This is a genomic window from Mesorhizobium sp. M8A.F.Ca.ET.218.01.1.1, from assembly GCF_004791165.1.
Lineage (GTDB): Bacteria > Pseudomonadota > Alphaproteobacteria > Rhizobiales > Rhizobiaceae > Mesorhizobium.
Genome location: NZ_SRUZ01000003.1, coordinates 1 through 113,479, shown reverse-complemented (window position 1 = coordinate 113,479; position 113,479 = coordinate 1). Strand labels below are relative to the sequence as shown.

Here is a 113,479-nt window from a genome sequence, read left to right as displayed (position 1 = left end):
CAGGCGCACGCCGACCTCGCGTTCGAGCGCGGCGACACGGCGGCTGACCGACGTCTTGGGCATGGCAAGCAGACGCGCGGCGGCGGTGAAGCTGCCGGCCTCGACGACGCGAGCAAACACGATGACATCGTTGAGATCGATCATTGTACTCACCAGTGAGACAAAGTTTTCCAACTATAGGCAGTTATGCATCAATCCGACAGAGCCTAATTTTGCTCCAGGCAAACAAGCCGGACAGAGAAAAAGGAGCAGACGAAATGACCAGCAAACGAAACATTCTTGTGACCGGCGCCACGGGCCAGCAAGGCGGCGCGGTAGCGCGTGCGCTGTTGTCCAGGGGCCATCACGTCAAGGGACTGACGCGCAAGCCGGGCAGCGAGGGCGCGCGGCAACTGGCGTCGGCGGGCGCCGAGGTGGTGGCCGGCGATCTCGCCGAAGCGGGCTCGGTCGTGAGCGCCGCAAAAGGCGTCGACACCATGTTCCTGATGGGCAACAGCTATGAGGCCGGTCTCGAGGAAGAGACCCGTCTGGGCATCCTAGCCGCCGATGCGGCGAAGACCGCCGGCGTCGGACACTTGATCTATTCCTCCGTTGCCGACGCCGACAAGAAGACCGGCATCCCGCATTTCGAAAGCAAATATCTGGTCGAGAGGCATATCGAGCAGCTCGGCATTCCCTATTCGATCAGCGCGCCGGTGGCCTTCATGGAGAATGCCGTTGCGCCGTGGTCGATCGGTGCGCTCAACCAAGGCATCCATGCCTTCGCCATGCCACCCAAGCGCGTCCTCCAGCTCGTCTCGCTGGTAGATATCGGCGCCTTCGTGGCCGCTCTGGTCGAGCGGCGGGAAGAAGTGTTCGGCAAGCGCTTCGATTTCGCCGGCGACGAATTGTCAGGCGAAGAGCAGGCTAAAATCCTGTCCGGCGCCATCGGCCACCCGATCCGCTACCAGGAAATCCCGATCGCAGTTGCCCGCCAGCAGAGCGAGGACGCGGCGCTGATGTTCGAATGGTTCGACCGCGTCGGCTACGACGTCGATATCGCCGCCTTGCACAGGGAATTTGCGGAGGTGCGCTGGCACGGCTTTGCCGACTGGGCGCGCGATTTTGACTGGGGCGTGCTGACGGCCGCAGCGCCTGCAGCAGGGCGCTGACCTAGAAAGTCTGGTTATAAGCGCCGACTTCCGGACTGCGGCGCAGCACGGCGTCGACGGCATCGAACATCTGCCGGCGACGCTCGGACGAGACCGGGCTTTCGACGACCACGACCAGTTCCGGCTTGTTCGACGAGGCGCGCACCAGACCCCAGGTGCCGTCCTCGGCGACGACGCGGACGCCATTGACGGTGACGAGGTCCATGATCTTCTGGCCCGCGAAACTGGTACCGTCCCGCTGCATCGCCTGAAAATCGGAGACCACCCGTTCGACGACGCCGTATTTCACATCGTCCGCGCAGTGCGGCGACATGGTCGGGGTTCCGAAGGTCAGCGGCAGCGCACGGTAGAGATCGGCCATCGAGCTGGCCGGGTTGCGGTCCAGCATCTGACAGATGGCGATTGCCGTCACCAACCCGTCGTCATAGCCGCGCCCGATCGGCGGGTTGAAGAAGAAATGGCCCGACTTTTCGAAGCCGGCGACAGCGCCGAGTTCGGCAACGCGGCGTTTAATGTAGGAATGGCCGGTCTTCCAGTAGTCGGTAACGGCGCCATTGGCGCGCAGCACCGCGTCGGTGTTGAACAGTCCGGTCGACTTGACGTCGACGACGAAGGTCGAACCCGGATGGAGCCGCGAAATATCCCGCGCGAGCATGACGCCGACCTTGTCGGCGAAGATTTCGTTGCCTTCATTGTCGACGACACCGCAGCGGTCGCCGTCGCCATCGAAGCCCAGACCGACATCGGCCCCTGTCTCCAGCACCTTGTCCCTGATGGCATGCAGCATCCGCATGTCCTCCGGGTTGGGATTGTAGCGCGGGAAGGTATGGTCGAGTTCGGCATCGAGCGGAATCACCTCGCAACCGATGCGCCGCAAGGCTTCCGGGGCAAAGGCGCCGGCAGTGCCATTGCCGCAAGCAGCGACCACTTTGAGCTTGCGTGTGATGCGCTTGTCCCCGACCAGGTCGTCGAGATAGGTGGCGCGAAAATCGCGGACGAAATCATAGGAGCCGCCGCCTGTAAGGTCGAAATCGCCGGCGAGCACCATCGCCTTCAGCGCGGTCATCTCCTCAGGCCCGAAGGTCAGCGGCCGCGCGGCTCCCATCTTGACGCCGGTCCAGCCGTTCTCGTTGTGCGAGGCGGTGACCATGGCGACGGACTGCGTCTCCAGTGCGAACTGCGCGAAATAGGCCATAGGCGACAGCGCCAGGCCGATGTCCTTCACCCTTGCGCCGGCCGCCATCAGCCCGGAAACCAGCGCTAGCTTGATGCCAAGCGAATAGGACCGGAAATCATGCCCGGTGACGATGTCGGGTCCGGCGCCGAGACGGCGAATCAGCGTGCCGAGCCCCATGCCAAGCGCCTGGACGCCGATCAGATTGAGTTCCGGCGGCACCGTCGAACCGGGATGACCGAACCACCAGCGCGCATCATATTCACGAAACCCGGATGCCTTGATCAGCGCCGCGGTTTCGAATTTGAAGCTGTTGGGCCAGGCTTCGCCAACGATTTTTGGGGGCAAGACAGCAGGGCTCCAGGAGACAGAAACACGATCTATCGAGGCAGCGGCGTAGCACACAAGGCTTTAAGCCGCGTTTATCCCGGATGGAAATCCGAGCTTTCCGGCAAGCCCCGACGAAAGCGCACGAAATGCGACAGAAGTGCTGCCATTGCCGCTTGCAGGAACGAAGTGTGGCGGCTATAAGCCCGCGGTCTGGTCACGGAGTGTAGCGCAGCCTGGTAGCGCACCTCGTTCGGGACGAGGGGGTCGCAGGTTCAAATCCTGCCACTCCGACCAGAAAAAACAACGGGTTAGGCAGTCTGTAAGATGCCTACCCCACAGATATCCCCACAGAAACAGATGAGCATTTAGGCGCCTCGGTCCATCCGGCAGACGCACAAAGGGTTTTTGAACCCCCTCGACCATGCTGCGTGACTCCAGACCGATCACTTGGACCTTCATCACGCTGAGTTCGCGAAGCATAAGTGCGAAGTGCTTCTGCTTGATCCAGTTGGCCGGGGATCAGCCATCGCGACAAACTATTGTTTTTGCAGGCCTCTTCGAGCAGCCAAGGCCGCAGCCCATCCTGAAGAAATCCGTCGGCCATGCGCTGGTCGACCAGGAACTCGCCAAAGCGACGACCGTCCTCGATCAGCAGTGTGACATCGTAGGCGCGCCAGCTCTTCTAGTCCTGTCCGAGATATTTTTCGAAGGCTGGCCGCGACCAGCTCGACGGCTGCACGATCGGCGCTAAGGCCGAACAGCTTCGGTAGCACTCAGGATACTTCAGCGCGATCGTCAGCGCGCCGTGCCCGCCCATCGAATGGCCGAAGATCGATTGGCGTGACATGTCGACCGGGAAATTCGCGGCGACCAGCGCCGGCAATTCCTCGGTGATCTAGGAGTATATGCGGTAGCTCTTCGCATAAGGCTGCTCTGTCGCGTCGAGATAGAAGCCGGCGCCGCAGCCGATCTGCCAATTGTCCTTTTGATCCGGAACGTCGGGACCACGCGGGCTGGTGTCGGGACACACGACGACCAGCCCGAGTTCGGATGCCAGGCGCCGGTATTCGCCCTTGTCCATGACATTGGCGTGCGTGCAGGTGAGGCCGGACAGATACCAAAGCACCGGCACCAGCCGATCCCTGGCCTGCGGCGGCACGAAGACGGCAAAGGTCATGTCGCAGGCGCAGACCTCGCAAGCATGCGAGTAGACGCCCTGGGTGCCGCTATGCGATTTCGACGTAGAAACGACCTTCATCAACTCTGCCTCTCGTCCTGATAATCTCAATCAGGCATAGCCACCGGCCGGACCGCTCCCGGCTCTGCGCCTTGAAACCGCACCGGCGACGCGATCGAGCTGCGCTGGCTCGACTGCGCCGCCGGTCTTACGCCTTGCTTGGAGGCTCGTTAGTTTGGGAACACAGAACCTTCGGCCTGGCGTATCTCTACCGCCCATGAACCGGACCGCAATTTGTCAGGCGGGCAGCGCGCCGGACTTCTTCGCCGTCCAGGTGGCGATGTAGTCCATCAGGCCCGGATTGAGGCAGTCATAAGGCTCCAGCCCGATTGTCTTCAGCCGGGCCCGGATGCCGTCCATACGCTTGGGGTCGACGCCCGATTCGATGATCGACGAGACGAAGGCGGTGAAGCCCGGCGGCGACCAGCCGTCCTCCTGGAAACGCTCGGGATGGATGAAGGACAGGCCCTTGAATGGATGGTCGCGCTCGACCGGCCCATGCATGTGGACGCCGCAGCCGGTGCAGGCATGGCGCTGGATCAGCGCAGAGGGGTCGACCACTTTGAGCTTGTCGCCGTTCTCGGTGACGGTGACGTCGCCGGTGCCGGCAACCGCCACCACCGAGAACACCGCGCCGTCAGGCTTCCAGCATTTGGTGCAGCCGCAGGCGTGGTTGTGGGCGATCTGTCCCTTGACCTTTACCTTGACCGGCTTGCTGGTGCAGGCGCAGACCAGCGTGCCGCCGGCAAAGCTCGCGCTTTCCCTTGGCAGGCCATTGTCGATTTTCGGATGCAGTTTCTCAGGCATTTCATTCCTCCCTGTTTGTCATCTCGACTATGTCTCGATGACGACCTCATTTTCCATGAAGTGCAGCTTCAGCAGGCGATGTACTTCGGTGAGACTCCTCCTTAGAAAATGTCCATGCACGAGGTAAGCGACCTGATCATGCGCCCGATCGATCTCCTCCAGATTGATCGTGACGCGCTTTTCTTCCCGAAAGCTGCGCCAAAGATCCTCACCAAAGTTCCGTATTCGATGGATCGTCGACTTCTCAGGGTCGACGAAGCGAATTCGAACCTCCTTCAATAAACCACCACGCTCCTGATCGACTTGCCCTCATGCATGAGGTCGAAACCCCTGTTGATGTCCTCGAGCTTCAGCGTGTGGGTGATCATCGGATCGATCTGGATCTTGCCGTCCATGTACCAGTCGACGATCTTCGGCACGTCGGTGCGGCCGCGCGCGCCGCCGAAGGCGGTGCCCATCCAGGTGCGTCCGGTGACCAGCTGGAACGGCCGTGTGGAAATCTCCTGGCCGGCGCCGGCGACGCCGATGACGACCGATTTGCCCCAGCCGCGATGCGAAGCCTCCAGTGCCTGGCGCATCACCTTGGTGTTGCCGGTGCAGTCGAAGGTGTAGTCGGCGCCGCCGATCTGGTCGGCACCGCGCTTGGTCATGTTGACGAGGTGGGGGACGATGTCGCTCTCGATCTCCTTCGGATTGACGAAATGCGTCATTCCGAACCGCTCGCCCCATTCCTTCTTGTCGTTGTTCAAATCGACACCGATGATCATGTCGGCGCCGGCAAGCTTCAGGCCCTGGATGACATTCAAGCCAATACCGCCGAGGCCGAAGACGACGGCGGTGGCACCTTGCTCGACCTTGGCGGTGTTGATGACCGCGCCGATGCCGGTGGTGACGCCACAGCCTATGTAGCAGATCTTGTCGAAAGGAGCGTCGGGATTGACCTTGGCGACCGCGATCTCGGGCAAGACCGTAAAGTTGGAGAAGGTCGAGCAGCCCATATAGTGAAAGATCTTGTCCTTGCCGATCGAGAAGCGCGACGAACCGTCCGGCATCAGGCCTTGCCCCTGGGTGGCGCGGATGGCGGTGCACAAATTGGTCTTTCGCGACAAGCAGGACGGGCACTGCCGGCATTCCGGCGTGTAGAGCGGGATGACATGGTCGCCCTTCTTGACAGAGGTAACGCCCTTGCCGACATCGACCACCACGCCGGCGCCCTCATGGCCGAGAATGGCCGGGAAGATGCCTTCGGGATCGGCGCCCGAGAGCGTGAATTCGTCGGTGTGGCAGATGCCGGTCGCCTTGATCTCGACAAGCACCTCGCCATCGCGCGGTCCCTCGAGGCTGAACGCAGCAGGAAGCCAGGCACCTTTCTGCATCGGAACGAGGCTGCCTGGCCAGCGGAGCGCCCGAAGGTCTATGCAGTCGCCGAAGGCGCGTTCGTTCAGCTCACACGGCGCTGGCCTCGTAAAGTTCGATCGGGAGTCCGTCCGGATCGGCGATGAAGGTAAACAAGCGCCCAGTGTAGGGGTCTGTTCGGATTGGCTCCACGTCAACGTCTCGCGACCGAAGCAGCTCGGCAGTTGCCTCGACCGACGCGACCACGAAGGCAATATGTCTTAATCCGCAGGCCTCGGGCCTGCTGGGCCGACTCGGCGGATCCGGGAAACTGAACAATTCGATCTGGACGAGGCCATGACGCAAGTCGCACTTCCAAGACCGCCTTTCGGGGCGCCACTTTTCGGCGAGAATGACGAAACCAAGCTTGCTCGTGTAGAACTGCTTGGACGTCTCATAGTCGCTGCAGATGATTGCGACATGGTGGACAGCCAGGAGCATCACATTGGCCTCGCGTAAGCGTCGATAACGCGTCGCAGGCAGAATCGCATCGGTATGCCTTGGGCGCAACTACGAGCCGACACCGGTCTTGCCTTACGTCATTGAAGCAAAAAAGTGGGGACGTAAACCGCGGCTCGCGCTGGACTACGGGCACGGCCGGATAAGAACAGGTGTGATGGCGGCGAAGGTCACAGCGCGTTCAGAGGCCCTCGGGGCACCGAATAGCATCGTTCCCCCTTCGAAGACGTCATCCTTTCTCCCATGATGCAAATCCGCCTAAAGTAGATGCTGAACTAGTGCCTTTTAGAAGGACGTTATCATGAGACCGTATTCGACTACTCGTCGTCCGATCACTTCGGAGCGCATCGGACGGGCTCTCGACCGCGTTGCCGAAATCGTCGCCCAAGGCGACCAAGGTGAGGCATTGCGTCCGCTATACGATTACCTGGACGGCGCTATGCAGGATCTTCGGACGAAGGACAAACGCCTCGCGGCAGTGCGCGAGCGATTCACACGGTCTAAGGGTTGAATTAGGGCGCGACCTTCGGCCTAGTAGCGGTCACTGATGGTCGCCCCGAAGCTAGCCCAGCTTGAGCATTCTTCACGTCAGGACAATCCCTTAAAGATTGAGGATCGGCCAGCAGCGAGAAGCTCATCTGGTGGCCCGGTTGGCTTAGATCTATTCCAACACCAAGATGATGTTTTTATTTATCTTTTTAGCTTCTTTATCGGAAATTTGTATCACAATATGTATCACAATATGTAGCACTTCGAGGCAACTTTTTGCCCTTGGTGCGGCCGGAGCCCGACGCCATAGAGCAACATCGCTGGTGGGCGCGGAGGAGGTACGAAAACCGTTGATTTATTGGGCTTTCGTGGGACAAAATCCGAAATCTTCCCGCATCGTTCCGTATGGTTGCGTGACCGCCTAAAAGTCGAAGGAATGATTCCCTGTGCGAGCTGCGAAAGTGGGATGATGCCCGCTCGACTGTCCTAGTCCAGCCAGGCCACTGATCTAACTGGGTTTTTTCTTGTTTTGAGCTTCGAAGCCCTGCGCGCAAGCCGTCAGAGCCCTAAAGTATTGATTTTAAAAGGATATCCTCAACGACAAGAGACCAGCCTCCCTAAATCCTGTGTCTCGAAAAGTGCCGTCGCCCAAGGCTGGGGCAGCGGCGACGGCCCGCGTCCTCGGCTGACCTTATCCGAGAGTTTGACTGGCGAGGGCAAATGTCATCGGTGTGGCTGCACCGCCGACCGAAAAATCGGCGAGGCGTTTGCCGATCGACATGGTCAGCACGGTGTCATAGACCGGCATTCCGCTGTGCGCTAGAAAGGCGGCGAATTCGCCGTCTTTCATATGGGTATCGACTCTGAGGAAAGACCCGGAATGGCCGGCCACATGCGGTTGGACGATCGCCACAGCGTCGGCGTCGCTCTCCGCCACGACAGGCCCCACGACATGGCCTCGCCCGAACGGCCGGCAGAGCGCGAAAGCACTGAGCGTGTCGCCCTTGAAAAGGCCATAGCCGACCGAGTGCGCGAAAAGCTTTTCGATGAGCGCCTCACGCCTCACACCAAATCCCGCCGCGTCGAGCGCGATGACGGCGTGGATATCTTTCGCGTCCAGAGTCCGGATGTCGCCCCGCGTCCCGGATCCGGCCATCGTTGGCGCGCGGGCTATGCCTTGGCATTGATAGACGGTCTTTTCCGGCTGGAAGTCGAGCGAGAGATAGAGCCGCTTTGCGGCCCGGGTTGCATTAAGCCGCAGATCACGCCCGGTGACCTCGTCGAATATCCGTTTCATCAGCCATTGCGCCGCGCCCAGCGTCTGCAGGCGCGGCGAGGTAATGACCATGCCGACGGTCGCGAAATCGGCGCCATGTCTGAACCACATGGCCGAGCCGAGAACGCGCCCTATCTCGTCGAGCACCACGAAACCCTCACCCACGTCGCGCAGGAATTGCCAGTCCTCGGCCCGGTGCGGCCAATTCACCGACAGCGAGAGCGCGTGCAACCGGTCCAGGTCGACGTCTTCGATGCCGCTGACGCGCATCGAGAAGGCATCGATTTTCAAGCTTTCGGACGGCTTCAATTCCATGCCTCTGAAACCATTGCCGCTATGGAGAGGTCCACAACGGCCACTCCTGCCCCGCCGACGCTAAACAATCGGACCGATATGATCTGTTCGAAAGCCACGCGCCAACGCAAGATTCAACTGAAACACTTCCGCTTTCGGCACGCAATCGCGAAGGAACGCGCACATTGTTGAGCGTATCGGCCCGACGAACCGGAGTGCCAAATGCCCAAACCCAGAATATTTTGAGGTCTGGAATGGACGTCTTCGACATAATCGGCCGTCTCATCGCATTTCCATCCGTGGCCGGCAAGCCGAACGGTGACATTGCCAGCTGGATCGAGTCCTACCTGTCGGAACAGGGAGCGACGGTCACCCTGCTTCTGGGGCCGGAAGGCGACCGCTCCAATCTCTTCGCGACGATCGGTCCTGCCGACGTCCCCGGGTATATCCTCTCGGGCCATATGGACGTTGTCCCCGCCGGCGAGCCGCAGTGGAGTTCGTCCCCTTTCGCGTTGCGCCGCGACGGCGAGCGGCTCTACGGACGCGGCACCAGCGATATGAAGGGGTTCCTTGCCGCTACGTTGGCAGCGGTGCCTGCTCTGTCGCGGCTGCGCCTCGCCAGGCCGATCCATTTCGCGTTCTCTTACGATGAGGAGATCGGCTGCCGCGGCGTGCCGCACCTCATCGCCCGCCTTCCCGAATTCTGCGCCAAGCCGCTCGGCGTCATCGTCGGCGAGCCGAGCGGCATGCGCGCCGTGCGCGGCCACAAGGGCAAGGCGGCCGCCCGTATCACCATCAAGGGGCGTTCCGGTCATTCCTCCCGGCCCGATCTCGGGCTCAACGCCATCCATGCGATGTCCGAGGCACTGAACGCGGCCGTCAGCGAGGCCGAACGGCTTACACATGGCCCGTTCGATCCAACCTTCGAGCCAGCCTATTCTTCGCTGCAGGCCGGCGTGATCGCTGGCGGACATCAGGTCAACATCATCCCCGACAGCTCGACGCTGGACCTGGAGGCGCGCGCCATACCGGGCGTCGATCCGGCGAGCCTGCTCGCGCCGGTCAAAGCGCGGGCCGAGGCGCTTGCCGCCAAGGGGTATCTGGTCGAGTGGACGCCGATGAGCGCCTATCCAGCGCTGTCGCTGCCGCAGGACGCAGCACTGGCGGCGCTGCTGGGTGAGTTGACGGGCGAGGCACCGCTTGCCGCCGTCAGCTATGGCACCGAGGCCGGGCTCTACCAGGCCGCCGGCCTGGATGCGATCATCTGCGGTCCCGGCGATATCGGCCGCGCCCACAAGCCGGACGAATATATTCTCGCCGGCGAACTCACCGCCTGCCAGCGCATGATCGAAGCGCTGGCTGCGCGTTGCGCGGGTTGAAGGGAAGCCTGGATGACATTCCTGTTCAATTCCGATGCGCGACGCGCTGCAATATTTGCAGATGCGTTTACCCAGGACTTGCCAGACGTTGCCTTCGCCACGGATGCCGCAACGGTCGATCCCAACGCCGTGCGCTACCTCATCACCTGGACCGTGCCGGATAATCTCGCCCGCTACAATAACCTGGAAATCCTGTTTTCGATTGGCGCGGGCGTCGACCAGTTCCGCTTTGATGCGGTGCCCGCGACGGTGAAGATCGTGCGCATGGTCGAAGAAGGCATCGTGCGCATGATGCAGGAATATGTGACGCTGGCCGTGCTCGCCTTGCACCGCAACCTGCCCGCCTATCTGGCGCAGCAGCGGGCCGGCGAATGGCTGGACATTCCGCAGATCCAGGCCGGGTCGCGCCGGATCGGCGTGCTCGGCCTCGGCCAACTCGGCCAGGCGGTTCTCGAACGGCTAAAACCGTTCGGCTTCCCGCTCGCCGGCTGGAGCCGTTCGCCGCGCCAGATCGACGGCGTGACCTGCCACCACGGCGAGGTTGGGCTGGAGGCGATGCTGGCGGCCAGCGACATATTGATCTGCCTGCTGCCGCTGACCGAAGACACGCGCGGATTTCTCAATGCCGGTCTGTTCGCAAAGCTACCGCAAGGCGCGGCCCTCGTTCATACGGGCCGGGGGCCGCAGCTCGACCATCAAGCGCTGGTCGCCGCGCTCGACAGCGGCCAGCTCTCGGCGGCGATGATCGATGTGACCGATCCCGAACCCCTGCCCCCGGACCATCCGCTCTGGTCGCATCCGAAGATCATCCTCACCCCGCATGTCGCCAGCGTCACCCAGCGCGTGACCGCGGCACGCGCCGTCATCGACAACATCCGGCGCCACCGTGCCGGCCTTGAGCCGATTGGGCTTGTCGACCGGTCGCGCGGCTATTGAAATCCAACCAGAAAGGCCATCCCTTGTCCCTGCTCAAGACCGTCGATACCAACCCAGCCTTTTCGCCGCGCGAATCCAGGTCGCTGCCAGAGCGGCTGATTGCCGGCGACCCAGCCTTCAAGACCTGGGCGCAGGATGTCGCCAAGGACGATCTCGTCCATACCGGCGTCTGGGAGGCGACGCCGGGTGAGACGCGCTCGATCAAGGGCGAGACTTTCGAGTTCTGCCACATTCTCTCCGGCGTGATCGAGATCATACCGGACGCCGGCGAGAGGGTGACCTACCGCGCCGGCGACAGCTTCGTCATGAAGCCCGGCTTCACCGGTGTCTGGAGGACCATCGAAACGGTGCGCAAGATCTACGTGACCGTCGGATAGCGAGGCACGTCGTCGCGCGGAAGATTTTGCCGTCCCTCGTGCCTGGCACGCAACATTCGTCGGTGGCGGAACGCCGAACAGCGCATGCTGCGTGGCGCCACGCGCTAGGCTCCAGCCGGTGCCGCAGAGTGGTTGTCGATGAGCCTGAGCTTCGATCCCGATACAATTCCCCTCCCCGTCGGCCATTTCATCGGCGGGGAACTGATCCCGGCCGGGCGCGTGATCGGGATGCGTCGCCCGTCGGACGGCAAATCCTATACGGACTGCCCCGTAGCCGGCCCTGACTTGATCGAGCGTGCGGCGGACAGCGCCAAGGCAGCACTGAAGGTCAGCAACTGGGCCGGCGTCCGGCCACGCGAGCGCACCAGGGCACTCCAGGCCTGGGCCGACCTTATCGAGGCGGAAGCCGAGACGCTGGCCCGGATCGAGGCGCTGAGCTCGACGCGGCCGGTCGGCCAGCTCGTCGCCGGCGACATCGCCATCACCGCCGAACAGATCCGCTTCTTCGCCGAATTCGCCGACAAGGAAGGCAGCGAGCTCGCGCCGACCGACGATGCTAGCCTCGGCATGATCATGAGCGAGCCCTATGGCGTCGTCGGCGCGATCACGCCCTGGAATTTTCCCGTCTCGATGGCCGGCTGGAAGCTCGGCCCGGCGCTGGCCGCCGGCAATGCGGTTGTGTTGAAGCCGTCGGAAATGACGCCCTTCTCGGCCGTCTATCTGGCGCAACTCGCCGTGAGAGCCGGCCTGCCGGCGGGACTGATCAACGTGGTGCTCGGCGATGGTCCAACCACCGGCACGGCGCTGACCGGCCATCCCGACATCGCCAAGGTCTCCTTCACCGGCTCGACCCGCGCCGGCTCGGCTATCATGGAGAATGTCGCCCGCACCGGCGTCAAACCAATGACGCTGGAACTCGGCGGCAAGAGCCCCCAGCTCGTTTTTGCCGATGCCGATCTCGACAAGGCGGCCTCCGCGATCGCCGGCAGCGTCACCTTCAATGCCGGCCAGGCCTGCGTGGCCGCGACACGCCTGATCGTCGAGAAGCGCGTCGCCGACCGGCTGACGGCCGCTATCCTGGAGAAGATGAAGGCGGTGCGACCCGGCCCGACCTGGGACGCGACGACGCAATATTCGCCCATCATCTCGGAACGGCAGCGGGCGCGTATCGACAGCATCGTGCGCGCCGCGGTCGCGGCCGGCGGCGAATGCCTGACCGGCGGCAATAGCATGGACCATCCCGGCTATTTCTACGAGCCGACGCTGATCGCGGATGTCGACCAGGCCAATCCTGCCATCGTCGAGGAAATCTTCGGCCCGGTCCTGACCGTCCAGACCTTCGAGAGCGAGGAAGAGGCGCTGGCGCTGTCCAGCCATCCGACCTACGGGCTGGCTTCCGGCCTGTTCACGTCAGACCTGTCGCGCACCATCCGCTTCGCACGTAAGCTCGAAGCGGGCACCGTCTGGGTCAACCGCTACAGCCGCTCGCGCGACCACATCCTGCCGACCGGTGGCTACAAGCGCTCCGGCATTGGCAAGGACCTTGGCCGCGAGGCCTATCTCGCCAATCGCAGGACCAAGAGCGTCCTGATCAGCCTCTAGAGAGATGCCGATGAAGTCCTATTCGATCGCCCTGATCCCCGGTGACGGCATCGGCATCGACGTGACTGCCGCCGCATGGTCCGTGCTGCAGACGGCTGCTAACCATGCCGGCTTCGCACTTGCCGGAACCGAATTCCCCTGGTCGTGCAAGTTCTACCGGGACACCGGCCGCATGATGCCGGAAGACGCCATCGGAACCTTGCGCGGTTTCGACGCCATTCTTCTCGGCGCCGTCGGCTGGCCGGCGGAAGTGCCGGATTCGGTGTCGCTGCACGGCCTACTGCTGCCGATCCGCAAGGCATTCGTGCAGTACGCCAACATCCGTCCGCATCGCCTGCTGCCGGGTGTGACGGGACCGCTGCGGGCCGAAAGCTTCGACATATTGTGCATCCGTGAGAACACCGAAGGCGAATATTCGGGCGCCGGCGGGCGTGTGCATCAAGGCACGCTGGACGAGGTGGCTGTCGAGACCTCGATCTTCACCCGCCCCGGCGTCGAGCGCATCCTGCGCTTCGGCTTCGAACAGGCGCGGGCGCGGAGCGGCAAGCTCGCTTCCGTCACCAAGTCGAACGCGCAGAAGTACTCGATGGTGTTCTGGGACGAGATCACGCGCAAGCTGGCGGCGGACTATCCCGATGTCACTGTCACCAGCTATCACGTCGACGCGCTCGCCGCGCGTATGATCATGGCGCCCGAGACCCTCGACGTGGTCGTCGCCTCGAACCTGTTCGGCGACATACTGACCGACATCGGCGCGGCGATCCAGGGCGGGCTCGGCTACGCCGCTTCCGCCAACATCAATCCTGACCGTTCGGCGCCGTCGATGTTCGAGCCGGTGCACGGCTCGGCGCCCGACATCGCGCATCTCGGCATAGCCAACCCGATCGCTACCATCTGGTCCGGCGCGATGATGCTCGAACATCTTGGCGAAACAGCCGCCGCTGGCCGCATCATGAAAGCCGTCGAAGCGACAACCGCGCGCGGCATAGGCACCATTCCCGGCAAGGGCAGAACGGGGGCCATCACGGCCGCCGTCGACGCCGCTCTCACCTGATTGCAAGGTCGTTTCCGATGAAAAGCCTGAACGATAAAAGTCTATTTCGCGAAGCCGGCCTGATCGGCGGCAAGTGGGTTGCTGCCGGCTCCGGCAAGACGGTCGATGTGCTCGACCCGGCGACCCAGTCGGCAATCGGCACAGTGCCCGACATGGCCGGCGCGGAGACGCGTGCGGCGATAGAAGCCGCGGCTTCCGCCTATCGGGATTGGCGGAAGAAGACCAACGCCGAACGCGCGGCGCTGCTCGAAGCCTGGCACGGCCTGATGCTGGCGCATCTCGACGATCTGGCGCTGATCCTGACCACGGAACAGGGCAAGCCGCTGGACGAAGCCAAGGGCGAGATCCGCTACGGTGCCTCCTTCGTCAAATGGTTCGCGGAGGAAGCGCGCCGCATCAACGGCCACACCATCCCCTCGCCCACTCCGGACCGCCGCATCATCGTGCTGAAGGAGCCGGTGGGTGTCTGCGGCATCATCACGCCGTGGAACTTTCCCAACGCGATGATCACCCGCAAGGTCGCGCCGGCGCTGGCCGCAGGCTGCACCGTGGTCATCAAGCCGTCCGAGTTCACGCCCTATTCGGCGCTCGCGCTCGGCGTGCTCGCCGAACGGGCCGGCATTCCCGCCGGCGTCATCAACATCGTCACTGGCATGCCAGCGGAAATCGGCAACGAGATCATGGCGAACGTGACAGTGCGCAAGATCTCCTTCACCGGCTCGACGCGGGTCGGCTCGCTGCTGATGCGCGGCGCCGCCGACAGCGTGAAGCGACTCAGCCTCGAACTCGGCGGCAACGCCCCCTTCATCGTCTTCGACGACGCCGACCTCGACCTCGCCATCGAGGGCGCGCTCGTTTCGAAATTTCGCAATGGCGGCCAGACCTGTGTGTGCGCCAACCGCATCGTCGTCCAGGCCGGTGTCTATGACGCCTTCGCCGCGAAGCTCACCGCTCGCGTCAACGCCATGACGGTGGGGCCCGGCACGCAGCCCGGCGTCGTCATCGGACCGATGATCAACATGGCGGCGGTCGAGAAAATCAACCGCCACGTCGCGGACGCGCTCGCCAAGGGTGCTGCGATCGTCACTGAGAAGCAGGCCGCCCTGCCAGAAGGATCTCAGTATGTCGCGCCGCTGGTGCTGACGGGCGCCACAAAGGACATGCAGCTTGCCGGCGAGGAAACGTTCGGCCCGGTCGCGCCGCTTTTCCGTTTCGAGACGGAAGAGGAAGCGATCGCGCTGGCCAACGGCACACCCTACGGACTTGCCTCCTACTTCTACACCGAGAATTTGAAACGCGCCTGGCGCGTCGGCGAGGCGTTGGAGTTCGGCATGGTGGGCTTGAACACCGGCTCGGTCTCGATGGAGGTGGCACCCTTCGGCGGCGTCAAGCAGTCCGGCCTCGGCCGCGAAGGCGCGCAGGCCGGCAGCGAGGAATATCTCGAGATGAAAAGCTTCCATATGGGCGGGCTGGGCTAAACCCCATCCGCCGGATCAGTGGTCACTGGAGCCGGTCCAGCGCCTTGTAGTAGAGGCCGACCATCGGCAGGAACCATGGCTTGCCGGAATAGCCTGGAATGGCAGGCCACTCGAGCCCCTTCAGCGGATTGCGGTCCTCGCGGCCGAGCATGGCATCGGCCAGGATCATGCCGAGCTGGGTGGAAAGCTGCGCGCCATGACCGGAATAGCCCATCGCGTACCAGACCCCGTCATGGTAGCCGGCGCGCGGGAAGCGGTCCTTGGTCATGTCGACCAGCCCGCCCCAGCAATAGTCGATCTCGACCTTGGCGAGTTGCGGAAAAATCGCCGCGAGGCTCGCCCGCAATATCTGCCCGCTCCTGGCGTCGGAGCGCTGGTCCGATGTCGCCGAGAAACGCGCGCGGCCGCCGAAGATCAGACGCTTGTCGGGTGCGAGGCGGAAGTAGTTGCCGATGTTCATCGAGGTCACGCATGTCCGGTTGCCAGGCATGGTGGCCGTGATCTCGACATCGCTCAACGGCCGCGTGGCGATAATGAAGCTGCCCACCGAGATGAGCCTGCGGCGGAAATAGCCGAAATTCGGTGTCGTGTAGGCGCCTGTCGCCACCAGCACATTGTCGGCGCTGATCTTGCCGCGGGACGTTGTCAGCTCATGCCTGGTGCCGGCTTGCCTGCGGTCCGTCACCCGGGTGTTCTCGTGGATGACGGCGCCGTGGCGGGCGGCGGCGGTGGCAAGGCCCGCCACATAGCGGCCCATATGCATCATGGCGCTCTTCTTCGACAGCATCGCGCCATGGAAAAGCGAGCCGATCTCCGATTTGAGATCGGCCGCTGACAGCAGCGCCGTATCCGGATCCACCTCGGCATGGATGGCTTCGAAGTTGCGGGCGATCGAATCAAAATGCTGCGGCTTGGAGGCTAGCTTCAGCTTGCCGGAGCGGCGGAAGTTGCAATCGATGCCTTCTTCGGCGACCAGCGCCTCGATGGTGTCGACGGAATCGTCCAGCGCCCGGTAGATCGCGATCGCGCGTTCCTTTCCGAGTTCCGCCTTGGCCGAGAGGTAGCTGTGGGCAAGTCCGTTGTTTAGATGTCCGCCATTGCGCCCGGATGCACCCCAGCCCACGCGTTCCGCTTCCAGCACCACCACCTTGGCGCCGGCCTTCGCCAATTGGCGGGCGGCGGCGAGACCGGTGAAGCCGCCGCCGATGATGGCGGCATCGTAGTGCCCCTCGACCGGGCCTTGCGCCGCGCCGGCAAAGACGGGGGCAGTGTCGTGCCAGTAGGAGACCAGCTTCATCGGCAATCCGCCTGTTTTTAGAGACCGACCACGCCTGGAAGACCCGAAATATCCGATATTTCGACATAGCCGTAATAGGGGTTGGCTGGTTCGTGGCCGCGGTTGACCCAGACCTTGTTCTTGATACCGAGATCGTGCGCCGACATCAGGTCGTAGCGGAACGAGGACGAGCAGTGAAGGATATCGTCCGGGCCGCAGCCCAACATGTCGAGCATGTACTCGAAGGCCTTGAAGCGGGGCTTGTAGGCCTGCGCCTGCTCGGCCGTATAGACAGCATGGAAGGGCGCGCCGAGCTTCTCGACATTGGAAATGATCTGCGCGTTCATGGCGTTGGAGAGGATAACCAGCGGAATTTCCTTGGCAACCTTCGCCAGGCCCGCCGGAACATCTGCATGCGGTCCCCAGGTCGGGACACGCTCGTAGACCATTTTGGCGTCGTCGGGGTTGAACGCGACACCGTTGCGCTTGCAGGCGCGGTCGAGCGCATTGTAAACGACCTCGGCATAAGGCTTCCAGTCACCCAGGATCTCGTCGAGCCGATAGGCCGCGAAGTCCTTGATGAACGCCTGCATGGGTGGTTCGTCGAGCCTGCTGCCGTAGAGATCGCGCGCCGCTTCCGCCATCTGGAAAAAGGTCAACGTGCCATAGCAGTCGAAGGTGATGTATTTGGGCCTGAAAGAAGCCATGTCCGTCGATCTCCGGTGGAAGCACATCCGCGTTGGGGTGTATTCATCATCATAGGACGGCAGGCGACGAGCCACCTGACCGAAATAGCCTTCCCGAAAGCAGAAAGTTCCGTATCCGGCCGCTGGTTTGGCATGCTGTAGCATCCTGATGGCCAACAGGCGTGCTTCTTCGACCTCAAACGCGTCCGCCGCGGACGGCGCCAGCACAAGATGCGGCGCACCACTCGCGCTACGGCGAAAGATACCGCCGAAACCGGTGCCTTCAGACGATCTGCGGCGCGCCGATGGTCAAGACTTATGGACAGACGGAAGGATGCCTCATGCAGCAGGACCAGATCGAAATCCATGCGTTTGGACCGGACCATATCGAGGGCGCTGTGGCGCTTTCGCGTCAAGAAAATTGGCCGCATCGCCCGCAGGACTGGCAGATGGCGCTAGAGCTCTCGAGCGGCGTGGTTGCGCTTGGCGGCCATGGTCAGGTCACCGGAACCATCCTGGTGACGCCCTATGGGGCTGATTGCGCCATGATCAACATGGTGATCGTCGACAGGACTATGCGGGGCAAGGGGCTCGGGCGCCGACTGATGAACGAGGCCCTCGCGCTTGCCGAGGACCGTCCGTTGCGGCTTGTGGCGACGCGGGACGGCATGCCCCTCTATGAGAAGCTGGGCTTCGTGCCCTCTGGCACGATCCAGCAACATCAGGGCCAGGTAGCGGCGCTTAGCGCTCCCGACGAAGTGGAGGCCGCGGCCACCGTCGACCTGTCGGAAATCAAGGCGATGGACCGCGAGGCCTACGGCGCGGATCGTGAAGCTCTGATCGATGCGCTGGCCGAGCGCGGTCAATTCGCGGTCATCCGCCGCAACGGCGTCATCGAGGCCTATGCCGCGATCCGCCCATTCGGACGCGGCGAGGTGATCGGCCCGGTCATCGCTGGAAGTGTCGAGGATGCCAAGGCCCTGGTCGCCTTCTTGGCCGCATCGCGTGCCGGTGCCTTCCTGCGCGTGGATACCGACAGCAGGACCGGCATCGCCAATTGGCTCACGGGAATCGGCCTCGTCCATGTCGGCGGCGGCGTGACCATGGACCGCCCGTCCAACAGGGGTGCGGTACAGGCCCGGCCAAAAGTTTACGCACTCGCCAACCAAGCGCTCGGCTAAAGCCGGAGGATAAGAATGCTCGCCAATTCCCTGATCGAACTCGACCGCGCCCATCTCATTCATCCGGTCTCCTCCTATCGCGGCCATGAAGCGCTCGGCGTGCGCGTGCTGAAATCGGCGAAGGGTGCGACCGTGACCGATGTGTCCGGCAAGCAACTCGTGGACGGTTTCGCTGGATTATGGTGTGTCAACGCAGGCTACGGCCATGACAGCATTGTCGAGGCCGCGGCCCGGCAGATGCGCGAGCTTCCCTACGCCACCGCCTATTTCGATCTGGGCTCGGAGCCGGCCATCCGGCTTGCTTCGGAACTGGCGGAGCGCGCGCCCGGAGATCTCAATCACGTCTATTTCACGCTCGGCGGATCGGACGCTGTAGACAGCACGATCCGTTTCGTCCGCTACTACTGGAACGCCAAGGGCGAGCCGCAGCGCGACCAGTTTATTTCGATCGAGCAGGGCTATCACGGGTCGTCGGTGGTTGGCGCCGGCCTGACCGCGCTGCCCGCCTTTCACGCCGGTTTCGGCATTCCCTTCGAATGGCAGCACAAGATTCCCTCGCCCTATCCCTACCGCAACCCGGTTGGCGAAGATGGCAGCACGATCATCGCCGCCTCGCTTGCCGCGCTGAAGACCATGGTCGAGGCGATCGGGCCGGAGCGGGTCGCCGCCTTCTACGCCGAGCCGATCCAGGGCTCGGGCGGCGTCATCGTCCCGCCGAAAGGCTGGATCAAGGCGATACAGGAACTCTGCCGGTCGTACGGCATCCTTTTCATCGCCGACGAGGTAATCACCGGATTCGGCCGCACAGGCCCCCTGTTCGCCTGTACCGAGGAGGACATCGTTCCCGACTTCATGACGACGGCGAAGGGTCTGACCTCGGGCTACGTTCCGATGGGCGCCGTGTTTATGGCCGATCATGTCTACGACGTCATCGCCGATGGCGCCGGCAATTCGGCGGTCGGCCATGGCTACACCTATTCCGCCCATCCCGTCAGCGCCGCCGTCGCGCTCGAAGTGTTGAAGCTCTATGAGAACGGCCTGCTGGAGAACGGCATCAAGGCCGGCGCCCGCCTGATGGCGGGATTAGCGGAACTGGGCGATCATCCGCTGGTCGGCGACGTGCGCGGTCGCGGCATGCTTGCGGCGGTCGAACTGGTGACCGACAAGCAGAAGAAGACACCGCTTCCCGCCTCGGCGATGCCGGCGCGGCGGGTCTTCGACAGGGCGTGGGACAACGGCCTGATCATCCGTGCCTTTGCGCATGGGGTTCTGGGCTACGCACCGCCGCTCTGCTGCACGGACAGCGATATCGATGCGATCATCGAGCGCACGCGCCGAACGCTCGACCAAACGCTGGCCGATCCAGATGTCCGCCAGGCCATGGCATGAAAGGCGGCGATTTCTTCGCATCTCGAAATATCGCCGGGGCGGACGATTTCGCAATTTTGTGCCGCAGTCCCGCGCCTTTTCGGCGAATCCAGCGCGGGGGAAGTGCCAGACTACAGTTAAGACAAGGCCAGAAAGCCCAGATTTGCGGGCACTCAAAACAGGCCCACGCCCGGGACAGCACGGAATTTTGTTGTGTTCAGCACATGTATTTCGGCCGCGCAAAAAAGGAGAGCCAGTTTTGGCCAGGGGCTTTAGCCAATTCAAATACATGACCTTCGACGTGGTCGGCACGCTGATCGACTTCGAAGGTGGCATAACGGCCTGCCTGGCTGGCATTGCCGCCGAGTCCGGTGTTTCGATCGATGGCGAAGAGGCGTTGGCGCTTTACCGGCAGGCCCGCTATATGCCCGATGCAGGCCTGTTTCCCGACGATCTCGTGCGTGTCTACAGGGTCATCGCGCCGCAGCTCGACCTGCCGGTCGAGGAAAAATACGGCATCCGTCTGCGGGATTCTGCCAGCGTCTGGCAAGGCTTTCCCGATAGCGCTGCGGCATTGGCCGACCTTGCGAAATCGCACAAGCTGATCGCGATGACCAATGCCCGGCGCTGGGCGCTCGATTATTTCGAAAAGCAGCTCGGATTGCCCTTTTTCGCCGCTTTCACGGCCGACGACACCGGCACGGAGAAACCGGACCCGGCCTTCTTCCAGAAGGTGTTCGATTTCGTGGCCTCGCTCGGCGACGGCAGGGACGACATCCTGCACGTCGCGCAAAGCCAGTACCACGACATCGGCATATCCCGGGCGCTTGGCATGACCAATTGCTGGATCGAACGCCGGCACGCCCAGAAGGGCTATGGCGGCACGATCGAGCCCGAGCGCTTTACTAAGCCGGACTACCACTTCACCTCGATGGCAGCCCTGGCGGCGGCCGTGCGGGAAAGCCTGAAGGAACGAACCTGAGCCATGCCGGAAAGCGCGCGCCAAGACGAGCATCCGGACGAAACCAACAGAAAGGGGAATGACATGACCGACAAGATCACCAACTGGACCTGCGCAGACGATGCCATGGTCGAAAGCGCCATCCGGCGAGGCGCCAGCCGCCGAGAACTTCTCAAGATGCTGCTGGCCGGCGGCGCCGCGGTTGCCGCGGGCAGCGTGGTGCTTGGCCGCGCGACACAGGCCGTCGCCGCCGCGCCTGTCTCCGGCGGAACTTTCAAGGCGGCCGGCTGGTCGTCCTCGACAGCCGACACGCTCGATCCGGCGAAGGCATCTCTCTCGACCGACTATGTCCGCTGTTGCTCGCTCTATAACCGCCTGACCTTCCTCGACAAGGATGGCGCCACGCAAATGGAGCTGGCCGAAAGCTTCGACACCAAGGACGCCAAGACCTGGACCGTCAAGCTGCGCAAGGGCGTGACCTTCCACGACGGCAAGGACCTCACGGCCGACGACGTGGTCTTCTCGATGAAGCGCCATCTCGATCCGGCGGTCGGCTCCAAGGTCGCCAAGATCGCCGCGCAGATGACCGGCTTCAAAGCGGTCGACAAGTCCACCGTGGAAATCACGTTGGCCGATCCGAATGCCGACCTTCCGACGATCCTGGCGCTGCATCACTTCATGATCGTCGCGAATGGCACCACGGATTTCTCAAAGGGCAACGGCACCGGGGCCTTCGTGCTGCAAACGTTCGAGCCTGGCGTACGTTCGGTGGTCACCAAGAACAAGAATTACTGGAAGTCGGGCAAGCCCTATCTCGACTCCTTCGAGTTCATCGCCATCAGCGACGACAGCGCCCGCGTCAACGCCCTGCTCTCCGGCGACATCAACTTTGCCGCTTCCATCAATCCGCGCGCGATGAAGCTCATTGGAGGCCAGCAGGGTTTCGAATTATCGAAGACGACCTCGGGCAACTACACCGACCTCAACATCCGGCTCGACATGGACCCGGGCAACAAGGCCGATTTCGTGGCCGGCATGAAGTATCTCGTCAACCGCGAACAGATCGTCAAATCGGCATTGCGCGGTCTCGGCGAAATCGGCAACGACCAGCCCGTCTCGCCGGCGAACATCTTCCACAATGCCGACCTCAAGCCGAAGGCTTTCGACCCGGACAAGGCAAAGTTCCACTTCCAGAAGTCTGGCCTGCTCGGCCAGTCCATCCCGGTGATCGCTTCCGACGCAGCGACCTCGTCAATCGACATGGCTGTGATCATCCAGGCGGCCGGCGCCGATATCGGGATGAAGCTCGATGTCCAGCGCGTGCCTTCCGACGGGTACTGGGACAACTACTGGCTCAAGGCGCCGATCCATTTCGGCAACATCAATCCGCGCCCGACGCCGGACATCCTGTTCTCGCTCCTCTACGCTTCGAGCGCGCCGTGGAACGAAAGCCAGTACAAGTCCGAGAAGTTCGACAAGCTCCTTGTCGAGGCGCGCGGCTCGCTCGACCAAACCAAGCGCAAGGAAATCTACGGCCAGATGCAGACCATGGTCTCCGAAGAGGCCGGCACCATCATCCCGGCTTACATTTCAAACGTCGACGCCCTCTCCAGCAAGGTGAAGGGTTTGGAGGCGAACCCGCTTGGTGGCATGATGGGCTACGCAATGGCGGAATATCTCTGGCTCGAAGCCTGAGAGGCGCCTGCCGGGGACGGTCGGCCGGCCCCGGCACTGCATTGCGCAAGATTGTTCGACCGAATGCAACCGCAGGGAGCGCTTCCATGAAGTCTGGGGTTTTCAACCTCGTGCTGAAGCGGCTGGCGGTCGCGGTCGTCACTCTGCTGATCGTCCTGTTCGCCGTGTTTTTCGCCACTAGCATGCTGCCTGGCGACACCGCGTCGATTCTGCTCGGCCAGGCGGCTACGCCCGAGGCGGTCGCTGGCCTGCGCGAGGCCATGCATCTCAACGATCCGGCGATCCTGCGCTTCCTGCTCTGGCTTTTCGGCCTGCTGCATGGCGACCTCGGCACCTCCTATGCCAACGAGATGCCGGTCGCGAAGCTGATCGGCGGGCGCTTCGTCAACACGATGGAGCTTGCCGGCATCACCACGCTGCTCTCGGTGCCGCTGGCCCTGACGCTCGGCATCACCGCCGCGATGCTGCGAGGCTCTATTTACGACCGCACCGTTACCATCCTTTCGATCGGCGTCATCTCCGTGCCGGAATTCATGGTCGCGACGCTGGCGGTGCTGCTGTTCGCCGTTTATCTCAAATGGCTGCCGGCCCTGTCCTCGGTCAACGAGGCGCATTCGCTGACCGACCTCGTGCGCATCTATGCGATGCCGGTGATTACCCTCACCTTCGTCATCTCCGCACAGATGATCCGCATGACCCGCGCCGCGGTGATGGAAACGCTCTCCACGCCCTATGTCGAGATGGCGCTTCTCAAGGGCGCATCGCGCAGCCGCATGGTGCTGAAGCACGCGCTGCCCAACGCCCTCGGCCCCATCGTCAATGCGATCGCGCTCTCGCTGTCCTACTTGGTCGGCGGCGTCATCATCGTCGAGACCATCTTCAACTATCCCGGCATCGCCAAGCTGATGGTCGACGCGGTCGCAACCCGCGACCTGCCGCTGATCCAGAGTTGCGCGATGATCTTCTGCCTTGGCTATCTGCTGCTCATCACCGCCGCCGACATCGTCGCCATCATGTCCAACCCGAGACTCAGATGATGGTGGCGCGCGTGGCAGCTTCCCAACGGTCGTTCCTGGGCCGCAGCTACAACCTCGTGGGCGTCGTCGCCGCGCTGGTCATCCTGGCGTGGACGCTGATCGCCATCTTCGCGCCCTACATCATCCCCCATTCGATCGGCGACATCGTCGACGACGACTATTTCGGGCCGATGCGCCAGGGGCTGTGGCTCGGCTCGGACTATCTGGGGCGCGACATGCTCTCGCGGGTGCTGATGGGCGCGCGCTATACCGTCGGCATATCGCTCGCCGCCGTCTCCATCGCCTGCTTTTCGGGCGTCGTGCTCGGCATGATCGCGGCCGTCACCGGTGGCTGGTTTGACGCCTGCCTCAGCCGCTTCCTGGATGCGATGAACTCCATCCCCAGCAAGCTGTTCGGCCTCGTGGTCGTCGCCGCGGTCGGCTCGTCGATCCCGGTGCTGATCCTGACGCTCGCCGTCATCTACATCCCGGGCGCATACCGCTTCGCGCGGGCGCTCGCGGTCAACATCAACACGATGGACTTCATGACCGTCGCCCGCGTGCGAGGCGAGAGCACCATCTATCTCATAGGCTCCGAGATCCTTCCCAACATCATCCGCCCGGTGTTGGCCGACTTCGGCTTGCGCTTCGTCTTCATCGTGCTCTTGCTCTCCGGCCTATCCTTCCTCGGGCTTGGGCTGCAGCCGCCGCTCGCCGACTGGGGCGCGCTGGTGCGCGAGAATATCGGCGGCCTGCCTTTCGCGGCTCCCGCCGTCATCGTGCCCTCGCTGGCGATCGCCAGCCTCACCATCAGCGTCAACCTGCTGATCGACAATTTGCCGAAGAAGATCAGGGACAGGGACGCATGACCAATCTCGTCGAGGTCAGGAACCTAAAGATTGAGGCGACGACCGATGCCGGGCGGATTGTCGAAATCATCAAGGGCGTCAGCCTCGATATAGCCGACGGCGAGATCGTCGCCCTGATCGGTGAGAGCGGCTCCGGCAAGACGACAGTGGCGCTCTCGCTCATGGGGCATGCACGGCCAGGCTGCCGGATCACCGGCGGCGAGATCAACGTGAACGGCAAGAACATGGCGGCGCTTTCCGAAAAGGAGCGCGCCAAACTACGCGGCACCGACATCGCCTATGTTCCGCAAAGTGCCGCCGCGTCCTTCAACCCCTCGTCCACGATCATGGAGCAGGTGATCGAGGTCACGCGCATCCACAAATTGATGCCGCCCGAGCAGGCACGCAAGCGTGCCGTCGAGCTGTTCAGGGCCTTATCGCTGCCGGACCCCGAAGGGATCGGCGCCCGTTATCCGCACCAGGTTTCGGGCGGACAACTGCAGCGGCTGGCCGCGGCCATGGCGCTCATCGGGGACCCCAAGCTGATGATCTTCGACGAGCCGACGACGGCGCTCGACGTCACCACGCAGATCGACGTGCTGAAGGCCTTCAAGTCGGTGATGAAGGCGGGCGGGATCGCAGGCGTTTATGTGTCCCACGACCTCGCTGTCGTCGCCCAGATCGCCGACAGCATCGTGGTGCTTAAGGGCGGCGAAGTGCAGGAGACCGGCACCACAGCTCAAATCCTTTCATCCGCCAAGCACCCTTACACGCGCGAGCTGCTGGCAGCGTTTGAACCGAAGCCGCGGCAGGCGCATGCGGACGCGGATGCCACGGCCAACCAGTTGCTGCGCATCGACAATGTTACCGCCGGCTACGGGGCGGTTCGGGATGACGGACTGCCCCTCATCCGAGCTGTCGATTCCGTCAGCCTGGTCGTGGAGAAGGGGCGCAATCTCGGCATCATCGGCGAATCCGGCTGCGGAAAATCGACGCTGGCGCGGGTGATCGCCGGCATCCATCCGGCGGCCGCCGGAGAGATCGTCTTCAACGGCGAGGAATTGCAGCGCGCGGCGGGCAAACGCAGCCAGGACCAGCTGCGCGAGATGCAGATCGTGTTCCAGTACGCCGATACCGCGCTCAATCCGGCCAAGCCGGTGGAAGACATCATCGCCCGGCCGCTGGCCTTCTATCATGGCCTCGACAGGCAGACGCGGTCGAAGCGCGTCGACGAACTGCTCGACATGGTGCGCCTGCCCAAGACGCTGCGCTACCGCCATCCATCCGAACTCTCCGGCGGCCAGAAGCAACGCGTCAACTTCGCGCGCGCGCTGGCGGCCGACCCCAAGCTGATCATCTGCGATGAAATCACCTCGGCGCTCGATACGGTGGTGGCGGCCGCGGTGATCGAGCTACTCAAGGAGCTGCAGCGCGAGCTGGGGCTCTCCTACATCTTCATCAGCCATGACCTTTCGGTCGTCGAGGCCATCTGCGACGAGATCATGGTCATGTACAATGGCGAGCGGGTGGAGCAGATCACGCCCGACAAAGTCAAGTCAGCCACCCACCCCTATTCCAAGCTGCTGTTCTCCTCGGTGCCGAAGCTCGACCCGACATGGCTCGACGGCCTCGTCCGCGACCCCGAACTCGTCAGCCAGTACGGCCACCGTTGACGAGGCGGTAAGGCCTCACCTCGGAAACAGGGCCTCACCTCGGAAACAAACTGGGCAGCGGCATGTGCGCCTTGACGATGGGGGACTTCAGCACAACGAAGCTGAAATACTTGTCGATGCCGATATCCATGTCGGTGAGGCGCTCCATGATCGACTGATACTCGCCGATGCCGGAGGTGACGAATTTCATCAGATAGTCGTAGCCGCCCGAGACCAGATGGCATTCGATGACCTGCTCAATCTTCTCGACGACGGCGAGAAAGCGGGCGAAGTCGACCTGGCGATGGTTCTTCAAGGTGATTTCGGTGAAGACTGTCAGCGTCTGGCCGAGCTTGCCGATATTGACCTGCGCCGAATAGCCCTCGATGTAGCCCTCCGACTGCAGTCGCTTGACCCGCATCAGGCAAGGGCTCGGCGACAGATGCACCAGCTCGGCCAGTTCCACATTGGTGATACGGCCGTTCTTCTGCAGTTCGTGAAGAATCTTGATATCGATCCGATCCAGTTTCACGATTTGCCTCCGGGGAACAGTACCGCAGCACAAAATGCTGCCTTGCTGGTGACCGTCGAGACTACCACAGCCCGCTGGCCTGTCCATCCGAGGGATAGCGCTTTGAAACGCAGGGACTCGCGATTTCAATGCGGCTGTCGGAATAAAATTCTGCTTCGACTGCAACTGCAGCAGCGGCTGCCTGCGCGACGCGGTAGACTGGCGCTTCGAGGCAGAGAACCATGCGCGCGCCGCTGCAGCAAATCGAAACGTCCGGCAAACTGCCGCAATCGGCAGATGTGGTGGTGATCGGCGCCGGCATCGTCGGTGTCTTCGCCGCCTACTATATGGCCCGTCGCGGCCTGAAGGTCGCACTCGTCGAAAAGGGACGAATCGGCGCCGAGCAGTCCAGCAGAAACTGGGGATGGTGCCGCCAGCAAAACCGCGACGCCCGCGAGCTGCCGATGGCAACAAGAAGCCTCGACCTGTGGGACAGTTTTGCGGCGGAGACCGGCGAAGACACCGGCTTTCGCCGTTGCGGACTGCTCTATCTCAGCAATGACGAGGCGGAACTGGCCGGCTGGGCGCGCTGGCGCGACTTCGCCAGAACGGCCGGCGTTACCACGCATATGCTCGACGGTGCCGAGGCCAGCGAGCAGGGCCGCGCCACGGGGCGGAGCTGGAAGGGAGGCGTCTTCTCACCGACCGACGGCACCGCCGACCCCTCGCGGGCCGCACCCGCCGTCGCCCGCGCCATCGTCAAGCTCGGCAGCAGCGTGCACCAGAATTGTGCCGCGCGCGGCATCGAGACCGAGGGCGGCCGCCTGAGCGGCGTGGTCACGGAGAGCGGAACAATCCGAACCAAGGCCGCTGTCATGGCCGGCGGCGCCTGGGCCTCTTCCTTTTGCCACCAGTTCGGTTTCCGCTTTCCGCAGGCATCGGTGCGTTCGTCCATCCTGTCCGTATCGCCCGGCGCGGAGGGCCTGCCGGATGCGCTGCACACCGCGAAGATTTCGGCCACCCGCCGCGGCGACGGCGGCTACACGCTTGCGATTAGCGGACGCGGACGCGTCGACGTGACGCCACAGCAGCTGCGCTTCTCGTCGCAGTTCGTGCCCATGTTCCTGAAGCGCTGGCGAAGCCTCGGGCCTGGCGGCTTGCAAGGCGTGCGTTCGGGCCATGAAACGCTGCGGCGCTGGCGGCTCGACCAGCCGACGCCGATGGAGCGGATGCGCATCCTCGATCCGGCTCCGGATCAGTCGACCATTCGCCTGACCCATGCCCGCGCGCTCGAACTGCTGCCGGCATTACGCCGGACGAGGATAAACGCTGCCTGGGCCGGCTATATCGACAGCACGCCGGACGGCGTGCCCGCCATTGGCGCGATCCACAGCGTTCCAGGTTTCATCCTCGCCGCCGGCTTTTCGGGACACGGCTTCGGCATCGGGCCCGGCGCCGGGCATCTGGTCGCCGATCTGGTGACCGGGTCGGAACCGATCGTCGATGCGACATCCTACGATCCGCGCCGCTTCGATGGTTCGGTCTGGGGCAAGGTCGCCGATTTCTGAGATGTGATCCATACCGACATCCGGGCGCGGCTTTGGCAATCGCATCAGTACTCCCGGAGAAAGGCGCCGACAGGCGCTGGTCGGACAGGGGCCTGCCCGCGAAACCTGCCGACTGCATCTGGCGAGCAGCCGGCTCGTGCCGCGACGAGTTCGACCGCGGCCAACTGGCAATAGCGCCCCTGGCATCGCCCCATGCCGACGCGTGAAAGCGACTTGACCCTGTTGGCCTCGCTGCTACCGAAATCCGCGCCCTCGTGCACAGCTGCGACAGTCACGTTCTCGCAGCGGCAGACAACCGCGTCGCCGGGAAGCGCCCGCACCATCGCGGCTGGCCAGGGAAAGGCACGAGCCAGACCACGGGCAAAGAGATCGAGCCGCTCGAGCTTGCGCAGATCGGCGCTGGCGGGAGGGGCCCGATAGCCGAGATCGGAGAGGCAAGCCGCCGCCGCCAAACGTCCCGCGATCTCGGCACCATCCGCCCCGAGCAGGCGAACCCCATCGCCGGCAAGGTAGACGCCGTTGCCGGCCCGACCCATTTCGTCGGCCTTCGGCAGCCATTGCTGCCACTGCTCGTCATAAATGAAGGTACATCCCACCAGATCGGCGAGATGTGTCTCGGCTCGCAGATGCCAGCCCATGCCGATCATGTCGCAAGGCGTATGCTGCTGCCGGCCGCCGGCGTCACGCCAGCGCAAGGCTGCGACGCCTTGACCGTCGGCCTCGATGCGCTCCAGCGTCACGCCCGCATGATAGCGGCGGCCGAGCTTCGCCCGCAGAGTCAGGCCACGCAGCGCGACCAACGGCCTGGCCGCAAGGCCCGAGAATCCGCGTATCTGCTGCCGCCAGGACGAAGTATCCAGCACCGCCGCCACATCCGCTCCGGCCTTGAGGAGCTGCGCGCCGACCAGCGTCAGCAGAGGCCCCGATCCCGCGAGCACGATGCGCCGCCCGAGCGCCACGCCCTGCGCCTTCAGCGCGATCTGCGCCGCGCCCAGGCTGTAGACGCCGGCGTTCTGCCAGCCGGGGATGGGTGCGACGCGGTCGGACGCGCCGGTGGCAAGGATCACGCTGTCATAAGAGACCAGTTCCAAGCCGCCCTCCCCCAGCACGTGCAATTGCCCATCGCGCATGGCGATGACCGAACTGCCCGCGCGGTGCGTAAGCCGGCCCTCTTCTGCCAGCCGGTCGAACAGCGCATGCAACGCGCCCGCCTTCCCCGCCTCCGACCCATAGAGCTGCTCCGGCGTGCGCACGAACCCGGCCGGTGGACGCCGATAGATCTGCCCGCCCGCGCGATGCCCTTCGTCGATCACCATTGGATGGAGTCCCGCCTCGACCAGCGTCGCGGCAGCCCGTATGCCGGCCGGCCCGGCGCCTACGATCACGACCTTCGGCGTTGAGGCGTCGCTCACGGCCAGCTCTCCGACGGCGTCGTGCGCAGCCGCATGCCTTCCACGATCGGCGTTGAACATGCGCGCAGGCGCGGTCCCTCCTCCTGCCATATCCAGCAATCCTGGCAAGCGCCCATCAGACAGAAACCGGCGCGTGGCTCTGGGCCGAACTCGGAGCACCGCAAGGCATGTCCCGACGCAAGCATGGCGGTCAGCACGGTGTCGCCAGCAAGAGCGGAACGCATTTGCCCGTCGAGAACGAACCGCACCTCGGCCCGGTTGCGCTCCGCCAGCCGGACGATGCGGCCGGCAGTGCTCATTCCGCTGCCTCTTGCAGGGAACGAGGACGCGGCAATTCGGGGAAGCGTTCGCAGACCGCATCGAACGCCGCCCGAACACCTTCCGGCCCCGCACGCCCTTTCATGCGGCGGAAGATCTCCGTCTTGGCGAAGAAGCGCCAATGGATCGGCAACGCATCCAGCACCGCATGGAGCCGGTCATAGGCGGCAGGCGTCCACTGTGCTTCGTAACCGTCGCGCTCCGGACCGAAATGGAAATGGCCGGCCGATGCCTCCTTGCCTGCGCGCGATTGCTCCGTCGCTTGCTCGTCGACCTCGCCGTTGCAGAGGACGACGCCATAGTCACGCTCGGCCGCTGCTGGCGACAGATAGCCGCGCAGCACATCCTGCGCGACCCGCCAGGGCTCGCGCTCAAGCGGGTTGCCGCGCCCACCGCCGCCGGCGGATCGGATCGCGAGCATGTCGCCGGGCTGCAGAACCGCTGTGTCGATGTTGCCCAGCCGCCGCTCGTGCTCGGTCCCAGGGTTGACGACCATGTCCGACAGGCCAGCCGCCTTGCCGCCGAGCACGCCCCAGGGGCGGAAGAAGCTGCGGTCGCGATTGCGCGCCGTGATCCTGGAGTCGGGTGCAAAGACTCGAAACGCCATCTCGGTCGCCAGCCCGCCGCGCCAGCGGCCGGCGCCGCCGCTGTCCCTGGCGAGCCCGTATTTGACGAATTCGACCGGGGTCTCGGTCTCGGTGATCTCGATCGGCGTGTTCTTGAGATAGGCGGCATCGGCGCCCGATCCGTTGGTGCCATCGCGATGCGGCATGGCGCCGCCGCCGCCGACAACCGGGTTCACAGCCGCGATGACGCTCCGGCTGGTGCGCTCGTCCGTGGTCATGACGTTGACGATGCAGTTGTTGCCAGCAGGCGCTGCCGGCAGGCGCTCCGGCACTGCCTGCGAAAAGGCGCCGAAGATGACCGAGCGCAGCCGGGCGCAGGTGAGCGAGCGCATGCCGACGGCGGCGGGGTGGACCGGGTTCAGCACCGAGCCTTCGGGCGTGATGCAGGTGAAGGGACGAGTTAGACCGGTGTTAAGCAGAATCTTCGGGTTGAGCGTGTAGAGCACATAGTAGACGCCGACGAGCAGCATGGTGTGGCGCGGGTCACCGCCCGAAGGCACGTTGAGCGACGAGCCGAGCTGAGGATCGGAGCTGGTGAAGTCGAGCACCGCCTCGTCGCCCCTGATCGTCAGCGTCAGCTTCAGCCGGCAGGGATTGGCCTCGACCGAATCCTCGTCGGCATAGTCGGCGAATTCCCAGGTGCCGTCGGGCATTGCACGTAGCACGTCGCGCGCCTGCGCCTCCGCATGATCGAGAAGCGCGGCAACGCCTTCGATGAAGCCAACCTTGCCGAACTTCCGCACCATTGCGTGGATCTTGCGCTCGCCGGTGTTGAGCGCGCCGACCAGGGCCTTGATGTCGCCGATGTTGAGATCCGGCTTGCGCACATTGGTGCTCATGATGCGCAGGATCATCTCATCGAAGACGCCCTCATTGACGAGCTTCATGGGCGGAAAGCGGATGCCTTCCTGATGGATTTCGGTCAGCGCGCGGCTGAGCGAAGCCGGCACCGCCCCGCCCATGTCGGTATTGTGGATGTGACCTCCGGTCCAGGCAACGATTTCGCCGTCGACGAAGACTGGCTTCCACAGATGCGTATCGGGTGCATGGGTGGCGACATGGCCGGAATAGGGATCGTTGGTGAAGGCAACGTCCCCCGGCCGGTAGTCGTCCACCATCGCGATGGCGCGGCGATAGGAAAGCCCGGGATACCAGGTGGCGCCGAGTTCCATCGGGACCGCGAAGGTTGCCCCCGAACGGTCCATCAGCATCACGGTGAAATCCTGCGTCTCCTTGACGAAGGCTGAATGCGCGGTGCGGTGCAGCGTATGGGCCATGTTCTCGGCCGCCGCGCGGGCATGGTTGGCCAGAACCTGAAGGTTTGTGCGGTCAAACATGGCGTCACTCCGCGAAGGTCAGTAGAAGGTTAAGGTGGCGGTCGACGCGCACCTGCGCGCCGCCTGGAATGGCGAAAGTGGTGTCTTCCTGCACCACCACCGCAGGCCCGTTGAAGGTGCTGCCGGGTACAAGGGTCTGCCGGTCATGGAGATCGACGGTTTCGACGCCCAGGCCCGTATAGACCGGAAGCCGGCGCGCCGGGCTGGCCGCAACGTCGATCTCTTCAGCCTCGGGAAAGGAGAGCGCCGGCCCCGCGCCTATCGCCGAGAGCCTGATGTTCACAAGCTCGATCGCACCCTCGGGATCATGGAAATCATAGAGCTGCTCATGGGTGCGGTGGAAAGCCTGTTCGATTGCGTCGGCGTCGCCGTCCGCCAGCCATTGCGGCGACAGCACGACCTCGATCTCATAGGTCTGCCCGAGATAGCGCATGTCGCAGGAGAGATTGAGCTCTGCGGTCGCATCGTGCCCCTGCGCCGCGAGCCAGTCGCGGCCCTCCTGTGCCAGCGCCGCGAAGGCCTCGCGAATGACGGGAAGCGACGTCGCCGACAGCGGGCTGAAGATGGTGCGGATGAAGTCTCCGCGCAGATCCGCCACCAGTCCGCCGAGCGCCGACACCACGCCCGGGCGGCGCGGCGCCATGACGCGCTTCATGCCGAGTTCGCGAGCGAGGAAGGCGCCGAGCATCGGGCCGCCGCCGCCAAACGGCATCAGCGTGAAATCGCGCAAGTCGACGCCGGCGCGCGAGGCGAGTTTCTCGACCTCGACGAACATTTCCGACACGGCAATGTCGAGGATCGCCTGCGCCGTTTGCTCGACCGACCGGCCAAGCCGCGCCGCGAGTTCGCCGACGGCGCGATGCGCCAACCCGGTATCGATGCGGAGCTGACCATAGGCCATCTCACTGTGACCGAGCCATCCGCACACGACCATGGCGTCCGTCACCGTGGCTCGATCGCCGCCACGGCCGTAGCAGGCCGGTCCCGGCGTCGAGCCGGCCGATTCCGGGCCGATGCGCAGAACGCCTTGCACATCGACACTGGCAATCGAGCCGCCGCCGACGCCGATCGAGCTGACCGAGACGGAGGGGATATAGAGCGGAAATTCGCCGATCAGCTCACCAGTGCCGAATTGCGGCTCGCCGTCGATGATGAGCGCGAAGTCGGCCGAGGTGCCGCCGATATCGAGGGTAAGAATCCTCGCCTCGCCAGCCTGCCGCGCCAGCCACGAGGCGCCGATGACGCCGGAGGCGGTTCCCGACAAAAGCATGTTGACGCAGGCGTGCTTGCCCTCGGCGGCGTTCATCAGCCCGCCATTCGACTTCGTCAGCATCGGACGGGCCGGCACGCCGAGCCCCTTCAGTCGTTCTTCCAGCGCCGTCAGGTAGCCCGAGACGCGCGGATGGACATAGCCATTGAGAATGGCGGTTGAGCTGCGCTCGTACTCACGGATGACCGGCCAGACCTCGGCCGAGGTAAAGACGAACAGGTCCGGTGCCAGACGCGTAATCACCGCCTTGACGGAGGCCTCCTGCGCGGCGTTGCGCCAGGCATGGAGGAAGGACACGATGATGCCTTGCGCCCCTTTCGCTTTCGCCGCCGCGACCGCGCTTTCGACGATCGCTATGTCCGGAGCTAGGGATTCGCTGCCATCGGCGCGCATGCGGGCCGGAATGCCGAAAACCATGTCACGCGAGATCAGCGGGTCCGGCCGCGAGCAGAACAGCGAATACATGTCCGGCATGCGAAGCCGTGCGAGTTCGATCACGTCCTCGAAGCCGGCATTGGTGAACAGCGCCATCGGCGCGCCCTTGCGCTGGATGATCGTGTTGATACCGACGGTCGTGCCGTGCACGAAGCGCGTCATGTGAGAGGGGTCGAAGCCTTCGCGCTCGGCCAGCAGGGCGAGGCCTGTCATCAGCTCGGCGCCCGGATCTTCCGGCGTCGTCAGCACCTTCAGCGAGGCGACGCGGCCGGAGTTTGCTTCGAGCGCACAGAAATCGATGAACGTTCCGCCGATATCGACGCCGACCTTCCAGTCGGCTCCGTTTTGCGTCTCATCTGCCGCGATGACACCATCCATGATGCGCCCCTTCCTGTCTGCCAACCAAGCTGGCATGACAGGCTGGCGCGGGTCCAAGATGGATGATGAGCAAGGATATAAGTCTTACTTATGCGTTCGCGCGATGCCCATCCAGCACGGCGGCACAGGCCGCGCGAATCTCGTCCCGCATCATCTCGTCGACCCGCGAAAGGGCTCGGGCGCGTGAGGTAAGCAGCGCGACCGGGAATTCCGGTCCGGCAGCCAGCGGCCTGACCGCGAGCCCGGAAAACTGGTGCCACGGCAGCAGCGCGTCGACCAAGGCGATGCCCAGGCCGGCCTGGACAAAGCCGATTGCGGAGATCGAGACGTCGATCTCGAGCGATGGCGAAAACCTGACACCCTGAGTGCGGGCTGCGTGGGCCAGTTCGTCGGCGGGACGGGTGTTGCCGCGGTAGGATATCAACTCCTCCCCGGCGAGGTCGGCGAGTGTCAGCTCGGTTTTCCGCTGCAAGGCATGCCCGGCTGGCAGCAGACATGCGAAGCCGACGCTGCCGATTACCTCAGCCTCGATATCCGGCGGCAGCCGATCGTCCAGGGCGATGCCGAGGCTGGCATCGCCGGCGCGAAGCATGTCGACGATCGCGGCGATCGGCGCGCTATGGGCTCGCAGCATCATGTTGGGGTGCTGGACCCGGAATTTGGTGAACGCACGCGGCAATATCGCCATGGCCGGCGGCGGCGAGGCGGCGACCCGCACCAGCCCTGCCCGGCCAAGACGCAAGTCAGTGGTCTTGCGGCGCAAGCCCTCAAGTCCAGCCGACAGTCTCTCGGCATCGGGAAATATCTCGAGCGCCTCCGGGGTCGGCCGCAGCCGGCCCTTCACCCGCTCGAACAAAGTGAAGCCGAGTTCGTCCTCGGCATGGAGCAGGATCTGGCTGAGCGCGGGCTGGGAAATATTCAGCATCCGCGCCCCAGCGGTCACGGTGCCGGCGCGCATGACGGCGATGAACACTTCGAGCTGCCGGGCTCGCATGGCCACTCCATAGGTAAGGCTTATGGCTTCTCTCCAAACCCATCTTTGACGCAACAGCACGGCGCGGACAAGATGGATGCTCCAAGGATCGGCCGTCAGCGCTAAGGAACGACTATGGATGTGATCGTGCTGGGCGGCGGGCTGATGGGAGCAGCTTCGGCCTATTTCCTCGCCAGGCGCGGTGCGCGCGTGGCGTTGGTCGAGCGCAACCGGATCGGCAGCGGTGCAACCGTCGCCTCGTTCGGCAACATCCGTCGCACGGGGCGGCATCTATCACAGCTTCCGCTCGCCCATCGCTCGCTCCGCCTGTGGGGCGAGGCCGAAAAAATGTTTGGCCGCGACGTCGAATTCCGCGCCACCGGCCACATCCGGCTGATCTTCGACGAGGGAAGCCTTGCCGACATGCGGGCCTATGCCGAAGCGGCGCGGCCCTGGGGGCTTGAGCTGGAGGAACTTGGCCCTAATGAAATCCGTTCCCGTTTTCCAGGCCTCGGCCCCGGCGCGATCGCAGCGTCGTTCTCGCCGCATGATGGCAGCGGCAATCCCAGGCTGATCGCACCGGCCTTTGCCGAAGCCGCCCGCAGACTGGGCGCGGAAATCGTCGAGAACGCGGAGGTCCAGACGATCAGGCACACCGGCTCCAGCTTCGCCGTCGCCAGCTCAAAAGGCACATTCGATGCCGAAAACCTGCTCAACACCGCCGGCGCCTGGGGCGCGCGCATCGCCGCGCAGTTCGGCGAAGCGGTGCCGCTTGACGCCCGCGGCCCGCAGATGGGCGTGACCGAGCCGCTGCCGCACCGGATTCTGCCGGTGGTCGGCATCTGGACGCGCGACAAGGACCATGGCGCCTATCTGCGCCAGGTCGAGCGCGGCAACATCGTGTTCGGCGGAGCTGCCGAAAGAGTGACGGTGGATCTCGATCCCGGCCATGCGGCCACCGACCCCAAGCGCCTGCCCGCGCAATTGCGCGCCGTCGCGCGGCTGCTGCCGGCCATCGCGCAGGCCACGATCATCCGCACATGGTCCGGTTGCGAGGGCTATGTCAGGGACATGCTGCCGGTCATGGGACGGTCGACGACGACGCCCGGCCTGTTCCATGCCTTCGGCTTCAGCGGACACGGCTTCCAGCTCGGACCGGGCGTCGGCGATGTCATGGCCGAGCTCATCACGACCGGCCGCTGCGAAACGCCGCTGGACGATTTCAGGGTCAACCGCTTTGGCGGCGCTGCCTGAAGGAGCATCGGACTGTCAAGATGCCTCCGACCGCGTCAGCGGCATGCCCTCGCCTCGGAGTTTGGCGCACAGGTCGAGAATCTCGGCTACAAGTGCCTTTTCCCGATCCCAGCGCGCTTCGGTGGCGACTACCATATGTAGCTGTGTTCTCAATTTCTTAATGCAGCGCGGTAGTGGATTAGATTCGACCTAATCGCACGTCATTGCCGCCGACGCCTCCCTGGAAGTACTACTATGGGACGGGCGTCTTGAGGCGACGTACGTCATCAGCGGCCTCGGCCAACAGCCAGTCGCGGAATGTCGTGATCTTGGGCAGCATCGACGTCGCCTTGGGAGACACGACCCAGTAGGTCTTGGACAATCGCAGAGCCGTGGCGAACGGCCTGACGAGGCGCCCGTTGATGAGGTCCCACGCTGCAAGCGTCGTGCGGGCGAGAGCGACGCCCTGGCCGTCGACAGCGGCGTCTATGACCATGCTGGCGCGGTTCAAGACCGGTCCGTGGGAGAGTTCGGCATCGACCACGCCAGCGGCCTCGAGCCATTCCGACCAATCCTTTCGGTCATCAAGATGCAGCAACGGAAATTTCAGCACATCGGACGGCTCGCGCATCCTCTGGTGCAGCTGGGGACTGCAGACCGCGAACAGTTCCTCGGAGGACAGGCGGACAACTTCATGCCCCGGCCAGTTGCCATCGCCATGCCGCACCGCAAGGTCGACATCCTCTCTGGCGAAGTCGACGTGATGCATGGTTGCGGAAATCCTGAGATCGATGGCTGGATGCGTCTCGGCAAACCGGCCAAGGCGGTTGACCAACCATTTGGCGGCAAAGTCGGGCGACGTGCTGACGGTCAGCGCTCCGGCCCGTGAGAGATGCTGGATGCGCTGCGTGCCGAGAGCTATGCTATCGAACGCATCGCGCACCACCTCCAGATAGGAGAGCCCGGCCCGCGTAATGGTCAGCTTTTGACGTTCGCGATCGAACAGCCGGAGGCCCAATTCGAGCTCCAGCGCCTTCACCTGATGGCTCACCGCGCCCTGCGTCACGGACAGCTCTTCCGCCGCCTTGGTGAAGCTCTCATGGCGTGCCGCCGCTTCGAAGGCTTTGAGGGCATTGAGCGATGGCAGTCGGCGAGCCAATTTCGCACCACATCATGAGAAAAATTGAGACTAGCACGAGAAACCATGCTTTGCGCGCGCCCGTAGATTGGCGCATTTCAGCGGCACAGGTCAACATGGATGCCGCGAAAGGATGAGAAATGTTCAATCACCCGCTGACTGACGCGCGGAGGCCTTCGCCGTCAATGGCGACACATGTGCGTCACATCGTCAACAATGTGACAGGAGCGATTGTGATGGTATCGCGCTGGATCCAACTCCACTGCCAACGCGAACAATTGGCCGAGCTCGAAGACCATCAGCTTGCAGACCTGGGTCTTAGTCGTACTCAGGTTCGGAACGAATGCGCAAAATGGCCTTGGCAGGCCTAATTCTCAACCGCCCCCGCATCGCCTGGTTGTGGCGAAAGCGGGGAGTCAGCTTTTGTTCGTGAGTGAACAATAACGGACCTTCAGACGTCCAAAATCTCATGTGCATCGCTCAGAAAGGCTGGTGCAAGCAATTAACGGCGTCCAGCGAGCCAGCGCCAGCGCAACGGATGGTGCGTCGGACTGCCGGATTGCCACGTGCCCGTCCAGGCCAACACCTGGTCAGGTTTGTCCGGCGATTTCCTTGCGCTGAAGGCGGGCTAAGGCCGCCCATTGGGACAAGATTGAAATGCCACGATTGACAGCCCCAATTCCTGGAGCGCTTCGGGAAGGGCCAACGGCACAAGCGGGGTAGCGGCGATCGATCGAGTATTCGCAGAGCGCTCGATATCCCCTTGGATCGTTCATTGTTGCTTCGGCTCCGGTCGATTCATCCGGCAAAGGTGCGGTCGTTGTGTCCTTCAAAGTAGGTCAGCGGGCGGTTAGGAGTGGCCGCTCGCGTCATCTTGCAGGAAGCCGCCCGGTTCGGCCTTATGCGGCACGTCCCAACCGAAATAGACCTGGGTTTCAAGGATGCGACCGTTCTCGACGCGATGCAGCTCGGTGTTTCGGAAAGTCTTGCCGCCGGTGCTGGTCTCATAGACAATGAAAGCCCAGTGCCCCTGCTCGGCGCCGTGAATAAATTTCATCCCGGTGCAGGCTTCACTGTTTGGCCAGCACCGTGTGAAGTAGGTCTTGCGGCTTAGCGCATTGTCCAGCGGACTGGTGAAGCTGTAGGGATCGCCGATGACCGCCTCTATCGCGTCGCGGTCTTTGTCGGCATAGGCCTGCAAAGCTATCTTAACGGCATCAAGCGGTCCAAGCATGGCTATCTCCTCATCTAAATTTGCTAAAGCAGCTTCGTAGCTCGGCAACGAACAGGTCAGGCACCTCGAGCTGTGCGAAGTGTCCACCTTGGTTGAGCTCGTTCCAGTAGAACAGGTTCGGATAGACTAACGGCGCCCAGCTTTTCGCTGGCGGCAGATCGTGCGGAAAAACACTGACGCCTACCGGCAGTTCAACAACGCCGGGATTGTTTCGCCCTTTAAGGATCGCCGCCTGCTCGTGATAGAAACGCGCCGACGACGCGCTGGAATTTGTAAGCCAATAGAGCGTGATCTCGTCGAGCATATGATCGAGCGACAGGAAGTCCTCAGGCTTGCCGGTGGCTCCGGTCCCACCGTCAAAGATGTCATATAGCCAGGCCGCCTGTGCCATCGGTGAGTCACTGAGAAGGTAACCGGCCAACTGCGGCTTGGTCGCCTGTAGCATGGCGTAGCCGAAGCCGGTCTCCTGGAATTTTTTGAATGCATCCACGGCCTTCTTCTGGTCAGGCTCCAGTTTCTCCGGAATTCTGTCCGGAATGGTCTGAGCGAAGTTCAGATGGATCGCCTCCAGCCCTTGCGGCTTCTGCTGTGCGAGGGCCGTTGTGACAAAGGCACCCCAATCTCCGCCTTGCGCGACATAACGGCCATAGCCGAGCCGTTGCATCAGTTCCGTCCAGCCGCGCGCCGTGCGGCCAGCGTTCCAACCAGGCTCACTTGGCTTATCCGAGAAGCCGAAGCCCGGTAGCGAAGGGATGACCACGTGAAAAGCGTCTTCAGCTTTGCCGCCATGCGCTGTCGGATCGGTCAGGGGTTCGATGATCTCTTGGAATAACAGGATGGTGCTTGGCCAGCCATGCGTGAGAATGATCGGAAGCGCGTTCTCCTGCTTCGAGCGCACATGGAGGAAGTGAATGCCAAGCCCGTCGATCTCGGTCTTAAACTGCGGCCAACCGTTCAGACGGACTTCGGTCCGACGCCAGTCATATCGGTCGCGCCAATATGTTGTCAGTACCTGCAGCTTTTCAATTTGGGGACCTTGGGCAAAGCCGGGCTCGGTGGCTGCTTCCGGGAAGCGAACTGTTTGAAGCCTCCGTTTCAAGTCGCTCAGCACGTCATCAGGGGCGTGGAAGGAAAATGGCGAGAACTCGTCCGGCTGCTTCGCGAAGGCGGGCATCGCGCTAAAGGCCAGCGATAGAGCGGCGCTGCGAAGCAGCGAGCGGCGTGAGAGCTGAATTGCTTCCATAGTCAGGGATCTCCTCACTGCTGTTTCGAACACTCTTGTCCTTCAGGCCTCTCAGGCTGGACCGCTTTTCCCTACTGAGTGTCGACGTACACAGGCGTTGACGATCACTTCCGTCATTGCGCTCTCGGAACCACCACCGCCAAATGCGAGCATCGCTTTCGCCGAGTCCCCTTCCTCCTAGACGTTCACGCGGACGTCCTCGAACGGATCCGCAGAGACGACGACGTTACCGGCGCCCGAGCCCGGCGCGCCCGGATTTCATCGCCTCCTGCGAATCCGTAAGAAACTCGGGCCGCTTGCCCGCGTTCATGCTAGAGACTGAGATCATGCCGGTTCCCCAAGGATCGCTCCAAGTTTGTCGAGCGCCTCGTCCCAACCCTGCTCGTGACTATCGGCCTCATCCTGGTCGCGGAGACCCTCCTGCGTGAAGGTCAGGCGTGTGCCCGTGCCGTCAGCGGAGAAATCATAGCTAATGCGGGACACGATGCCATCTGGAGGAAACGCTGCCGGCCCGTCCGTCCAGCGCCACGTATGCACCAGCCGTGTCGGCCGCTCGACAACCTCATAGGTCCCTTCAGCCGCCATCTCACCAGGCGGCCCAACCATGCGGAAGGCGAAAGTGCCGTCTTTTCGCACGTCGGCGTTCAGTTCAATCACGCGAAAATCCTTTGGCCCGAACCAGCGAGCCATGACAGAAGGATTGGTACATGCTGCAAAGACCTTTTCCGGCGATGCTCGAAAGCGTCGAACGATCTGAAGCTTTGCCCCCTTCATTCCTTGTCTCCGTCCACGATTTCGCCGAGCCTGTCGAAGCTAGAGTTCCAAAAGGCGAGGTTGCGCTCCAGCCACGCCTTGGCTTCGGCCATTGGGGCCGGCACGAGACTGCAGCAGACGTTTCGGCCACGGCGTGTACGTCGTACCAAACCCGCGTCACACAACACGTCGATATGCTTGATCACTGCTGTCAGCGAGGTCGGGAAGCGTTCAGCCAACTCTCCGACGGCGACTTCCCCCTCGTGCGTCAGCCGCTCCAGAATGGCGCGGCGTGTGGGGTCCGCCAGCGATGCGAACGCCTTATCGAGGTCCGATGAAAGTTGACTCAGGTTCATCCACTGGAACTAACCGATCGGTTATTAGTTCCCTTTGGACAGATCTTCGTGGACGGGCGTGGAGTGAAAAGCGGTCCGACACGACCCCACGTCCAAAGGCCACAACGATAGGTCCTGGGCCTAATCGTTGCCCTCGCGCAGGCGATCGGACTCGCAGATTGACGAACGATCCATGCCGACCAGCGAACAATCTCGCGGATTTGGCTGTTGGAGTAGGTCGGCTGTTTCGCCAGCAAGTTCGGCCTGTCATCCCGCAAGTCCGCGAGTTGGTTGCAAAGCACGGTAGCCACCGCGAGACGCTGGAACGAGAAGCCAAAGCGCTCAAGGCTAGTCGATGATCAAGCTGGAAACGGCACGCTGCGTGGTCCGAGCTTCCGCGGGCAGGCGGTCGATCCGAGAAATGTCCGTCAATCAACGGCTCGGAGAGCCCGCGCCACCTCGGGGGGGCGCGGGCCGACCAAGATTGGGTCTTTGGTCCCGGCAATTTCCACGGAGGGGAACCGGCCGCCGTGGCTCAATTTATTCTCAGCAGGAAGGTTCCGCAGGCGCATAAACGTGAGCCGGCAGGCAATGGCTTCGCAGGCCGCGCTGACGGTACAACCTGGACGGCCAGTATTCTTCATCGCCGCTCACGCGCCTTCGATCCTGATACCCCAACTTATTTTTTCGGCGGTCTCTCACCTGCGATCGACCGCAACGCGCATCGCCTTGCTTCGTTGCAAGACGTGTCCAGGCCTCGGAACCATTTTAGGACAAGCTGATTGAATCGCGGTTGAGTGGCTATCAATCGCGGGGGCGCGAGATGCCGCAGTATCGGGTTGAGATTATGGCGGCCGGATCAGTGGTATCTTCGACCATGGTCATGGCACAGTTGCCATTCAAAGCCGCTGAAACCCACATCGGCCAGCCTGTTACCTTCAGGCGGCAGGAAAACGACTGGCTGCGTGTGACGGAGATCGAAGGGGAAAAGCGGACCTTCGCCTATGTCCGCCGGTGAGCCAAGAACCGGGCGGCGGGCGTGCCTGACGCTATTCTGTGAACGCAACCGCCTATATTTGTCTTTGATCTTGACCCGGAACCGAACAGTGATGGTGAGCTTATCGCCAGATGAGCACCCGCGCCATCAACTTCCTCCACCGATGGATCGCAAACAACGTTCCTGAAACCGCAGATGCGGATGTTATCTCGATTGACGATGGGGAGTGTCTCAGTTTGAAATTTGCGCAAACGCCTGATTCGTTTGGCCGAATTGCGTAAACGCCTATATGCTTAATGGAAAGCATGAGGAGCCGATGAGCTGGCGCGAAGATATGATCAGTCGTCTCAAGGACGAAATCGAATACCTCCAAGCGACTATTCGGATAATGCACGCGGACACCGCGACGATTGGCAACGCGTCTCCAAGCGGAAGGCTCACCAGCCTAAACGACGACGCCATTGCCCACTACGAGCGAACGATTGAGGCGCTCCAAAAGATCGTCACGAGCTTAGAGGCGAAGGATTATTAATGCCCACCGGACTTAAAGGCCAGAAGAGACCCACCGACGTCATCGGCAATGCCGTCCGCGTCATGCGCCTTGCCACCGGCGAGGAAGGCGACGACGCGCAGGATGCCGATGCCAAGGCAGCCAAAATCCTTGGCGCCAAAGGCGGCAAGAAGCGTGCTGCAAACATGACGCCAGAACGACGTGCCGAAAAGTGGTGCTGAAACGTGCGGCGCGCCCCGGTCTTTCTAAGCACGCTACCGCGTTCAGGATTGGTCATCTGATTTAGGTGAACGAGAACGCGGAAACCTCGTACGGCTCGCCCATGATTTCGCTAAGCGGTCCTTCGACCGCCGCAGCGGTGAACTGGCCAAGATCGTTGTTCTCGGTAAGTGCGCACGCCGCCAGATGTTGCGCAAATATGTTGCCCTTCCGATAAATCTTCTCAGTGGCGCGCGTGTGGATTCGGCGACCGTGTAGTCCACATCAGCGATGCCAATCCGATGGCAGAGGAGTAGCGGGCAAGCGGCTCTTACAAAAGCGCGTGGCTGAAAATTCAAAACTTTGACGCTACCCTTTTTCGTCCAAATCTATGGCTGGCTTGCCGTTCCTGGCGGTCTAGATGATCGATCCGGAGATGGCGGTACTGTCGCCATGGCGTGGGCGGACAGGCTGACGCTGGCTTCTCCGCTTTGACCCGGGATGGGCCTGGCGATGCAGTTGCGGTCTTCGCCTATGCGGACGTGACCCGGCCGCGCGCATGCTTTGCTCGGTGATCCAAGCCCCAACTCTTCCGTACCTGCCTTTCAAAAGTCGCCAAGGTTCATGGTCGAGCAAGCGGAAGTAACGAAACTCTCAATGTACCTCAAGCCGACACCATAAATAAGCGAACGCCGGAACGTTTGAGGAAATGGCAAGTTGCCCCGTCAGGAGGAACACGCACATGAACGGTGTCATTTATCTGATCGGATTGGTGGTCGTCGTGCTCGCGATCCTTTCGTTTCTAGGCCTCCACTGATGGTTGGCCCGACATGGGAGACTGGCATGGCATCTGAACCGAAACCTAACCCCGATTTCTCGCAGGCCCAGCGAGAAATTGCCGGCCGCGCCGACGAGGCGGGGCGCGTGGCCTCCGACATTCTTGGCTCGGCCAAGGAAGATATTTCCCGGAAAGCCAAGGACGTGGCCGCAGAAGGCAAGGAAGCGCTATTCGACAAGGCCCAGCTTGCACAGAATACCCTGACGGGTGCGGTCGCCGCGCTTGGCGGCGCCGTCCGCGCGGCCAGTGAGCACCTGGCCAACAGCGACCAGAAAGCGGCGGCAAAATTTGCCCTTGAAGCAGCCGGCAGTCTTGAGCGTATGTCCGCATCGCTCAACGACAAGCCCTTCGAAGAAGTCCTGGCCGAAGTCCGCGCTTTCGGTGGCAGCAATCCGGCGGCGCTGTTCGGTGGAGCAATGCTCGCGGGTCTGGCATTGGGTCGCTTGATCAAAAGCTCGTCGGCGGATGCCCACGCTAAAGATCGTCCCCAATCCGATGTGGCAGCCGGGAGGCATACGCCATGACCCCCGGCAGCCAAGAGGACCGAAGCCTGATGACGCTGATCGGAGATCTGTCGCAGCAGGTTGTTACGTTGGTCCAGACCGAGGGCAGGCTGCTCAGGACTGAGCTCTCGGAAAAGGCCGAAAAAGCTGGCGCGGGTGCAATCGAGGTTCTGGGCGGCGCCATTTGCCTTCTGGCCGCCTTGATGGTGCTTTTACAGGCCCTGGTGATCGCGCTCTCGAAGACCCCTCTCGGACCCGGATGGTCGTCGCTGCTGGTCGGCATCGTAGTCGCCGTCCTCGGCCTCTTCTTGGTGAAGACAGGCTCCGCGAATATGAAACCATCCGAATTAACGCCGGATCGCACCGCCGCGCAGCTGAAGAGCGACGCAAAGATAATCAAGGACCAAGTCAAATGATCGAGAAAACATCCGCCGAACTTCAACGTGAGGCCGAAATCGCGCGGGCCAACGTTTCCGACACCGCTGAATCCATTCGCAACAAAATGACGCCAGGCCAACTCATCGACGAGTTCTCAGGGCTCTTTGCAAGTGGCGATAGCAGCTCGATGCTCGGCGCCCTCAAGTCCCAGGTTGGTGCCAATCCGCTTCCCGTCGCTCTCGTCGGCGTGGGGTTGATGTGGCTGATGGCGGGACAAGGAGCGCAGAAGCCATCTGCGGTCAATGGTGCCCCCCGCTCGACGGTGCGTCCCGACTTCGCGGATGATCTCGGGGCCGTGGATCGTCCTTTCGACACCGAGGGCCTGACAAGCGGCGTGTCCGGCGCCTTGTCGGGCGCAATCGACAAGGCGAAATCGATCGTCGAAGATGCGGCGGATGGCGTGCGGTCGTCCATGGCCGGGGCTGCTTCGAGTGTTTCGGACAGCGCAAGCCAATATGGTGCGAGCACCGTTGATCAGGCCAGCAAGGCAACCGCTGCGGCGGTGGATCTGATTCGCCAGGAACCGCTGGTGCTGGCGGCGGTGGGCCTGGCGTTCGGGACGGCAGTAGGAGCAATGCTTCCACGCACCGATTTCGAGGATCAACAGATCGGTAAAACAAGCGACGCGGTCCGCGACAAGGCGAACGAGTTGCTCCATCAAGGCGTGGAAGGCGCCAAGGATGTTGCCGCTCAAGCCTACCAGACAGTCAAGGACGAGGCCGACAAAAAGGGCTTCAGTACCGATCCTGCTTCGATCATCGACACAGTTGCTGACGTCGTCCAAACCGCTGGCTCGGAAACCGAAAAGGCCGTCCGCGGCAAGATCAGTGACGCAAGCAGAGAGCGGGCGAAGTGACGTTGGTGTTCGGCTTGGTTTCCCGAATGAGGGCGTTGGGTCCAGCGTTGATGGGTGAAATCAAGCCACGTTGGACCATGCCTGTCTTGCCAGGTCGCACTTTGCGACACCGTACCGCCAGCGATGACCTGTCGCGGCCCTGCGGCTCTGGTAGAAAAGCACCAGCCGATTGCCCTCGATGACGACGGTCGAATGCCCATTTTCACCTGGTTCTCCAGGGTCAAGAACCGGCCCGACCGTGCGGTAAGGGCCCTCGACCTGCTCGGCGAGCGCGAAAAAGACCCGCTGGCGGCTGCCGCGGGGCCCTTCGGGGAGAAAGCATGTGGCGTTGAGCAGAATGCGGCCGCCCGGCAACTCGACAAGCTGCGCACCCTCGATGCCCCATTCATAGTCAGGGTGCTCACGCGAATTGTGGTGAGGCAAGTCGGCATGGTCGAGTATCTTGCCAACCCGCTTCCAGGGCCCAAACCACGAATCCGACTGGCTGCGCGCGAGATAAATGTCGGGCTGCGGAACCTTGGTAAACCGTGGCATGCCTGAATAGACGATATAGCGCTTGCCACCGATGAGGGCCGGATGCGGATCGTAGATTCCGTCCTCATCCGTACCGGGAAGTGCATCGATCGCGGACCCCAGCAGGGTCCAATCGAAGCCGTTGTCCGAGACAACATGCTCACAGCGGCCGCCCGATTTCATGAACTCGGTCTGGATGAACATATGAAAGACGCCGGCCTCGAAGATCACACCGGGGGCCGCCACCCCCGATCCGACGAGCGACAGCACGATCGGTTCATGCTCGGTCCATGGCCCCTCCATCCCAGGCGCGGAGGCATGGAGAATCCTCCACGTCTCGTTCGTCACCGTGCCACTTGATCCGAACATGTGCCATCGGTGCCCATCGAAAACCGGGCACGGGTCCTTCACATCATCGACGTTCGTCGGCTGAAACAATGGGAAGACATTTGTTTCAAAAGTGACTGACATCAGTCCCTCGTTAAAACTTCGATTTTGCCGACAACTGCGCTGGGCAGAATCGGTTTCACCAGGCGAGTTTCTACCGTTGCGCGAACAGGCGCAACGGGAACCCGCTGCGTTGCGCAGGTCCAGCCCGGGCGGCGTTCGGACTTGCCGCTCGCTCAGGGGCATCGAATTCAATTCAGCAGCGGAACGAGTGTCGCTTAGCCAAGTTAGCCCCTTAGCTGACATCACATCTTAAGGCCGTTATTAACATTTGTTGTACGGCCACGCCTAATAGAATTTCTTCACAGAATTAAGGGACGCTTAAATGAAAAACCGGGCAGTAGCGAAGGACCATGTAACTTCATCTGATTCCTCTCTGTTATTGTGCTTCTCTCATTTGCGATGGAATTTCGTGTACCAGCGTCCTCAACACATTCTGACTCTCGCTTCGAAATCCCAGAAGGTCGTTTATTTCGAGGAGCCCATCTTCGAGTCTGTCGCGAAGGCCTCGATGCGAGCCGATCTGATCTCGCCATCCATCACAGTCGTGACGCCGATCCTACCGCTCGGGACAGATCCGGCGGATGCCACAAAGATCCAGCGAAATTTCGTTGACCAGCTCATCGCGGCGACGCCCCAACACCTGCTTACACTGTGGTACTACACGCCGATGGCGCTGCAGTTCAGCGACCACGTCCTATGCGACGTGTGTGTCTACGACTGCATGGACGAGCTTTCCGCGTTCAAGAACGCTCCGCCTGAACTGATCCAGATGGAGCGGAAACTTCTCGAACGCGCCGATATCGTCTTCACCGGCGGCCAAAGCCTTTACGAAGCCAAGCGCGGCCTGCACCGCTCGATATTTCCATTTCCGAGCAGCATCGACTTCACACACTTTCATCAGGCAAGGGCGACCGGAGAGGACCCGCACGACCAGATCCAGATTCCCCATCCACGGGTAGGCTATTTTGGGGTCATCGACGAAAGGCTCGACGTCGGCCTGGTGGCCCAGGGAGCCCGCGGCATGCCCGACATCCATTTCGTCATGCTCGGGCCGGTCGTCAAGATCGATCGCGACAGCCTTCCGCGAGCCGCCAACATCCATTGGCTTGGCGGCAAGGATTATGCAGATTTGCCGAACTATCTCAGGCATTGGGATGCGGGGTGGATGCCGTTCGCGCTCAATGCGGCCACCCGCTACATCAGTCCCACGAAGACCCCGGAATTTCTCGCCGCCGGCGTTCCGCTGGTCTCCACCGCGATCGTTGATGTCGTACGAACCTACGGCGCCAAAGGTCTGGTTGAGATCATCGATGCAAGCGATGCCGAGGTGAAAATCCGATCCGTCCTGGCCCGACCACGCGACAGCTGGCTCTCCCGTGTCGACGCTTACCTCGTCGACATGTCGTGGGAGAAGACCTGGGTCGCAATGGCCGGACACCTCGAGCACGCCCATTCGAGGAAGAACGTCGTCGCGTTCAGACGGAGCGCTTGATAATGTTTGACTGGATGATCGTGGGTGCCGGCTTTGCCGGCAGTGTGTTGGCCGAGCGCATCGCTTCCCAGCGAAATGAAACTGTGCTGCTGATCGACCGACGCAGTCACATCGGCGGCAACGCTTTCGATTGCTACAATGAGGCTGGTATCCTGATCCATCGATACGGACCGCACATCTTTCACACCAATGCCCAGTCCATCGTCGAGTATCTCTCCCAGTTCACCGCGTGGCGGCCATACGAGCATCGCGTCCTGTCACAAGTCGACGGAAAGCTGCTGCCCATTCCGATCAACCTCGATACGATCAACCGGCTTTACGATCTCGATTTGACGTCGGAGGCGCTGGAAGGGTTCTTTGCCGCTCGCCGCGAGCGGGTCGAAGAAATCCGCACCGCCGAGGATGTCGTCGTCAGCACAGTCGGCCGCGAGCTCTATGAGAAATTCTTTCAGGGCTATACTCGAAAGCAGTGGGGGGTGGACCCGTCTCAGCTCAGCAAATCGGTGACGGCGCGCGTTCCGACGCGAACCAATCGAGACGATCGGTATTTCGGCGACAGCTTCCAGCAAATGCCCGCCGAAGGATACACGCGCATGTTTCAGCGCATGCTGGACCATCCCAATATCAAGATCATGCTGCAGACGGATTATCGCGACGTCAGGGCAAGCATCCCGTTTCGCCGGATGATCTATACCGGACCGGTCGATGAGTATTTCGACTGGAGGCTTGGCGCGCTGCCCTATCGGTCACTGCGGTTCGACCACATCACGCTGGATCAAGAGCAGTTCCAGCCTGTCGCTGTCGTGAATTATCCCCAGACCGAAGCGTATACGCGCATCACAGAATACAAGCACCTCACCGGCCAGCAAAGCACGAAGACCAGCCTCACTTATGAGTATCCGACTGATGTCGGTGACCCCTATTATCCGGTGCCGCGAGCCGAAAACGAAGTGCTTTATAAGCGGTACGAAGCGCTTGCGGCCGAAGTCCGCGACGTCTGGTTTGTCGGCCGCCTGGCGACATACCGATATTACAACATGGACCAAGTCGTAGGTCAGGCCCTTGCCACCTTTGGACGGATTCAGAGGCAGCTGGCTGCGGGCGCGTCGACCGCGGTCGAGGCAGCGGAATGAATGGGCCGCTCGAAATGTGGGGGGGTGTGGAATGCAGCCATGTTCGCGTCGGCCCAATCGTGCGCGATCAATTGTCGGAAACCGGGCATCTGCATCGGACCGAGGACCTTGAGCTGATTGCGGCACTCGGGATCCGAACACTTCGCTATCCGGTGTTGTGGGAACTGGTTGAACGCACGCCCGGCTCCTATGACTGGAGCTGGACGGATGCCAGACTCCGTCGTCTCAGGGAACTTGGTATCGAGCCGGTTGCCGGCCTGTTGCACCATGGCAGCGGCCCGCCTTGGCTGGACATTCTGGATCCCGATTTTCCGGGGAGTTTCGCGCGTTATGCGGGGGCGGTTGCCCAGCGCTATCCCTGGTTGAAGCTTTACACACCCATCAATGAGCCGCTGACCACGGCGCGCCTGAGCGGGCTCTACGGCCTCTGGCATCCGCACGGTTCGAGCGAGGCGATTTGCTTCCAATTGACTGTCGCCCAATGCCTGGCGACCGCATGGGCGATGAGGGCGATTCGCAGCCTGACGCCAGCGGCGGGTCTGGTACAGACGGAGGATGTCGGGCGGGTGTTTTCAACCGAAGCTCTGGCCTATCAGGCAGACCATGAAAATGAACGGCGCTGGTTGGCTCTGGATTTGCTGGCCGGGCGCGTCGATCATCGACACCCTTTCCATGGCCGGCTCCTGGAAGCAGGAGTCCGTGCTGCGGATTTGTCATCGCTTGCGGCCGAGCCATGCGTACCGGACATGATCGGCCTCGACTATTACCTGACAAGCGACCGGATGCTCGACGACAATGTCGACCGCTATGAGCACGAACGCGTCGGCGGGAATGGCATCGACGCCTATGTCGATAGCGCAGCAGTCCGGTCCGATCGCCGCCAGGAGGCGGAGTTGGGCCATCGGATCGACGAAGTCTGGCAACGCTACCGCTTACCGATCGCGATCACTGAACTGCACAATGGATCGACCCGCGACGAGCAGGTTCGCTGGCTGGCGGAGGGATGGAAGGCGGCGCAGGAGGCCAGGGCTCGCGGCATCGATGTCCGCGCGGTGACGGCTTGGTCCGTCTTCGGCGCTGTCGACTGGAACTCTTTGCTGACCGCGCGGAGCGGATTTTATGAAAGCGGAGCGTTCGACGTTCGGGGCGGCGTCGCCCGGCCAACCGCCCTTGCACAGACGATTGCACAACTGGCCGCGCGGGGGGCCGTTGACCATCCCGTTCTTGATGGGCGAGGCTGGTGGAGGGAGGAGCATGCATCCGGGACGTGTGAGGCACGACCCCTCCTCCTCGTGGGTTTCGGCCGCACAATCTCGACCATCGAGGAATGCTGCGCTTTGCGCAGGCTTACGGTAGTCGCGGCGGCCGCAGCCCGGGTTAAGGCATCCATCGCGGATCAGCGCGCATGGGCGGCGATCCGCGTGGAAGGGCAAGGCTCCCGCAAGGATGCCGCCTCGACAATCAGGCTCGTATGCCACTATCCCGACAGCACCGAGCTCCTGCTCCAGGTCAATTCGACCGCGCCGACCATCGACATGTGCCATGCTTTTCTCGATCTGGTTATCGATGGCGAACGCGGTTCGCTCGAGATGCTGCACTCTGGACCAGGCAATCAATATAGTTTCGGCAGGCTGACCATAGGGACCGAGCGCTCGGTCCAGGCTGAAAGCTTCGTTGCTTGATCCCTTTCAGGCATCAACCCTGGGGCGCCACCGGAGACAATGCCGGCGATTTGCATGCCCCCGGATCAACTAAAACTATCACTGCCCGACAAGACTATCGGCCACCCTAGAGTTAAGCCTGTTGGCAAAAGCATACCTTTGTGCCGCTTCCATGACTCGGCTCAGCTGGTACTTCTAGGGAATGGATGGGGCTTTCCCCAGCGTAACAAGGAGGCACGCGGAAGCAACGTCCACAGCAGGAACTTGGGCCGCCGCGCTGAGTTCAGTGGACATGACGCCGATCAGCGCCGGCGCATGCGCTCATGTTTGACTGTTTGGAAATTGTAGCGGTGAGCTATCTCTCCGTTCGGCTATCGGCACCGGGATATCTTGCATCGGCCCCAATGCTGGAAATGGAGACCCCAATGATGAAAGTACGCCAGCATTTCCCCGCTCCGGGAATGGTGGACTTCGGAGATCTGAACTTCATCGAGCCATTGAGCCGCGCATTTGGTGGCGATCGTGGCAGGCCGCTTGATCGCTATTATATCGAAAGCTTTCTGGAACGGCACGCCGGCGACATCAAGGGCCGCGTCGCCGAGATTGGGGATGACGTCTACACGAGACGTTTCGGCGGGGAGCGCGTGGTGCGGTCCGACATCATCGATTCTCCAGAAAGCGCCAATCCGTGCGCCACAATCAAGTGCGACCTCCAGCGTGAGGAAGACATCGAGGCAGCATGCTTCGACTGCATGATCGTCACTCAGACCCTCCACATGATCTATGACATCCGTGGGGCCTTGGCGACCGTCCATCGAGCGCTGGCGCCTGGTGGGGTCGTGCTGGCCACCGTTCCTGGCATTACGCCGATCGACGCGCTGGATGGTCCTGAAAAGTGGTTCTGGGCTATGACGCAGAGCGCCGCCCGACGCCTGTTCGAGGAACGGTTCGGGCGTGCCGGAGTCGTGGCCGAACAGTTTGGCAATGTCCTGGCAGCGACGGCCTTCCTGCAAGGCATGGCCTTTGAAGAGATTGATCGCGCCGACCTCGACGTCATTGACCCGCTATATCCGGTGATAACGGGGATCAGGGCATCCAAGTCGATGCCCACCCGCGTCGTGTAGGCCAAGGTCAACACTTCCGCGACTGTCTTTTATGCACGTGGGCGTCCTTCAGCCGTGAGCGTGCACGCGGGACGGAACTTCGTCCGATCTGCGAGATTGCGTTCGATGGGCACTTCTGCACGAACAATCCGGTACCAGATCGACGAGATGATGGGCGACGAACTCGTCGCCAGCCATGCAGTGAACGGACATGACCCTGTCGATGCTTTGGAGCAGATCGTCGCGGGTCCATTTATTGAGCGCGGGCAGCATTTGCGCTGGTACCGGGTCGTCGACGAGGCGAGTGCCAGCGTCTTCGAATACAGTGTTCCATCGTGAACAGCCCACCCTCACCCGCATCAAGCCCCTGGCTCAGCCTGCCATGTGCACCTCGCGGCTAGCGGATGCCGACCCTCAATAGAATGTCGGCGTACGATTTCCGGGAACGCGGCACGATCATGCTCGTTGTCGAACAGGGAGACCACTCATGATCATAGACGCGCATCTCCACACGACAGGCCAGGAGACAACGGCGGGCGTGCTGCACACGCTCGATCAGGCCGACGTGGACGTGGCGTTCCTGCTCGCCCCGTTTCTGACACCGCCCTATTCGCTCGCCGACGCCGGCTCGCTGAGGGCGGGCAATCGATATCTATCGGACCTGCTTAAGGCACACACGGATCGGCTCGTGGGCTTTGCTGTCGTCAATCCTCTCCACGATGATGCGGCCGAAGATCTTGAGCGCGCCGCCGAGTTGCCAGGTATCCGTGCTTTGAAGATGGTGCCTACCGGATGGTATCCTTACGATGATTGTGCGCATCGGGTCTACGAAGTCGCGGCCCGGCTTGATCTGCCGATCCTGTTCCACAGTGGCATCTTCATTGACGGACGCTCCGGACGGTTTTGCCGGCCCAGCTTCTACGAAGCTGTCAGGGATTACCCTGGTCTGAGGGTAACGCTGGCGCACCTCGGCTGGCCCTGGTGCGATGAGGCGAACGCCGTCGGGGTGATCGATCGCATCAATGGGATCGACCCGGCTGAGAGCCAGTTTCGTTTCGATATCTCCTTTGGGCCGCCACCGATCTATCGCGAAGACGTCTTCCGCAAGGCAATCGACGTCATAGGTCCGCGGTCCATCCAATTCGGAAGCGACCGTTTCCTTCCATGCGAGGGGAGTCACATACGGGCGGCAATCGACGAGGTGATGGACATCTTCGATCGTCTTGAGGTGAGCGTATCGGATCGCAAGACGATCATGAGCTACACGGCATCGGAATGGCTGCGCCTCGACCAATCCGCCGAAGACAGTCCCGCCTCATGACACGCGCCCCGCACATCGTGGCCAAACCCGGCGAACAGATCCACGTTCTGGAAGTCTTGGGAAATGCGATCGTCGGCGGCATGGAAAACTACGTCCGCAATCTCATCGCCTGCCTGCCGGCGGAAGAATACAAGGTGTCGCTGTTGTGTCCCTTCGAGAGCGCGTTCACCAAGGCGCTGCGCATCGAGGGCCGCGACGTCTTCATCGCGCCTCTGCGCGACGACCGCCCATGGCGGACAATCGAGTTGATCTGCACGCTCGTGCGACAGCATGGCGTCCATCTGCTTCACGCCCATCTCATGAACGCGCACACGGCGACCGCGATTGCCGGTAAACTGACCGGAACACCAACCGTGGCGACGCTGCATGGCATGAGCCTGCAACCGCAGGAAATCAGCGTCGTACGCAACACCGGCAGCCACACGATCGTCGTCTGTAGGGAAGCATGGTCGCAGGCTATGGCGGTCGGGCTTGCGCCCGATGCCGTCAGCCTGGTCCCCAATGGCGTCGATCTGTCGACATACAATCCCCAGTCGGCGGATCCCGCGGACTTTCGTCGGGCCATCAACATTGGTACCGACGATTTCCTGATCGGTTTTGTCGGTCGCCTCGCGTGGGAAAAAGGTCCCGACAAATTCCTCAAGGCGGCCGAGTATATTTTGCAGCGCCGGCCCGACATCCACTTTGCCATGATCGGTACCGGTGTGATGGAAACCGAGCTAGCAGAGGCGGCAGGCCGTGCAGGCATAAGCGCGCATTTCCACATGGCGGGCCTTTGGCCGCGACCAAATAAGGCTTATCCGTCGCTCGACATGATGCTGCATACGTCGCGCGCCGACGCCATGCCCCTGGCGATCCTGGAGGCCATGGCCTCCGGCGTGCCGGTGGTCGCAATCGGGGTCGGGGGGGTCCCGGAAATCATCGAAACCGGAGAGACGGGAATTCTTATAGGAACAAGCGAATGGCCGGGGATTGTGTCCGAATACGCGGGCGATTGGGAAGGTGTCGCGCAGGCAGCGTTGGCCCTGATCGGACAGCCGAAGCGTCTGAAAGACATGTCGGCAAAGAGCGTCGTCAGGGCTCAAGCTTATTATGACATTCGTCGCTCGGCCTCGGCGACCAGCCAGCTCTTTCGCCAAATGCTCCGGCCCGCTCTCGAACAGGCCCGGCTTCATTCCGTGACGTGACCTTCCTTCGGATTGATCGTTGACGGCGAAATAGAGCGGCCACCCCCTCACCGGAGGCAGAAGCATGGACGTCGGAAGCATCCTTACAAAACTGGGCACGCTCTCTGCGCGGCCATGGGCGTTTTTGATCTTGCTGGGCTACGGCGCCCTGTGGGCAATTTTCGAGCGGGAAAGCCTCGACTGGCATGGCGCCGCTACATTGGCCACGTGGGCGATGACGCTCTTCATCCAGCGCGCTGAGCACCGGGACACGCAGGCGATTCAGGCCAAGCTGGACGAACTCATCCACGCCAACGGCGCTGCCCGAGACGAGGTGACCACGATCGATCAGAAAGAGCCAGAGGAGATTGAGCGGCAGAGAGATGCCGAGCAATCCGGAGGGGCAGCCCGACGTCGTGACACCGCATGATCGTGAACTGTCTACTGCTCACTGCTCTGTCGGCTCGGCAGGATCCAGAGCGTTTGCCACGGCGTCCTTCTTAGTGCGCGGAAGGAGCGTCATCGACAGGATAAATGTCGACAGGATCAGGCAGACGCCATTGGTGATAACGATCGGCCATTCCTTTTTGATAAGCCCGAAGGTCAGCCAAAGCGCAAATCCCAACACTGTGATTGCGTACATCGGCGCCGAAATGCCGGCCGTATCTCGGCTCTTGATGATCTTCCAGGCTTGCGGCGCGAAACTCGTCGTCGAGCAAACTGCGGCCAGAGAGCCAATGATCGTTTCAAACTCCATCCAGTGCTAACTGCCCGGGCCCATTTTGGTTCATCAGCGACTTCGAAATTATCCGACATCCCACAGTTCTCCTGGATTGCCCTCCTCAGTCATGCGCCGGCGATAACGGTGTCCAGCGGGAACGGAGGACTAGCGCGCAAGTTGAACACAGAACGTCTCCAGCCGGAATGCCATGACAAAGCCAAAACCCATAGATCGTCCGCCTGACGTGGTCGGTCGGAGTGCATTGCCTGACGCCGGCCTTCCCACCGATGAGCGGCGGACCACATGGCGTGTGAGTTCCTCGGCGATAGGCGCAAGGCTGATCGAGCGCGTTCGTGATGCCGGCCCCGATGGCGTGGTCTTCATCGCGCGAAGCGAGAGCCAGGCGGAGGAAGTTTCCATCTGCTGCAAGGCGTTCATGCCCGAGTCTCAGGTAATCCTGTTGCCGCCATGGGATTGCCTCCCCTATGACCGTATCCAACCCTCGCGTGAAAGCATGGGCAGGCGCGTTGCAGCCCTGGTCGCAATGGCCGAGCCAGCCTTTAGCCCGGCTCGACTGGTTGTCACATCGCCAGAGGCGGCGCTGCAACGCATCGCGCCGGTGAAGGCGATGGCGACGGCATTCATAACCCTGTCCGCAGGCGAACCTTTCGACATCGACGCGCTGTCCGATCGCTTGTTGTCGCTTGGTTATCTCCTCGACGATCGGGTCGACGAGGCCGGCGAATTTTCCTTGCTCGGTCAGGGGCTCGATGTATATCCGCCCGGTGCCCCGAATCCATATCGAGTTTTCATTGAAGACGGTGTGGTCTCCAGCATCCGTTCCTATGATCCTGTCACGCAACGCACGCTCGAACCGGCGCAGACAATCGAAATCGTGCCTGCGACGGAGCTTATGGCTGCCAATATGGAAGCCGACCTGGCGGATGTGTCGAGTATCGAGTCGCGGATTCTCTCAGCCGATGTCGAACTGGCCAGCATCTTTGCGCTTTCGCCGCGAGCCTCGATCATCGTGGGGCCAGGCGTCGACGACCGTTTCGACGCCGCGATCACACTGATCGACGAAGCTCGCCATGCACGCGACAAGCAAAGAGGTCGCAAGCCGACGGCGGAGCGTTTCTACCTCGATCGCCGTGCCTTGAATGCGGAATTGAAGCCCCGGCGAACCGACCTTGAAACAGCCGGCTTGACCTCGGCTCCCGACTTCATCGGCGAACCGAACCCGTCCAGGGCCGCAGCGGCATTTGCAGACGAAATGGCCCAGGCGGGATTGCGGGTCGTGCTTGCCGGTGCGGCCGCCGACGTTGATCGCCTTGCGAGGACCGTCGGACGGACGCTCTCGCGAGAAATCGAGGAAGCCGCAAGGTGGCCAGACATCCTCAATGGTGAGCCGGGCAGCGTCGTGCGGTTCGCGGCCGACATTGAAGACGGTTTCATCGATCAGACCGCCGCGCTGGCTGTCCTTGCAGGCGCCAACGTTTTTGGCACCAGGTTCAACGCATCAACCCGAACTCGCACCGGGCTGATCGAGGAACCCGATTTGCGGGTTGGCGATGTCATCCTTCATGAAGATCATGGTCTTGGGGTGCTGCGGGCGCTTGAAACGCTGGAGCTGGACGGGAAAGTCGCTGAGGCCGTCCGGCTGGAGTATCACGGCGGCGCGTCGCTTCTCGCCCCCGTAGACGAATTTGGCCGCATCTGGCGCTATGGGGCGGAGGCGGACGCGGTATCGCTCGACAAGCTCAAGGGCGACGGGTGGGCCAAGCGCCGTGCGCAACTCGACGTGGAGATCGACGAAACCGCCGATCATCTCGTCAGGCTGGCCAAGGAGCGCGAGAAGAACGGTGCTCGCGTGCTGACCCCGCCACGCGCTGCCTATGCCCGCTTTGCTGCAAGGTTTCCTTACCCCGAGACCGTGGACCAGTCTGCAGCGATCGCCGCCGTTCTCGAAGACCTGTCGTCTGGTAAGGCGATGAACAGGCTGGTCTGCGGCGATGTCGGATTCGGCAAGACGGAAGTGGCATTGCGGGCAGCGGCGGTCGTTGCACTGAACGGGGGCCAGGTAGCAGTCGCGGCGCCCACGACCGTGCTGGCGCGCCAGCATTTCGAAACTTTTTCTCGACGGTTCGAAGGGACGGACGTCACCGTCGCGCTTCTGTCCCGCACGGTCGGCGCGGCCGAGGCGGAGGCGGTCAGGGCTAGCCTTGCCGACGGGTCGACAAGAATTGTCATCGGGACGCAGGCCATCGCAGCCCAGGACGTGACATTTGCGGATCTCGCCTTGCTTGTCATCGATGAGGAGCACCGGTTCGGCGTCAGGGTCAAACAGGAGCTTCGTGGCCTAGCGCCTCGACTTCATGTGCTTTCTATGAGCGCGACCCCGATACCGCGCACCCTTGCGGCTGCGATGGTCGGGGTCCAGGAGGCAAGCTTGCTCACCACCCCACCTGCGAGGCGGCGACCCGTGCGAACCGAGCTCTCCCCATTTGATACTGTCTTGATCAAGACCGCTTTAATCCGCGAGCGTCGCCGATCCGGGCAAAGCTTTTGCGTCGTTCCCCGTATCGCTGACATCGAAGCGACTGCCACCGAATTGCGCAATCTGGTGCCCGACTTATCGCTTCTAATCGCACATGGTGAGCTCAAACCCGCTGCGATGGACGATGCGATGGTTCGCTTCGCCAATGGTGAAGGCGATATTCTGCTTTCGACCAACATTATCGAGAACGGCCTGGACGTTCCGCGAGCCAACACCATTATCGTCATTCGCGCAGATCGATTTGGCTTGGCACAACTGCACCAGCTGCGTGGCCGGGTCGGACGAGGAAGAGCCCAAGGCTCGGCCTATCTGCTCACCGAGCCAGGCAAGGAAATCGCACCTGAGACGAGAGCGCGGCTCTCGACCCTTCTGGCTTTGGACCGACTCGGTTCCGGCCTGCCGATCAGCGTGCGCGATCTCGATCTTCGCGGCGCCGGCGATCTGGTTGGTGAAGACCAAGCCGGCCATATGAAGCTGATCGGCCTTGGCCTCTATCAGCGCCTCTTGGCAAGGGCGGTGAAAAAGGCGCGAGGTGACGACAGATCAATATCGGAGCCCGAGATCGACCTGGAAATTTCGGGCGCGTTCCCATCGGACTATGTCCCCGACGCCACTGTCAGACTCAACCTCTATTCCCGGCTGCAACGCATCGAGCGCGCAGCCGAGATCGATGCCTTCGCCGATGAACTGGAAGACCGTTTTGGCGCTCCGCCACCAGAAACGATGTTGCTCTTTGAGTTGGCCCGGCTGAAACAAGCCGCCGCCGGTGCCGGCATCGTCAGGATCGGCGCCGGCCCCGCAGCCATCGCCATCGAGTTCGCGCAGCCGGACTCGAAGCTTCTGGCCCGTCTGCAAAAGTACCCAGATTGCACCCCAGGCGAAGAGCGCGTGATATTCAAGATCGCTACGACACCGGGGCCGGGCCGTTTGCGCGCCACGAGAAAGCTTGTCGATTTTTGCCGTGCGGCAACGACCTAAACATGCCGAATCTTTGTCAGCGGGGTTGGCAAAGAAAGTGGCCTTCGCAACGGAGCGCTTCGACCAGCAGAAGTGTCGCGCCAAGGCAGTCGCCGGAAGCCTGCTCAGCCATGGTGAGGAGGTTCCAGCGAACCAAGGGCTGGATGAAGTCATCGAAACCCTGACCCACAAAATGGGAGATTACCGCTTGGCCAGGTTTGTCGAGAGCCATCAGTCCGAGGCCCCCGGTCGGATAGGCCAGCGCTGCGATGCGTTGAAGGTGCCGATCCCCATCGACACGAAGCTCGAAGAGGATCACGCCCCGAGTGCGCTCGGCGACGAGGTTAACCTTGTCGGAGAAAGGGCCTGGCATGTGGCGGATGGTGCTGACCACCATCTCAAACATGATCTCATCCAAGCCTGCAGAAATCATCTGGCGAGCTTGCAGGACTCGTCGGCAACCACAACGGTCAAAAACATTTATGCACAGCTAAACAACGCACTGATTTGTCGCAAAAAATCCACCTTCGCGGTTCTTCGTCGACAGCATCGACGACGGTGACCGTTGCGCATCAGAGGCTTCTGCCTTGTGCGCGCGTCGAAGGTGGGGTGGGAAGACATTTGTCCAACACCACTCCTCACCGGCGGCCCCTCTGGTCGGCAGCCGGCGCTCAGAGGTTCTTGTTGATCTTGGACGCGACCTTGTTTGTGGCGTCCTTGACAGCCGATTTTGCATCGCCGACCGCCTTTTGCACTTTGCCCTTGGCTTCCTGCGCCTCGCCCTCGGCCCTGAGCCTGTCATTGCCTACCGCTTTGCCCGCGCCTTCCTTGGCTTTTCCAACCGCCTGGTTAGCAAGACCCGAGGCCTTGTCGCTCGTGCTTCCCACAGAAATATTCCTCTTCGTTGGCTGTGAACGATGGCCACCCGCAACGTCAGAGCCATGGAAAAGTTCCAGGGCTTGCCCGGGAGAATGATCGAGCCAATGGCCTCATCACCTCTCCCTGTCGGGCTCACCCTCGCAGCCATCAACACGGTCTCCTCTCCCGATAAACCTGGGGTGATGCGCAGCGTGGTTTCGTCGGCATGGCGGCCACCGTACGCTCGTCGTTCTTCGAGGGGCTTCCCGATCAGCGTGTCACATGCGGAACGGCAGGACCTAGTCCGCGTTGTCAGGCGATGAGCTACCTCATCCGCAAAGGGACCCCGGTCGACGATCCAACCTTGATCCGTCATTACACAGCGTTGTGGGAGAGCTATGGCGTCGATCCGGTCAACATCAAACTCGACGCCGAGGCCGTCACCTCGAAGTTCATTTTGTCTGGGCGGCGGCATTTCGAATTGGGGAGCTTCCTTGCGGAAGTTGATGGCGTGGCCGTCGGGTCACTGGCCTGTCAGGTCGAACGTCTGCCCTACCCCGACGTAGCGGTCCCATCGTTTCGCAAGCATGGTTATATCTGGAGCGTGTTCGTTGAACCCGCGGCCCGGCGAAATGGCGTGGCCCTGGCGCTGGTAAGGTCCGGGGTCGACTATTTGAGATCCATCGGTTGCACAAAAGCGGTCCTCCATTCATCGGATGCCGGCGAAGGCGTTTACCGCGCCGCCGGATTTGAGATCGCCAAGGAGATGCGGCTGGATCTGACCACGGGCTGAGCGGAGCCAGATCAATTCAGGAGAGCCTGTCTCTTCCAGCCGCAGACCATCTCGGCCGGGCGATTCATGTGCACAACAAAGCGGTGCTTTTCGTCAACCTTTCGCAGGTCGGGAACAAAGGTGAATGATCAACATTCCTTTATTGAAGGGACGCCGTTTTCAGCAGACAGGACTATAAACATGAAGGCTTTGATCTTGAGCGCCTTGGCGCTTTCTCTTGGCATCCCGGCTGTCGGCATGGCCGCCGAGGCTGACGTGGTGATCACAGCGCATCACCGTCACCACCATCGCGCCGCCATCGTCTATAATGACGAGGGAGGTCGGCTCCATCATCGCCATCACCGGCATGTCGCATTCTACGACAATGGCGAGCGTGCGTGGCGCCACCGCCATCACCGCCGGGATACGGTCATCGTGACGATGGGTCACCGTCGCCATCACCATCGACACGTCGTCATCGATCAGGGCAACGACGACTAGGCCGCGTTTGCTTGCCCGGCTTCGCTATATTGAAAGGCCGGAGCCCGGCGCAGCCGGGGGGAAATGCGGAGCTTCGATCACCTTCGCAAGGTCGAAGCTCCCTCAACTCAGTGCGGTGCGCCGCGCGGCTATCCGGCTTGTCGCAGAGTTTGATTGCGTGATCGAACTGCAATTTTTAGCACTGTCGCGTCGGCAACGCCGGTTTGAAAAAGCCGCACAAGCTCAGCCGCAATATCGCTGGCCTCAATCGATTCCAGGGAAATGTCCGCTTCACGGCAAAGCTCATCAAAGACGCGCTTGAGTGCGCTCAGGTCGTCGGGGTAGATGGCTTGGTTGTGCGAGCAACGGTCAAGCATCGGACAAACTCCAGACAGGGCCAGTGAGCGTGTGGGGGAATATGGCTCCCGGGCGATGACCTGTCGTTTAAAAATGATTGCGCCTGCCTGATGTTGGATTTGACGACAAGGCCTGGGCGGCGGAACGTTTGCACGGCCGATGATAGACAGGCGTGGGTTGGCTGCTTGCGAATGCCACAGGTTTTCGAAACCTTTTGTCAACCATGGCGACACGGTAAATACTTTACGGCGAACCGATCCGGTTGCGGGAGGTTGTGGACGGGCCTGCAGCAAAGAGGACAGTCCAGAATGCATCGTCTCTCCGTTGTTACCGCCCTTTTGGTGTCCTTCGTGGCGGCTTACGCGACGTGCGTCTGGGCAACCTCGTCACACCCGATCGACTTCTTCGAGGCCCAGGCGTCACCCATGCTGATACGCGGCTCTGATTAGTGTTCGTGAGACGCCGATTGGAGGCTTTCTTCATGGAGCCGCTGGTCCCACCAGTTGACGGTGGTTAGGAGCGGCCCGGCGAAAACCTCGGCTACGCTGGTAATGTAGGAAAAATGGCAGCGTCTGAACATCAGGCCTTAGCTGGCGCCGCGCGATCCACTAACGTCGGCCTCCGCATTTGAGTCGGATGACCATGGATCCTACAGCCGCAGACACCCTTTCTAGCATCGCCAGAGATTGGGCCATCGCCTTGACCGAACGGCGAAGCGTCACTGGCACTGATGACGAGAAGTCTTTTGGGCCATGGTTAGCAAAGGTCCTGGGTGAAAGGCCGCCTTTCGATCGCGCCAAAATCTGGACCATCGAGGTCGAGCCGGGGGACGGTCGCCACTGCGTTGCAATGCTGGTTCCCGGTGCGGGTCGCGGCACGGTCGTACTGACAGGCCACTACGACACCGTGTCGACACGGGACTACGGTGACTTGGAAGCGTTGGCCACGCAACCGGCAAAAGTGACTCCGGCCTTGGCGAGCAGCCTGGTGGGGGTGGAGACAGATCAGGGCAACCTGGCGAGGACCGATCTCGAGACCGGGCAATTTCTTGCTGGACGGGGTTTGCTCGACATGAAGGCAGGTCTGGCGGCGGGATTAGCGGTCTGTAATGTCTTTGCCAACGGTGGGGGCACTGCCGGCAATTTGCTGTTCCTGGCCGTGCCCGATGAGGAGAATAATTCGGCGGGCGCCCGTAAGGCCGTGCAAATGCTGCCTGCGTTAGAGCGCGAACACGACTTGCAGATTCTGGCGGCCATCAATCTCGACGCAATCGCTGACGACGGCGATGGCAGCAAGGGCCGCGTCATTGCTTTGGGGACGGTCGGAAAGTTGCTTCCCACCGCATTCGTCGTCGGCATTCCCACTCACAGTGGTTTTCCGTAGAACGGGCTCAATGCCGCAACGATCGCGGCCGCGATCGCTGCCCGGCTGGAATGGGCTGCCGAGCTGACTGAAACTTCCCAGATGCTGTCCGCAACTCCTCCCAGTCTGCTCAGCATCCGAGATGGGAAAGCCGCATACGATGTTACGACGCCAGCAACCGCCTTCGCCACCTTCAACGTGCTAAGCTACCGGCGCGCTCCACACGAGGTTCTTGCACGTTTCGACCAGCTCTGCCTCGAAGCAGCCAGAGGGTGTCTGGAGGCATTGGCGCGGCGGCCTACTGACGGAAGCGCCAGTCGTGGCGGCCGTTCGATCTCATTGTATCGTTACGAAGCGGTTGTGGACCGTCTCGATATCGAGGACAGATCACGGCTTGCCGAGGTCACCGCCGACCTCGCCCGCGTCGATCTGCCTTTGTCGGAGCAGTGTCGTCTTGCAACGCAAGAGGCCTGGCGCCTCAGCCGTTTGTCCGGCCCGGCGATCGTGACGGGATTCGGCTCTATGCCCTATCTGGCCACAAGCCTTTCTGATGCGCCTGGGGCTCGCCGTCTAAAGACAATAGTCAAGCGGCTCGCAACCGAATCCGCGGCTCTTTACGGCACGACTATCACTTGCACCGACTACTTCGCCGGTATTTCGGATATGAGCTTCTTTGGCGAGGTCGCGGCTGACGGTCTCGACATTGTCGGTCGCAACACGCCGCTGTGGACACAAGGTGTGCGGTGGCCAAAGACACACGCGTTGGCCAACATCCCCACCATCAACATCGGCCCATGGGGCCGCGACTATCATACGCCGCTGGAACGGCTGCATATTGGTTATGCGTTCGATGTCCTGCCCAGGGTATTGAGCGACGTCTGCGCGGCGCTCCTCGCCAACGAGAGCTGACCGACGCCGGAGGGCCGACGAGAACCAGAAACGACCGGGCTGCTACTTCCTCGGTAGTTTAGGCGGCAGCGCGCAGGGAACCGGTGGCTGTCCAACTGAGGTCACTGTGCGCGGGGAACCGTAGCGTCGCCAGATAGTTTCGACTTCGACTGCAACGGAGACACGAGAATGGGACCGAACTCATCAAACGATATGCTGGGACCGTCACCACGCAACGACAAGAAGAAGGCGACCGACGAAGCCACTGCCAAGACACCGGACAAGACAAACGACTGGGATCGCGACGCCGTTCACGGAGACGGAGACGAGGTGGGAATTGCATCGCACTCGGACGCCCCTGCTGAATAGCGGCCCCACCCGTTCCGCGAGAATGAGATGCAGAGAGTCGATCTGCTTTGTCAGTTATCTTGATCGTTGTCATGGCGATGGCCAACCTGTCGGCACGGCTACCGAGCCGAATAAGCGCGGCTTCCGCGCAGAGCAAAAAAACCTCCGAAAAATAGTGCTTCAGAACAGCACGACGAGCAGTGACCTGGCGCGCCACAGGAGGAAGCGACGGCGCTCGTGCCAATGTACCAGCAGATCAAATCCGACTGTGAGCAGGAGCGCGGTGATCACAGCGCCGATGCCAAGATCACGGATGAGCCCGCACCTAAGGGCTGCCCAGCGTGCAAAGGTCTTGGCTACGGACCACCATGGAACTGCCCTCGCCTGGCGAGGAACCGACGCGAAAGATTGGAGACGATGAGACAGATAAGAGTGTCGGCCAAGCCGGGCGGTTGCTCGCCCTGCTTTGCAGGCGCGGCGGCATTCCCTTGTACTCGGAATGCTCCTGGCTAACAGCCAGCCTGTTTTTGCATCGCCAAACCGCCAATTAAGGTGAAGCCGTCTGGCTGTCTTCAACGCAGATACAAATCGCTATTTGGATCTGACGAGACGTATGGTTTCTAGAGTTGCGACTCGATCGGCAGGGCACGCACGACCGCTGCCACTAGTCGACGGTAGAGACTGGCTTCAGGTTCGCTTTCAAATTGGCGCGTCTCACCGTCCAATGCACCGGTCCATCGAAGCTGATTGTGGTGCAGGCTCAACTGGTAGCTGGTCTGCGGCGAAATCTCGTTTTGAAAGCGCTGCCTTAATTGTGCTACCAGATGCTCGTCTTCGAAGAGCACACCCATTTCCGAGTTCAGGGTCACCGACCGCGGATCGAAGTTGAAAGATCCAACGAAACCTAACCTGTCGTCGACGGTGAAAGCCTTGGTATGAAGGCTTGCCCCCTTTGACCCAAAAACCGAGATCTTGGGTTGCCGGGCAAAGGGTTGCAGTTCGAACAGCCTTACGCCGCCCCTAAGCAGATCCTTTCGATAATTGGCATACGCGCCGTGCACCGCGGCTACATCCGTTGCTGCCAGCGAATTGGTAAGGATGCGCACTTCGGTGCCGCGGCCAACAAGGTCGAACAGGATCGACGCTCCGTTTCGTCCGGGGATAAAATAGGGCGTTATGACCTCAAGATGCTCCCTTGCCGACTCGATGATCGGCCGCAATTCCCGAAGAAGCCAATTCCTTCGTTTGCGACCGCGCACCTTTTCTGGTGGATCGGAGATCACACGCGCGTGTTCGGTCCAGACGACATCACTGCTCGCCTCAATGTATTGGGTGATCGTTGAGTATGCAGCTATCCGATCCAGGAGCCCCTCGCTGGCTTCCGCACCCGGATAGTTTGCTGAACCAGCGGCCGGAGCGGCGGGATGCAGGGCTCGAACCGGCCTGACAGATTCGCTGTTCCAGAACGTTTCGAATATCTCATTGGTTTGTTGGACCGCAGGACCGACGAGCAGAACGTCAAGGTCGCGGAAGTTGGTTTCAGCCGCGTCGAAATAAGCATCGCCGAGGTTCCTGCCGCCCACAATGGCGACCTCGCTGTCCGCGATCCAAGCTTTATTGTGCATGCGGCGCGTCATTGCGAACAAACGCAAAACCACCTCCACGCCACGCAGGACGATTCCTGTTCGCGTGCCGCTGGGATTAAAAAGCCTCACCTCGATGTTGGGATGGCTATCGATCGCCAAATAGAAAGCGTCGTCGTTGCGCGTATTGATGTCGTCCAGAAGAAGGCGGACGCTCACACCTCGATCAGCCGCAGCCAGCACCTCGTGCATCAGCAAACGGCCAGTATGATCGTCGTGCCATAGATAATACATCAGATCGAGCGTGCGCTGCGCCCCCCTTGCGGTCAGGACACGTACGGCCAGAGCATCGCAATTGTCGGCAATCAGCAGTAGGCCGTTCTTGCCTGCCTGGCTGTTAGCTTGCGAGAACCACGAGATGGCAGTGTCCATGAAAGCCGTCGGCAGAATCCGTCAAAACAGGGGACCGCATGAAATCGAGCATAAAACTGTCTTGAGCCGAACTGGTTGCATAAACGCTGCCGCCGCGAGGAAAAGCGCGTCAGCTCTTCTAGCGTGGCCACAACAGAATTCCCGCAAACCCAATTGCCAGGACCACGTCACGGCCTCGAGTGGCGCGAACGCCTCTAGTCGTCTTTATTGGATTGCATGCCGCGCGGCTTCGGCCTCCGCCACATCGATCGTACAGAGCACATCACCCTTCTCATTGGAAACCCGGACCAGCCAGCCGGTAAGGTCGTCGGTGCCTGGCTGCAGATCCGCCAGGATATCCATGGCACAACGGATGGCTTCGGCGCGGGCAGCGTCAAAGCTCGGCAAACGCGATGGCGGTATCCGTCGACTGGTTTCGCCATCACGATAGTCGAAGACATACACATCGCCGGCGGCATCGCTTATCGAGGTCACGGCGATTTCGTCAAAATTGCCATTGCTGTTCGCATCGTAGTCGTTGGCGGCCAGATCGAAGGTCGCGGTTTGGACCAGGATCGCCTTCGCCCGATCTAATGCGGCTTGCACGGCGGCGGAGCCATCTGGGTTTGCCATGTCCACCGTCACGCACTCACCCCCTTCGCCGCAAAATACGACGCGAAGGATGGGCTGGCCGTTGGGGGCGGCAGCGTCAAAAACTTCGGTACGGACAACTTGCATGGCGTGCTCCTCGGCATCTGACGGTGAAGGAAGGCGATGTCGTATGCTGCATGTTTGCGGCACAGGGTCAGCTCTCCAAACCTGCGACGCGACCGGCAGTTCCTTCGGCCAAGAATGAAACTGGCTGTGCGAGTGTTGCGATTGTGGCGGCGACGGCAGGTTGACACCGGGCTAGCGGGTGTGTCGCGACGGCGCTTAAGTTTCCTGTCTGAATCCGCTCCGGAACCACATGCCAGACGCGAAGTTGGTCCTTGGCCTCGATCATCAGGCCTATGTTCTCGGAGATATTCACATCATGGCGATTACCAAGGCGGCCACAAGGAAAGGGTTGAGCGAACTTTTCCACGACACGCTCAAGGACATTTACTTCGCCGAAAAGAAAATCCTCTCGACACAGCCAGAGATGGCGACGGCGGCGCTAAGCCAGGACCTACAGGCAGCATTCGAGAAACATCACGGCGAAACACAGGAGCATGTGGCGCGACTGGAGGAGATTTTCGAAATCGTCGACAAGAAGCCCCAGGCCAAGACGTGCGCTAATTACCGATGAAGGCTCGGCACTCTTGGAGGAATATACGGCGCCGGCTCTGGATGCCGAACTGCTGGCGATAGCACAAGCCGTCGAGCACCGCGAGATTTCGCGCTGCGGCACGATGCGCATCTCGACCGCTGAGCCCGGAATGGATGAGGCAGTTACACTTTTGGACCTCACGCTCGGCGAAGAGAGACCAACAGACCAAGCTCGCCGATTCGGCCGTAAGCGTCGTGGCACAGGCGCCCGCCTGGCCATGATAGGCACGATAACTCGCTCACCATCTCCTACGCCCCAAAGCGGTCGACTGCCGGGTTCTTCGCATCATGATCTTCCCAACATGGAAAAACTATTCAATCGCATGGCGGGGGCCGTGGCGCATGCGACGGGCCGCCCGTGGGCTTTCGCTCTCTGCCCGAGCGCGGTGGTGATCTGGGCCGCTTGCGGCCCGCTCTTCGGCTATTCCGAGACTTGGCAGCTTGTGATCAACACAGGCACGACGATCGTTACGTTTCTGATGGTCTTCCTTATTCAGAATACTCAGAATGTGACGGCGCGGCCATTCAGGCAAAGCTCGATGAGCTGATCCGCTCGGGCGCTGGCAAGAACGATTTTATCGGTATCGAGCATTTGACCGAGAGTGAGGTCGAACAGTTTCGGTCCCTTTGTCTGCAGGCAAAGACCAATGTTGGTCTGCAGTCGGCTAACGAAAACTAGTGTCACCTCTGCGGCGGGATTCCATCCGGCGGAACCAAGGTTAGCGACGGAGCTTCCTGGAAGAGACGAGCTCCATCACGAAATCAGCGGAGAATGACAATGGGTTTCCTTGGCAAACTTTTCTCAAGCTGGACAGGCAGGAAGTCGCCAAACATCAAGCCGTCCGGAGATATGCGCAAGGCGACGGGTGCCGGTCCCGCGATCGCTGCCCATTCAAAAGATGCCAAGAGCGGCAGTGCCACGGGGCAGAATCCGCGCGCCGCGAAGAAGAAGGCATAGAAGGGGTCAGCCGCGTCACCGTGGCTTGGTCGATCATTTGATCCCACACCCGATCTGTAGTGCCCAAATTACGGTTGGATGCGGTTCGAACGAAACCGTCCCGTGACGGCGCTCTGAGACCCAAGCCGGATTGGGCTGCCGTTGAGGCGCTGCCTCGACATTTATCGGCTTACGGCCGTCGCCGCCAAAAGTTCTCCATGGAGAGATAGGTGAACGATGCGGTCCAGCTGAGCAGCACCAATCCGGTCAAGGCTTCGGACGACGCTATGAGGCGGATCGATCCTTCCGCACGGATATCACCCACGCCCAGTGTCGTGTAGTTCGTAATCGAGAAATATAGGAAATCGATCCACCCGCCGGACACCTCGCCGACGATCCGTCCCAGCAACCCGTACCCGTGAAGCTCCCAGAATACGAAACTGTAAATTGTAATTTCAAACGCGTGCGCTGCAAGCGCGCCGAAAATCACGACCAGGAGCCGGCCTCGACTTGGAAATCCAGCTTCCTCGACACTCTTTGCGGAATTCGCAACGGCTTTGAAGGCTTCGTAGTGCACAAGAACGCATAAGACGGCGAGCATGAGCGAAAGCGCGCTTGCAGCGATAATGCCGGTGTCCATACTGTATTCGCCTTTTTCAATACACTTGACGGAACGCCAGTCCCCTCGGCGCCTGCAAACTGTCCAACGGGCCTTCACAGTTGCAACGGCTTCAATCCGAGCGAAGTCCTCTTCGTCAAATATGAATCCGCGGCATCTCTTCGTGGCCCATCCGCCAGACCGGTGATCGATGCCGGATCAGTCGAAGGACGAAGGCAACCTTGTCGTCTACCCTTGCGAAGGATCGCGAACATGCTTGCTCGCGCCAGATTGATGGCGTTTGGATGTTTAGGTTCCCTCCCTGAGTAGGCGGCGGACGAGTATTCTTAAGGAATCCAACCACTTGTATGGACTAGCCCATCGGCGGTAAACAGAAAGCCCGCCAACGGAGGACACCGACTGGCGGGCTCGCCGGGCTTTGCCGCCCGACACAGCGAACCTCGACAATTCGCTGCTGTTGGCGAACTTGCGACTTTTAAAAGCGTTCCAAATGGGTGAGGCATCATTGTTAGCGCGGACACCTGGCGTTGGTGTGTTTCCTAGCCGCCGTCCGAGCCTGTTGCCGAGGAACAATTTCAATGGAAACCCGTTGGCCCTTACCAAAACAGGATCAATGCAGATGGTAGCGCCACGTGCTGTATGGAAGGGCTTCCTGAAGGTCGGGTCGGTGACTTGCGGGGTCAAGATTGTCGGCGCTACGAGCGAGAGTTCAAAGATCCACTTCAAGATCTTGAACCGCAAAGACGGCCTTCCGGTTAAAACTGTCTATGTGGATGAGCAGACGGGAGAGCCGGTCGATCCGGCCGATCAGGTGAAGGGGTTTGAGATCTCCAAGGATGAGTATGTCATGGTGGAGCCCGACGACATCAAGGCGCTAAAGCTGACCACAGACCACACGCTCGAGGTCGGCGAGTTCGTCTCGCTGGACCAGATCGACACCCGATATCTGGAAAAGCCCTACTACCTCATCCCGGCCGACGGAGCAGCGCTCGAGGCCTATGGGGTCATCCGCGACGCGATGAAGAACAAAGGTGTGGCGGCGCGATCCTGTATTGTCCTGTATCAGCGCGGCCGTGAGGTTTTGATCGAGCCTTACGACAAAGGCATGGTCATGAGCGAGTTGCGAAACCACAATGAAATGGTGTCTGAAAACAGCGTCTTCCATGACCTGTCGAAGGCCAAATACGATCCTGAATTGCTCGAAATCGCGGGCATGCTGATCGACAAGAAGGTGACGACATTCGACCCCTCGAAATTCGAAGACACCTACGAGGACGCGCTGATCGCCATGATCGACGCCAAACGCAAGGGTAAGAAACCACCAAAGGCGGCCCCGCGGCCGAAAGAGAATGTCATCAATCTCGCCGACGTTCTGAAGAAGAGCCTCAAACAGGAAGGTTTAGCGCCCAAAAAAAAGGCCACCTCCACCAACCGCAAGACAGCTTGATTCCGTGGATTATGGTCCTATTGACGCAGGGCAATGTCGTGCGGCAAATATCTGTTGGCAAGCCTGAAGGCCGAGCCGGCATAAGATAGGCCCTGTGGTAATTCGATCAACATCTCTGGTGGTCACGATCCAAGCGACGCTTGGACCGCAGCGAGGAGATGGGCAGGGTCGGAGGGCTTTGAATCGCCGTGCCATGGGCGAATATCTCGTCGCGATCGGGTCCAAGATAGCCAGTGTGGACGACAAAAGGGATCCCGCGCCCCACCAACTTCTTGGCCACCGCGATGCACGGCCCATCTTTCAGATAGAGATCGAGCACAGCGGCATCCGGAGAGACATCTTCCAAAATCGACTCTGCCTCGGCGCAACTGGCAGTTACGGCGACGTTACAGCCCGCCTCGACCAAGGTGGCTTCCACGTCCAGGGCGATTAATGGCTCGTCCTCCAAGACGAGGATTGTTAATCGTTCTCCAGCCAAGATTGACCCAACCCCAACGGCGATGCCGACCGCTGCTCATGCCAACCGCGCTACCGATGATGAATAGCGAGTAGGAAGCTCTCCCCGCTTTTTGCCGCGCAGCAAACCAAGGGTCAAGAGGATCTGACGAAGACTATCAATTGGACTGTCGCAGCGATCGGGCCTCTCTGAGTATGGAGGCGCGGTCGAACCCAACAAGCGAAACAATCTCGCGAATTTGGCTTTCGGTGCAGCCAGTTTCGCGCGCCAGCGCTTCGATCTCGCGGGGGCTCATTTGTGGTTGTTTCTGTGCGTCGGCCATTGCTTTTCTCCTTGGCCGCACAACTTCCAAGACGCCGCCCGGTTCCCGCATAGGTTGCTCCCGCACGACCCGCCGTGCCGCCAAAAAAATCGCGTGATATGCAACCAATCTTGCCCTCTAAAGTTTGCCAAACCTTCTTGCTAGCAAAGAGGGTTGAAGTTGACTGCTTTCCTTCCTGTGCAGATAAAGTTTTTGAACCATACGCGAACGATCTGTTCGGTGGCCGATGCCAGAAGTGCAATGAATGGTGCATGGAAAAACAAGGAAACGCTTTCCTATCGACAGGCATTGCGTTTGCTGACTGAGGCTCAGGCCGGGACCTGCCGGCACAGTGTCGCGTTCGACGCCTTTCTCAAAGCCGCAAGGGACCAGGACATGATAGTCTCATCTGAGCCAAGCAGAAGCTTGATGCGCCTGGATGCGCTGGCAAGCTCGATCAACGGCCAAGATCGCCGGTCTCCCTATTCTGTTTGAGCAGCAAATACGCAACCCAACGACTGCCCGGCGGCCTGGCTATGCCCCAAGGGGGCATAGTCTGAGGCGTTGCCCCAGCTATTCGATTTAACACAATTCGGCAAAAACCCGCCACACAGGACGTGGCCCCGAGGCAGGACGGGGGACACCCCTCTATTAACTCAAGTTCCGGCCCGAGACGACGGCCGGACTTCGCCTCTGGTGGAACCCTTTTCTCCGCCGCGCATTGAATGCGCTTCTCGGTGGGGAACGCAATGGGGGCTACCGCACATCGATCAGGGCGGCTGCGCCTGGAACTTCTGGCAGCGTTGGGCGATCGCATCCGGGAAATTGAAGATCCCCGAGAGTTGGCTTATGCCGCCGCCGAATTACTTGGGCGCCACCTTGAAGTCAGCCGTGCCGGCTATGGAACGATCGACCTCGAAGACGAGAGCATCTCGATCGATCGGGACTGGAACGCCCCTGGAATCAAGAGCCTGGCAGGCACACTGAAGTTTCGCGACTACGGCTCTTACATCGACGACCTGAAACGTGGCGAGATCGTCATCCTCGAGGACGCCGAGACCGATCCCCGGACCCATGATCGCGCTGAAGCCCTTAAAGCCCTCAGTGCGCGCTCCCTCATCAACATGCCAGTTTCCGAGCACGGCAAGGTGGTCGCACTGCTTTACCTGAACAATGCCGCTCCCAGGCGCTGGAGTGACGACGAGATTACTCTGATTTTTGAGGTTGCAGAGCGCACACGGACCGCAATCGAACGGCTTAGGGCAGAGCGGGCGCTGCGAGAGACCACGGAACGTCTCGCATTCCTGGATAGGCTGGGCAAGGAGATCGCTCTTGCCAAAGATGCCGATGCTGTCATGGCAACCACGACAAAAAGGCTTGGCGAACACCTTGGGGTTTCCATTTGTGCCTATGCCGATATGGCCGCCGACCAGGACCATTTCACGATCCGCGGCGACTGGAGCGCGCCGGGATCGCCGAGCATCGTGGGCTATTACAGCCTTGCGGATTTCGGCAAGCTTGCAGTCAGCAACCTTAGTGCGAACCGACCGCTTATCATCAATAACAACCTGACTGAGATTGACGCCGCAGAAGCTAAGACGTTCCAGGATATCGGGATAACGGCCACAATTTGCATGCCGTTGGTCAAGCAGGGGCGGCTCGCGGCGTTGATGGCCATTCATGACAAAGAACCTCGTGTCTGGTCCGAACGTGAACTAGCTTTGCTGACAGAGGTGACTGAGCGCTCGTGGGCCCATATCGAACGTGTTCGTTCCGAAGAAGCTGCCAGGACCTCAGAGGAACGGTTGCGGCTAGCGACAGACGCTGCTGCGATCGGGATCTGGGATTATGATCCCGTAACTGACACGCTTCGTTGGGACGACCGATGCAAGGCGCTTTTCGGGTTGCCGCCGGAGGCAAGTGTTTCTTACGAGCACACCTTCCTGCCAGGCCTGCATCCCGACGACCGCTCGCGCGCTGACAACGCCGTGCGGCAGGCGCTCAAGTCTGGAGGCTCGTCCCGTTATGATATCGAATATCGCACCATCGGACTTCATGACGGAAAGGAGCGATGGATTGCTGCGACCGGAGATGCGCTCTTTGAAAATGGACGCGCCGTTCGCTTTGTCGGCACGGTAATCGACATCACGTCCCGAAAGCGGATTGAGCGCCATCTCCAGGTCATAAATGCCACTGCTGCGACCGTCGCAGCCGAATTGGACGTCGAGATTATTGTCCAGACGGTGACCGACGTCGGGGTCGAACTCACGGGAGCGCAGTTCGGCGCATTTTTCTACAATCTCGTGGACGAAAACGGCGACAGCTACACACTTTACACGCTATCTGGCGCTCCGCGATCGGCGTTCGAGAACTTTCCGATGCCCCGCAACACTGCAGTCTTCGAGCCTACGTTCCGCGGTACAGGCGTGGTTCGTTCCGACGACATCCTGCAGGATCCGCGATATGGCAGGAATTCGCCAAGGAAGGGGATGCCCGAAGGTCACCTGCCGGTGCGGTCCTATCTGGCGGTACCGGTCACCTCCCGATCGGGCGAGATGTTAGGCGGGCTCTTTTTTGGGCATTCCGACGTCGGCGTCTTCGGTGCGGAGCATGAGGCCGCAATGCTGGGCCTGGCGGGCCATGCGGCTTCGGCAATCGATAACTCCCGCCTCTTCAAGGCATTGCAGACACTCAATTCAACGCTTGAGCAGCGTGTCGTAGAAGCCGTCGCCGAGCGCGCAAGGGCAGAAGAGCACCTGCGCCAGTCCCAGAAGATGGAAGCGGTGGGGCAGCTCACGGGTGGCATCGCCCATGACTTCAACAATATGCTTGCCGTCATCATCGGCGGCCTGAATCTGGTGCAGCGCAAGCTCAGGAATGGCGACACAAACGTCAACATGTTCGTCGAAGGAGCCGTCGAGGGGGCGCAACGCGCGGCCGAACTCACCAAACGCCTCCTTGCCTTCTCTCGCCGGCAGCCCCTCGCCCCTAAGGTCATGAACCCGAACCGGCTTGTGTCAGGAATGAGTGAACTGCTCGGTCGAACGCTAGGCGAACCGATACAGATTGAGACTGTTCTTGCCGCTGGCCTGTGGCAGATCGAGGTTGACGCCGGACAGTTGGAAAGCACGCTGCTCAACCTTTGCGTCAACGCCCGTGACGCCATGCCGGCCGGGGGCAAACTGACGATCGAGACTTCAAACACTCATGTCGACGAAAGATTCGCCAAGCAAAATGGCATCCCGGTCGGTCAATATGTCCTCTTGTCGGTGACCGACACGGGTGTCGGAATGAGCGCCGATGTCATGGAAAGAGCTTTCGATCCGTTCTTCACCACCAAGTCAGTCGGCAAGGGGACCGGCCTTGGGTTGAGCCAGGTCTACGGCTTCGTTCGGCAGTCTGGAGGCAGCGTCAGGATCTATTCCGAGCAGGGCGTCGGCACCACGCTGAAAATCTATTTGCCCCGTTCGCATAAAAGCGTCCCCGAACTGCGCGCGACACCACCAGCTCCTGAAAACACAGGCAGCGCTGCCGAAGTCATCATGGTCGTTGAGGACGAGGATCGTGTCAGGTCAATGGCAACCGAGGCGCTGCGAGACCTCGGCTATTCCGTTCTTGAAATGCGAGGCCCGCGGGAAGCCCTCGCGGCTCTGGAAGGCGGCACGGTGCCATCCCTCCTCTTCACCGACGTCGTCATGCCCGAAATGTCGGGGCGCGAACTGGCCGACAGGGTGAAGGTCGTCCAACCATCGTTGAAAGTTCTCTACACCACGGGCTACACGCGCGACGCGATCGTCCACAATGGTACTCTCGATTTCGGAACGGAACTTCTGACCAAGCCCTATACCATCGACGAACTCGCCGAAAAAATCCGCAAGGTTATAGATAAATAGCAAATCGAAATATTTTGAGGGCCAGGCTGAACCAAAGGTCTAAACAGCGACCGACAAACAAGTGGCCCGCCCCCGGTGAGGAGCGGGCCAGAAAGAGGCGAGGGTTTGGAGGGGGCTGCTTTCAGCCACCCATCTTTTTCGCCATCGCGCAGAAATCTGCATGCGCCTTGTTGAGCGTTGTATCACCGCAGTCTTTAATCACCGCCTTCTGCTCGTCGGGTTTCATGGCCATCCAAGCGGTCTTGAAATCCGCTTCCGACCTCAGTGTTTTCATGCCGGCATCGGTGAAGAACGGCGACATCTTTGCCGGATCGTCGAGCGCAGAGGTGCTGCCAGCGAGAGCTGAACCCGTCATCATTGCGAGCGCCATCGCGCCTATAGTGAGCTTCTTGATGTTCATCGCATTTCCTCCGTTTTTGGGTCATGACCACAGCGTGGTGACCGTCACGAGCAACGTGATGTCTCGAACTCGGTTCCCAATGCGGTAGCTTTCTGTATGCTCGTCTCGCATAACTGGGAAAAGATGGTTTAGCCTGATGTCGCAGACCGACGAACGCCAAATCAACGCTGTGGTTGAGTCCTACGTCCTCGCTATGTCCACTGCTGACCAGGAAAAGCTGCGAACGGCGTTTCACGCGTCGGCATCAATCATCGGCAACTACCAGGGCGCAGTGGAATGGCTGAGCGTCGATGGCTATGTGGGCGAGGTCATGGGTGCGGACTTGGCACCGAACAATAGCCCCAACTGGAAAATCTTGCTTCTCGATATCACGGCCGATGCGGCCACGGTGAAGGTTGAGGACGAGTTTGGGAGCATGAAGTTCACCGACTATCTATCCCTGCTTAAGGTCGCCGGGGAGTGGAGGATTGTGAGCAAGATCTACCACCTTCACACGTAGGGAAAGACCTCCGGGGCGAGGACTGGCGGAGGGCGAGATGGTGGAGGGCACTTTGATCGCTCGGTGGCGGCGGATGTTAGCTCACGGGCATCGTCGGATTGGCTTGCCGAACATGGCGGACAAGTTCCCAGCCGGCCTCGCCGTCGACCCGGCCGGATATCGGAAATCAGCGCCTTGAACGACCCTGGATCGGCATCGAAGGTTGACAGGGCTTGCGCCGCGCTGCCCACGCTCACGACGCGGAAGTCATCACGTTTGACCAACTATGCCAAGAGCGTCGTCTGGCGCTTAAGGACCGCGAGCAGAGGGAACAACTGGCCCGCGAGGTCATGGAAGCCTTTGAGGATGGCCTCATTGACGAAACCGATTTGTGGCGGGCGCTGTCCAAGCGCCGTACGGCAAGCGCTTAATTCCGTTCAGTGGCGCTGGGGTGGCCGGTGCAGCAGGAGCCTTAGGAGTCGTCGCCGCACCGGCCATTGCGGGCGTGGCAGCGTCCGCGACGCTAATCTACGCGCATATTAGTAATTGCTAATTAAGAATCTAACCAGCGAGTTGCCTGCGCCAGTCGGGCATGCCGGGATCGACATACACAATCGCCTCGAGGATGGTGCGAAAGAGGCTGTCCACTTCCTCATCGAGTTCGACCCGCTTGATGCCGATCGCTTTCGCATCGGCAATTCGCTGATCGGTAAGTTCGTCCACGGCGATGACAGATGGTTTTGCCGTCTTAGGAGCGTGTTCGCGATCCATTGGTACAGGAAATCGATGCCACGCGCGCTCATTAAGCCGTAAGCTCATGTGGTCGATTATGTCCGTCTCGGTCGACCGCCGAGGCGTCTAGTTCGGTCTCCATCTGGCCGCAGATGGGCTTGGCCTTGTCTGCGCCAGCCAAGGGGACCGTCAAAGCCCTGGAGCCACACATCAGCGTGTTCCTGCGAATGCACGACACGCTGCTTGCCCTCCTTGCATCCTGGACACACCGTATATCCACGCGTAGTTGGACCTGCTCCTTCTTGGCAACCGCCATCTTGTTCTCCTACCGGCCGAGAGGCTGCCTGGACAGCGAGACGAGCTCGGCTTCGTCAGTCACGCCGGCCACATAGTTCGCGATGACGCGCGATGCGAGCGCGTCTAGCGATTCTTTCGACTGACTGTTGACCTTGATCTGTTCGAATACCCGCCCAAGCAGGACCAGTTCCTCAGGTTCCAAAATTCCCGCTTCAGTTGCCTTTCTTCGAATCGGCATGCTTTTCCTCGCGAAAATCCTGAAGCGAAGCGTGCCGCAAATCCTCCTCGCCGCGCAAGTGTTTCACGCGCCCGATGATCCCTGTTTCACCCATTGTGTTGATGGCCGCATCATTCCATTGGGCGGCGGCCCGGCGTGCTGCTGGACGCGCTCCAACAGATGCTCGCGGATCACGCGGCTGGAATTGACGAAGGCCGAGCCGATATAGCGTCCCGTCTTCCCATCGGCCATCAGGGCAAAGCCGGCTTGCCCGGTTCACGTTCAACGCCTAGCAGCTCGTATTCTTCAACCGTATAGCATTTGGTCGTCAGCCAGTTCGTCGACGCACCGCTGCGATATTTGTTGTCGCGCCGCTTTGACACCATTCCTTCCATGCCTGCTTGGTGGAAGATGCGCTGGCCTCCCCCAGCAGCGCTTGGCTGAACTGGATGTGCTGTCCCTCTGGCATCATCTCGGCGAGGATCTCGCGCCGGTCTTCCAGCGGCATATCTCGAAGATCATGGCCGTTGATGTGCGACAGATCGAAGGCGAAGAAATACAGGTCATGTTGACGCCTGGTGAAGTCAGAAAGCCGGCGTCGTTCAGCACGATGATTTCCCCGTCGATGATGGCGCTGTCGACATCGAGGTCGCCGGCCGCCTTAGCGGGGTCTCGGTATTTGGCTGTCCAGTCGAGCCCGCGGCGGGTGAAGACGCGAACGCCGGTTTCATCCTTGATGATCTGGCTTCGATAGCCGTCGGACTTGAGCTCGTGACCTCGGGTGGTGGCTTTTCAACCAGGGTCGGCATCATTGGCTCGATGAACTCAAACGCATGCACGAACTCACGACAGGCGATTCAATCAGCTTGTGCTAAAATAAACCTATGTGTCATGCAACAATGCGCAGCAAACCACGTTGCTCACGCTCTGGGATGAGGCGACGATGACGAAGTATCAGGTGGAAGAGATCTACGGCGACACTATCGTGGTCTCTGGCATCGTTGTGGAGAGCGATCCGCTTAAGGCCGCCGAGACGCTGGCCGGTCAACCGCTATTGCCCAGGGCAGCACAAGAGCATTGGTTCCGTGCGGTAGATGAGGAGAAGACCACCGTTCACGAGTACAGCCTGGTTGGGCCTGACCAGCGCCCAGATCTCTTGGCATGGAGCGAAAGCGCCGACTTCGGTCCCTCAATGCGTGGAAAGGTGCATGAGGCTGAACTCGCAAACGAGCAGGACCATTTCTACAATTGTCCCGCTTGCGGTCAGCGGGTTGACCAGCGGGATTTCCGCCAGGTGTACTGGCATGAAAAATCGGGTCACGAGCCACTGCAGACACAGTCCGCAACAATCCTCAGTTTCCCTCGACCAAAATAGAAAAAGCCCGCCTGCCGGTCAGCGCAAAGCGGGCCTAGATAGAAAGTCAGCCAGAACTCAAGGCGGCGGAGGCGGCGGTGTAAACGACAGGCTCACGGCGGCTGTCACAACCGACAGGCGCTCGCGCTTCATCAGCGCTGGCTTCTCATAGGCCTTCTTCATAGTGGTGCTCCTCGCTTTACCCTCGCTGGGAAACTGCCTTGCGCCGACGATTGTTGTCAACCGCCTGCGATCACAAGCTCGGCCGCAAGCCAGAAGCCGCTGGCCATGAACAGCAGCACTACCATTGAAAACAGTAAAGCCCGCATGCGACGCCCGCCTCGCTGCAAAGCGGCATTGTAGCATGTGCTAAAAAACACAATAACCCGCCATCTGTCGGCAGCGGGCACGTCTGGTGGGATCAACCGGCGGCCAGCGCCGAGAGGCGAGCCGAACTCAAATCATAGCAGGGCCGGTGATGGCCACTTGCGGTGGCGCCATCCGGCACACCTCCTTTATCAGATCGAACAATGCGCTGACGGCCTCACGCTTGACGGCATCGAAACTGGATAAGTCTGTCCCCTGTTCGTCGGGATGAGCTTCGCCGTTATCCGAAAAGGCGAAAAAATAAAGCGCCATAGGCATTTAATCTAGCCAACATGAAAAAGTTTCGGGAGGATTTCGTCGACGCTCTTATTCCTCGCGGAAATCTTGCAGCGAGGCGTGCCGCAAATCCTCCTCGCCGCGCAAGTGTTTCACGCGCGCGATGATTCCCGGCTTCACCCATTGTGTTGATGGCCGCTTCATTCCCTTGGGCGGCGGCCCGGCGTGCTCCTGGACGCGCTCCCACAGGCGCTCCCGGATCGCCCGGCTGGAATTGATGAAAGCCGAACCGACATAGCGCCCGGTCTTCCGATCGGCCATCAGGGCAAAAGCCGGCTTGCCTGGCTCACGTTCAACGCCCAGCAGCCCGTATTCCTCAACCGTATAGCATTTGGCCTTCAGCCAGTTCGTCGACATGCCGCTGCGATATTTGCTGTCGCGCCGCTTAGATACCATGCCTTCCATGCCGGCCTGGTCGATCAGGTGGAAGATAACCCTCGCCTCGCCCGGCAGCGCCTGGCTGAACTGGATGTGCTGTCCCACTGGGATCATCTCGGCGAGGATCTCGCGACGCTCTTCCAGCGGCATGTCGCGAATATCGAGGCCATTGATGTGCAGGAGATCGAAGGCGACGAAATACAGGTCATGTTGCCGCCTGCTGATCGCCTTGCGCAGCGCACCGAAGTCAGAAAGCCCTGCGTCGTTCAACACGATGACCTCGCCGTCTATGATGGCGCTATCGACATCGAGGTCGCCAGCCTCCTTGGCGAGGTCTCGGTATTTGGCCGTCCAGTCCAGCCCGCGACGGGTGAAGATTCGCACGCCTTCCTCGTCCTTGATGATCAGCGACCGGTAGCCGTCGAACTTCACCTCGTGAGTCCACCCATCGCCTTCGGGAGGTTTCTCCACCAAGGTCGGCATCAACGGCTCGATGAACTTTAAACGCATGCACAGGACTCGCGGAACCGCGATTCAATTAGCATGCGCTTAATTAGTTCCGGTAAATTTTAACGATTCGTTGACCGCGCTGTCCTATTTTGGAACAGCGCGGTCAAACCCCAACCCGGACTGCGCGGGCGGCTCCGGCACGCACATCCCACCGCGCTGTCGGAGCCGTCACCCTACCTTCTAAATACCAGCAATGGTTGAATCAACAGTTACCAAACGTGCCTTCCGGTGCGTCTTCCCAATCGTTAGATTTGTTGAAATCAATCCGCCAAGCCAGCATCGTGATGCACGATCGCATCAAGGATCGCTTCGTAGGCGCTTTCGGTGTCTTCCTCGATCTCCGCGCTGCTGATTCCGACAGCCTTGGCGTCGGCGAACAGTTGCTGGGCCAGTTCCGCAATCGAGATGACGTCGATCACGCCCGTCTTGGGAACGTTGTTGGTTATCCACCAGTCTAAGAAGTTTGTGCCGCGAGTGCTCAAATTGCCAGGCCTCCGAATGCGATGGCCCGCGCCTTGCCCAACCACTGACGCGGGCCGACCGAGGTCTCGGGGACGTTGGTCAGCAGTCGACACCGACTGCCGGTGATTCAATTAGCATGTCCTAAAATGGTTCCGGGAACTTTTATCACTGAGGGATGTTCGATAGCGATGACAAAGCTATCCGACCTTGGCCCTCCGATCCCCGGCGTGCTCAACCGAGACGACCTCATTCGGTCAGACGGCCACTTCTACAATTGCCCGAGCTGCGGACAGCGGGTCGACCAGCGCGATCTGCGTCAGGTTTTCTATCACGAGGAGCCGGGGCACGAGCCGCTGGAGCCGGAGCCCGAGCCGGAACAGGAGCCGGAGCCGGAGCGGGAAGCGACGATCCTGAAATTCACCCGGTCCAGCAAATAGAGCCGGCCACCGAGCTGGACCGTCGCTCCGATCAAGCGACACTCCGAAGCTAAGTCCTTAACTGTCGTGTTCTGGAGCGGTTCATGTCGTCTGTACGGTTTATCCTGGCATACCTTGCTATTTTTGCCCTGATCGCATCCGCGATATGGTTCTTGGTCCGCCATTGGCCGACCCACATAATGATGTAATGTGACAGTCGAAGCGCACAAAGTTGCAATTCAAGACCTAAGTACCGACGTGAAAAGCCCGTCGCGGGAGGATACGTGACGGGCCTGCCTTATAGGAGTGGTTAGTTCCGGACGCTTAAGGTTTGTGCGGCCCAAAGGAACCATCCACTCCGAAGGGGGTTGCTGAAAAAAGGAGCGTCCATCAATGCCGAAATACCAGGTCGAAGAAATGCACGGTGACGAGGTCGTTGGCTCGCACGTTGTGGCCGCTGAAGACGCCGCGAGTGCGGTCAAATTGATCACGGCGATTTCTCTTTCCGCCAAGGATGCCGTGCGAGAACATTGGTTGCGTGTTGTGGACGAGATAGAAGGCACCGTAGATAAGTTCGGCCTGGATGAGCCTCAGCCTCCCGCGGACTTTTCAAAATAGCGATCTGGGCCAGCGAAGCCAAGGCCGCAGCAGTAATGCCCGCAGTTCTGATTCATAGTAGACCCGTGCGCGTCCTGGCGCCCCTGTTGGCCCGCGGTGCCTCCTCCTGTCCCATTGCAGCACTATGGTGCTGGCATTGCTCTTGCTTCGGACTTCGTGCCGGTAATCCCGGCCCTGATCGCGTAGCGATCAGGTAGTAGGCTCGCCGGGCTTGAGGTGGTTGGGGTCCTTCGCCCGGCGAGTTTCGGGCGATAGGTAGCGCACCTTCTTTCGGATGACTTCGTTCATATCGGAGGGTGGCGCATAGTCGGGCTAGCCGACGGGATGCTGTCATCCCAACCCTGTGTCCCGCCGGTTAGGCTCGGCGCCCGCCGCCTCTCGATGCCCCCGGCGCCGAGCCGCCCGGAGGAAGCTTCCGCGATCACACCATGTCCTTTTGAGGTAGATTAGCCGATTTGCATCGAACAGCCGAGGCATATGAGCGATTGAAGCCCGAAGTCGTCAAACGCTGAAACGCAAAAAGCCCGCCGGCCGAGCCGACAGGCCTGGCTAATTCATTCGACGCAACCCGGCGGGCCAGGCTGTTACCGAGGGCCGAGCGTAGCGGCACCACACGGCTGACGCCCGAAGTCGTACACGCCACCAGCGTCAATGCACTCGTCAAGAGACATGCGAGCGTCGATGCCCTTGTAGATCGCATCAGTGTTCTCCTTTTCGATCTTGGCGCGGACTTCGTCGGCGCCTTTGTGCTTGATGAGTTCGTAGACGCTGAGCGCGGTGTCGGAGACGGCTAAGGCGATGACGGCCCACGCGATGATGCCGGCCATCGGCCGTGGCACGCCAGCGAAGCCGGCGACAAGCGTAATGAGCCAGGTCATTCCGAGACTTCGCCGCCCAGCGCGACCGCGATGTGCTGCGCCTTCCAGCCGGCATAGTAGCGATATCCAACACCGCCTAGCAGCAGCGCGGGACTGAGGACAGCCAACACCAGCACCACCTTCATGATGAACTCGCTGCCGTAGAACATCGGCGAGAGTTGATTCTGAAGATCCTGCAGCGTGCCAGCGATACCACCTTTGCCAATGCCGGCGCCGATCGCCGCATCGGCCGGCGCGGTTGAGGGCGGAGTCTCAGCGTCTTCGACGAAAGCCTTCGCTTGGCCGCCGTCATAGAAGCGGCCGACTGCGGCACCTGCTCAGTTGCCCACGCCTGGCCGATGGAGCGCACCTCGGCAATGCGAGCGGTCCAACCCCTGCCAAAGGTGGCAAAGGTGCCAAGGCGCTTCAGGAAGGCCATGCGCGGGTTGCAAATGCGATCGATCAACGCGTCGTTGTTCTTGTCGGCCTTGAGCGCCGCCAAAGTCCCGACGCCATGACGCCGTCTATCGGCCCGGTATAGGCAGGCCGCAGCGCCTGTTGCAACCACATGATCGAACGACCGGGGCCGGAGTTCACCGCGCCGTCAAAGAGCACGTAGACAACGCCGGCCGGCAGGAGATCGCCTTTCACAGCGTCCCAATACTGGCGATCATAGATCTCGTTTAGTTCGGCCGTCTGGATGGCTTTGACCGAGCGCGTGGATTGGCCCTTGCTCTTCCGATAGGCATCATAGACCCGCTGGGTGACACCCTTCATCGTGACGCCGCCAGTATCGTTTGGATGGTTCGAATAGCCGCCCTCATGCGCGAGTACGCGGGCATGCGATTCCTTTTCACGGGAAAGTGCCATGGATAATCCTTTCCGCCGCTTTGGGGCAGGTTGTTCAGATTTGGATTTTGGTTATTGTCGCGACGCGTAGACGCGTGGAGGGCGCCAGGGGCATCCGTGAAGTTCAACGACTATAGGCACGACATTGATGGGCTACGTGCCGTAGCGGTGATCGCCGTCATAATGTTCCATTTCGGCGTCCCCGGCTTTGCGGGTGGTTTCGCCGGGGTCGATGTTTTCTTTGTGATCTCCGGCTATCTGATCACTAGTATTCTAGTTGGGCCGAACCGCCTCTCATTGACCGAATTCTATGGTCGACGCGTTCGCCGAATTCTGCCTGCGATGTTAGTTGTTATCGCGGTGTCGCTCATCGCCGGTTGGTTTCTGCTCCTGCCAGGCGACTATGTTAGCTTGGGAAAAAGTGCGTCCTATTCCTCAGTGGGATTTGGGAACTACTACTTCCTTTGGAACACAGGCTATTTTGACCGGGAGGCAGCGCTGCAACCGCTGCTGCATCTATGGTCGCTAGGGGTCGAAGAGCAGTTTTACCTCATCTGGCCTGCTCTGCTGCTTGCCATCAGCCGTATTTCACACGGGCGGCCGGGTGTTGCGGTCGTAGCAATCTGCGTGGTGGCCGTCGCCAGTTTTTCGATAGCGGTGCATCTAGTCGCCTCCGATCCCAAACAGGCATTTTACGGCCCCTTCAGCAGGGCGTGGGAATTAGGGGCTGGCGGCCTACTTGTGTTCCTCCCGGTCCCAAGGCGTCCATCTTTCGATTGGTTAGGCTGCCTGGGGTTGCTTATGATTGCGCTGAGCATTCTGCGCTTGTCGCCAGACGATGCTTTCCCTGGAGTGAATGCGCTCGCTCCAGTTTTCGGCGCCGGATTGCTGGTTTGGCGTCGTCCACCTTCGCCAGTCATATCTGCACTCTCGATTCCGCCATTGCGTTTCACGGGCAAAATTTCCTACAGCCTCTATCTCTGGCATTGGCCAGTTTTTGTTTTCTTCCGTCACTATAACGGCGGTGCTGTACCGACGGCGACGGAGACCGGATCAATCTTGCTGTTCACGGTTCTGATCGCCTCCCTCTCTTGGCGCTACGTCGAGGAGCCCGTGCGTCGCCTCCGGCCTGTGCCCTTGAAAGCGATCACCGCCGGCGCCGCTTCAGCCTTGATAGTCGCGTCGACTGGCGACGCGATCTCGCAAGCTGGCGGATTTGCCAGCCGAGTTTCTAATGATGCTCTGGCGATGCGCAGCCTCGAAGCGATGTGGGATTGGCCATGCCCGCAGACGGTCAACATCCCTGAACTCGGCGTTACCTACTGTGCCTTCGGCGCTCCGTGGGGATCAGCCAAGCACCACGGGATTCTTTGGGGTGACAGCCATGCCGACCATCTTGCCCCGCTACTTGATATTGTCGGTCAGCGAAAAGATACGGCATTCTTTCTATACGAACCGTGCCCAGCTGCGCTCGGCGATAGGATCTATCGCAACTTTCCCGAGACGCCCAATTACAAGGACCGCTGTGCGTCATCGCAGAAAGCGGCGATCACAATGCTACGCCAGCGGCCTGACGTTGACGTTGTGGTTCTGGCCGCTGCTTGGTCAGGGCTGCAATTCACCGACATCGTTGCGGCCGACGGACATCAGGCCGACAAGATTTCATTGGTACGCGAGGGTTTACAGATACTCCTTCCAGAGATTGCGGCAGCCAATCGACGGATCACAATTGTCGGTCCGACGCCAGGGCCCGCCGAGGATTTGACTTCCTGCGCTGTTAACAAGGCGAGTAACCTTCTAAGACGCCGGTGCTCGACGGAGATGAACAGCAAATGGGCCACGTCGGTGCGTCGACCGATTACTGCGGCCCTCAAATCGCTGGCCGCTGAGAACCATTTGTCCTTCGTCGATCCGGGTCCTGGCATGTGCCCAAACGATCACTGCACGACTTACGTCAACGGCGAGTTCATCTACCGGGACGCCTCGCACTTGCGACGGAACTTACGGGCTCAGACGAAGGAAGCGCTTGCGAAGATGATCGGCTTAGACGATGGCCGCGGCCTCTAGCTCGATCAGCGTGACCTTCGCTTGCGGCTTGCACCGGCTACAGTCGACTGCTTCAACGGGTCCACGCCGCCGCCATAGACCGACATGAGATCGGCAGATCGGCAGTAACGGATTCCAGCAGCTGCATTTCCTCTTCACATGTTGTGCCGGGTCGCCTTCCCAGCGTGTTATTGGATCGTGCACCATGAGAACAAATAGGGAATAAATTTCTTGCCCGCCAAGCCGCCTTATGGATCTATCATTGATGGTGAGAAACCTGCCAAGCGCCCGACGGGATGACGCCGGCGCCGCTAGAGCGTGCCAGAGTGCTGGGTCAGATGTGTGAACACCCCAAGTTGTCTGGCATTCTTTCACGGAACACGAGCGGCTGATGGCAATACACCCGATATTAGGTCGTCAAAGGCTTCTCGAGGGCAGAGAGCCCGCCGGCCAAAACCACCGCGCCTGGTAATGCACTCGAACGCAATCCCGGCTAAGTGACCGGCCCCGATACCATGACCACGACTTGGGCAGTAACTGTATTCAGGCGCTCACGTTTTACCAGCGTAGGCTTTTCGTCGGGCTTCTTCATCGTATTCCCCGGCTGATTTCTCACGGCGCGAATGACCCGCACCCCTTGGCGAGGTGCGGGCCGACCAGAGATTGGGTCTTTGGTCAGCGACAGGCCTGTGCAACGCTGTCGCCGATTGTACCAATCTGTGGCGATCGACAAGGTTCCCATGGACCTGGACATAGGCTTAGCGATCGCCGGCTAACCTAAATCCACCGAGCCGCATCGTGATAAACGATCGATCAAGGATCGCTTTATAGACCCTGCCCTCGATCTCGCGCTCCCGATCCCGACCACTTTGGCGTCGCCGAAGACCTTCTTCATCAATTCCGCGACTGAGATGACATCAACCCCTGGGTGGAATATGGGCCATCGGCCGCAGCTTCGGCAATTCGCTTCCATCTTCCGTCGGCGTTCGCGGAGGCGAAGTGTCTTCCTCTCTCGCGCCCGCGCCAGCGTCAATTAGCAGGCTCGTCTCTCGGTCTGAACCCCATGCCCGGAGGAAGGGATCGTTGGTGCTATTCCGTACCGGAGCATGCCAGACTCGCGCCTACGTGAGGGGACTGGACGGAACTAAAAATGCCGTCCCCCGTTCATGGCGCCAGGGGATGTATTCATGATGATGAATGGCCTGGTTCTCGTCGTTGAAGACGAACCAATGATATTGCTCGATATCGAAGGGGGACTCGTTGAAGCGGGCTTCGATGTTGTCGGTGTTAATAGCGCGGGCCAAGCGTTGTCTGCCTTTGATGCCGCCTGGATCGTTCAACGCTTTGATATCCGATATCCGCCTAGGTGACGGCCGATCTGGCTGGGAAGTTGCTCGCCATGTGAGGCAAACCAATGCGATGATGCCGGTGATCTATATCAGCGGGGACAGCGCCCCTAACTGGGGTGCCGAAGGTGTTCCAGAAAGCGTGATGATCACCAAGCCTTTCGCGCTACCTCAGATCATTACAGCCCTGTCTATGCTGCTAAATCAGCGACATCCGTCACCACCGAACGAACCAAGTGCTGGGTAATCTCCCTAAGCAGATCCCTCTTGCGTAGCCAAGCCGGCAGCGAGCAATCAACTCACTTGGTGGGCCGCCCGGACGATGATTCTTTCCCGTCCATTACGGAAAGCCCGCTATGACAGCCGGCCTTGCGACGGCCGGAGACCAGGAGAGTGCGTGGTCATGGTCTCACGGCTGGGTTCTGAACCACCTCCAGCCAAAGTTTCAATTGCCCGCCGCCCCATTCACGGCAGCGGCGGGCGCCCCAGGGATGAATCAGGGGCATAACCCGAGGCGTTGGAACCCCGGGCTATTTAGATATGAATTAAGCAAGGCCCGCCACTGAAGAAGCAGTGACGGGCCTTTGTCTATCTGCTCGGTTGAGGGGACTTCCAAGCTTATAAAGAACTTCGCCGTGGCGGTTCAGTTCCAATAAAAAAGGCCAACGTATGGAACTGCGTGCGGGCCGGCTCTGGTTCCGCTGGCCTGCAGGCTTGTGGAGTCGCTGGATCAAACGGCCGGCGGCTCGTTGAAGAGAACAGCAGGCAAGTTGGAGTATCTGCCGAACAGGCCTGCATCCTCAACTGCCAACTCGTTTTGGCTCATCCAATCGCCAGCAACCTGGCTGATCGCAGAATCGCGAGCACCATCACTTCGCGCTTCCTCGCGCGAAGCCACTCGGCAAACTATGGAGTTGAATGGCCTGTGTCGCGCGATCTCGTCTGCCATCACAAATCGGACAAAGGCCGGTCGCGATTTGGAAGAGTTGCAGATTCTGATGACCGTGGCACGTTCGGCTGCGTTCGCGGAAGGAATTGGACCTGACCATCGATGAAGCCGCAGTGCGGTGATGGGCGTATGCGCTCGACGGTCGCCAGAGGCGATAGACAAATCACTTGTCAGCTTGAATAAGTCGAGCGCAGCGGCGGGCATGGTTGCTTGTATAGGGGTGCGGACACAGACGACTTTCGACATGCGAACACTCTTACTGCGGAGGTTCTTCGTTGCATTGATGATCAATTAGCTATTCTTGCACGGAGACGTGGATCGTAATCACCGGTTCGGCGTTGAGGGGCGCAGCCTAGCCTACGGAAAGTCCAAAATGACTCGCATCGCAACCTTCAACGTGAACGGGGTCAACGGCCGCCTGCCCGTGCTGCTCAAGTGGCTGGGTGAAACCGAGTACGACATCGTCTGCCTTCAGGAGCTCAAGACGTCTGACGAGAAGTTTCCTGCCGACGCGATCAAGGGAGCCGGTTACGGCGCGATCTGGCACGGCCAGAAATCTTACAATGGGGTAGCTATTCTCGCTCGGGGGGCGGAACCGCTAGAACGTCGACGCGGGCTGCCGGGGGACCCGGACGACACGCACAGCCGCTACATCGAGGCCGAGCTTAATGGGCTTGTTGTGGGTTGCCTCTACCTGCCCAACGGCAACCCGGCGCCAGGCCCGAAATTCGACTACAAGCTCCGGTGGTTCGATCGGCTGATTAGCTACGGCCAGCAGTTGCTCGGAGATGGCGCCATGAGCATTCTCTGCGGCGACTATAACGTCGTTCCGACCGAAATTGACGCCGTCGTGCCCCGACGATGGCTAGGAGACGCAGTGTACTTCCCGGAAAGCCGGCGGGCTTACGCCGAAATGCTTGCGAATGGTTGGACAGACGCCGTCCGACGTATCCATCCGGACAAGGGCATCTACACCTACTGGAACTTCTCATACAGGGGCGGCTACGATCGAAGCTCCGCCCTCCGAATGGACCATCTGCTGGTGAGCCCTTCTCTTTCGGAGAAACTCCGCAATGCCGGCGTAGACGTCGAGTTGCGCGGGTGGGAGAAGCCTAGCGACCATGCGCCAGCTTGGATCGAAGTCGATTGACCGCGGCTAAGTCAATCACGCAGCTCCGGAACCGAGCCAATCCCTCCACCAGCGATGGGGCCGTCACTGGCGCTGTGGGCAGCCAACTTGTAAGGAGGCGTGGCACTGGGGCGACCGGATGCTCATGCGACTTCAGCCGGCTTCAGCTTGGCAAAGGTCGCGTCAGTGCTTCAAAATCTGGCTCAGAAACATGTTGGTCCTGGCATGCTGGGGATTCCCGAAGGGCTGTCCGGCAAGCGCCGGTCCTGGTGCAATAGTGTCGTTCAGTCTCGCCGCCTGTGGGAGACCACGCCTATCTCAGCGCATCCCGGCTGAGTGCGGAGGATAGTTGGAAGCCGTCCTCCAAAACAAGGCTGCAGGACGGCTTTACATCAGTAGTTGCCGTTGTAGTAGCGGTCGTCACAAGGCGCGGTGTAGATGCGGCCGTAGCGGTCCTGGTAGCGGCAGAGCTGTTCCCCGCGGCGCTGCGGGGTGGTGGCAGAGCCGACGACGGCACCGAGCAGCGCGCCGCTAGCCGCGCCGATGACCGTGCTCTTGGTGTTGCCGCCGATCGCCTGGCCGACGAGCGCGCCGCCGGCGCCGCCGAGGAGCGCACCGGTGGTGGCTCGCTGTTGGCCCTCAGTCTGCGACTGGCAGCCAGCGAGCGCGGCGGCCAGAAGCACGGCGGCAATGGCTTTTTGGAAGGTCATGTGAAGTCTCCCTTAACGTCTGAATCCCTATCGATCGTCACGTGCGGTTCCATTGCGGCGGAACGGCGGCACGCATGCTCACGATATGAGACATGGTTTCTCGGTGGTTGAACCAATCGCAGGCACTGATGAGTAACTGCGCAGAAGCGGCCCATTCGACACAAACTGTTTGGGAAACCATAACGAAACGACAGGCCCATGTCGGTATGCTTTCGCTTCCGCAACGTAGTGCACAACCAAGCGATGGTCACGAACCCCGGCATTTCAAAGGCATCGGCATCGAGGCCAAGGATCCGGGCTGCCCAATATCTGCGAATGTCGACCGACACTCAGACCTATTCCATCCACAACCAGCGAGACGCCATCGGCGAATATGCCGACATCATGGGTTACGACATCGTCGCTACGTACGAGGACCCTGGTCGCAGCGGACTGAACATCGAAGGGCGACCCGGCCTGCAACGGCTGTTGATGGATGTGGAAAGCGGGCAAGCCGATTTCGAGACCGTGGTGGTCTATGATGTAAGCCGTTGGGGGCGCTTTCAGAATATTGATGAGAGCGCCTCTTACGAATATCGATGCCAGCGGGCCGGCGTACGGATCGAATTTTGCGCTGAGCAGTTCGCGAACGATGGCACCATCGGTTCAGACGTGCTCAAGGCCATCAAGCGCAGCATGGCGGCCGAGTTGAGCCGCATGCTTTCGATAAAGGTCTTTCTCGGCCAAAGGCGCGTGGTGAAAATGGGTTTCTGCGGGGGCGGCCTCGCGGGGTACGGTCTCAGGCGCCTCCTGGTGGATGAGGCAGGCGAGCCTAAATTCATCCTTAAACGCAGACAGTACAAAGGCCTGGCATCCGACCGGGTTGTGCTGGTGCCAGGTCCGCCGGAAGAGATTGCCGTCGTGCGCTGGATATTCAGCCAGTTTGTGAAGGGCAAATCCCGGATCGAAATCGTGCGCGCGCTCAACAAGCGGGGTGTGCTTACGGAGATGGGCCGGACATGGACGAGCAATACGGTGCATACGGTCCTGAACAACGAACGCTACATCGGCAACATCGTATGGAACAGAAAATCCGAGAAGCTTCATGGCAAGAGGGCGAGAAATCCCGCGTCTGCATGGGTACGCGCGGAAAAGTCTTGCGAGCCCATCCTCGACCGCAAGGTGTTTCTGCGCGCAAGGGCCGTCGCGGATGCCCGCGCGCCCCTCAGCAACGAGCGGATGTTGGCAGATCTTTCCAAGCTGCTGGTTGAGCGAGGAAAGTTGTCGGAACATATTATCAATGCGGCACCAGGTTGTGTGAGCGTCAGCACCTACCAGGTGCGTTTCGGAAGCCTCTACGCGGTTTACAAACTGGTCGGATTTGACCCCCCGAACAATGGGTGGTTCCACATCAACGACCAGCTTCATCGACGCCGTCGGAAAATCATTGAAGACCTTGTGGCATCGATTGGCCTGGCCGGCGGACTGGCGCGCTATGACCCAGAGACCAAACTCGTAAGCGTCAATGACGAATTCACCGTTGCGGTCTGGATCGCGCGCTGTCATCCCGAGCGTTTCGGCTGTCCTCATTGGGCATACTCGCAGGAGCGCCTTCCCGAGGCCGACATTTCTGTGCTGATCAGAATGAACCCTGACAATGTTTCGGTCCGAGACTACCTGATCGGTCCGACGTATCAGGTGCAACGCCGCACAACTATGCTGACGGCAAACAACCACGCCGGCATTGACGCGTTTCTGTTCCAGTCGATGGACCCCTTGGTCGAGCTGGCGCGGCGGGTTCGTCTGGAGGGACCAGCATTGTCATGACTCAGGCCGTGAAGATCAGCCGTCACACCGTCGATCTGATCAGTGATTTGCAGGGGCCGCAGAAGCTCTATTCATACCAGTTGCGTGCCACCTACGACTGTCAATGCGAAAGAATGCGGCTCTTCATCCGAGAGGCAAACGCGTCGCAGGCAGGGCTGGAGACGATAGCCGCGCACTTTGGAAAACTGACGACTGTAAATGCGTTTCGGGCGCTGATGGAAGCGGAACGCCTTGGATCCCTTCCAATGCGGCTTGCGGAAAGAATCCGAGGCAATCGCGCTCCCATTGGTGACGAGAAACCGACCTCGGTTATCAACCGACAGCTGGTTGCGGGGATTTGCCTTGACGCTCTCGAATTGTTGGAAGACGGCCCCGTGCCAGCGGGCATTTTTTGCCTGCTACGGAAAGTCGTGCCAAGCCGGCAGATAGAAATTACACGACTGATGATCGGGCTGGACAGAGTGAGGCTCCACTGGGCAAGAGTGTTGGTCGCTCTGACGCCGCAAACGCAGCTCGCCGCGCCTTCGGTCTCGCGAATGCAGTTCGCCGGTATCGATGCCAGCGACATTGCAGCGATGGAAATCGAATTGGCCGCCCTAAGCCTGGATTTCTTGAACGCCGCGGAGCACCTTGGTCCGTGGGGCCTCGAACTTGTAGCAGCGCGCGGCTATCTCAACCGCCTGATGGATAACGCGCCCGTTGTTCGGTATCTTGCGCGGAATTTTCCCGCGACCCTGTCTGAATTCCAGAAGATGATAGACCCCGCCAGCCTAAGCTTAGCCACGACGTTGACGCGGTGGCGCTGACAGCGTTCCCGGCCGACGCCGATCTGGCCAGCATGGGTGTTACGTCGTTTTCGCCAATTGCCGAGGTACCCATGATTGGGATCAGTGACGGCACTGCCGTCTTGCCCTTGCGTGTTTTCAGCGCCGCGATTTCATCATCTCGCCGCGCAATACGGCTCTCAAGATTGGCTATGCGTTCGGTAAGGAAATAGCGGCCGACGATGAATCCTCCGCCTCCAAAAAGGACAGCGAAAGTAAGGAAGGGCAGAGGGTTGGCGATCACCAGAGCCCCGTTGGTCTGGAAGAAGTCGATCAAGTCGTGCATTGCCAGCTCCCTTTCAATTTCTTGGAAGTTTGTGGATTTCCAGCCGAACTGGGCCACCCCTCTCGCAACTCGTGCAAAACAGCGCCGGTTCGACTGTGCTGAATAGCTCACCCTTTCCATACCGCCGGATCAACCCGGCCAGCTTCACCGCGGCATGATGCGAGCATTTTGTGCACCAGGCCCGCAACGTGTGCCATTCGCGAAGGTCCCCGAGGGAGACGTCCAAGCCGGCGTGAACGCTGCCGTCGATGATCGTCTGGGGCGGAATTTTTACCTTGCCTGGTGTCAGGAGTTTCTCCATCACATGGCGGCTGTTGAAGTGGGCCAGCAGCATGCCTGGTCGCCGTACGCATTGCCGCATGGCAGGCAGCCATGCTGAGGGTGAAATCCGTGACCGGCTGATGGTTTCGAGAAGCGTCTTTTCCCCGTCGGAACTCATAACGGCGGCGCCCTGTGCCAGCCGCGGGAAAAGCCGTTCGACACAGCCGCACGCGAAAGAGCGAGCTCGTGCTCGAGTTCAGCGTTTCTTGCGAGGGCCTTCAACAAGGCAACCACAGCGTCGCCGCCGGCCGACTCTATTGCCTGCTGAGCAGCTCCTTCCAACTTGGACATAGCTTCGCCGCTCGGCGCGTTATGGCGTTTTCCCATTGCCCTTCCTGCTCACATGCACGTCAGAAATAAGGAACATATTCCTCTGTCGTCAAGCGCGGACTTGGCTCAGTGTTCTCTTTTCGTTCACTGCTGAAATAGGCACAGGAGAATGTCATGGCTCTGATCTTGTCAGTTCCGGGCGCTTCACCCGAGGAAATAACACGCGGGATTGCCGCAGCAGAGGGGGCCTTGGAGCGCGCCGGTTTCACAGCCGAGGAAGCGGCAGATGGCGCCTTTGCACTCGAAGGCTGGGACATCATCGGTTTTCCTGAGGGTGGGTTGGATGATCAAGCCGGCGCCGCCGCACAAGCGTGGGGCGAGGCCCATACCGCTGCCCTGAAGGCATGCTGTGCCGGCTGCCCCGAAGAACGCAAGCCTATCGACGTAGACCTGGAGCTGCTGGTCGATCCGGAGACGCAGCTTGTCGACCGGGTCGCGGCGTTGGCGATGCTTCGAGAGGATCTTGAGCAAGACGGCAAAGATACGCATAGCGGAAGGGATGCCATCTTGGCGTGGCGGGTCGCAGCCGATGTCGAAGATCGGTTCAGAATGCGAGACCTCATCGGCGTCCTGACTGTCGCCTTCACCACACTTTCGCTCTCTCATTTCCGCCCTGATGAACCAATCGAGCCTAAGCGCCAAGCTGTGAGAAATGCGATAGACGCACTTGAGGCGGCAACTGAGAAACCGACGTCGCATTAATGTTCAAGCGCGGCCGCAGCATCGATGTGGCCGCGATCGGATGCAGGGCCAGACCAGCGCGAGCGCCAAACGCACGTCTGCCACGAACGAGGATCCAGCAGAATTCTAGGTATGATGCGGAAGCTATTGCCCCGCCCTTCGAAAAAAAGTTCGATTTATCTGCGTGCTGACGATGGCACTTTCGGCTCCTGCCTTTGCCTTTGACAGATAATTCCTCTAAAATCTGGAGCAAAAGATAAGGGGTGCTAAGAGGTAAGGCTTGTGACTGAGGCTGACGCTGAGCTCAAGGCAATCGCCGATACGTGGCGTAATCTTGGTGCCTCTGACTATGAGTACTTTGAACGGTACGAGAAGCCTGAGTTGCTGGCTTGGTTTTGGGCGCCGGACAGCCGTTTTCGCAAAGTGTTTGAGCAATATCTGGATCTAGACGACGTGCTAGACGTAGCAAGCGGTGCCGGCCGCCATTCGGCGCAGATCGTGGGCCGCTGCAGGCGGCTGACGTTGATCGACACTTCAGTCGACGCCACCGAATTAGCTAGGAAACGATTTTCAAGCGCATCTCATGTGACCGTGATCCTTTCGCCGGACGGAAAGAGCCTTCCTTTTGAAAAGGACCGTTTTTCCTCCGTTTTCAGCTACGACTCGATGGTTCATTTCGAACCGCTGACGGTAGCGTCCTATATCTTGGAAGTCGCCTCGGTCTTGAAGCCTGGAGGGCGAGCTATCCTTCATCATTCGAACTACTCGGAAAACCCGACCGGAACGTTCAAGGAAAATCCAGATTGGCGGAACTTCATGCCAAGGGGATTTGTCGAGCATGTTTGCGCACGTGCCGGACTGACTATCATCGAACAGCAGGCGTTTCCATGGAACGCGAATAGCAAAACCGACGCCCTCACCGTGATGGAAAAGGTTAAAACGCGAGGATGATGCTTGCGAAACCAGGGGCGGCGTCAGTGTTGGCGGCGAAAGCTCTGCGCCTTCTACGGCTTCTGATGATCACTGGCGCACAGGCGCACCTCGAGTCGGCCGGAACTTTTACCTAACCCGCCAAATCTGACGCGCGATCTTCGAGCGTATACATGATCGCTTCATAAACGCTTGCGATCTCTTGATCGATCTCTTGGTCCGTCATGCCTTGGCCCTCGGCAGCCCGTACGGCGTCGGCCGCCATGGTGGTCACGACAAGGGCGGGGTCTTCAATTCGCGGCGGCAAATGGTCGAGAATCCATCTGCGTAGAAAGTCGGCGGCGCGCTTGCTCATATTGTGTCCTGCTTCAACCCGGGGCAAAATCCGCGAGCTCCTCGACCGCTTCCTGGATCCCGTGCGCTGCTGCGCGCTCAAGCCAAAGGCGGCCCGCCATTGGGTTGCGCTCTCCGGCAAGACCTCTGGAGAGATACCGGCCCAGAATGAATTGGGCCTGTCCGTGCCCACGTTCGGCGGCGGCGGCAAACCATTTCTGCGCCGCCACCTGATCGATGTGCAGGCCCTCCCCGGAACTGTGCAGCACTCCCAAGGCAAACATTGCCCCAGCATGACCGTCGGCGGCGGCCCGTTCGAACAGCTTCACGGCGGTCTCCGGCAAGCACTTGCCGCCGCCCCCGTTGAGCAGCATCTCCGCAAGTGCCACTTGGGCGTCCAGCACGCCACCTTCGGCCGCCTCGGCAAACCAAGCGCGAGCGTGATGCGCGTCGGCCACCACGCCACGCCCATCCCTGAGCATGCGCGCATACATGTATTGAGCCTCGGCCACGCCTTCGGCCGCCCGTCTTAGCCACCGCGCAGCCTGACCGTCGTCCTGGCATACACCGAGTCCCTTGGTGAAACAGAGCCCTAGATTGAACGCAGCGGTCAGGTCGCCCGACAATGCAGCTGCCTCGAACCATCGGGCTACACTTGCAGTATCTGCCGGCTCGCCAGCCCCTCGAAGCACGAGGTTGGCCAGGTCTACTTGTGCTGCCTGGTTCCCGCTGGCCGCTGCAGTGCGCAGCCAGCGTGTCCCCTCTTTCTCATCCCTAACAACACCGTTTCCCGTCAAATACAGGGATGCCAGTGCGCGCGCGGCGGCCTGGTGGCCCGCCTCGGCGGCCCGTCGATACCATGTTGCGGCTTCAGCAAAATCCGGTGGCCGGCTCTTGGCGTTCCGATCACCCAGGAAGTGGGCTGCCTCGACGTTGCCGGCCAGCGCGGCGCGCCGCATCCACGCCTCCCCGGCCACGGGATCCGGGGCGACGAAGCTCCCGTCAATCAGTGCCAGCCCTAACCGGAATTGGGCCGAGGCAAGGCCTTTCTCCGCGGCTTGCTGATAAAGCCGCGCGGCCGCAGCAAGATCACTCGTAACTCCGAACCCATGTTCGGTGAGGACCGCGAGAAGATAGGTTGCGGTCGGCAGGTCGGCATCTGCCGCGCGCCGTACCTCGTCGGCAATCCTGCTCCGTTGTTCCGGCCTGCCGCGCCGGGCCAGCGAGAGGGCAAGGCCGAGACTTCCTTCGGCGCAGCCAGCTGCGGCGGACCTTTCATACCAGCGCTGCGCAGCATCCTCATCCCGCATCGGCTCGGGGCCGCTGGCCAGAATGTAACCGAGGATCGCCTGTCCCGTTGCCGAGCCTGCCTCGGCCGCCTTCGTGGCAAAACCGAGCGCAGCAGCGAAGTCAGGTTCGCCAGAGTAATCTTGTTCGAAAAGACTCACGCTGGCATCGCGACCGTCAGCATCCGCGGCCACCAGCCCGGCCAGATAGAGGGCAGCCAGAAGCGCCTGCGCGTCAGCACTTCCGTGGTTCGCTGCCCGCAGCAGCCAACGCCTACCTTCCGCCCGGCTCGCCGGCACGCCTGAGCCCTCTAGATAGCAACGGGCGACCCGATACTCGGCATCGACAAGACCCGCGCGTGCCGCGACCGCCAAGTGCTGAAAGGCTTCTGCCGGCTTGTCGCTGAGCTGGATTGCCCGGCGCAACGCAACTGCGGGGAAGGCGCGATCAGTCAGCCGATTCAGGATTGCCATCGATGCGGCCCCTCCGTAGTCCAACCAACTGCCCTACGGTTCCCGCATGGCTTCCTGGCCGATCGGGAGCATCACGCCAAGAATGTATTTGAGCACAGTGCGCCGACCGACTTTCACATCTGCCGTCACCGGCATGCCGGGGCTGACCACGAACCCGGTGGGCACGTCGTGCAACGCGACCTGATCGATGGAAATCCGCGTACGATAGAACGGCTCAGCATCAGAAGGCAGCATGGCCCGAGAGCTGTTCTGATCGCGCACCTGGTCTCGTGCCGAGAAGGAATCAGGGCTGAGCGCTCGTACGGTGCCGTGGGCGAGGCCGTATTGCGAATAGGGAAAGGTGTCGAACTTGATGACCACTGGGTCGCCGACATGAACGAAGCCGCTGCTCCGGCCGACGATGTTTGTCTCGATCTCGAGAGGCGCGTTGACCGGCACCAGAGTGATCAAGCGCTCACCAGACTGCAGAACCGCCCCAACCGAAACCTTCGCCACCGACTGGACGATAGCGTCGGCTTCGCTCCGCAGTTCGACCAACTGCTTGCGCAGCTTCGCCTTGTTGAGGAGTTCGCGGGCGTCGGACAATCGCGAGTTCGCCTCCGACAGGCTCTGTGAGACTTCCGCTCGCCAACTCTGAATGTATCCGTTGCGGTCGGCGGCCGTCCCCCCCTGCTGGCGTTTGGCGGCTTCTGTTGTTTGCTCGGCATTGCTGAGTGAGCGGGACATTTCCGCCCAGTTGTCCTCGGCGAGGAGCGTATTGAGGCGACTACCCACCTGTCTTGCTTCCAGCTGTTTTCGCATCTGTTCGATCGAGGCCGCGACCTTGAGCCGCTGGCGGTAGCCTTCCGCATCAGATTGTGATCGCGAGATCACGGAACTGAGTTCGTCAAGCTGTCGGTCAAAACTATCGAGCTTGGAGTCATAGACTGCCTTACGGCGCTCGAAGATGGACGCCTGCAGGGTCCAGCTTGGATCGAGACCATCATAGTTGAAGGCTTGCCCGTCGGCCTCTGCCTTCAACCGAGCCACTTCGGCCTCAAGCGTCGAGACTTGGATTGCCAACGACTGGAGGTCGGCTGAGGCAAACGTAGCATCGAGGCGGGCAAGCAATTGACCGGCTCGCACATGCTGTCCTTCGCGCACGTCGATCGAGCGCACGATCGCCGTCTCCAGTGGCTGCACAATGATGTTCGGCGATTGTGAGACCACTAGCCCTCTGGTCGTCACCACCTGGTCGACGGGAATCAACCCTGCCAAGGCAATCAAGGCGATTACCAAACTCGAAATAACCCAGATGATGCCCCGCGCCGTTCTCGGCATTGGCGCATTGGCGATCGCCGTGGAAGGCCACTGGAATTCGAGGATGGCCGGTGTGGTCGGATCGTTCGTTTTGGTCCGCTGCCGGCGGGGGGGGCGGATGGCGACCGAGGTGCTGCTGCTCATGGCTTGCTATCCCATTCCACCTTTTGGCGTGCCGCCAAGCGCGTTGGCGCCGCTATGGATCGCCCATTTGCCGGCGATCCTCACGCTCAATCGATCGCAGCGTGACATCGTCAATCCAGCCGCGACGGTACGGCCACCGGGCGGCCGGCGCGGCCGTCGAGGTGCCGGTTCTGCTGCAACCACAGTTGCCTGTAGAGGGGGCATCGCTCGAGCAGGGTCGCGTGCGATGCCACGTCGAGCACCTTACCTTGCTCCATTACCAGGATCTGGTCACACTCCGTGAGAGAGGAGAGCCGGTGCGAAACGATGATCATCGTGCGCCCGCTGGCGATGCGCATCAGGTTGTTACTGACGACGGCTTCGCTCTCCGGGTCGAGTGCGCTGGTCGCTTCGTCGAGGATGAGGATGGTCGGATTGTGGATGAGGGCGCGCGCGATCGCCAGCCGCTGCTTTTGACCGCCCGACAGATTGGGCGATCCTTCCTCGATGTAGGTGTCGTAGCCATTAGGCATTCGTTCGATAAATTCTTCGGCGCCGGCCAGATGTGCGGCACGCATGGCGTCGGAAAGCGTCAGGCCTGCGCGCCCGGCAATGATGTTGTCGCGAATTGATCCGCGGAACAGGAAATTGTCCTGGAGCACCACACCGAGCCCCTGGCGCAGATGGCGCAGGTTGAATTCCTTGAGGTCGACACCATCCAGCTTGAGGAATCCGCTATAGTCTCGATTGATCCCCTGTAGGAGGCGCGCGATCGTGGATTTTCCCGACCCGCTGCGCCCGACGATGCCGAACATGGACCCTGCCGGAATGTTGAAGCTGACCCGGTCGAGTGCGGGCGTCTTCGTACCGATATAGCTGAAGGTCAGATCGCTGAACGTGATCTCGCCGACGAGCCTTGGTCTCAGGCCGAGGGAATTCGAACTGCTCTCCAGCGGCCGGTTCAGAACAGACGCCGCCTCGCCGATCGCTGCCCCGACCTCCTCGTAGTCTTCGATCAGTCGTGCCAGCCCCACGAGGGGTTGTGCGACGCGCTGGGAGATCATCATGAAGGCGAACAGGCCACCTACCATATATCCCGAACTGTCGTTCATCGCGAGATAGGCGCCGATCAGCATAGTGCCAAGCACCATGGCACGTTCGATCGGCGTAACCAGGGTCTGCGGCCAGCTGGCGAACTGGCCGAAGGCCAGGCGCGCCCTTCCCGACTCCGCCACCTGCTCGTCCCAAAGCGCCTTGCGTTGCGGCTCGAGACCAAGTGCCTTCACGGTCTTTATCCCGACAACAGTTTCGCCGAGTGCCGCCGCTTTCCATGTCTCGGCTTCGATCACCCGCTGGTACCTCCGGCGCAGCGGCTTGAGGAAGGCGAGAATGATCACCACGATCGCGCCTGCGCAGGCGATCACGATCCAGGCGAGCTTGGCGTTGATGTAGAACATCACCGGTATCAGCACGCACAGCGTAATCAGGTCGAGCAACGTGCCGAGCAGTTTGCCGGTCAGGAACTCGCGGATGCGATAGACCTGGGCGAGACGGTACATCGTCTCGCCGGCTGGATGACGCTCGAAATAGTCCAGCGGCAGGCGCAGGAGCCGACTGAAAACGTGCAGCTGCAGTTTGGTGTCCAAACGCGCGCCGACGACGTTGATGATCAATCGCCGCGCGTGACCTAGGAATGTCTCGTAGGCGAAGACGACCGCGATTATGGCCGATAAGAGCAACAGCGTGGAGACACTGTTGAACTGCAGCACCTTGTTGACGACCGTCATGACGATGAGCGGCGGCAGGATGGTAAGCACGCTGAGCGTGAACGAGGCGATAGCGACGTCCCGGAGGGGTCGGCTTTCAAGCCCCACCAGTTCGACGAGCCAGCCGAGAGTGAAAGGCGCATCCGCCGCAACATAGGATCGCGCCTGTCTCAGCAGCACCGCCTCGCCCGTCCACACCTGCGACAGGCGCAACTCGTCGATCGCGGTGGGTTGACCATCATCAGACGCGTCCGCGCTTTTGAGGAAGACTAGGTCGCGCTCCGCACTCGCCCCGATCAGGAGCCCCGCGCCCCCATCGTTGAACAACAGAACGACGGGTCCCGTGTCCTGAAAGCGCAAGAGGTGAGACCAGCGAACGCGGACGGCGCGAGACCACATACCACCGTTGCGCGCCCATTCGGACAGATCAGTGGAGGTTGGAAACGGGCTTGCAGTTGCCGCCCTGAATTCCTTCGGGTCGAGTTCGACACCATGATAGCGGGCGACCGCGAGCATCGCCTTGAGGCGCGGCCCGACCTGGTCAAACTCGGCGGGGCCACCCGGAGTCCGTCCTACTACGCTCTCGCCGCCGGCCTTGCCGGTCGCGTCGGCTTCGGTGTCGGTGCGGATCTGGACCGGCCGGGTTTCGGCGTTAAAAGGGATGCTTACCATGGACTTCCCTTCCGGCACGCAGGCCAAAGTTCAGTCGTGCCCAGGGCAGACCGTCCCTTGCCCATTCGGAAATGGTGAACGCGCAGGCTTTGCTCTCTCGCAAAGCCCGCGCGACCATTTCTTACCCTTGGACCGGTCTCTTTTGTGGTTTGTCCGGTCACCATTCCTGCTCACTCATGCGGCTTCAGAATATCCTTCAGAGCCTTCTTCACTGTGTCGTCGGTGTTGGCGTAGCCGGCACCTTGCTTGGTCTTGTCCGAAATCAGGTCGTTACTCGCACCCAACGGCTTGTTCTGGTTCTGACCAAATCCCCTGATCGTGTTGAGGACATTCAGGAGGTCGGTCGTCACGGAGCTGGCTGCCAGGCCGACAAGCTGGCGGAACGACGCATGGCTGACGGCACTACTGTCGGTAGAGCTGGATTGCAGGAACTGCGTCGAGTCCTTCAGTCCGAGCGTATTGGCCGAGATGGTGGCTTTGTGGCCAGGGCCGTTTTCGGCATTGTTATGGTTCCCGGAATTACCAGGTGCATCCTGATCGCCATTGCCAAAGCCGTTATTGCCATGGTGGTGGTCACCAGTCTCACCGCCCGGGCCGGTCGCTCCGGTCGCACCCGTCGAACCGGCTGAGCCAGTCGCTCCGGTCGAACCGGTTGCCCCGGTCGAGCCAGTCGCACCGGTTGCTCCAGTCGCACCGGTTGCTCCAGTCGCACCGGTTGCTCCAGTCGACCCGGTTGCTCCAGTCGAACCAGTCGAACCTGTCGCTCCAGTCGACCCGGTTGCTCCAGTCGAACCAGTCGAACCTGTCGCTCCAGTCGAGCCGGTGGCCCCGGTCGAACCTGTCGAGCCAGTCGCACCAGTCGAGCCGGTGGCTCCAGTCGAGCCGGTGGCTCCGGTCGAGCCGGTGGCACCTGTCGAGCCAGTCGCACCTGTCGAGCCCGTTGCACCAGTCGAGCCGGTTGCACCGGTCGAGCCTGTTGCCCCGGTCGAGCCAGTGGCACCGGTCGAGCCAGTGGCACCGGTCGCACCTGTCGAGCCAGTTGCTCCGGTCGAGCCGGTTGCACCAGTCGAACCAGTCGAGCCAGTTGCACCTGTCGAGCCAGTCGAGCCGGTGGCTCCGGTCGAGCCGGTTGCACCGGTCGAGCCAGTGGCACCGGTCGAGCCAGTGGCACCGGTGGCTCCGGTCGAGCCGGTGGCACCTGTCGAGCCAGTCGCACCTGTCGAGCCCGTTGCACCAGTCGAGCCGGTTGCACCGGTCGAACCAGTCGCACCTGTCGAGCCAGTTGCTCCGGTCGAGCCGGTTGCACCAGTCGAACCTGTCGCTCCAGTCGAGCCGGTGGCTCCGGTCGAGCCGGTGGCACCTGTCGAGCCAGTCGCACCTGTCGAGCCCGTTGCACCAGTCGAGCCGGTTGCACCGGTCGAACCAGTCGCGCCGGTCGAGCCTGTTGCCCCGGTCGAGCCTGTTGCCCCGGTCGAGCCTGTGGCTCCCGTCGAGCCGGTTGCTCCGGTCGAGCCCGTTGCACCGGTCGAGCCAGTCGCGCCAGTCGAGCCGGTTGCACCGGTCGAACCAGTCGCGCCGGTCGAGCCTGTTGCCCCGGTCGAGCCAGTGGCACCGGTCGCACCTGTCGAGCCAGTTGCTCCGGTCGAGCCGGTTGCACCAGTCGAACCTGTCGCTCCAGTCGAGCCGGTGGCTCCGGTCGAGCCGGTTGCACCAGTCGAACCGGTTGCACCAGTCGAACCCGTCGCTCCAGTCGAGCCAGTCGCACCGGTATCACCTGTTGCTCCAGTCGAGCCTGTTGCTCCAGTCGAGCCAGTTGCTCCGGTCGAGCCTGTCGTTCCGGTCGAGCCGGTGGCGCCGGTCGAGCCGGTAGCGCCGGTAGAGCCGGTCGCACCAGTCGCTCCGGTATCACCTGTTGCTCCTGTCGAGCCAGTTGCTCCTGTGGAGCCGGTTGCTCCGGTCGAGCCGGTTGCACCAGTCGAGCCAGTCGCACCTGTCGAGCCCGTTGCACCAGTCGAGCCGGTTGCACCAGTCGAACCGGTCGAGCCAGTTGCTCCGGTCGAGCCCGTTGCACCGGTCGAGCCGGTTGCACCGGTCGAGCCAGTTGCACCGGTCGAGCCTGTTGCCCCGGTCGAGCCAGTGGCACCGGTCGAGCCAGTGGCACCGGTCGCACCTGTCGAGCCAGTTGCTCCGGTCGAGCCGGTTGCACCAGTCGAACCCGTCGCTCCAGTCGAGCCAGTCGCACCTGTCGAACCGGTTGCACCAGTCGAACCCGTCGCTCCAGTCGAGCCAGTCGCACCGGTCGCACCTGTCGAGCCGGTTGCTCCGGTCGAGCCGGTTGCACCAGTCGAGCCAGTCGCACCTGTCGAGCCCGTTGCACCAGTCGAGCCGGTTGCACCAGTCGAACCGGTCGAGCCAGTTGCTCCGGTCGAGCCCGTTGCACCGGTCGAGCCCGTTGCACCAGTCGAACCAGTCGAGCCAGTTGCACCTGTCGAGCCAGTCGAGCCGGTGGCTCCGGTCGAGCCGGTTGCACCGGTCGAGCCAGTGGCACCGGTCGAGCCAGTGGCACCGGTCGCACCTGTCGAGCCAGTTGCTCCGGTCGAGCCGGTTGCACCAGTCGAACCCGTCGCTCCAGTCGAGCCAGTCGCACCTGTCGAGCCCGTTGCACCAGTCGAACCGGTCGAGCCAGTTGCTCCGGTCGAGCCCGTTGCACCGGTCGAGCCAGTCGCGCCGGTCGAGCCCGTTGCTCCGGTCGAGCCCGTTGCACCAGTCGAGCCGGTTGCACCAGTCGAACCGGTCGAGCCTGTTGCCCCGGTCGAGCCTGTGGATCCGGTCGCACCGGTTGCTCCAGTCGAGCCGGTTGCACCGGTCGAGCCAGTCGCGCCGGTCGAGCCGGTGGCTCCGGTCGAGCCGGTCGCACCGGTTGCTCCGGTCGAGCCCGTTGCACCGGTCGAGCCTGTTGCCCCGGTCGAGCCTGTGGCTCCGGTCCCACCAGTCGCTCCGGTATCACCTGTTGCTCCAGTCGAGCCTGTTGCGCCGGTCGAGCCGGTGGCACCTGTCGAGCCAGTCGCACCTGTCGAGCCAGTTGCTCCGGTCGAGCCAGTTGCACCGGTCGAGCCAGTCGCACCGGTATCACCTGTTGCTCCAGTCGAGCCTGTTGCTCCAGTCGAGCCAGTTGCTCCGGTCGAGCCTGTCGTTCCGGTCGAGCCGGTGGCGCCGGTCGAGCCGGTAGCGCCGGTAGAGCCGGTCGCACCAGTCGCTCCGGTATCACCTGTTGCTCCTGTCGAGCCAGTTGCTCCTGTGGAGCCGGTCGCTCCGGTCGAGCCGGTTGCTCCAGTCGAGCCCGTTGCACCAGTCGAACCTGTCGCTCCAGTCGAACCGGTCGAGCCAGTTGCACCTGTCGAGCCAGTCGAGCCGGTTGCACCTGTCGAGCCAGTCGAGCCGGTATCACCCGTTGCTCCGGTCGAGCCGGTATCACCCGTTGCTCCGGTCGAGCCGGTTGCACCAGTCGAACCTGTCGCTCCGGTCGAACCGGTCGAGCCAGTTGCACCTGTCGAGCCAGTCGAGCCGGTATCACCCGTTGCTCCGGTCGAGCCGGTTGCACCAGTCGAACCTGTCGCTCCGGTAGAGCCTGTCGTTCCGGTCGAGCCGGTCGCACCAGTTGCGCCGGTAGAGCCGGTCGCACCAGTCGAACCTGTCGCTCCGGTCGAGCCAGTCGAGCCTGTCGCACCGGTCGAGCCGGTGGCACCGGTCGAGCCAGTCGCACCAGTCGCGCCCGTCCCACCTGAAGCTCCCGTGGCACCCGTGGCGCCCGTTGCACCGGTCCCGCCAGAAGCACCTGTCGAGCCAGTCGCACCCGAAGCGCCTGTCGCACCAGTAGCGCCCGTCGCACCTGTGGCTCCTGTCGCGCCCGTTGCTCCTGTCGCGCCGGTCGCGCCTGTTGGGCCTGTCGGGCCTGTCGGGCCTGGAGTGCCGGCACTTGCTACGTTTATGTTGCCCCCATCAAAATGATCGCCATTGTTGCCGGATCCGCCAACGGCATTGATGGGCGTGGTCGTGAAACTGAAACCAGGTTGGTCGCCTGCCATCACGGGGTCAATGTCTGCGACAGCAGTTAGCGTACCGTACAAGCGAAAGCCTGAATCGTAGACAAGATAAGTATGAGTTATATCTGGAACAGTAACAGTTATGGAAAAATGTGATGCAACGTCCGGAGTAGCCGGAAGAACAAAACTTCCTACTATGAGATCATCAGATGCCTCAGGAGTGTTATTCGTATCTACTAGGTAAAACGTGTTAATGCTTTTTCCCGAGCCATCTATTAATCCAGTCAGCGTCAAATCACCTGCGGTAAAAACTCCTCCATAATACACCATCCCATCCTGGGTCAGGGGTGGCCGGGGTTTGTTCGCGTGTTCCGACATCTCCCAAGAGCCACCTAGCTTGGCTGCTCCAACCAGCGATCTCGATGCGCGGACGTCCGCGCCGACGGCTTGTTCCAGCGCCGTAACGAAGGTCTCGCCAGCATTCCCTAAAGCCGTCTCGCAACTCCACAGTCGCAGTTCGCCGTCCGCGGCAAGCGCCCTGCCGATTGCGGCAAGATCCTCAGCATCTTCCTTCAGTGTGGTGGCCGACCATTCTCCGCTTGTGAAGCTAACGCGGCCAGGCGCGCCATGCGCCATAACATGGATCGCATCGAGCCCTTCGTGCTCCGCGAGCGCCGCAGCGATCTGCTGCGCCGCCGGCGAGCGGTCGTCGAGCACAATCGCTTGAACTTCGGGGCGCACGTTGCCGACCACCGTCTGCAGGTCGGAGACCGAGGTATCGACAAAAAGAATTTCAGAGGCACGGGCCATGACTGGCTCCTCTTGGCTTCGAACTCAGTTCAAACGGAAACCGCCCACCGGCCTCGCCGGCGAGGGCTCGGGATAAGCGACTTGAGAGGCCTCATCTTCCGGACGGCCCGATGGCGCCGTCGGGATGTTCGACAGCGGGGCTCTCTACCCGGAGGAAGCTGCAGGCCTGGAAATTCCCGCCATCATCAAACGTGCCAATCGCAAATGAACCGGCCGCGGCCGGAACCTTGACGGTGACAGCGACGGCGAGGCTTCGCTTGACGGCCTTGGGAAGAATGACCTGACCGACGACGGCGCTCTTGGCCGTGTCAAGGATAAAATAAGCTACATTTTCGGGCGTGTCGCCGATGGGCAAAACGCCTCTAACAGCAACTTCCATGACGGCAAACCCTGCTATGTAGCTCATCATTTCCTCCTCGGTCGGCGGCGGCAACGCCGCTGTGTGTCTTGTTTCGTGCCTAGGTTTCTATCGCTGCCGAGCGCCCGCGCTCGCTAAGGGCGGTCGCAGCTTCTGCCGGTGCTCGAGCTGCGTGCAAGATCCGTAAACCGACGGGCGCCGCACGAGCGACCAGACGCGCGCACAAGGCTTGACGACCTCTTCGTGCCGTCCGATCGAACGCCGTCCACTTGTCTTCACTGAGGTGGGTGTGGAACTCGCTGCGCGCCGCGGTCCAAAGGGCGCCGAGCAACACTCATCAAGCGCCACGCAATCTTTGCTGGCGGCCAGCTGCAGATAGTTGAGGGATTGATTGAAGCAGAAACCTGCGTCGCGTACGCATCGTTTCGCACTTGGTATCACACCAACCACAGCCAACTCCCAACACACGAGGGAATCGACTACTTGCGAGGGACCATCCGGTTGGGAAAACGCGGGCCTAATTCAAGACCCTACGACGTCTTCCTTGCACGCCAAACACTTTCTGCGCCCTCACGCACGAAGTGGGATTGCTCCAGATACTCTCCTGGCTTCGCAGACAGCGCGAACCGACAGGCCTACTGCCGGTCCACGGAGACCCTCCCATACATAAGATATTAGTAAAATATAAAATTAGCAGTTTGTAAATAACCTGTTTGCAATTTATTAAACGCCCAACCATGACTTACTACCTTTGGCAATCATCGAGATGGCGGGCATTACGCCCAAATGCACCGAAAAATCCGGGACTTAAGATACGCCGCCTTCGGCAGCGACGAACCCTTGATATCGCGGCGGGGGTGTCTGCGTAGCGATCGAGCCTACAGGGCAATTCGCAAAGCCGCGATCAAGGTGACCGCGAGACCCTTGCTGCGGCGGAAGGTGCTGGCTAACAATGGACCACGCTGAGGTAGCATCCAGATGGCCGAGGCAGGGATGATGTGTATCGGATCGCTGTCGCCGATGGCACCATGGCACAAATGTAACCGCTTCAGCCCGCAGCCATGGGGGTCGATAGTCAGCATATGAGCGGTAAGCGCCTCTGCCTCAACATGATCGTCAAGAACGAGATGGCGAACCTTCAACGCTGTCTCGGGGCGGTTGTCGACCACATCGACTGTTGGGTCATCGGCGACACCGGCTCGAACGACGGAACCCAGGATTTCATCAAGGCGTTCTTTGCCGTCCACAACCTGCCTGGCGAATTGCATGAGTTCCCGTTCCACAATTTCGAGCAGGCGCGCAACGCCGCGCTCGATCACGCCTATGCCTCGCCGCTCGCCTATGACTATCTGCTGTTCGACGATGCCGACATGGAGCTGATGGTCGAGGATACAGGCTTCCGAGATGGGCTCGACGGCCCGGGTTACCGGCTGCTCCAGCGCTCGGATTCCGGCCTCGCCTATTGGAATACACGTCTTGCCAGGCGCGACGCCGGTGCACGCTACCATGGCGTGACCCACGAATATCTCGACGTGCCTGGTGGCGTGCGGGAACTGAGGGGCGCCTGGTACAAGGACCACGCCAGCGGGTCGAACCGAGCGGACAAGTTCGAGCGTGATGCCAGGCTTCTGCTGGAGGCCCTTGATAAGAATCCGGAAAATCAGCGCTACTGGTTCTACCTGGCACAGTCCTACCGCGACGCTGGGCGAACGGCGGAGGCGGCGGTGGCCTACGCCAAGCGTGCCGCGATGGGCGGTTGGGACGAGGAGGCGTGGAACGCCCGCCTGCAGGAGGCGCGCTGCTTGCGCAAACTCGGCGATGAGGCCGGTTTTGTTCAACAGGCGCTTGCTGCCTTCAATCAACGGCCGCAACGCGCCGAGCCACTTTATGACCTGGCCCGGTTTTACCGAGAGAAGGGGATGAACGACGCCAGCGTGTTGTTCTCCGAAGCGGGGCTGGCGATCAAGCGGCCGGAGGAAGACATCCTGTTCCTTGAGGATTTCGTCTACACGACAGGCTTGCGCGAAGAGTATGCGATCGCGGCGAATTATGCGCGCGACCCGGTGCGCAAGGATCGCGGTTTCGCGACGTGCAACTGGTTAGCGCTGGACCGTAGCATCGGCGATGGACCCAGGGAGTTGGCGCGATCCAACCTGCTCTTTTATCTGCAGTCCGCCAAGACAACGATGCCGTCGTTCAGCGCGCGCCCTATCGGCTTCACCCCCCCCGACGGCCACCGGCCAAGCAGTCCGTCAGTAACGCGATTGGGTGCCCGGATCGTCCTGGTTCAGCCGACCGTTAACTGCACGCTGAAGGAAGATGGCCGGCCTGATACGCCCGAAGAGGCGCCGAGCCAAACGCGCAATTTCCTCGTTCACCTGGATGCCGATCTCGTCGTTCAGTCAGCCACGGAGATACTGGCGCCGGCCGACCTGGCAGAAGCCGCCGACAGAGCAGAACCAGGCTTCGAGGCCATTCGCGTGTTTGCTTGGCGCGAACAACTGTGGACTGTCGCATGCTCGCGCGCGTTGACGGCAGACAGCTGGTGCGAACCCGTTATTGCGCGTATCGACGATCGCGGACCTGGGCCATACCAAATGACCGATTGGCGTGTGCTCCACCCCCTGGGTACGAAGCTGCTCGACACCAGCTGGATGCCCCTCGTCAAGCCGGCTGGCATCGATGCCGATAGTGAGCAGCTGCAGTTCTTTTGTGCGGGCGACCCCGTCCGCATTGTCGACGATCAAGGGCAAACGGTCTCGGAGGCCGCGTCTGCTTTGTGTAGCGAACAATTCAGGGGGGCCACGCAGGCGATTGTATTCGACGGCGGGTGGCTGGCACTCGTTCATGAGGTGCGCACGCGGCCGAACGAAGTTCGGCCAATCTACCAGCATCGCTGCGTCTGGTTCGACGACGCAGCTCGCCTGGGGAAGGTCAGCCGACCCTTCTTCTTTAACGACAAGGGGAGCGAATTTGCAGCCGGCCTCACATGGCACCCGAATGAGGAACAGCTGCTGATTTCCTATGGCGTCGGAGACAGCGAGTCGTGGATTGGCCTTGTTGATGCATCGGAGGTACGCCTACTGCTACAGGCCACAGGCAACTTGTTACCGGGCGAGGCTCACTGGAACTCACTGGCCATGCATTCTGCGGCCGGCGCCAACGAACGACCCCCTGTGCGGAAGAAGCTGGAAACGAACCATCAGCCTGTGAGGCGCGAGAATGGCAATCCAGGCCCGCCTGACGGCGGCCTTTCTCAACCGGCAAGCAGCGGTGCCTCGAGCGAAGCGAAAGGAACTGAAGAAATCCTTCTCGAGCTGGCGCCGTTCCTTCGTTTGGCGGATTCGCCGCAAGAGCGATGCGCGCTATCGCGAGCCTTCGATGCCCGCATCGCGTCTCACTTGCGCACAGGGGATGCCGCGTTGCCGCAGATCCACTGCTTCTACGAGGTGCTGTCCGACAATGCAGAGCATCGAACGTTGATTGCCGCCACCACATCGATGCGCGCGGCCGGCCATCCCGTGAGGGTCTGGACCTATTCGCCGAACAAGCTTGAATTCCTGCTCCCGCTCGGCGTGGAGGTCCGAACTGCGGACGACGTGATGCCGCGCGCCTTGTTCGATCGAATTGTTGCCGGCTCCGAGATCAGGTATTTCAGCGACGCTTTTAGGTACGCTGTGCTTTACGAGCATGGCGGATTGTGGATGGACTGCGACGTGGTCATGCTGAGACCATTCCCGTTCCGTGGCGATTATTTTTTCAATCTGCAATGGCGCGGCGGGCACCAAGGTCACTTCATCTGTGGCAACGTGATCTATGCTGAAGCTTATAGCCACCACCTAAGAGTGCTCTACGAAATGTCGATCGAGCGGTTCTTCGGTGACACCGGAAAGGGATTCGGCGAGATCGGTCCGAGGTTGCTGTCCGATTACGTTGCGTCGGATGCAGGCGCCGAATTGCGCGAATGGGTGTTTGGGCCGATGCTCTTTAATCCGATTGATTGGACCGAGATAAGCGAGTTCGACAAGCCGCTGTCCCAGTTGGCCGACTATCTTAATGATGAGCGCGTCTTTGGAATCCATCTTTGGACGGCACGCAATGAAGCTCGCTCGGACGGTGAAGGAGCGCCGCTTAACGCACTGCTGATCGACCCCCTGCACAGTTTCCCCTCGCTCACGAACCTCGCTGACCGTTTCAATACCGACAAGAACCGGCATACCGGCAATCGTCATGCCTATGCCAGGGTCTACGATCGCCTGCTGTCAGGCCGGCGGTTTTCCTTGCGGAGGCTTATGGAGATCGGTCTGTGTCGCGTGTTGGCGGACGACCAAACCGAGACCCCATCAGTCTCGCTTTGGCAGAGCTTTTTTCCCTTCTGCCAAGTGTTCGGCGTCGACTCGACGGATTTTTCCGAGTTCAATAACGAAAGGTTCAAATCGTTCATCTGCGACCAGTCCAAGCTGGACGATCTACACAGGGTGGCCACGAAACTCGAACCAGGCTCGCTCGACGTGATCATCGACGACGGCAGCCATGCTTCGTTCGACGAACAACTCACGCTTCGCGAGTTCTTCCCGCTGCTCGCCGAGGGCGGCTGGTATTTCATCGAAGACCTCGACTGGCAGCCGCCGGACGAGGACACCGGCAAGATTGCACTCACGAAGAACCTGCTGCGCGAGATTCAGCGGCACGGCAGTGCCCGCTCGGCCGATCCGTTGGGAGTGAGTGCGCTTGCCGGTCAAATCGCCGAGATCCTGTTCTTCGACAGCCACTATGAGCTGAACCGGGCAAATCTGCTCGGCGGCTTGGTCGCGATCCGCAAGCGCGGAGGGATTGGCCTTGTGCGTTGAGCCCCACAGGTCATTCCGGGCGGGCTCGGTCCGCGTTGATGCGCACAGAATAGACGCCCGATATGCCTGATCGCGGAGCGCTTCGTTGAAAGTTGCGGTCTACACCATCGCATTGAATGAGGCCGGGAACGCCGAACGTTGGGCCAACTCGGCCGTCGATGCGGACTACCGGATAGTGGCCGATACGGGCAGCACCGATGACACGGTAGGACGGCTGACCGCGGCCGGCGTCACTGTGCACCCGATAGCGATCCGTCCGTGGCGCTTTGACGACGCCCGCAACGCCGCCATGGCTCTTATCCCTGCCGACGTCGATGTGTGTTGCACCATGGACATGGACCGGTTTCTCGAACCGGGCTGGCGCCCGAAGTTGGAGGCGGCCTGGAACGCCGAAACGACAGCCCTCTATTGCCAGACGATCTATAGATCCAGTGTTGATGATCCGGCACCGTTGCGAAGTTGGCCGGCGAAGAATTTTCACCATCGCTGGGGCTATCGATTCAAGCGACCAGTCCATGAGGCCCTCGTCTTCACCGGAGAAAGGGAAGTGACGGCGACCAGCACCGACATCGTCATGTTCGAGGTGCAAGACCTCACCAAGCCAACAAGGAGCACTTACCTGCCGCTGATGGAGATTGCACATAAGGAAGATCCAGCGGACGCACAGATCTGCTTCTGGCTCGGGCGGGACCTGATGTGGGCCAACCAGCACGATCGAGCCGTCCAGTTGCTTGAGAACTACCTTGCCTTACCGACAAGCACGTGGGGCGAAGAACGGGCTGAGGCCATGCGTTATATCGCGCGCATGCGCCCGGAACAGAGCTTGTCCTGGCTGGACAAGGCGCGGATGGAAGCGCCGCACCGCCGCGAGATCTGGGCCGATCTGGCAGAAGAGTTCCACGGCAAAGCGGACTGGTTGAATCTGTTTTGGGCTTGCACCAACGGTATCGAGAAGACGCACCGCACCGGAAGCTATCTGGACGATCCGAACTGCTGGGGATTTCGGCTGTTTGACCTGGGCGCCATCGCATCATGGCACCTGAATGCGATGGACCATGCCGTCGCGTGGGGCAGGAAAGCGCTTGAGCTTGATCCAACCAATGAGCGTCTTTCGAACAATCTAAATTTCTTCATTCGGCTGCGGGAAGAGGACCGGGCATGAGACGTCAAATCACCGCTCGGCGAAGACGCCGCGGCTCAGGCTGAGCGCAAGCTCCTCACGTGTTTATCCGCACCGATTCTTCGGGCCGTTCGTCACTTATCGCGAGCGGCGGCAAGCACACATACGCCTTGAGTGACGGCATCACCCCGTTCATCAGACAATCAATTCCTGCATTGTTTAGCCTCAGTCCAAAACCGGCAAAATCTACGATCATTGGTCGTATCGGAAGACACCAATCCAACAGTGCACGCGCGCCGCGAGGCGAGATGGAATAGCAGACCGTCCCCAGCAGATAATGCGCGCGGAGCAGAGCGGGTTCGATTTTCGCCTCTTGGAAATCCGCAACATGCGTCATGACGTCGCCAGAAAAAAACTCCAACCTAGCACCAGTTCCGCCCGGAAGGGCATTCAACCAGGCGTAGCATCGCAGGCTTGCGCTCCACAGGATAAAATCCCAATCGGCTCCGACCTTTGACAAGAGCGCCTTGGTATGTCGTTCGAATTGATGCGAGATGATCGCGTCGTCTTCGGCAACCGTTATCACTTTATGGCGTGCGACTGCTTCTCTCCACAGCGTCACGTGCGAAATAGCGCAGCCCAAACTGCCGGCTGCATAATCTAGATTCGGAGCGATGACCTTGTCCCTGACCAGCCGATCGCGATCAACTGACTTACCGTCAATCCCGGAGAACCTCCGAGTGTTGCAAAGATGCGAGTTTAACTTGCGAAATATATCTAGGCGCCCGATACTGCGATCGAGATTGATGACATGAATTTCATCTATCATGCTTTTAGACCTGTTTTGAAATCGACGGTTCGCGCAGTCGTACCCTTCCATCGCCTGAGGCAGTTCGCAGCAAGGCCGCCATTTGAAGACAGTTTCAAGTCTAGCCGGTTTGGTGATAGCTGACGAGATGTCCCGGATGACAGGCGCTAGCCTAGATGATTTGTTCTGCCAACAGGAGAGTTTATGACGCGGCGAGAGTTGGCGGTTGGCGTCGTCGTTGTGGCGGGATCGGCGGCTGCAACAGGAGGGCTTTGGCCCAGATTGGAGATCAACTCAGCCATGCCGCCCCTCCCAACTGAGCCCTCTGTCACCCTTCTTTCGGCCCCCATCGAACTCGCAGGCGACTGGGGCCGCATGCTTCCAGGTGCGGCAGATCAGGTCGTCGAGCGTATGCGGCACGCCTGCCTGGATGGCCTACGCCTGCTCTCCGATCGCCAGCCTACGCGACTTCGTATCGACGAGCACACTTCCGGGCAACCGGCCGTGTGGCTGCATCCAGACGGCACCAGCATGGCGTGGATCATCGTCGACATCGGCGAGCGCGATTGGTCGAAGCTTGCCTATCAGTTCGGGCACGAGCTCGGACACGTCATGGCCAACAGCTGGCAGGCGGACGCCAAGCCGGCGCCACCATGCCAGTGGCTCGAGGAAGCGACGGTTGAAGCGTTTTCGCTGCGTGGCCTGGGAAGCCTGGCGAAAGACTGGAAGGAGAATCCTCCGTTCCCTGGCGACAACGCTTTCGGTGATGCCATTGCCGAGTATCGCGACAACATCGTCCGAGGTTACACCGCGCTCGCCGATGGCCAGGGGCTCACTCGCGACGCGGCGGCCTGGTTCGCCGATCATCGCAGCGAAATCGAAATCCCGGGCCTCAATCCATTCGCCCAAGCAATGTCAGCGACTATCCTCACCGAATACGACCGCGCGCCTGGCTGCATCGAAGCGCTCGGCGCACTAAACCGCTGGCCCGGTCGAACCGGTATTCCCATCGCCGAATATCTTCAACGATGGGAACAGAGCTGTAGGGAATTGCAAGCCTCGCCGCAACTACCCCTCCGCTTGCAGGATTTGTTCGTGCAAAGGGTCAAGTGAGAGTGGGTGCAAGAGCATCCGGCCTGAGACTGCTCCATCGGTGCGGATTGCAACCGCCAAAGCGCGCCGGCGCCTTTCCAGTATATCTAGCTCGGCGTAGTCCAAGCCAAATTTACTTAGGGTGGATCGCGAACGTATGCGGCGCTTTTCTGGACGCGGTTTCGCTGTGGGCGCCAAGCGACAACCGACGCACTGAGTTTCATCTCTAAAATCCAGCAGCGATTCATGGCGCATACTGGCTTGTGTTTCCCTGGTCGCGCGGGACGGGAACGCGCCCGAAAGCCGCCGAGAGTGGCTGTCGCGCGAAAAGGGTCGAACGGGGCGATCGAGCTTCGGTTAGATCAGAACGGCGAACTGCTAGCCCGCCGTTTAGCCATCCAGCAGTTGTATTGCCAGAGCCGGCCAGGCAAAGACCGATCCGAGGCAGCCTTCAAAGCAACATTTGTCTAAGCTTGTACGCTACCTCGGTGCGGTTGGTAGCCTTGAGCTTTTTCATGATATTTCGGATGTGGAC

Annotated in this window: 108 protein-coding genes, 1 tRNA gene and 6 pseudogenes (1 of these 115 cut by a window edge); 60 read left to right on the top strand and 55 right to left on the bottom strand. The window is 61.0% G+C overall.

What is annotated here, in order from left to right; genetic code table 11:
• Positions 1–144 carry the start of a LysR family transcriptional regulator gene (locus EN861_RS11665; protein WP_127871316.1) on the bottom strand. 756 nt of this gene lie to the left of the window's left edge, so only the first 144 of its 900 coding nucleotides appear in the window; its start codon is at positions 142–144; its stop codon lies beyond the left edge, outside the window.
• A 113-nt stretch (positions 145–257) separates the two neighbouring features.
• On the opposite strand from EN861_RS11665, the gene EN861_RS11660 reads away from it, so the two are divergent.
• Positions 258–1,151: an NmrA/HSCARG family protein gene (locus tag EN861_RS11660; RefSeq protein WP_135863645.1), complete on the top strand. Its 894-nt coding sequence runs from the start codon at positions 258–260 to the stop codon at positions 1,149–1,151.
• A 1-nt stretch (position 1,152) separates the two neighbouring features.
• Here the strand turns inward: EN861_RS11660 and EN861_RS11655 are convergent, their stop codons facing one another.
• A complete protein-coding gene (locus tag EN861_RS11655; RefSeq protein ID WP_127277703.1) occupies positions 1,153–2,673 on the bottom strand; it encodes a phosphomannomutase/phosphoglucomutase in 1,521 nt (506 codons plus the stop codon).
• 199 nt (positions 2,674–2,872) lie between these two features.
• Between EN861_RS11655 and EN861_RS11650 the strand changes: the two genes are divergently transcribed.
• A tRNA-Pro gene (locus tag EN861_RS11650) sits at positions 2,873–2,949 on the top strand.
• A 250-nt stretch (positions 2,950–3,199) separates the two neighbouring features.
• Here EN861_RS11650 and fghA read toward each other — a convergent pair.
• The 6 genes and pseudogenes from fghA to EN861_RS11620 form a co-directional block, all read right to left on the bottom strand.
• Positions 3,200–3,913 (bottom strand): annotated as a pseudogene (gene fghA / locus EN861_RS11645) (S-formylglutathione hydrolase); the annotation flags it as partial.
• Between the two features lie 216 nt (positions 3,914–4,129).
• Positions 4,130–4,699, bottom strand: coding sequence for an S-(hydroxymethyl)glutathione synthase (gfa, locus tag EN861_RS11640; protein ID WP_135863642.1), 570 nt, complete (start codon positions 4,697–4,699; stop codon positions 4,130–4,132).
• Positions 4,700–4,726: 27 nt separating this feature from the next.
• Entirely contained in the window at positions 4,727–4,978 is a 252-nt protein-coding gene (locus EN861_RS11635) for a hypothetical protein (RefSeq protein WP_127277647.1), read from the bottom strand.
• Positions 4,975–6,075 carry an S-(hydroxymethyl)glutathione dehydrogenase/class III alcohol dehydrogenase gene (locus EN861_RS11630; RefSeq protein ID WP_348630902.1) on the bottom strand — a complete coding sequence of 367 codons (1,101 nt, stop codon included), beginning with the start codon at positions 6,073–6,075 and terminating at the stop codon, positions 4,975–4,977. Before EN861_RS11630 ends, EN861_RS11635 begins: the two co-directional genes overlap by 4 nt.
• A gap of 70 nt (positions 6,076–6,145) precedes the next feature.
• Positions 6,146–6,535 (bottom strand): VOC family protein, encoded by a 390-nt coding sequence (locus EN861_RS11625; RefSeq protein ID WP_127277644.1) that lies wholly within the window; start codon positions 6,533–6,535, stop codon positions 6,146–6,148.
• 1,198 nt (positions 6,536–7,733) lie between these two features.
• The gene (locus EN861_RS11620; protein WP_127277642.1) at positions 7,734–8,633 is read right to left on the bottom strand and encodes a GNAT family N-acetyltransferase; all 900 of its coding nucleotides are present in this window, start codon (positions 8,631–8,633) and stop codon (positions 7,734–7,736) included.
• Between the two features lie 233 nt (positions 8,634–8,866).
• On the opposite strand from EN861_RS11620, the gene argE reads away from it, so the two are divergent.
• The 6 genes from argE (at position 8,867) to EN861_RS11590 (ending at position 15,438) form a co-directional block, all read left to right on the top strand.
• A complete protein-coding gene (gene argE, locus EN861_RS11615) occupies positions 8,867–9,991 on the top strand; it encodes an acetylornithine deacetylase (RefSeq protein ID WP_135863640.1) in 1,125 nt (374 codons plus the stop codon).
• 12 nt (positions 9,992–10,003) lie between these two features.
• On the top strand, positions 10,004–10,927 hold the full coding sequence (locus EN861_RS11610) for a glyoxylate/hydroxypyruvate reductase A (RefSeq protein WP_135863637.1): 924 nt from the start codon (positions 10,004–10,006) through the stop codon (positions 10,925–10,927).
• Between the two features lie 23 nt (positions 10,928–10,950).
• Positions 10,951–11,304 carry a cupin domain-containing protein gene (locus EN861_RS11605; RefSeq protein ID WP_127277636.1) on the top strand — a complete coding sequence of 118 codons (354 nt, stop codon included), beginning with the start codon at positions 10,951–10,953 and terminating at the stop codon, positions 11,302–11,304.
• A 138-nt stretch (positions 11,305–11,442) separates the two neighbouring features.
• Positions 11,443–12,906 (top strand): aldehyde dehydrogenase family protein, encoded by a 1,464-nt coding sequence (locus tag EN861_RS11600; RefSeq protein WP_135863635.1) that lies wholly within the window; start codon positions 11,443–11,445, stop codon positions 12,904–12,906.
• Positions 12,907–12,916: 10 nt separating this feature from the next.
• Positions 12,917–13,960 (top strand): tartrate dehydrogenase, encoded by a 1,044-nt coding sequence (locus EN861_RS11595; RefSeq protein WP_135863633.1) that lies wholly within the window; start codon positions 12,917–12,919, stop codon positions 13,958–13,960.
• A gap of 17 nt (positions 13,961–13,977) precedes the next feature.
• Entirely contained in the window at positions 13,978–15,438 is a 1,461-nt protein-coding gene (locus EN861_RS11590; RefSeq protein WP_135863631.1) for an NAD-dependent succinate-semialdehyde dehydrogenase, read from the top strand.
• Between the two features lie 22 nt (positions 15,439–15,460).
• Here EN861_RS11590 and EN861_RS11585 read toward each other — a convergent pair whose 3' ends face one another.
• The gene (locus EN861_RS11585; protein WP_135863628.1) at positions 15,461–16,735 is read right to left on the bottom strand and encodes an FAD-binding oxidoreductase; all 1,275 of its coding nucleotides are present in this window, start codon (positions 16,733–16,735) and stop codon (positions 15,461–15,463) included.
• Positions 16,736–16,752: 17 nt separating this feature from the next.
• Entirely contained in the window at positions 16,753–17,421 is a 669-nt protein-coding gene (locus EN861_RS11580) for a haloacid dehalogenase type II (protein WP_135863626.1), read from the bottom strand.
• A gap of 320 nt (positions 17,422–17,741) precedes the next feature.
• Here EN861_RS11580 and EN861_RS11575 point away from each other — a divergent pair, with 320 nt between their 5' ends.
• The 7 genes from EN861_RS11575 (at position 17,742) to EN861_RS11545 (ending at position 26,142) form a co-directional block, all read left to right on the top strand.
• A complete protein-coding gene (locus EN861_RS11575; RefSeq protein ID WP_135863624.1) occupies positions 17,742–18,581 on the top strand; it encodes a GNAT family N-acetyltransferase in 840 nt (279 codons plus the stop codon).
• Between the two features lie 15 nt (positions 18,582–18,596).
• Positions 18,597–19,970: an aspartate aminotransferase family protein gene (locus EN861_RS11570; protein WP_135863622.1), complete on the top strand. Its 1,374-nt coding sequence runs from the start codon at positions 18,597–18,599 to the stop codon at positions 19,968–19,970.
• Positions 19,971–20,208: 238 nt separating this feature from the next.
• A complete protein-coding gene (locus EN861_RS11565) occupies positions 20,209–20,931 on the top strand; it encodes an HAD-IA family hydrolase (protein WP_127278237.1) in 723 nt (240 codons plus the stop codon).
• Positions 20,932–20,994: 63 nt separating this feature from the next.
• On the top strand, positions 20,995–22,605 hold the full coding sequence (locus tag EN861_RS11560) for an ABC transporter substrate-binding protein (protein WP_127278238.1): 1,611 nt from the start codon (positions 20,995–20,997) through the stop codon (positions 22,603–22,605).
• An 86-nt stretch (positions 22,606–22,691) separates the two neighbouring features.
• On the top strand, positions 22,692–23,642 hold the full coding sequence (locus tag EN861_RS11555) for an ABC transporter permease (RefSeq protein WP_127278239.1): 951 nt from the start codon (positions 22,692–22,694) through the stop codon (positions 23,640–23,642).
• Entirely contained in the window at positions 23,639–24,490 is an 852-nt protein-coding gene (locus EN861_RS11550) for an ABC transporter permease (protein WP_127278240.1), read from the top strand. The genes EN861_RS11555 and EN861_RS11550 overlap by 4 nt, the downstream gene beginning before the upstream one ends.
• Positions 24,487–26,142: an ABC transporter ATP-binding protein gene (locus EN861_RS11545; protein ID WP_135863619.1), complete on the top strand. Its 1,656-nt coding sequence runs from the start codon at positions 24,487–24,489 to the stop codon at positions 26,140–26,142. The genes EN861_RS11550 and EN861_RS11545 overlap by 4 nt, the downstream gene beginning before the upstream one ends.
• A 34-nt stretch (positions 26,143–26,176) precedes the next feature.
• Here the strand turns inward: EN861_RS11545 and EN861_RS11540 are convergent, their stop codons facing one another.
• On the bottom strand, positions 26,177–26,653 hold the full coding sequence (locus tag EN861_RS11540; RefSeq protein ID WP_127278242.1) for an Lrp/AsnC family transcriptional regulator: 477 nt from the start codon (positions 26,651–26,653) through the stop codon (positions 26,177–26,179).
• Positions 26,654–26,874: 221 nt separating this feature from the next.
• Between EN861_RS11540 and EN861_RS11535 the strand changes: the two genes are divergently transcribed.
• The gene (locus EN861_RS11535) at positions 26,875–28,200 is read left to right on the top strand and encodes an FAD-binding oxidoreductase (RefSeq protein WP_135863617.1); all 1,326 of its coding nucleotides are present in this window, start codon (positions 26,875–26,877) and stop codon (positions 28,198–28,200) included.
• A gap of 44 nt (positions 28,201–28,244) precedes the next feature.
• Here the strand turns inward: EN861_RS11535 and EN861_RS11530 are convergent, their stop codons facing one another.
• The 5 genes from EN861_RS11530 to EN861_RS11510 form a co-directional block, all read right to left on the bottom strand.
• Entirely contained in the window at positions 28,245–29,612 is a 1,368-nt protein-coding gene (locus tag EN861_RS11530) for an FAD/NAD(P)-binding oxidoreductase (protein ID WP_135863615.1), read from the bottom strand.
• A complete protein-coding gene (locus EN861_RS11525) occupies positions 29,609–29,911 on the bottom strand; it encodes a (2Fe-2S)-binding protein (protein WP_127277340.1) in 303 nt (100 codons plus the stop codon). The genes EN861_RS11530 and EN861_RS11525 overlap by 4 nt, the downstream gene beginning before the upstream one ends.
• Positions 29,908–31,893, bottom strand: coding sequence for a hydantoinase B/oxoprolinase family protein (locus EN861_RS11520; RefSeq protein ID WP_135863613.1), 1,986 nt, complete (start codon positions 31,891–31,893; stop codon positions 29,908–29,910). Before EN861_RS11520 ends, EN861_RS11525 begins: the two co-directional genes overlap by 4 nt.
• A gap of 4 nt (positions 31,894–31,897) precedes the next feature.
• Positions 31,898–33,976: a hydantoinase/oxoprolinase family protein gene (locus tag EN861_RS11515; protein ID WP_135863611.1), complete on the bottom strand. Its 2,079-nt coding sequence runs from the start codon at positions 33,974–33,976 to the stop codon at positions 31,898–31,900.
• A gap of 88 nt (positions 33,977–34,064) precedes the next feature.
• Positions 34,065–34,970 carry a LysR family transcriptional regulator gene (locus tag EN861_RS11510; protein ID WP_127277346.1) on the bottom strand — a complete coding sequence of 302 codons (906 nt, stop codon included), beginning with the start codon at positions 34,968–34,970 and terminating at the stop codon, positions 34,065–34,067.
• A 114-nt stretch (positions 34,971–35,084) separates the two neighbouring features.
• On the opposite strand from EN861_RS11510, the gene EN861_RS11505 reads away from it, so the two are divergent.
• Entirely contained in the window at positions 35,085–36,203 is a 1,119-nt protein-coding gene (locus EN861_RS11505; protein ID WP_135863609.1) for an FAD-binding oxidoreductase, read from the top strand.
• Positions 36,204–36,435: 232 nt separating this feature from the next.
• Here the strand turns inward: EN861_RS11505 and EN861_RS11500 are convergent, their stop codons facing one another.
• Positions 36,436–37,341 carry a transcriptional regulator GcvA gene (locus tag EN861_RS11500; protein WP_127277350.1) on the bottom strand — a complete coding sequence of 302 codons (906 nt, stop codon included), beginning with the start codon at positions 37,339–37,341 and terminating at the stop codon, positions 36,436–36,438.
• Positions 37,342–37,460: 119 nt separating this feature from the next.
• Here EN861_RS11500 and EN861_RS36810 point away from each other — a divergent pair, with 119 nt between their 5' ends.
• A complete protein-coding gene (locus EN861_RS36810; RefSeq protein ID WP_348630901.1) occupies positions 37,461–37,691 on the top strand; it encodes a DUF1127 domain-containing protein in 231 nt (76 codons plus the stop codon).
• 479 nt (positions 37,692–38,170) lie between these two features.
• On the opposite strand, the gene EN861_RS11490 is transcribed toward EN861_RS36810, so the two are convergent.
• The 4 genes from EN861_RS11490 to EN861_RS11475 all read right to left on the bottom strand — a co-directional run bounded on the left by EN861_RS11490 (position 38,171) and on the right by EN861_RS11475 (position 40,906).
• Positions 38,171–38,554 carry a nuclear transport factor 2 family protein gene (locus tag EN861_RS11490; RefSeq protein WP_135863607.1) on the bottom strand — a complete coding sequence of 128 codons (384 nt, stop codon included), beginning with the start codon at positions 38,552–38,554 and terminating at the stop codon, positions 38,171–38,173.
• A 10-nt stretch (positions 38,555–38,564) separates the two neighbouring features.
• On the bottom strand, positions 38,565–39,797 hold the full coding sequence (locus EN861_RS11485) for an epoxide hydrolase (RefSeq protein WP_135863605.1): 1,233 nt from the start codon (positions 39,795–39,797) through the stop codon (positions 38,565–38,567).
• 324 nt (positions 39,798–40,121) lie between these two features.
• Positions 40,122–40,571, bottom strand: a complete 450-nt coding sequence (locus EN861_RS11480) for an SRPBCC domain-containing protein (protein WP_127277358.1) — start codon at positions 40,569–40,571, stop codon at positions 40,122–40,124.
• Positions 40,568–40,906: a metalloregulator ArsR/SmtB family transcription factor gene (locus tag EN861_RS11475; protein ID WP_127277360.1), complete on the bottom strand. Its 339-nt coding sequence runs from the start codon at positions 40,904–40,906 to the stop codon at positions 40,568–40,570. The genes EN861_RS11480 and EN861_RS11475 overlap by 4 nt, the downstream gene beginning before the upstream one ends.
• An 802-nt stretch (positions 40,907–41,708) precedes the next feature.
• Here EN861_RS11475 and EN861_RS11465 point away from each other — a divergent pair.
• The 6 genes from EN861_RS11465 to EN861_RS11435 all read left to right on the top strand — a co-directional run bounded on the left by EN861_RS11465 (position 41,709) and on the right by EN861_RS11435 (position 45,226).
• Positions 41,709–41,903 (top strand): hypothetical protein, encoded by a 195-nt coding sequence (locus EN861_RS11465; protein WP_145972049.1) that lies wholly within the window; start codon positions 41,709–41,711, stop codon positions 41,901–41,903.
• 295 nt (positions 41,904–42,198) lie between these two features.
• Positions 42,199–42,414: a hypothetical protein gene (locus EN861_RS11455; protein ID WP_135863599.1), complete on the top strand. Its 216-nt coding sequence runs from the start codon at positions 42,199–42,201 to the stop codon at positions 42,412–42,414.
• Complete coding sequence (locus EN861_RS11450) at positions 42,414–42,614, top strand: RNA-binding protein (RefSeq protein WP_127277366.1); 201 nt, start codon at positions 42,414–42,416, stop codon at positions 42,612–42,614. The genes EN861_RS11455 and EN861_RS11450 overlap by 1 nt, the downstream gene beginning before the upstream one ends.
• An 820-nt stretch (positions 42,615–43,434) precedes the next feature.
• Positions 43,435–43,953 (top strand): hypothetical protein, encoded by a 519-nt coding sequence (locus tag EN861_RS11445; protein WP_135863597.1) that lies wholly within the window; start codon positions 43,435–43,437, stop codon positions 43,951–43,953.
• Positions 43,950–44,348 carry a phage holin family protein gene (locus tag EN861_RS11440; protein ID WP_127277610.1) on the top strand — a complete coding sequence of 133 codons (399 nt, stop codon included), beginning with the start codon at positions 43,950–43,952 and terminating at the stop codon, positions 44,346–44,348. The genes EN861_RS11445 and EN861_RS11440 overlap by 4 nt, the downstream gene beginning before the upstream one ends.
• On the top strand, positions 44,345–45,226 hold the full coding sequence (locus tag EN861_RS11435) for a hypothetical protein (RefSeq protein WP_127277612.1): 882 nt from the start codon (positions 44,345–44,347) through the stop codon (positions 45,224–45,226). The genes EN861_RS11440 and EN861_RS11435 overlap by 4 nt, the downstream gene beginning before the upstream one ends.
• Before the next feature lie 60 nt (positions 45,227–45,286).
• On the opposite strand, the gene EN861_RS11430 is transcribed toward EN861_RS11435, so the two are convergent.
• The gene (locus EN861_RS11430; RefSeq protein ID WP_135863595.1) at positions 45,287–46,210 is read right to left on the bottom strand and encodes a hypothetical protein; all 924 of its coding nucleotides are present in this window, start codon (positions 46,208–46,210) and stop codon (positions 45,287–45,289) included.
• Positions 46,211–46,511: 301 nt separating this feature from the next.
• Between EN861_RS11430 and EN861_RS11425 the strand changes: the two genes are divergently transcribed.
• The 8 genes from EN861_RS11425 to EN861_RS11395 all read left to right on the top strand — a co-directional run bounded on the left by EN861_RS11425 (position 46,512) and on the right by EN861_RS11395 (position 54,495).
• On the top strand, positions 46,512–47,681 hold the full coding sequence (locus tag EN861_RS11425; protein WP_127277614.1) for a glycosyltransferase family 1 protein: 1,170 nt from the start codon (positions 46,512–46,514) through the stop codon (positions 47,679–47,681).
• Between the two features lie 2 nt (positions 47,682–47,683).
• A complete protein-coding gene (gene glf / locus EN861_RS11420; RefSeq protein ID WP_135863592.1) occupies positions 47,684–48,814 on the top strand; it encodes a UDP-galactopyranose mutase in 1,131 nt (376 codons plus the stop codon).
• The gene (locus EN861_RS11415; RefSeq protein ID WP_135863590.1) at positions 48,811–50,496 is read left to right on the top strand and encodes a family 1 glycosylhydrolase; all 1,686 of its coding nucleotides are present in this window, start codon (positions 48,811–48,813) and stop codon (positions 50,494–50,496) included. The genes glf and EN861_RS11415 overlap by 4 nt, the downstream gene beginning before the upstream one ends.
• Positions 50,497–50,900: 404 nt before the next feature.
• Entirely contained in the window at positions 50,901–51,599 is a 699-nt protein-coding gene (locus tag EN861_RS11410; protein WP_189343611.1) for a methyltransferase domain-containing protein, read from the top strand.
• 105 nt (positions 51,600–51,704) lie between these two features.
• Entirely contained in the window at positions 51,705–51,917 is a 213-nt protein-coding gene (locus EN861_RS35235) for a hypothetical protein (RefSeq protein WP_135863588.1), read from the top strand.
• A gap of 148 nt (positions 51,918–52,065) precedes the next feature.
• Entirely contained in the window at positions 52,066–52,899 is an 834-nt protein-coding gene (locus EN861_RS11405; RefSeq protein ID WP_127277622.1) for an amidohydrolase family protein, read from the top strand.
• Complete coding sequence (locus EN861_RS11400) at positions 52,896–54,086, top strand: glycosyltransferase family 4 protein (RefSeq protein WP_189343610.1); 1,191 nt, start codon at positions 52,896–52,898, stop codon at positions 54,084–54,086. Before EN861_RS11405 ends, EN861_RS11400 begins: the two co-directional genes overlap by 4 nt.
• A 64-nt stretch (positions 54,087–54,150) precedes the next feature.
• Positions 54,151–54,495, top strand: a complete 345-nt coding sequence (locus EN861_RS11395) for a low affinity iron permease family protein (RefSeq protein ID WP_127277628.1) — start codon at positions 54,151–54,153, stop codon at positions 54,493–54,495.
• An 18-nt stretch (positions 54,496–54,513) separates the two neighbouring features.
• Here the strand turns inward: EN861_RS11395 and EN861_RS11390 are convergent, their stop codons facing one another.
• Positions 54,514–54,822 (bottom strand): SemiSWEET transporter, encoded by a 309-nt coding sequence (locus tag EN861_RS11390; RefSeq protein ID WP_127277630.1) that lies wholly within the window; start codon positions 54,820–54,822, stop codon positions 54,514–54,516.
• Between the two features lie 226 nt (positions 54,823–55,048).
• Here EN861_RS11390 and EN861_RS11385 point away from each other — a divergent pair, with 226 nt between their 5' ends.
• Both EN861_RS11385 and EN861_RS11380 read left to right on the top strand, forming a co-directional pair.
• Positions 55,049–58,321, top strand: coding sequence for a DEAD/DEAH box helicase (locus EN861_RS11385; RefSeq protein ID WP_189343609.1), 3,273 nt, complete (start codon positions 55,049–55,051; stop codon positions 58,319–58,321).
• On the top strand, positions 58,290–58,862 hold the full coding sequence (locus tag EN861_RS11380) for a hypothetical protein (protein WP_127277708.1): 573 nt from the start codon (positions 58,290–58,292) through the stop codon (positions 58,860–58,862). The genes EN861_RS11385 and EN861_RS11380 overlap by 32 nt, the downstream gene beginning before the upstream one ends.
• 109 nt (positions 58,863–58,971) lie before the next feature.
• Here EN861_RS11380 and EN861_RS11375 read toward each other — a convergent pair whose 3' ends face one another.
• Entirely contained in the window at positions 58,972–59,187 is a 216-nt protein-coding gene (locus EN861_RS11375) for a CsbD family protein (RefSeq protein WP_127277709.1), read from the bottom strand.
• Between the two features lie 290 nt (positions 59,188–59,477).
• Here EN861_RS11375 and EN861_RS11370 point away from each other — a divergent pair, with 290 nt between their 5' ends.
• Positions 59,478–59,951, top strand: a complete 474-nt coding sequence (locus EN861_RS11370) for a GNAT family N-acetyltransferase (RefSeq protein WP_135863582.1) — start codon at positions 59,478–59,480, stop codon at positions 59,949–59,951.
• Between the two features lie 159 nt (positions 59,952–60,110).
• On the opposite strand, the gene EN861_RS36805 is transcribed toward EN861_RS11370, so the two are convergent.
• Positions 60,111–60,395 (bottom strand): hypothetical protein, encoded by a 285-nt coding sequence (locus EN861_RS36805; protein ID WP_189523057.1) that lies wholly within the window; start codon positions 60,393–60,395, stop codon positions 60,111–60,113.
• A 164-nt stretch (positions 60,396–60,559) separates the two neighbouring features.
• Entirely contained in the window at positions 60,560–61,081 is a 522-nt protein-coding gene (locus EN861_RS36260; RefSeq protein ID WP_245464322.1) for a hypothetical protein, read from the bottom strand.
• A gap of 328 nt (positions 61,082–61,409) precedes the next feature.
• Here EN861_RS36260 and EN861_RS11355 point away from each other — a divergent pair, with 328 nt between their 5' ends.
• Together EN861_RS11355 and EN861_RS11350 are read left to right on the top strand one after the other, a co-directional pair.
• Positions 61,410–62,150 carry a M20/M25/M40 family metallo-hydrolase gene (locus EN861_RS11355; RefSeq protein WP_189343607.1) on the top strand — a complete coding sequence of 247 codons (741 nt, stop codon included), beginning with the start codon at positions 61,410–61,412 and terminating at the stop codon, positions 62,148–62,150.
• Positions 62,151–62,231: 81 nt separating this feature from the next.
• Positions 62,232–63,038 (top strand): hypothetical protein, encoded by an 807-nt coding sequence (locus tag EN861_RS11350; protein ID WP_135863578.1) that lies wholly within the window; start codon positions 62,232–62,234, stop codon positions 63,036–63,038.
• A gap of 947 nt (positions 63,039–63,985) precedes the next feature.
• Here the strand turns inward: EN861_RS11350 and EN861_RS11340 are convergent.
• Together EN861_RS11340 and EN861_RS11335 are read right to left on the bottom strand one after the other, a co-directional pair.
• On the bottom strand, positions 63,986–65,380 hold the full coding sequence (locus EN861_RS11340) for a phospholipase D family protein (protein WP_135863574.1): 1,395 nt from the start codon (positions 65,378–65,380) through the stop codon (positions 63,986–63,988).
• A 204-nt stretch (positions 65,381–65,584) separates the two neighbouring features.
• Positions 65,585–66,097, bottom strand: a complete 513-nt coding sequence (locus EN861_RS11335; protein WP_127277715.1) for a hypothetical protein — start codon at positions 66,095–66,097, stop codon at positions 65,585–65,587.
• A gap of 229 nt (positions 66,098–66,326) precedes the next feature.
• Here EN861_RS11335 and EN861_RS36800 point away from each other — a divergent pair, with 229 nt between their 5' ends.
• The 4 genes and pseudogenes from EN861_RS36800 to EN861_RS11320 all read left to right on the top strand — a co-directional run bounded on the left by EN861_RS36800 (position 66,327) and on the right by EN861_RS11320 (position 67,625).
• The gene (locus tag EN861_RS36800; protein WP_348630900.1) at positions 66,327–66,647 is read left to right on the top strand and encodes a DUF892 family protein; all 321 of its coding nucleotides are present in this window, start codon (positions 66,327–66,329) and stop codon (positions 66,645–66,647) included.
• Positions 66,571–66,777, top strand: a pseudogene (locus EN861_RS36795) (hypothetical protein); the annotation flags it as partial. The gene EN861_RS36800 and the pseudogene EN861_RS36795, both read left to right, overlap by 77 nt.
• A gap of 192 nt (positions 66,778–66,969) precedes the next feature.
• A pseudogene (locus tag EN861_RS11325) lies at positions 66,970–67,346 on the top strand (low affinity iron permease family protein).
• Positions 67,347–67,445: 99 nt separating this feature from the next.
• Positions 67,446–67,625, top strand: a complete 180-nt coding sequence (locus EN861_RS11320; protein ID WP_127277716.1) for a hypothetical protein — start codon at positions 67,446–67,448, stop codon at positions 67,623–67,625.
• A 169-nt stretch (positions 67,626–67,794) separates the two neighbouring features.
• Here the strand turns inward: EN861_RS11320 and EN861_RS11315 are convergent, their stop codons facing one another.
• On the bottom strand, positions 67,795–68,244 hold the full coding sequence (locus EN861_RS11315; protein ID WP_135863571.1) for an ion channel: 450 nt from the start codon (positions 68,242–68,244) through the stop codon (positions 67,795–67,797).
• 598 nt (positions 68,245–68,842) lie between these two features.
• Between EN861_RS11315 and EN861_RS11310 the strand changes: the two genes are divergently transcribed.
• On the top strand, positions 68,843–69,670 hold the full coding sequence (locus EN861_RS11310) for a Ku protein (RefSeq protein ID WP_127277722.1): 828 nt from the start codon (positions 68,843–68,845) through the stop codon (positions 69,668–69,670).
• Between the two features lie 106 nt (positions 69,671–69,776).
• Here EN861_RS11310 and EN861_RS11305 read toward each other — a convergent pair whose 3' ends face one another.
• Both EN861_RS11305 and EN861_RS11300 read right to left on the bottom strand, forming a co-directional pair.
• Positions 69,777–70,148, bottom strand: a complete 372-nt coding sequence (locus tag EN861_RS11305) for a response regulator (RefSeq protein WP_189343606.1) — start codon at positions 70,146–70,148, stop codon at positions 69,777–69,779.
• Between the two features lie 136 nt (positions 70,149–70,284).
• Positions 70,285–70,449, bottom strand: coding sequence for a DUF3606 domain-containing protein (locus EN861_RS11300; protein WP_127277719.1), 165 nt, complete (start codon positions 70,447–70,449; stop codon positions 70,285–70,287).
• A gap of 159 nt (positions 70,450–70,608) precedes the next feature.
• Between EN861_RS11300 and EN861_RS11295 the strand changes: the two genes are divergently transcribed.
• Positions 70,609–70,923, top strand: coding sequence for a DUF982 domain-containing protein (locus EN861_RS11295; protein ID WP_189343605.1), 315 nt, complete (start codon positions 70,609–70,611; stop codon positions 70,921–70,923).
• A gap of 254 nt (positions 70,924–71,177) precedes the next feature.
• Positions 71,178–74,321 (top strand): GAF domain-containing protein, encoded by a 3,144-nt coding sequence (locus EN861_RS11290; protein ID WP_135864274.1) that lies wholly within the window; start codon positions 71,178–71,180, stop codon positions 74,319–74,321.
• Positions 74,322–74,442: 121 nt separating this feature from the next.
• Here EN861_RS11290 and EN861_RS11285 read toward each other — a convergent pair whose 3' ends face one another.
• Complete coding sequence (locus EN861_RS11285; protein ID WP_127280309.1) at positions 74,443–74,721, bottom strand: hypothetical protein; 279 nt, start codon at positions 74,719–74,721, stop codon at positions 74,443–74,445.
• A 136-nt stretch (positions 74,722–74,857) separates the two neighbouring features.
• On the opposite strand from EN861_RS11285, the gene EN861_RS11280 reads away from it, so the two are divergent.
• A complete protein-coding gene (locus EN861_RS11280) occupies positions 74,858–75,220 on the top strand; it encodes a nuclear transport factor 2 family protein (protein WP_127280310.1) in 363 nt (120 codons plus the stop codon).
• Positions 75,221–75,760: 540 nt separating this feature from the next.
• On the opposite strand, the pseudogene EN861_RS11270 reads toward EN861_RS11280, so the two are convergent.
• The 4 genes and pseudogenes from EN861_RS11270 to EN861_RS36785 all read right to left on the bottom strand — a co-directional run bounded on the left by EN861_RS11270 (position 75,761) and on the right by EN861_RS36785 (position 77,183).
• Positions 75,761–76,002, bottom strand: a pseudogene (locus tag EN861_RS11270) (hypothetical protein).
• 254 nt (positions 76,003–76,256) lie between these two features.
• Positions 76,257–76,466 (bottom strand): hypothetical protein, encoded by a 210-nt coding sequence (locus EN861_RS11260; protein WP_127280312.1) that lies wholly within the window; start codon positions 76,464–76,466, stop codon positions 76,257–76,259.
• A 63-nt stretch (positions 76,467–76,529) separates the two neighbouring features.
• The gene (locus EN861_RS36790; protein ID WP_348629827.1) at positions 76,530–76,697 is read right to left on the bottom strand and encodes a hypothetical protein; all 168 of its coding nucleotides are present in this window, start codon (positions 76,695–76,697) and stop codon (positions 76,530–76,532) included.
• A 76-nt stretch (positions 76,698–76,773) separates the two neighbouring features.
• Positions 76,774–77,183 (bottom strand): annotated as a pseudogene (locus EN861_RS36785) (hypothetical protein).
• 205 nt (positions 77,184–77,388) lie between these two features.
• On the opposite strand from EN861_RS36785, the gene EN861_RS36255 reads away from it, so the two are divergent.
• A complete protein-coding gene (locus EN861_RS36255; protein ID WP_245464494.1) occupies positions 77,389–77,820 on the top strand; it encodes a hypothetical protein in 432 nt (143 codons plus the stop codon).
• A 57-nt stretch (positions 77,821–77,877) separates the two neighbouring features.
• Here EN861_RS36255 and EN861_RS11245 read toward each other — a convergent pair whose 3' ends face one another.
• From EN861_RS11245 to EN861_RS11230, 4 genes are all read right to left on the bottom strand, one after another.
• Entirely contained in the window at positions 77,878–77,982 is a 105-nt protein-coding gene (locus EN861_RS11245) for a putative RiPP precursor (RefSeq protein ID WP_127280313.1), read from the bottom strand.
• Positions 77,983–78,255: 273 nt separating this feature from the next.
• A complete protein-coding gene (locus EN861_RS11240; protein ID WP_127280314.1) occupies positions 78,256–78,444 on the bottom strand; it encodes a hypothetical protein in 189 nt (62 codons plus the stop codon).
• A gap of 48 nt (positions 78,445–78,492) precedes the next feature.
• Complete coding sequence (locus tag EN861_RS11235) at positions 78,493–79,350, bottom strand: ATP-dependent DNA ligase (RefSeq protein ID WP_135863565.1); 858 nt, start codon at positions 79,348–79,350, stop codon at positions 78,493–78,495.
• A 260-nt stretch (positions 79,351–79,610) separates the two neighbouring features.
• Positions 79,611–79,832 carry a DUF768 domain-containing protein gene (locus EN861_RS11230; RefSeq protein ID WP_127278424.1) on the bottom strand — a complete coding sequence of 74 codons (222 nt, stop codon included), beginning with the start codon at positions 79,830–79,832 and terminating at the stop codon, positions 79,611–79,613.
• Positions 79,833–80,000: 168 nt separating this feature from the next.
• On the opposite strand from EN861_RS11230, the gene EN861_RS11225 reads away from it, so the two are divergent.
• Positions 80,001–80,249: a hypothetical protein gene (locus tag EN861_RS11225; protein WP_245512020.1), complete on the top strand. Its 249-nt coding sequence runs from the start codon at positions 80,001–80,003 to the stop codon at positions 80,247–80,249.
• Positions 80,250–80,621: 372 nt separating this feature from the next.
• Positions 80,622–80,846, top strand: a complete 225-nt coding sequence (locus tag EN861_RS11220; protein WP_127278425.1) for a hypothetical protein — start codon at positions 80,622–80,624, stop codon at positions 80,844–80,846.
• A gap of 584 nt (positions 80,847–81,430) precedes the next feature.
• Here EN861_RS11220 and EN861_RS11215 read toward each other — a convergent pair.
• The 3 genes from EN861_RS11215 to EN861_RS36245 form a co-directional block, all read right to left on the bottom strand.
• Positions 81,431–81,724 (bottom strand): hypothetical protein, encoded by a 294-nt coding sequence (locus EN861_RS11215; protein WP_127278426.1) that lies wholly within the window; start codon positions 81,722–81,724, stop codon positions 81,431–81,433.
• Positions 81,721–81,873: a hypothetical protein gene (locus EN861_RS36250; protein ID WP_245464368.1), complete on the bottom strand. Its 153-nt coding sequence runs from the start codon at positions 81,871–81,873 to the stop codon at positions 81,721–81,723. The genes EN861_RS11215 and EN861_RS36250 overlap by 4 nt, the downstream gene beginning before the upstream one ends.
• A 292-nt stretch (positions 81,874–82,165) precedes the next feature.
• Positions 82,166–82,573 carry a glycosyl hydrolase 108 family protein gene (locus EN861_RS36245; protein WP_245464369.1) on the bottom strand — a complete coding sequence of 136 codons (408 nt, stop codon included), beginning with the start codon at positions 82,571–82,573 and terminating at the stop codon, positions 82,166–82,168.
• 96 nt (positions 82,574–82,669) lie between these two features.
• Between EN861_RS36245 and EN861_RS11205 the strand changes: the two genes are divergently transcribed.
• Both EN861_RS11205 and EN861_RS36240 read left to right on the top strand, forming a co-directional pair.
• Entirely contained in the window at positions 82,670–84,619 is a 1,950-nt protein-coding gene (locus EN861_RS11205) for an acyltransferase family protein (RefSeq protein WP_189343604.1), read from the top strand.
• Between the two features lie 1,166 nt (positions 84,620–85,785).
• Entirely contained in the window at positions 85,786–85,968 is a 183-nt protein-coding gene (locus EN861_RS36240) for a hypothetical protein (RefSeq protein WP_245464370.1), read from the top strand.
• A gap of 706 nt (positions 85,969–86,674) precedes the next feature.
• On the opposite strand, the gene EN861_RS11195 is transcribed toward EN861_RS36240, so the two are convergent.
• Positions 86,675–87,139 (bottom strand): hypothetical protein, encoded by a 465-nt coding sequence (locus EN861_RS11195; RefSeq protein ID WP_127278428.1) that lies wholly within the window; start codon positions 87,137–87,139, stop codon positions 86,675–86,677.
• Between the two features lie 127 nt (positions 87,140–87,266).
• Here EN861_RS11195 and xth point away from each other — a divergent pair, with 127 nt between their 5' ends.
• The gene (gene xth, locus EN861_RS11190; RefSeq protein ID WP_135863563.1) at positions 87,267–88,043 is read left to right on the top strand and encodes an exodeoxyribonuclease III; all 777 of its coding nucleotides are present in this window, start codon (positions 87,267–87,269) and stop codon (positions 88,041–88,043) included.
• 371 nt (positions 88,044–88,414) lie between these two features.
• On the opposite strand, the gene EN861_RS11185 is transcribed toward xth, so the two are convergent.
• Complete coding sequence (locus tag EN861_RS11185) at positions 88,415–88,732, bottom strand: YMGG-like glycine zipper-containing protein (RefSeq protein WP_127278430.1); 318 nt, start codon at positions 88,730–88,732, stop codon at positions 88,415–88,417.
• Positions 88,733–88,975: 243 nt separating this feature from the next.
• Between EN861_RS11185 and EN861_RS11180 the strand changes: the two genes are divergently transcribed.
• Together EN861_RS11180 and EN861_RS11175 are read left to right on the top strand one after the other, a co-directional pair.
• A complete protein-coding gene (locus EN861_RS11180; protein ID WP_281041218.1) occupies positions 88,976–90,538 on the top strand; it encodes a recombinase family protein in 1,563 nt (520 codons plus the stop codon).
• On the top strand, positions 90,535–91,344 hold the full coding sequence (locus EN861_RS11175) for a plasmid partitioning protein RepB C-terminal domain-containing protein (RefSeq protein WP_127279814.1): 810 nt from the start codon (positions 90,535–90,537) through the stop codon (positions 91,342–91,344). The genes EN861_RS11180 and EN861_RS11175 overlap by 4 nt, the downstream gene beginning before the upstream one ends.
• Positions 91,345–91,661: 317 nt before the next feature.
• Here the strand turns inward: EN861_RS11175 and EN861_RS11165 are convergent, their stop codons facing one another.
• Complete coding sequence (locus tag EN861_RS11165; protein WP_245464458.1) at positions 91,662–91,982, bottom strand: hypothetical protein; 321 nt, start codon at positions 91,980–91,982, stop codon at positions 91,662–91,664.
• Between the two features lie 431 nt (positions 91,983–92,413).
• Here EN861_RS11165 and EN861_RS11155 point away from each other — a divergent pair, with 431 nt between their 5' ends.
• Both EN861_RS11155 and EN861_RS11150 read left to right on the top strand, forming a co-directional pair.
• The gene (locus tag EN861_RS11155) at positions 92,414–93,001 is read left to right on the top strand and encodes a hypothetical protein (protein WP_135863557.1); all 588 of its coding nucleotides are present in this window, start codon (positions 92,414–92,416) and stop codon (positions 92,999–93,001) included.
• Positions 93,002–93,262: 261 nt separating this feature from the next.
• Positions 93,263–93,931: a class I SAM-dependent methyltransferase gene (locus tag EN861_RS11150; RefSeq protein ID WP_127279810.1), complete on the top strand. Its 669-nt coding sequence runs from the start codon at positions 93,263–93,265 to the stop codon at positions 93,929–93,931.
• A gap of 112 nt (positions 93,932–94,043) precedes the next feature.
• Here EN861_RS11150 and EN861_RS11145 read toward each other — a convergent pair whose 3' ends face one another.
• The 4 genes from EN861_RS11145 to EN861_RS11130 form a co-directional block, all read right to left on the bottom strand.
• Positions 94,044–94,265 (bottom strand): DUF768 domain-containing protein, encoded by a 222-nt coding sequence (locus EN861_RS11145; protein ID WP_127279809.1) that lies wholly within the window; start codon positions 94,263–94,265, stop codon positions 94,044–94,046.
• Positions 94,266–94,278: 13 nt separating this feature from the next.
• Complete coding sequence (locus EN861_RS11140; protein WP_135863555.1) at positions 94,279–96,003, bottom strand: SEL1-like repeat protein; 1,725 nt, start codon at positions 96,001–96,003, stop codon at positions 94,279–94,281.
• A 33-nt stretch (positions 96,004–96,036) separates the two neighbouring features.
• Complete coding sequence (locus EN861_RS11135; protein WP_135863554.1) at positions 96,037–97,446, bottom strand: HlyD family type I secretion periplasmic adaptor subunit; 1,410 nt, start codon at positions 97,444–97,446, stop codon at positions 96,037–96,039.
• A gap of 110 nt (positions 97,447–97,556) precedes the next feature.
• Positions 97,557–99,863 (bottom strand): peptidase domain-containing ABC transporter, encoded by a 2,307-nt coding sequence (locus tag EN861_RS11130; RefSeq protein ID WP_135863552.1) that lies wholly within the window; start codon positions 99,861–99,863, stop codon positions 97,557–97,559.
• Positions 99,864–99,937: 74 nt separating this feature from the next.
• On the opposite strand from EN861_RS11130, the gene EN861_RS35390 reads away from it, so the two are divergent.
• On the top strand, positions 99,938–100,492 hold the full coding sequence (locus EN861_RS35390; RefSeq protein WP_189524498.1) for a hypothetical protein: 555 nt from the start codon (positions 99,938–99,940) through the stop codon (positions 100,490–100,492).
• Entirely contained in the window at positions 100,407–103,871 is a 3,465-nt protein-coding gene (locus EN861_RS11125; RefSeq protein ID WP_189343602.1) for a DUF4573 domain-containing protein, read from the top strand. The genes EN861_RS35390 and EN861_RS11125 overlap by 86 nt, the downstream gene beginning before the upstream one ends.
• 407 nt (positions 103,872–104,278) lie before the next feature.
• Here the strand turns inward: EN861_RS11125 and EN861_RS11120 are convergent.
• The 3 genes and pseudogenes from EN861_RS11120 to EN861_RS11110 all read right to left on the bottom strand — a co-directional run.
• A pseudogene (locus EN861_RS11120) lies at positions 104,279–104,716 on the bottom strand (DUF4347 domain-containing protein); the annotation flags it as partial.
• 91 nt (positions 104,717–104,807) lie between these two features.
• Positions 104,808–105,122, bottom strand: coding sequence for a hypothetical protein (locus EN861_RS11115; protein ID WP_127280955.1), 315 nt, complete (start codon positions 105,120–105,122; stop codon positions 104,808–104,810).
• An 830-nt stretch (positions 105,123–105,952) separates the two neighbouring features.
• Positions 105,953–106,156 (bottom strand): hypothetical protein, encoded by a 204-nt coding sequence (locus EN861_RS11110; protein ID WP_127279178.1) that lies wholly within the window; start codon positions 106,154–106,156, stop codon positions 105,953–105,955.
• Here EN861_RS11110 and EN861_RS11105 point away from each other — a divergent pair, their 5' ends adjacent.
• Both EN861_RS11105 and EN861_RS11100 read left to right on the top strand, forming a co-directional pair.
• Entirely contained in the window at positions 106,157–109,924 is a 3,768-nt protein-coding gene (locus EN861_RS11105) for a glycosyltransferase (RefSeq protein ID WP_127279179.1), read from the top strand.
• 85 nt (positions 109,925–110,009) lie between these two features.
• Positions 110,010–111,086 carry a glycosyltransferase gene (locus tag EN861_RS11100; RefSeq protein ID WP_135863550.1) on the top strand — a complete coding sequence of 359 codons (1,077 nt, stop codon included), beginning with the start codon at positions 110,010–110,012 and terminating at the stop codon, positions 111,084–111,086.
• Positions 111,087–111,141: 55 nt separating this feature from the next.
• Here EN861_RS11100 and EN861_RS11095 read toward each other — a convergent pair whose 3' ends face one another.
• Positions 111,142–111,873, bottom strand: coding sequence for a glycosyltransferase family 25 protein (locus EN861_RS11095; RefSeq protein WP_189343601.1), 732 nt, complete (start codon positions 111,871–111,873; stop codon positions 111,142–111,144).
• A 261-nt stretch (positions 111,874–112,134) separates the two neighbouring features.
• On the opposite strand from EN861_RS11095, the gene EN861_RS11090 reads away from it, so the two are divergent.
• The gene (locus EN861_RS11090) at positions 112,135–112,965 is read left to right on the top strand and encodes a hypothetical protein (RefSeq protein WP_245512019.1); all 831 of its coding nucleotides are present in this window, start codon (positions 112,135–112,137) and stop codon (positions 112,963–112,965) included.
• A 430-nt stretch (positions 112,966–113,395) separates the two neighbouring features.
• Here the strand turns inward: EN861_RS11090 and EN861_RS11085 are convergent.
• Positions 113,396–113,479 (bottom strand): LuxR C-terminal-related transcriptional regulator (locus tag EN861_RS11085; RefSeq protein WP_135864268.1); only part of this gene is annotated, 84 nt, incomplete at its 5' end.

Bases quoted from the DNA above. Each gene is read 5' to 3' on its own strand.
- EN861_RS11545 (WP_135863619.1), top strand. From the start codon at position 24,487: ATGACCAATCTCGTCGAGGTCAGGAACCTAAAGATTGAGGCGACGACC.
- EN861_RS11585 (WP_135863628.1), bottom strand. From the start codon at position 16,735: ATGAAGCTGGTCTCCTACTGGCACGACACTGCCCCCGTCTTTGCCGGC.
- EN861_RS11245 (WP_127280313.1), bottom strand. From the start codon at position 77,982: ATGAAGAAGGCCTATGAGAAGCCAGCGCTGATGAAGCGCGAGCGCCTG.
- EN861_RS11285 (WP_127280309.1), bottom strand. From the start codon at position 74,721: ATGAACATCAAGAAGCTCACTATAGGCGCGATGGCGCTCGCAATGATG.
- EN861_RS11395 (WP_127277628.1), top strand. From the start codon at position 54,151: ATGGACGTCGGAAGCATCCTTACAAAACTGGGCACGCTCTCTGCGCGG.
- EN861_RS11465 (WP_145972049.1), top strand. From the start codon at position 41,709: ATGCCGCAGTATCGGGTTGAGATTATGGCGGCCGGATCAGTGGTATCT.
- EN861_RS36250 (WP_245464368.1), bottom strand. From the start codon at position 81,873: ATGTTCTACGGCAGCGAGTTCATCATGAAGGTGGTGCTGGTGTTGGCT.
- EN861_RS11225 (WP_245512020.1), top strand. From the start codon at position 80,001: ATGACAAAGCTATCCGACCTTGGCCCTCCGATCCCCGGCGTGCTCAAC.
- EN861_RS11415 (WP_135863590.1), top strand. From the start codon at position 48,811: ATGAATGGGCCGCTCGAAATGTGGGGGGGTGTGGAATGCAGCCATGTT.
- EN861_RS11590 (WP_135863631.1), top strand. From the start codon at position 13,978: ATGAAAAGCCTGAACGATAAAAGTCTATTTCGCGAAGCCGGCCTGATC.
- EN861_RS11445 (WP_135863597.1), top strand. From the start codon at position 43,435: ATGGCATCTGAACCGAAACCTAACCCCGATTTCTCGCAGGCCCAGCGA.
- EN861_RS11410 (WP_189343611.1), top strand. From the start codon at position 50,901: ATGATGAAAGTACGCCAGCATTTCCCCGCTCCGGGAATGGTGGACTTC.
- EN861_RS11520 (WP_135863613.1), bottom strand. From the start codon at position 31,893: ATGTTTGACCGCACAAACCTTCAGGTTCTGGCCAACCATGCCCGCGCG.
- EN861_RS11485 (WP_135863605.1), bottom strand. From the start codon at position 39,797: ATGGAAGCAATTCAGCTCTCACGCCGCTCGCTGCTTCGCAGCGCCGCT.
- EN861_RS11550 (WP_127278240.1), top strand. From the start codon at position 23,639: ATGATGGTGGCGCGCGTGGCAGCTTCCCAACGGTCGTTCCTGGGCCGC.
- EN861_RS11475 (WP_127277360.1), bottom strand. From the start codon at position 40,906: ATGAACCTGAGTCAACTTTCATCGGACCTCGATAAGGCGTTCGCATCG.
- EN861_RS11660 (WP_135863645.1), top strand. From the start codon at position 258: ATGACCAGCAAACGAAACATTCTTGTGACCGGCGCCACGGGCCAGCAA.
- EN861_RS11290 (WP_135864274.1), top strand. From the start codon at position 71,178: ATGGGGGCTACCGCACATCGATCAGGGCGGCTGCGCCTGGAACTTCTG.
- EN861_RS11555 (WP_127278239.1), top strand. From the start codon at position 22,692: ATGAAGTCTGGGGTTTTCAACCTCGTGCTGAAGCGGCTGGCGGTCGCG.
- EN861_RS11185 (WP_127278430.1), bottom strand. From the start codon at position 88,732: ATGACCTTCCAAAAAGCCATTGCCGCCGTGCTTCTGGCCGCCGCGCTC.
- EN861_RS11215 (WP_127278426.1), bottom strand. From the start codon at position 81,724: ATGACCTGGCTCATTACGCTTGTCGCCGGCTTCGCTGGCGTGCCACGG.
- EN861_RS11575 (WP_135863624.1), top strand. From the start codon at position 17,742: ATGCAGCAGGACCAGATCGAAATCCATGCGTTTGGACCGGACCATATC.
- EN861_RS11350 (WP_135863578.1), top strand. From the start codon at position 62,232: ATGCTGTCCGCAACTCCTCCCAGTCTGCTCAGCATCCGAGATGGGAAA.
- argE (WP_135863640.1), top strand. From the start codon at position 8,867: ATGGACGTCTTCGACATAATCGGCCGTCTCATCGCATTTCCATCCGTG.
- EN861_RS11535 (WP_135863617.1), top strand. From the start codon at position 26,875: ATGCGCGCGCCGCTGCAGCAAATCGAAACGTCCGGCAAACTGCCGCAA.
- EN861_RS11130 (WP_135863552.1), bottom strand. From the start codon at position 99,863: ATGGTAAGCATCCCTTTTAACGCCGAAACCCGGCCGGTCCAGATCCGC.
- EN861_RS11595 (WP_135863633.1), top strand. From the start codon at position 12,917: ATGAAGTCCTATTCGATCGCCCTGATCCCCGGTGACGGCATCGGCATC.
- EN861_RS11135 (WP_135863554.1), bottom strand. From the start codon at position 97,446: ATGAGCAGCAGCACCTCGGTCGCCATCCGCCCCCCCCGCCGGCAGCGG.
- EN861_RS11435 (WP_127277612.1), top strand. From the start codon at position 44,345: ATGATCGAGAAAACATCCGCCGAACTTCAACGTGAGGCCGAAATCGCG.
- EN861_RS11235 (WP_135863565.1), bottom strand. From the start codon at position 79,350: ATGCGTTTAAAGTTCATCGAGCCGTTGATGCCGACCTTGGTGGAGAAA.
- EN861_RS36240 (WP_245464370.1), top strand. From the start codon at position 85,786: ATGATGATGAATGGCCTGGTTCTCGTCGTTGAAGACGAACCAATGATA.
- EN861_RS11315 (WP_135863571.1), bottom strand. From the start codon at position 68,244: ATGGACACCGGCATTATCGCTGCAAGCGCGCTTTCGCTCATGCTCGCC.
- EN861_RS35235 (WP_135863588.1), top strand. From the start codon at position 51,705: ATGGGCACTTCTGCACGAACAATCCGGTACCAGATCGACGAGATGATG.
- EN861_RS11580 (WP_135863626.1), bottom strand. From the start codon at position 17,421: ATGGCTTCTTTCAGGCCCAAATACATCACCTTCGACTGCTATGGCACG.
- EN861_RS11430 (WP_135863595.1), bottom strand. From the start codon at position 46,210: ATGTCAGTCACTTTTGAAACAAATGTCTTCCCATTGTTTCAGCCGACG.
- EN861_RS11570 (WP_135863622.1), top strand. From the start codon at position 18,597: ATGCTCGCCAATTCCCTGATCGAACTCGACCGCGCCCATCTCATTCAT.
- EN861_RS11400 (WP_189343610.1), top strand. From the start codon at position 52,896: ATGACACGCGCCCCGCACATCGTGGCCAAACCCGGCGAACAGATCCAC.
- EN861_RS36255 (WP_245464494.1), top strand. From the start codon at position 77,389: ATGACGAAGTATCAGGTGGAAGAGATCTACGGCGACACTATCGTGGTC.
- EN861_RS11455 (WP_135863599.1), top strand. From the start codon at position 42,199: ATGAGCTGGCGCGAAGATATGATCAGTCGTCTCAAGGACGAAATCGAA.
- EN861_RS36805 (WP_189523057.1), bottom strand. From the start codon at position 60,395: ATGGTGATGGCGACGGTGACCCATCGTCACGATGACCGTATCCCGGCG.
- EN861_RS11610 (WP_135863637.1), top strand. From the start codon at position 10,004: ATGACATTCCTGTTCAATTCCGATGCGCGACGCGCTGCAATATTTGCA.
- EN861_RS11155 (WP_135863557.1), top strand. From the start codon at position 92,414: ATGGCTCTGATCTTGTCAGTTCCGGGCGCTTCACCCGAGGAAATAACA.
- EN861_RS11140 (WP_135863555.1), bottom strand. From the start codon at position 96,003: ATGGCAATCCTGAATCGGCTGACTGATCGCGCCTTCCCCGCAGTTGCG.
- EN861_RS11095 (WP_189343601.1), bottom strand. From the start codon at position 111,873: ATGATAGATGAAATTCATGTCATCAATCTCGATCGCAGTATCGGGCGC.
- EN861_RS11105 (WP_127279179.1), top strand. From the start codon at position 106,157: ATGAGCGGTAAGCGCCTCTGCCTCAACATGATCGTCAAGAACGAGATG.
- EN861_RS11370 (WP_135863582.1), top strand. From the start codon at position 59,478: ATGAGCTACCTCATCCGCAAAGGGACCCCGGTCGACGATCCAACCTTG.
- EN861_RS11480 (WP_127277358.1), bottom strand. From the start codon at position 40,571: ATGAAGGGGGCAAAGCTTCAGATCGTTCGACGCTTTCGAGCATCGCCG.
- EN861_RS11280 (WP_127280310.1), top strand. From the start codon at position 74,858: ATGTCGCAGACCGACGAACGCCAAATCAACGCTGTGGTTGAGTCCTAC.
- EN861_RS11180 (WP_281041218.1), top strand. From the start codon at position 88,976: ATGGTCACGAACCCCGGCATTTCAAAGGCATCGGCATCGAGGCCAAGG.
- EN861_RS11510 (WP_127277346.1), bottom strand. From the start codon at position 34,970: ATGCGAGCCCGGCAGCTCGAAGTGTTCATCGCCGTCATGCGCGCCGGC.
- EN861_RS11220 (WP_127278425.1), top strand. From the start codon at position 80,622: ATGCCGAAATACCAGGTCGAAGAAATGCACGGTGACGAGGTCGTTGGC.
- EN861_RS11600 (WP_135863635.1), top strand. From the start codon at position 11,443: ATGAGCCTGAGCTTCGATCCCGATACAATTCCCCTCCCCGTCGGCCAT.
- EN861_RS36790 (WP_348629827.1), bottom strand. From the start codon at position 76,697: ATGGCCGATGGGAAGACGGGACGCTATATCGGCTCGGCCTTCGTCAAT.
- EN861_RS11175 (WP_127279814.1), top strand. From the start codon at position 90,535: ATGACTCAGGCCGTGAAGATCAGCCGTCACACCGTCGATCTGATCAGT.
- EN861_RS36800 (WP_348630900.1), top strand. From the start codon at position 66,327: ATGCCAGACGCGAAGTTGGTCCTTGGCCTCGATCATCAGGCCTATGTT.
- EN861_RS11405 (WP_127277622.1), top strand. From the start codon at position 52,066: ATGATCATAGACGCGCATCTCCACACGACAGGCCAGGAGACAACGGCG.
- EN861_RS11260 (WP_127280312.1), bottom strand. From the start codon at position 76,466: ATGCCGATTCGAAGAAAGGCAACTGAAGCGGGAATTTTGGAACCTGAG.
- EN861_RS11515 (WP_135863611.1), bottom strand. From the start codon at position 33,976: ATGGATGGTGTCATCGCGGCAGATGAGACGCAAAACGGAGCCGACTGG.
- EN861_RS11450 (WP_127277366.1), top strand. From the start codon at position 42,414: ATGCCCACCGGACTTAAAGGCCAGAAGAGACCCACCGACGTCATCGGC.
- EN861_RS11145 (WP_127279809.1), bottom strand. From the start codon at position 94,265: ATGAGCAAGCGCGCCGCCGACTTTCTACGCAGATGGATTCTCGACCAT.
- EN861_RS11195 (WP_127278428.1), bottom strand. From the start codon at position 87,139: ATGTCGAAAGTCGTCTGTGTCCGCACCCCTATACAAGCAACCATGCCC.
- EN861_RS11300 (WP_127277719.1), bottom strand. From the start codon at position 70,449: ATGGCCGACGCACAGAAACAACCACAAATGAGCCCCCGCGAGATCGAA.
- EN861_RS11355 (WP_189343607.1), top strand. From the start codon at position 61,410: ATGGATCCTACAGCCGCAGACACCCTTTCTAGCATCGCCAGAGATTGG.
- EN861_RS11525 (WP_127277340.1), bottom strand. From the start codon at position 29,911: ATGAGCACTGCCGGCCGCATCGTCCGGCTGGCGGAGCGCAACCGGGCC.
- EN861_RS11620 (WP_127277642.1), bottom strand. From the start codon at position 8,633: ATGGAATTGAAGCCGTCCGAAAGCTTGAAAATCGATGCCTTCTCGATG.
- glf (WP_135863592.1), top strand. From the start codon at position 47,684: ATGTTTGACTGGATGATCGTGGGTGCCGGCTTTGCCGGCAGTGTGTTG.
- EN861_RS11505 (WP_135863609.1), top strand. From the start codon at position 35,085: ATGGATGTGATCGTGCTGGGCGGCGGGCTGATGGGAGCAGCTTCGGCC.
- EN861_RS11560 (WP_127278238.1), top strand. From the start codon at position 20,995: ATGACCGACAAGATCACCAACTGGACCTGCGCAGACGATGCCATGGTC.
- gfa (WP_135863642.1), bottom strand. From the start codon at position 4,699: ATGCCTGAGAAACTGCATCCGAAAATCGACAATGGCCTGCCAAGGGAA.
- xth (WP_135863563.1), top strand. From the start codon at position 87,267: ATGACTCGCATCGCAACCTTCAACGTGAACGGGGTCAACGGCCGCCTG.
- EN861_RS11440 (WP_127277610.1), top strand. From the start codon at position 43,950: ATGACCCCCGGCAGCCAAGAGGACCGAAGCCTGATGACGCTGATCGGA.
- EN861_RS11390 (WP_127277630.1), bottom strand. From the start codon at position 54,822: ATGGAGTTTGAAACGATCATTGGCTCTCTGGCCGCAGTTTGCTCGACG.
- EN861_RS11630 (WP_348630902.1), bottom strand. From the start codon at position 6,075: ATGCAGAAAGGTGCCTGGCTTCCTGCTGCGTTCAGCCTCGAGGGACCG.
- EN861_RS36245 (WP_245464369.1), bottom strand. From the start codon at position 82,573: ATGGCACTTTCCCGTGAAAAGGAATCGCATGCCCGCGTACTCGCGCAT.
- EN861_RS11165 (WP_245464458.1), bottom strand. From the start codon at position 91,982: ATGCTGCTGGCCCACTTCAACAGCCGCCATGTGATGGAGAAACTCCTG.
- EN861_RS11335 (WP_127277715.1), bottom strand. From the start codon at position 66,097: ATGCAAGTTGTCCGTACCGAAGTTTTTGACGCTGCCGCCCCCAACGGC.
- EN861_RS11310 (WP_127277722.1), top strand. From the start codon at position 68,843: ATGGTAGCGCCACGTGCTGTATGGAAGGGCTTCCTGAAGGTCGGGTCG.
- EN861_RS36810 (WP_348630901.1), top strand. From the start codon at position 37,461: ATGTTCAATCACCCGCTGACTGACGCGCGGAGGCCTTCGCCGTCAATG.
- EN861_RS11115 (WP_127280955.1), bottom strand. From the start codon at position 105,122: ATGAGCTACATAGCAGGGTTTGCCGTCATGGAAGTTGCTGTTAGAGGC.
- EN861_RS11240 (WP_127280314.1), bottom strand. From the start codon at position 78,444: ATGCCTATGGCGCTTTATTTTTTCGCCTTTTCGGATAACGGCGAAGCT.
- EN861_RS11110 (WP_127279178.1), bottom strand. From the start codon at position 106,156: ATGCTGACTATCGACCCCCATGGCTGCGGGCTGAAGCGGTTACATTTG.
- EN861_RS36260 (WP_245464322.1), bottom strand. From the start codon at position 61,081: ATGCATTCTGGACTGTCCTCTTTGCTGCAGGCCCGTCCACAACCTCCC.
- EN861_RS11340 (WP_135863574.1), bottom strand. From the start codon at position 65,380: ATGGACACTGCCATCTCGTGGTTCTCGCAAGCTAACAGCCAGGCAGGC.
- EN861_RS11625 (WP_127277644.1), bottom strand. From the start codon at position 6,535: ATGCTCCTGGCTGTCCACCATGTCGCAATCATCTGCAGCGACTATGAG.
- EN861_RS11425 (WP_127277614.1), top strand. From the start codon at position 46,512: ATGAAAAACCGGGCAGTAGCGAAGGACCATGTAACTTCATCTGATTCC.
- EN861_RS11490 (WP_135863607.1), bottom strand. From the start codon at position 38,554: ATGCTTGGACCGCTTGATGCCGTTAAGATAGCTTTGCAGGCCTATGCC.
- EN861_RS11320 (WP_127277716.1), top strand. From the start codon at position 67,446: ATGGGTTTCCTTGGCAAACTTTTCTCAAGCTGGACAGGCAGGAAGTCG.